The organism is Zoogloea sp. GW822-FHT05C07 (assembly GCF_058800215.1).
Genome location: NZ_CM179510.1, coordinates 4936182 through 5049113, shown reverse-complemented (window position 1 = coordinate 5049113; position 112932 = coordinate 4936182). Strand labels below are relative to the sequence as shown.

General features: G+C 65.1%; 100 protein-coding genes and 2 pseudogenes (2 of these 102 running past the window's edge). 49 read left to right on the top strand and 53 right to left on the bottom strand.

Translation table 11 applies throughout. From position 1 onward, the window contains the following. Positions 1–496 carry the 5' end (the start) of a tyrosine-type recombinase/integrase gene (locus tag AC3QL2_RS23220; RefSeq protein ID WP_493232691.1) on the bottom strand. Its footprint begins 713 nt before the window's first position, so 496 of the gene's 1209 nt are visible here — the first part of the coding sequence; the start codon lies at positions 494–496; its stop codon lies beyond the left edge, outside the window. A gap of 197 nt (positions 497–693) precedes the next feature. Between AC3QL2_RS23220 and AC3QL2_RS23215 the strand changes: the two genes are divergently transcribed. Continuing rightward, the gene (locus tag AC3QL2_RS23215) at positions 694–888 is read left to right on the top strand and encodes a hypothetical protein (protein ID WP_493232690.1); all 195 of its coding nucleotides are present in this window, start codon (positions 694–696) and stop codon (positions 886–888) included. On the opposite strand, the gene AC3QL2_RS23210 is transcribed toward AC3QL2_RS23215, so the two are convergent. From AC3QL2_RS23210 to mltG, 6 genes are read right to left on the bottom strand one after another with little or no spacing between them, the layout of a single operon-like run. After that, positions 881–1567 carry an ankyrin repeat domain-containing protein gene (locus AC3QL2_RS23210; protein ID WP_493232689.1) on the bottom strand — a complete coding sequence of 229 codons (687 nt, stop codon included), beginning with the start codon at positions 1565–1567 and terminating at the stop codon, positions 881–883. The genes AC3QL2_RS23215 and AC3QL2_RS23210 overlap by 8 nt on opposite strands. Then, positions 1564–2337, bottom strand: coding sequence for a TatD family hydrolase (locus AC3QL2_RS23205; RefSeq protein WP_493232688.1), 774 nt, complete (start codon positions 2335–2337; stop codon positions 1564–1566). The genes AC3QL2_RS23210 and AC3QL2_RS23205 overlap by 4 nt, the downstream gene beginning before the upstream one ends. A gap of 30 nt (positions 2338–2367) precedes the next feature. Next, entirely contained in the window at positions 2368–2736 is a 369-nt protein-coding gene (locus tag AC3QL2_RS23200) for a PilZ domain-containing protein (RefSeq protein ID WP_481122657.1), read from the bottom strand. Next, complete coding sequence (gene holB, locus AC3QL2_RS23195; protein ID WP_493232687.1) at positions 2733–3794, bottom strand: DNA polymerase III subunit delta'; 1062 nt, start codon at positions 3792–3794, stop codon at positions 2733–2735. The genes AC3QL2_RS23200 and holB overlap by 4 nt, the downstream gene beginning before the upstream one ends. Then, positions 3791–4408, bottom strand: a complete 618-nt coding sequence (gene tmk, locus AC3QL2_RS23190; protein WP_493232685.1) for a dTMP kinase — start codon at positions 4406–4408, stop codon at positions 3791–3793. The genes holB and tmk overlap by 4 nt, the downstream gene beginning before the upstream one ends. Then, entirely contained in the window at positions 4405–5406 is a 1002-nt protein-coding gene (gene mltG, locus AC3QL2_RS23185; protein ID WP_493232684.1) for an endolytic transglycosylase MltG, read from the bottom strand. The genes tmk and mltG overlap by 4 nt, the downstream gene beginning before the upstream one ends. A 170-nt stretch (positions 5407–5576) precedes the next feature. On the opposite strand from mltG, the gene ygfZ reads away from it, so the two are divergent. From ygfZ to mfd, 4 genes are read left to right on the top strand one after another with little or no spacing between them, the layout of a single operon-like run. Then, on the top strand, positions 5577–6608 hold the full coding sequence (gene ygfZ, locus AC3QL2_RS23180; protein WP_493232683.1) for a CAF17-like 4Fe-4S cluster assembly/insertion protein YgfZ: 1032 nt from the start codon (positions 5577–5579) through the stop codon (positions 6606–6608). Positions 6609–6617: 9 nt separating this feature from the next. Next, positions 6618–6908 (top strand): DUF4936 family protein, encoded by a 291-nt coding sequence (locus AC3QL2_RS23175; protein ID WP_493232682.1) that lies wholly within the window; start codon positions 6618–6620, stop codon positions 6906–6908. Further along, on the top strand, positions 6899–7666 hold the full coding sequence (locus tag AC3QL2_RS23170; RefSeq protein WP_493232681.1) for an NRDE family protein: 768 nt from the start codon (positions 6899–6901) through the stop codon (positions 7664–7666). The genes AC3QL2_RS23175 and AC3QL2_RS23170 overlap by 10 nt, the downstream gene beginning before the upstream one ends. 49 nt (positions 7667–7715) lie before the next feature. Then, positions 7716–11159 carry a transcription-repair coupling factor gene (gene mfd / locus AC3QL2_RS23165; protein WP_493232680.1) on the top strand — a complete coding sequence of 1148 codons (3444 nt, stop codon included), beginning with the start codon at positions 7716–7718 and terminating at the stop codon, positions 11157–11159. A gap of 18 nt (positions 11160–11177) precedes the next feature. On the opposite strand, the gene AC3QL2_RS23160 is transcribed toward mfd, so the two are convergent. The 6 genes from AC3QL2_RS23160 to AC3QL2_RS23135 form a co-directional block, all read right to left on the bottom strand. Further along, positions 11178–11984: a response regulator gene (locus AC3QL2_RS23160; protein ID WP_493232679.1), complete on the bottom strand. Its 807-nt coding sequence runs from the start codon at positions 11982–11984 to the stop codon at positions 11178–11180. Positions 11985–12291: 307 nt separating this feature from the next. After that, on the bottom strand, positions 12292–12864 hold the full coding sequence (locus AC3QL2_RS23155) for a hypothetical protein (RefSeq protein WP_493232678.1): 573 nt from the start codon (positions 12862–12864) through the stop codon (positions 12292–12294). Then, the gene (locus AC3QL2_RS23150; protein WP_493232677.1) at positions 12857–13648 is read right to left on the bottom strand and encodes a methyl-accepting chemotaxis protein; all 792 of its coding nucleotides are present in this window, start codon (positions 13646–13648) and stop codon (positions 12857–12859) included. Before AC3QL2_RS23150 ends, AC3QL2_RS23155 begins: the two co-directional genes overlap by 8 nt. A gap of 17 nt (positions 13649–13665) precedes the next feature. Continuing rightward, positions 13666–14031 (bottom strand): response regulator, encoded by a 366-nt coding sequence (locus tag AC3QL2_RS23145; protein WP_493232676.1) that lies wholly within the window; start codon positions 14029–14031, stop codon positions 13666–13668. A 33-nt stretch (positions 14032–14064) separates the two neighbouring features. Next, positions 14065–15042: a chemotaxis protein CheX gene (locus AC3QL2_RS23140; protein WP_493232675.1), complete on the bottom strand. Its 978-nt coding sequence runs from the start codon at positions 15040–15042 to the stop codon at positions 14065–14067. Positions 15043–15056: 14 nt separating this feature from the next. After that, complete coding sequence (locus AC3QL2_RS23135) at positions 15057–17447, bottom strand: HAMP domain-containing protein (protein WP_493232674.1); 2391 nt, start codon at positions 17445–17447, stop codon at positions 15057–15059. Positions 17448–17727: 280 nt separating this feature from the next. On the opposite strand from AC3QL2_RS23135, the gene AC3QL2_RS23130 reads away from it, so the two are divergent. Genes AC3QL2_RS23130 through fdhF form a run of 3 tightly spaced genes read left to right on the top strand, consistent with a single transcriptional unit; the run spans position 17728 to position 22641 of the window. Next, a complete protein-coding gene (locus AC3QL2_RS23130) occupies positions 17728–18231 on the top strand; it encodes a formate dehydrogenase subunit gamma (RefSeq protein WP_493232673.1) in 504 nt (167 codons plus the stop codon). Beyond that, a complete protein-coding gene (locus AC3QL2_RS23125; protein ID WP_493232672.1) occupies positions 18228–19778 on the top strand; it encodes a formate dehydrogenase beta subunit in 1551 nt (516 codons plus the stop codon). Before AC3QL2_RS23130 ends, AC3QL2_RS23125 begins: the two co-directional genes overlap by 4 nt. A 10-nt stretch (positions 19779–19788) precedes the next feature. After that, positions 19789–22641 (top strand): formate dehydrogenase subunit alpha, encoded by a 2853-nt coding sequence (gene fdhF / locus AC3QL2_RS23120; protein ID WP_493232671.1) that lies wholly within the window; start codon positions 19789–19791, stop codon positions 22639–22641. Positions 22642–22780: 139 nt separating this feature from the next. Here the strand turns inward: fdhF and pal are convergent, their stop codons facing one another. After that, positions 22781–23308: a peptidoglycan-associated lipoprotein Pal gene (gene pal, locus AC3QL2_RS23115; protein ID WP_493232670.1), complete on the bottom strand. Its 528-nt coding sequence runs from the start codon at positions 23306–23308 to the stop codon at positions 22781–22783. Between the two features lie 273 nt (positions 23309–23581). Further along, the gene (locus tag AC3QL2_RS23110; RefSeq protein ID WP_493232669.1) at positions 23582–24889 is read right to left on the bottom strand and encodes an NAD(P)/FAD-dependent oxidoreductase; all 1308 of its coding nucleotides are present in this window, start codon (positions 24887–24889) and stop codon (positions 23582–23584) included. 134 nt (positions 24890–25023) lie between these two features. Between AC3QL2_RS23110 and AC3QL2_RS23105 the strand changes: the two genes are divergently transcribed. Further along, positions 25024–25404, top strand: a complete 381-nt coding sequence (locus AC3QL2_RS23105) for a rhodanese-like domain-containing protein (protein WP_493232668.1) — start codon at positions 25024–25026, stop codon at positions 25402–25404. Between the two features lie 35 nt (positions 25405–25439). Here the strand turns inward: AC3QL2_RS23105 and AC3QL2_RS23100 are convergent, their stop codons facing one another. From AC3QL2_RS23100 to AC3QL2_RS23075, 6 genes are all read right to left on the bottom strand, one after another. Beyond that, on the bottom strand, positions 25440–26351 hold the full coding sequence (locus AC3QL2_RS23100) for a hydroxymethylglutaryl-CoA lyase (RefSeq protein ID WP_493232667.1): 912 nt from the start codon (positions 26349–26351) through the stop codon (positions 25440–25442). A gap of 16 nt (positions 26352–26367) precedes the next feature. Continuing rightward, positions 26368–28056, bottom strand: a complete 1689-nt coding sequence (locus AC3QL2_RS23095; protein WP_493232666.1) for an AMP-binding protein — start codon at positions 28054–28056, stop codon at positions 26368–26370. Between the two features lie 151 nt (positions 28057–28207). After that, entirely contained in the window at positions 28208–30211 is a 2004-nt protein-coding gene (locus AC3QL2_RS23090) for an acetyl/propionyl/methylcrotonyl-CoA carboxylase subunit alpha (protein WP_493232665.1), read from the bottom strand. A 13-nt stretch (positions 30212–30224) separates the two neighbouring features. Further along, complete coding sequence (locus tag AC3QL2_RS23085; RefSeq protein ID WP_493232663.1) at positions 30225–31016, bottom strand: enoyl-CoA hydratase/isomerase family protein; 792 nt, start codon at positions 31014–31016, stop codon at positions 30225–30227. 9 nt (positions 31017–31025) lie between these two features. Further along, positions 31026–32633 carry a carboxyl transferase domain-containing protein gene (locus tag AC3QL2_RS23080; RefSeq protein ID WP_493232662.1) on the bottom strand — a complete coding sequence of 536 codons (1608 nt, stop codon included), beginning with the start codon at positions 32631–32633 and terminating at the stop codon, positions 31026–31028. A 14-nt stretch (positions 32634–32647) separates the two neighbouring features. Next, entirely contained in the window at positions 32648–33820 is a 1173-nt protein-coding gene (locus tag AC3QL2_RS23075; RefSeq protein WP_493232661.1) for an isovaleryl-CoA dehydrogenase, read from the bottom strand. A gap of 148 nt (positions 33821–33968) precedes the next feature. On the opposite strand from AC3QL2_RS23075, the gene AC3QL2_RS23070 reads away from it, so the two are divergent. Continuing rightward, complete coding sequence (locus AC3QL2_RS23070; RefSeq protein ID WP_493232660.1) at positions 33969–35045, top strand: AraC family transcriptional regulator; 1077 nt, start codon at positions 33969–33971, stop codon at positions 35043–35045. Between the two features lie 389 nt (positions 35046–35434). Continuing rightward, positions 35435–35938: pseudogene (locus AC3QL2_RS23065) on the top strand (transposase); the annotation flags it as partial. An 85-nt stretch (positions 35939–36023) separates the two neighbouring features. On the opposite strand, the gene AC3QL2_RS23060 reads toward AC3QL2_RS23065, so the two are convergent. Continuing rightward, positions 36024–37568, bottom strand: coding sequence for a hypothetical protein (locus tag AC3QL2_RS23060; protein WP_493232658.1), 1545 nt, complete (start codon positions 37566–37568; stop codon positions 36024–36026). A gap of 128 nt (positions 37569–37696) precedes the next feature. Here AC3QL2_RS23060 and AC3QL2_RS23055 point away from each other — a divergent pair, with 128 nt between their 5' ends. After that, positions 37697–38680, top strand: coding sequence for an IS5 family transposase (locus AC3QL2_RS23055; protein WP_493232657.1), 984 nt, complete (start codon positions 37697–37699; stop codon positions 38678–38680). A 647-nt stretch (positions 38681–39327) separates the two neighbouring features. Continuing rightward, positions 39328–40125, top strand: a complete 798-nt coding sequence (locus AC3QL2_RS23050) for a hypothetical protein (protein ID WP_493232656.1) — start codon at positions 39328–39330, stop codon at positions 40123–40125. A gap of 167 nt (positions 40126–40292) precedes the next feature. Here the strand turns inward: AC3QL2_RS23050 and AC3QL2_RS23045 are convergent, their stop codons facing one another. Continuing rightward, on the bottom strand, positions 40293–41243 hold the full coding sequence (locus tag AC3QL2_RS23045; RefSeq protein ID WP_493232655.1) for a hypothetical protein: 951 nt from the start codon (positions 41241–41243) through the stop codon (positions 40293–40295). 238 nt (positions 41244–41481) lie between these two features. Further along, a pseudogene (locus AC3QL2_RS23040) lies at positions 41482–41745 on the bottom strand (transposase domain-containing protein); the annotation flags it as partial. 45 nt (positions 41746–41790) lie between these two features. On the opposite strand from AC3QL2_RS23040, the gene AC3QL2_RS23035 reads away from it, so the two are divergent. Next, a complete protein-coding gene (locus AC3QL2_RS23035; protein WP_493232652.1) occupies positions 41791–42156 on the top strand; it encodes a hypothetical protein in 366 nt (121 codons plus the stop codon). Positions 42157–42188: 32 nt separating this feature from the next. Here AC3QL2_RS23035 and AC3QL2_RS23030 read toward each other — a convergent pair whose 3' ends face one another. The 5 genes from AC3QL2_RS23030 to AC3QL2_RS23010 all read right to left on the bottom strand — a co-directional run bounded on the left by AC3QL2_RS23030 (position 42189) and on the right by AC3QL2_RS23010 (position 45413). Then, positions 42189–42407 (bottom strand): antitoxin Xre/MbcA/ParS toxin-binding domain-containing protein, encoded by a 219-nt coding sequence (locus AC3QL2_RS23030; RefSeq protein ID WP_493232651.1) that lies wholly within the window; start codon positions 42405–42407, stop codon positions 42189–42191. 182 nt (positions 42408–42589) lie between these two features. After that, positions 42590–43426, bottom strand: a complete 837-nt coding sequence (locus AC3QL2_RS23025) for a MetQ/NlpA family ABC transporter substrate-binding protein (RefSeq protein ID WP_493232650.1) — start codon at positions 43424–43426, stop codon at positions 42590–42592. Between the two features lie 41 nt (positions 43427–43467). Further along, the gene (locus tag AC3QL2_RS23020; RefSeq protein WP_481114217.1) at positions 43468–44133 is read right to left on the bottom strand and encodes a methionine ABC transporter permease; all 666 of its coding nucleotides are present in this window, start codon (positions 44131–44133) and stop codon (positions 43468–43470) included. Beyond that, complete coding sequence (locus AC3QL2_RS23015) at positions 44126–44971, bottom strand: methionine ABC transporter ATP-binding protein (RefSeq protein WP_493232649.1); 846 nt, start codon at positions 44969–44971, stop codon at positions 44126–44128. The genes AC3QL2_RS23020 and AC3QL2_RS23015 overlap by 8 nt, the downstream gene beginning before the upstream one ends. Before the next feature lie 124 nt (positions 44972–45095). Continuing rightward, the gene (locus AC3QL2_RS23010; protein WP_481114219.1) at positions 45096–45413 is read right to left on the bottom strand and encodes a DUF2325 domain-containing protein; all 318 of its coding nucleotides are present in this window, start codon (positions 45411–45413) and stop codon (positions 45096–45098) included. A 377-nt stretch (positions 45414–45790) separates the two neighbouring features. On the opposite strand from AC3QL2_RS23010, the gene AC3QL2_RS23005 reads away from it, so the two are divergent. Beyond that, positions 45791–46081, top strand: a complete 291-nt coding sequence (locus AC3QL2_RS23005) for a co-chaperone GroES (protein ID WP_493232648.1) — start codon at positions 45791–45793, stop codon at positions 46079–46081. A gap of 59 nt (positions 46082–46140) precedes the next feature. Next, positions 46141–47775 (top strand): chaperonin GroEL, encoded by a 1635-nt coding sequence (gene groL / locus AC3QL2_RS23000; protein ID WP_493232647.1) that lies wholly within the window; start codon positions 46141–46143, stop codon positions 47773–47775. Between the two features lie 87 nt (positions 47776–47862). On the opposite strand, the gene AC3QL2_RS22995 is transcribed toward groL, so the two are convergent. The 3 genes from AC3QL2_RS22995 to AC3QL2_RS22985 all read right to left on the bottom strand — a co-directional run bounded on the left by AC3QL2_RS22995 (position 47863) and on the right by AC3QL2_RS22985 (position 52404). Beyond that, positions 47863–49062: an MFS transporter gene (locus AC3QL2_RS22995; protein WP_493232646.1), complete on the bottom strand. Its 1200-nt coding sequence runs from the start codon at positions 49060–49062 to the stop codon at positions 47863–47865. Positions 49063–49076: 14 nt separating this feature from the next. Next, the gene (locus AC3QL2_RS22990; protein ID WP_493236663.1) at positions 49077–50345 is read right to left on the bottom strand and encodes a hypothetical protein; all 1269 of its coding nucleotides are present in this window, start codon (positions 50343–50345) and stop codon (positions 49077–49079) included. Positions 50346–50463: 118 nt separating this feature from the next. Then, complete coding sequence (locus AC3QL2_RS22985) at positions 50464–52404, bottom strand: glucokinase (RefSeq protein WP_493232644.1); 1941 nt, start codon at positions 52402–52404, stop codon at positions 50464–50466. Between the two features lie 136 nt (positions 52405–52540). Here AC3QL2_RS22985 and AC3QL2_RS22980 point away from each other — a divergent pair, with 136 nt between their 5' ends. The 3 genes from AC3QL2_RS22980 to AC3QL2_RS22970 are packed head-to-tail and all read left to right on the top strand — an operon-like array spanning position 52541 to position 54845. Further along, the gene (locus AC3QL2_RS22980) at positions 52541–53299 is read left to right on the top strand and encodes a DeoR/GlpR family DNA-binding transcription regulator (protein WP_493232643.1); all 759 of its coding nucleotides are present in this window, start codon (positions 52541–52543) and stop codon (positions 53297–53299) included. Continuing rightward, complete coding sequence (locus tag AC3QL2_RS22975) at positions 53296–54366, top strand: oxidoreductase (RefSeq protein ID WP_493232642.1); 1071 nt, start codon at positions 53296–53298, stop codon at positions 54364–54366. Before AC3QL2_RS22980 ends, AC3QL2_RS22975 begins: the two co-directional genes overlap by 4 nt. Then, positions 54357–54845: a heme-degrading domain-containing protein gene (locus tag AC3QL2_RS22970; RefSeq protein ID WP_493232641.1), complete on the top strand. Its 489-nt coding sequence runs from the start codon at positions 54357–54359 to the stop codon at positions 54843–54845. Before AC3QL2_RS22975 ends, AC3QL2_RS22970 begins: the two co-directional genes overlap by 10 nt. Positions 54846–54868: 23 nt before the next feature. On the opposite strand, the gene AC3QL2_RS22965 is transcribed toward AC3QL2_RS22970, so the two are convergent. The 5 genes from AC3QL2_RS22965 to AC3QL2_RS22945 form a co-directional block, all read right to left on the bottom strand. Continuing rightward, positions 54869–55981, bottom strand: coding sequence for an ABC transporter ATP-binding protein (locus AC3QL2_RS22965; protein ID WP_493232640.1), 1113 nt, complete (start codon positions 55979–55981; stop codon positions 54869–54871). 27 nt (positions 55982–56008) lie between these two features. After that, positions 56009–56890, bottom strand: coding sequence for a carbohydrate ABC transporter permease (locus AC3QL2_RS22960; RefSeq protein ID WP_481114228.1), 882 nt, complete (start codon positions 56888–56890; stop codon positions 56009–56011). Further along, a complete protein-coding gene (locus AC3QL2_RS22955; RefSeq protein ID WP_493232638.1) occupies positions 56883–57821 on the bottom strand; it encodes a carbohydrate ABC transporter permease in 939 nt (312 codons plus the stop codon). The genes AC3QL2_RS22960 and AC3QL2_RS22955 overlap by 8 nt, the downstream gene beginning before the upstream one ends. Positions 57822–57914: 93 nt before the next feature. Next, positions 57915–59171 (bottom strand): ABC transporter substrate-binding protein, encoded by a 1257-nt coding sequence (locus tag AC3QL2_RS22950; protein WP_493232637.1) that lies wholly within the window; start codon positions 59169–59171, stop codon positions 57915–57917. 195 nt (positions 59172–59366) lie between these two features. Next, on the bottom strand, positions 59367–60683 hold the full coding sequence (locus tag AC3QL2_RS22945; protein WP_493232636.1) for a maltoporin: 1317 nt from the start codon (positions 60681–60683) through the stop codon (positions 59367–59369). 407 nt (positions 60684–61090) lie between these two features. On the opposite strand from AC3QL2_RS22945, the gene zwf reads away from it, so the two are divergent. The 7 genes from zwf to AC3QL2_RS22910 all read left to right on the top strand — a co-directional run bounded on the left by zwf (position 61091) and on the right by AC3QL2_RS22910 (position 69546). Next, complete coding sequence (gene zwf / locus AC3QL2_RS22940) at positions 61091–62551, top strand: glucose-6-phosphate dehydrogenase (RefSeq protein ID WP_493232635.1); 1461 nt, start codon at positions 61091–61093, stop codon at positions 62549–62551. Positions 62552–62568: 17 nt separating this feature from the next. Continuing rightward, a complete protein-coding gene (locus AC3QL2_RS22935) occupies positions 62569–63555 on the top strand; it encodes a glucokinase (protein WP_493232634.1) in 987 nt (328 codons plus the stop codon). 120 nt (positions 63556–63675) lie between these two features. Next, positions 63676–64923: an ROK family transcriptional regulator gene (locus AC3QL2_RS22930; protein WP_493232633.1), complete on the top strand. Its 1248-nt coding sequence runs from the start codon at positions 63676–63678 to the stop codon at positions 64921–64923. Next, positions 64913–66451, top strand: coding sequence for a sugar ABC transporter ATP-binding protein (locus AC3QL2_RS22925; protein ID WP_493232632.1), 1539 nt, complete (start codon positions 64913–64915; stop codon positions 66449–66451). Before AC3QL2_RS22930 ends, AC3QL2_RS22925 begins: the two co-directional genes overlap by 11 nt. Before the next feature lie 54 nt (positions 66452–66505). Continuing rightward, positions 66506–67510, top strand: coding sequence for an ABC transporter permease subunit (locus AC3QL2_RS22920; RefSeq protein ID WP_493232631.1), 1005 nt, complete (start codon positions 66506–66508; stop codon positions 67508–67510). Positions 67511–67587: 77 nt separating this feature from the next. Beyond that, positions 67588–68520 carry an ABC transporter substrate-binding protein gene (locus AC3QL2_RS22915; protein ID WP_493232630.1) on the top strand — a complete coding sequence of 311 codons (933 nt, stop codon included), beginning with the start codon at positions 67588–67590 and terminating at the stop codon, positions 68518–68520. 72 nt (positions 68521–68592) lie between these two features. Further along, the gene (locus tag AC3QL2_RS22910; RefSeq protein WP_493232628.1) at positions 68593–69546 is read left to right on the top strand and encodes a carbohydrate kinase family protein; all 954 of its coding nucleotides are present in this window, start codon (positions 68593–68595) and stop codon (positions 69544–69546) included. A 59-nt stretch (positions 69547–69605) separates the two neighbouring features. Here the strand turns inward: AC3QL2_RS22910 and AC3QL2_RS22905 are convergent, their stop codons facing one another. The 3 genes from AC3QL2_RS22905 to AC3QL2_RS22895 are packed head-to-tail and all read right to left on the bottom strand — an operon-like array spanning position 69606 to position 72141. Further along, entirely contained in the window at positions 69606–70175 is a 570-nt protein-coding gene (locus tag AC3QL2_RS22905) for a c-type cytochrome (RefSeq protein ID WP_493232627.1), read from the bottom strand. Positions 70176–70206: 31 nt separating this feature from the next. Next, on the bottom strand, positions 70207–71175 hold the full coding sequence (locus AC3QL2_RS22900) for an alpha-ketoacid dehydrogenase subunit beta (RefSeq protein ID WP_493232625.1): 969 nt from the start codon (positions 71173–71175) through the stop codon (positions 70207–70209). A 9-nt stretch (positions 71176–71184) separates the two neighbouring features. Next, entirely contained in the window at positions 71185–72141 is a 957-nt protein-coding gene (locus tag AC3QL2_RS22895; RefSeq protein WP_493232623.1) for a thiamine pyrophosphate-dependent dehydrogenase E1 component subunit alpha, read from the bottom strand. A gap of 353 nt (positions 72142–72494) precedes the next feature. On the opposite strand from AC3QL2_RS22895, the gene AC3QL2_RS22890 reads away from it, so the two are divergent. Continuing rightward, positions 72495–74111: a methyl-accepting chemotaxis protein gene (locus tag AC3QL2_RS22890; protein WP_493232622.1), complete on the top strand. Its 1617-nt coding sequence runs from the start codon at positions 72495–72497 to the stop codon at positions 74109–74111. Between the two features lie 6 nt (positions 74112–74117). On the opposite strand, the gene AC3QL2_RS22885 is transcribed toward AC3QL2_RS22890, so the two are convergent. The 5 genes from AC3QL2_RS22885 to pgl all read right to left on the bottom strand — a co-directional run bounded on the left by AC3QL2_RS22885 (position 74118) and on the right by pgl (position 79481). After that, positions 74118–75455 (bottom strand): GAF domain-containing protein, encoded by a 1338-nt coding sequence (locus AC3QL2_RS22885; protein ID WP_493232621.1) that lies wholly within the window; start codon positions 75453–75455, stop codon positions 74118–74120. Positions 75456–75534: 79 nt separating this feature from the next. Then, the gene (locus tag AC3QL2_RS22880) at positions 75535–76011 is read right to left on the bottom strand and encodes a hypothetical protein (RefSeq protein ID WP_493232619.1); all 477 of its coding nucleotides are present in this window, start codon (positions 76009–76011) and stop codon (positions 75535–75537) included. A 157-nt stretch (positions 76012–76168) separates the two neighbouring features. Next, on the bottom strand, positions 76169–77812 hold the full coding sequence (gene pgi / locus AC3QL2_RS22875; RefSeq protein ID WP_493232618.1) for a glucose-6-phosphate isomerase: 1644 nt from the start codon (positions 77810–77812) through the stop codon (positions 76169–76171). A gap of 7 nt (positions 77813–77819) precedes the next feature. Next, complete coding sequence (gene hexR / locus AC3QL2_RS22870) at positions 77820–78719, bottom strand: transcriptional regulator HexR (RefSeq protein WP_493232617.1); 900 nt, start codon at positions 78717–78719, stop codon at positions 77820–77822. A gap of 30 nt (positions 78720–78749) precedes the next feature. After that, a complete protein-coding gene (gene pgl, locus AC3QL2_RS22865; protein WP_493232616.1) occupies positions 78750–79481 on the bottom strand; it encodes a 6-phosphogluconolactonase in 732 nt (243 codons plus the stop codon). Between the two features lie 284 nt (positions 79482–79765). On the opposite strand from pgl, the gene edd reads away from it, so the two are divergent. The 8 genes from edd to AC3QL2_RS22825 are packed head-to-tail and all read left to right on the top strand — an operon-like array spanning position 79766 to position 90816. Continuing rightward, positions 79766–81601 (top strand): phosphogluconate dehydratase, encoded by a 1836-nt coding sequence (gene edd / locus AC3QL2_RS22860; protein WP_493232615.1) that lies wholly within the window; start codon positions 79766–79768, stop codon positions 81599–81601. 24 nt (positions 81602–81625) lie between these two features. Continuing rightward, a complete protein-coding gene (gene eda, locus AC3QL2_RS22855; protein ID WP_493232614.1) occupies positions 81626–82264 on the top strand; it encodes a bifunctional 4-hydroxy-2-oxoglutarate aldolase/2-dehydro-3-deoxy-phosphogluconate aldolase in 639 nt (212 codons plus the stop codon). A 10-nt stretch (positions 82265–82274) separates the two neighbouring features. Beyond that, positions 82275–83279, top strand: a complete 1005-nt coding sequence (locus AC3QL2_RS22850) for an aldose 1-epimerase (RefSeq protein ID WP_493232613.1) — start codon at positions 82275–82277, stop codon at positions 83277–83279. Between the two features lie 36 nt (positions 83280–83315). Beyond that, entirely contained in the window at positions 83316–84767 is a 1452-nt protein-coding gene (gene pyk / locus AC3QL2_RS22845; RefSeq protein ID WP_493232612.1) for a pyruvate kinase, read from the top strand. 27 nt (positions 84768–84794) lie between these two features. Then, complete coding sequence (locus AC3QL2_RS22840) at positions 84795–86444, top strand: NADP-dependent glyceraldehyde-3-phosphate dehydrogenase (RefSeq protein WP_493232611.1); 1650 nt, start codon at positions 84795–84797, stop codon at positions 86442–86444. Positions 86445–86463: 19 nt separating this feature from the next. Beyond that, entirely contained in the window at positions 86464–87750 is a 1287-nt protein-coding gene (gene eno, locus AC3QL2_RS22835; RefSeq protein WP_493232610.1) for a phosphopyruvate hydratase, read from the top strand. 12 nt (positions 87751–87762) lie between these two features. After that, positions 87763–90528, top strand: a complete 2766-nt coding sequence (ppc, locus tag AC3QL2_RS22830; RefSeq protein ID WP_493232609.1) for a phosphoenolpyruvate carboxylase — start codon at positions 87763–87765, stop codon at positions 90526–90528. Between the two features lie 3 nt (positions 90529–90531). Next, positions 90532–90816 carry a SemiSWEET transporter gene (locus AC3QL2_RS22825; RefSeq protein WP_493232608.1) on the top strand — a complete coding sequence of 95 codons (285 nt, stop codon included), beginning with the start codon at positions 90532–90534 and terminating at the stop codon, positions 90814–90816. Between the two features lie 62 nt (positions 90817–90878). Here AC3QL2_RS22825 and AC3QL2_RS22820 read toward each other — a convergent pair whose 3' ends face one another. Then, a complete protein-coding gene (locus tag AC3QL2_RS22820) occupies positions 90879–92834 on the bottom strand; it encodes a response regulator (RefSeq protein WP_493232606.1) in 1956 nt (651 codons plus the stop codon). Positions 92835–92979: 145 nt separating this feature from the next. Here AC3QL2_RS22820 and sugE point away from each other — a divergent pair, with 145 nt between their 5' ends. The 9 genes from sugE (at position 92980) to AC3QL2_RS22775 (ending at position 98874) form a co-directional block, all read left to right on the top strand. Then, positions 92980–93300, top strand: coding sequence for a quaternary ammonium compound efflux SMR transporter SugE (sugE, locus tag AC3QL2_RS22815; RefSeq protein ID WP_493232605.1), 321 nt, complete (start codon positions 92980–92982; stop codon positions 93298–93300). Positions 93301–93461: 161 nt separating this feature from the next. After that, complete coding sequence (gene pedF / locus AC3QL2_RS22810; protein WP_493232604.1) at positions 93462–93944, top strand: cytochrome c-550 PedF; 483 nt, start codon at positions 93462–93464, stop codon at positions 93942–93944. Positions 93945–94573: 629 nt separating this feature from the next. Further along, entirely contained in the window at positions 94574–94837 is a 264-nt protein-coding gene (locus tag AC3QL2_RS22805; protein WP_493232603.1) for a hypothetical protein, read from the top strand. 46 nt (positions 94838–94883) lie between these two features. Further along, positions 94884–95618 carry an HNH endonuclease gene (locus AC3QL2_RS22800; RefSeq protein ID WP_493232602.1) on the top strand — a complete coding sequence of 245 codons (735 nt, stop codon included), beginning with the start codon at positions 94884–94886 and terminating at the stop codon, positions 95616–95618. A 306-nt stretch (positions 95619–95924) separates the two neighbouring features. Beyond that, a complete protein-coding gene (locus tag AC3QL2_RS22795) occupies positions 95925–96344 on the top strand; it encodes a hypothetical protein (RefSeq protein WP_493232601.1) in 420 nt (139 codons plus the stop codon). Positions 96345–96643: 299 nt separating this feature from the next. Then, positions 96644–96922, top strand: coding sequence for a DUF695 domain-containing protein (locus AC3QL2_RS22790; protein ID WP_493232600.1), 279 nt, complete (start codon positions 96644–96646; stop codon positions 96920–96922). Between the two features lie 562 nt (positions 96923–97484). Continuing rightward, positions 97485–97835 (top strand): low molecular weight protein tyrosine phosphatase family protein, encoded by a 351-nt coding sequence (locus AC3QL2_RS22785; RefSeq protein WP_493232599.1) that lies wholly within the window; start codon positions 97485–97487, stop codon positions 97833–97835. 15 nt (positions 97836–97850) lie between these two features. Continuing rightward, the gene (locus AC3QL2_RS22780) at positions 97851–98276 is read left to right on the top strand and encodes a hypothetical protein (RefSeq protein WP_493232598.1); all 426 of its coding nucleotides are present in this window, start codon (positions 97851–97853) and stop codon (positions 98274–98276) included. Positions 98277–98364: 88 nt separating this feature from the next. Beyond that, entirely contained in the window at positions 98365–98874 is a 510-nt protein-coding gene (locus tag AC3QL2_RS22775; protein WP_493232597.1) for a hypothetical protein, read from the top strand. 71 nt (positions 98875–98945) lie between these two features. On the opposite strand, the gene AC3QL2_RS22770 is transcribed toward AC3QL2_RS22775, so the two are convergent. The 4 genes from AC3QL2_RS22770 to AC3QL2_RS22755 are packed head-to-tail and all read right to left on the bottom strand — an operon-like array spanning position 98946 to position 103392. Further along, positions 98946–100535 (bottom strand): MFS transporter, encoded by a 1590-nt coding sequence (locus AC3QL2_RS22770; protein WP_493232596.1) that lies wholly within the window; start codon positions 100533–100535, stop codon positions 98946–98948. A 24-nt stretch (positions 100536–100559) separates the two neighbouring features. Continuing rightward, positions 100560–102449: an amidohydrolase gene (locus tag AC3QL2_RS22765; protein WP_493232595.1), complete on the bottom strand. Its 1890-nt coding sequence runs from the start codon at positions 102447–102449 to the stop codon at positions 100560–100562. Beyond that, positions 102446–102724 (bottom strand): XapX domain-containing protein, encoded by a 279-nt coding sequence (locus AC3QL2_RS22760; RefSeq protein WP_481114300.1) that lies wholly within the window; start codon positions 102722–102724, stop codon positions 102446–102448. Before AC3QL2_RS22760 ends, AC3QL2_RS22765 begins: the two co-directional genes overlap by 4 nt. 14 nt (positions 102725–102738) lie before the next feature. Further along, positions 102739–103392: a hydrolase gene (locus tag AC3QL2_RS22755; RefSeq protein WP_493232594.1), complete on the bottom strand. Its 654-nt coding sequence runs from the start codon at positions 103390–103392 to the stop codon at positions 102739–102741. A 186-nt stretch (positions 103393–103578) separates the two neighbouring features. Here AC3QL2_RS22755 and AC3QL2_RS22750 point away from each other — a divergent pair, with 186 nt between their 5' ends. Further along, positions 103579–104511: a LysR family transcriptional regulator gene (locus AC3QL2_RS22750; RefSeq protein WP_493232593.1), complete on the top strand. Its 933-nt coding sequence runs from the start codon at positions 103579–103581 to the stop codon at positions 104509–104511. A gap of 31 nt (positions 104512–104542) precedes the next feature. Continuing rightward, complete coding sequence (locus AC3QL2_RS22745; protein ID WP_493232592.1) at positions 104543–105091, top strand: hypothetical protein; 549 nt, start codon at positions 104543–104545, stop codon at positions 105089–105091. A gap of 115 nt (positions 105092–105206) precedes the next feature. Here the strand turns inward: AC3QL2_RS22745 and AC3QL2_RS22740 are convergent, their stop codons facing one another. Together AC3QL2_RS22740 and AC3QL2_RS22735 are read right to left on the bottom strand one after the other, a co-directional pair. Then, complete coding sequence (locus AC3QL2_RS22740; protein WP_493232591.1) at positions 105207–105554, bottom strand: FlxA-like family protein; 348 nt, start codon at positions 105552–105554, stop codon at positions 105207–105209. A 165-nt stretch (positions 105555–105719) separates the two neighbouring features. Next, a complete protein-coding gene (locus AC3QL2_RS22735) occupies positions 105720–106481 on the bottom strand; it encodes a slipin family protein (protein WP_493232590.1) in 762 nt (253 codons plus the stop codon). 401 nt (positions 106482–106882) lie between these two features. On the opposite strand from AC3QL2_RS22735, the gene AC3QL2_RS22730 reads away from it, so the two are divergent. Next, positions 106883–110227, top strand: coding sequence for an EAL domain-containing protein (locus AC3QL2_RS22730; protein ID WP_493232589.1), 3345 nt, complete (start codon positions 106883–106885; stop codon positions 110225–110227). 12 nt (positions 110228–110239) lie between these two features. Here the strand turns inward: AC3QL2_RS22730 and AC3QL2_RS22725 are convergent, their stop codons facing one another. Beyond that, positions 110240–111538 (bottom strand): helix-turn-helix domain-containing protein, encoded by a 1299-nt coding sequence (locus AC3QL2_RS22725; protein WP_493232588.1) that lies wholly within the window; start codon positions 111536–111538, stop codon positions 110240–110242. On the opposite strand from AC3QL2_RS22725, the gene AC3QL2_RS22720 reads away from it, so the two are divergent. Next, entirely contained in the window at positions 111531–112412 is an 882-nt protein-coding gene (locus AC3QL2_RS22720; protein ID WP_493232587.1) for a TorF family putative porin, read from the top strand. The genes AC3QL2_RS22725 and AC3QL2_RS22720 overlap by 8 nt on opposite strands. 20 nt (positions 112413–112432) lie before the next feature. After that, positions 112433–112932, top strand: the 5' portion of a protein-coding gene (gene eat / locus AC3QL2_RS22715; protein WP_493232586.1) for an ethanolamine permease. The gene runs 952 nt beyond the window's last position; only the first 500 of its 1452 coding nucleotides appear in the window; it begins with the start codon at positions 112433–112435; the stop codon falls past the right edge of the window.

The window sequence follows — 112932 nt, the reverse complement described above, 5'->3', positions numbered from 1 at the left end:
TGCGGCGGCGCTGGCGGATCAGTCCCAGAGGATTGCCCATCAGGTAGCCCGCATCCACCAGGTAGGTCATCAGCGAATTGATGGCCGCCATCGCGGTGAGCACGGCGCTCTCGCTGAGCGGGCCGACAAAGGGGCGCCATTTCTCCGACAGGCGATTGACCTTGGCGCCGCACCACAGCTCAGCCGGCTGCGGGTCGGCGAGGAAGTTCAGATAGCCCTCGAAATCCTGCCGGTTGAGGCTGGACAAAGGCCGCCCGCAATCCACCAGCGACCACAGCAGCAGCCGTTCGCACTCCCGCTGGTAGATCCGGTAGGTGCCCGGCGACCGATCGTACTCGGACAGGAAGCAGCGGATCGCGTCCGCGTCCGTGGTGGCCTGGATCTGCAGGCGTGCCGGGTCGGCGCGGTTGGCGCCGTCATGGCCATCGAGCCAGGCGGGAACGATGATCTCGTCCAGCGGACGCAGCGGCACCACGGTGGTGTAGGTGATGGACATGGACAGTGATGTATCCGGCTGGACGCGAGCCAGCTCGACAGGACGGACGAAATCAGACTACTGGACTTGCGTACAGCAGTTGACTGTATATAATCACAGTTATCGAGAACGCGGTGCCGGATCGAGCAGCTGATCAGCTTCATGTGCATCCGCTCATTCGCCCAGCCGGGCTTCAATATCGTGTTGAGGAGTCGATGATGGAAACCTTGATTTGCCGCATTCTGATGGTCACGGGTGTTCTGGTGGGTGTGCTGTTGGCCGGGGGCTACGGCATGCAGGCCGCCGTCCCTGCGCTGCTGGCGCTGGTTGGGGTCGGTGTGCTGCGCCAGGTCGCGCCTTCCCTCCCCTGGCGCCTGGGGCACAGCCGGCGCTACCGTTACCGCGTCAATTGATCTCGAGCTGCAGCTTGCCGGCCCGGGACTTCCGTTCGGCCTGAATCAACTCGACGATGTCCGTGTTGCGGTTCTTGCTGGCCCAGCTTTCGGCGTTTTCGTTCTGGTCGTTCTTCCAGTCGATGTTCGCGTCGGCCTTCAGCAGCGCGCGCACGACGTCCTCGTGTCCGTTGCGGGCGGCAAACATCAGCGGCGTCGACTGATTGGGCGCCAGCACATTGGGGTTGGCACCCTTTTCAAGCAGCAGGTTGACGATGGCCAAACGACCTTCGAAGGCCGCATACAGCAAGGGATTCCAGCCCGGATGGTCAAAGGTGGCGCCAGCGTCCAGCAGTTGCTGTGCAATTCCGGTGAAGCCGCGCAGGCTGGCCAGCATCAGTGCGCTGTCGCCGGCGCTGTTGCGCGCATCCAGCTTGACGCCGCGCTGCTTGAGCAGTACGGCGACGACCTTGGGCTGTTCTTCGCGGGCGGCGAGGATCAGCAAGGTGTTGCCGCTGGGATCGCTCGAATTCACGTCCATGCCCTGCCTTACCAGCTGCACCACTTCGGCAGCATCGCCGAGTTTGGCTGCGTTGAAGAGGTCGTCCAGGGAAGCCGCGGCGGCCGGGACGCACAGTTGAGCGCTGATCAGGCAGGCGCCCAGCAGGCGCAAGGCGCGAAGCTTGAAAACGGAGTTCATGACGGTTGTGCGTCCTTGAAAAGCCTGAAGAAATTCCGGGTCGTCAGCTCGGCGATCTGCTCCAGGCTTTCGCCGCGGGCCTTGGCAACAGCTTCAGCAACGTGCCGGACATAGGCCGGCTGGTTGGTCTTGCCGCGGTACGGCATCGGTGCCAGGTAGGGTGAGTCGGTTTCCACCAGCAGGCGGTCGGCCGGCACGTAACGGGCCACGTCCCGCAGGGCTTCGGCATTCTTGAAGCTGACAATGCCCGAGAAGGAAATATGGAAGCCCAGATCGAGAGCCTGCTCGGCGACCTCGCGGGTTTCCGTGAAGCAGTGCATCACGCCACCGGCAGCACCCGCATCCTCCTCGTGCATCAGGCGGATCGTGTCGGCCGCCGAATCGCGGGTATGGATGATCAGCGGCTTGGCGCTGCGGCGGGCGGCGCGGATGTGGGTACGGAAGCGCACCCGCTGCCATTCCGGCGCGTCCTTGTGCCAGTAGTAATCGAGCCCGGTCTCGCCGATCGCCACCACCTTCGGGTGGGCGGCCAGTGCCAGCAGGCGCTCTTCGTCCGGCTCCTCGCAGTCGGCGTTGTCCGGATGCACACCAACCGACGCGAACACGTTGGCGTGGCGTTCCGCCAGGGCCAGGATGCCCGGCAGGGTTTCCAGCTTCACGCTGACGCACAGGGCGTGGGTGACACCGTTGTCGGCCATGCGGGCCAGCACCCCGGCTTCGTCTTCGATCAGATCGGGGAAATCGATATGGCAGTGGGAATCAACAAGCATTGCAGCGCAATCGGAAATAAGACGGGCGGATCAGATCGTATGAGTGGGACGCGACGAACCCAGGTGCCCTGCCAGGATCTGCTCGATCCGGTTGCGCAGCACCTGTCCGGCCTCGTCCTCGCTGAACTTGACCCCGATGCCCTGGGTCTTGTTCCCCTGGGCGCCTGCCGGGGTCTGCCAGACCACCGTGCCGGCCACCGGATGCTTGGTGGGATCATCCATGATCTGCAGCAGCATGAAGATCTCGTCGCCGAGCTTGTATTCGCGGGCCGTGGGCACGAAGATCCCGCCGTTTTTGATGAACGGCATGTAGGCGGCGTAGAGCGCCGACTTGGAGCTGATGTTCAGGGACAGGACGCTGGGCCGGGCCTGGGCCGGCCGCCTAACGGGTTCATTCATCGGCGCACCGTCGTTGCGGTTGCCTGGATACTCCGGGCGTACCGCAGAAGCATGTCTTCGAGAAAGAGCCGCGCGTTGAGCGGATGCTGGGCCACGCGGCGCGACTGGGTGATGTCATTGTAACAGCCGAGGGCCGTATCCACGGACAGCCTGTCCGCAATGACCTGTAGCGCGCTCAGTCGGGTTGGAAAGAAACGTACCGGACCGCCGAGGCGGAGGCTGACCAGATCGGCGATCCAGCGCTGGAGCCAGCTCGTCAGGGTCGCCATGTCGAGCCCGCTGGACTGGGCATCCTTGCTCTTCAGCCAACTGTCCCACTCCCCGGCCAGACGCAGCGGGGCCTTGGCCGGCACCGCGCTCACGTCGGCGACGAAACGTCGCAAGGCCGCTGCGCCACCGCCTTCCGCCAGTTCCGACGCGGCCAGCGGCATGCCGCCGGCAAAGGCGAGCAAGGCTTCCGCGTCGGCAACCTGGCGCTCGGCCAGCCAGCGGGTGGCCGTATCGGCCGGCGGGCGCGAGAACGCCCAGGTCTGGCACCGACTGCGGATGGTCGGCAGCAGGCGTTTGGGCGACGACGAAATGAGCAGGAACTGCACGTTGGTGGTCGGCTCCTCCAGCAGCTTGAGCAGCGCGTTGGCGGTGAACACGTTCATCGCCTCGGCAGGATCGACGATGACGACCCGCTGGCTGCCCCGGTGCCCGCCGGTGGTCAGCGACTGCTGCAGATCGCGGATCTGCTCGATGACGATCTGACGGCTGGCCGCCTTGCCGCCCTCCGGCTTCTCGGCGGCGCCTTCGCCGCGCTCTTCCTGGTCGGCCTCCGGCACCACGCGCAACAGGTCCGGGTGATTGCCGGCCTGGCGCCACAGACAGTCCTCGCAAACGCCGCAGGCGTGGCCGTCGGGCCCGGGCCTGGCACACAGCACGCGGGCCGCCAGCGCTTCGGCAAAGACGCGTTTACCGCCGCCAGCCGGGCCGGCAAACAGTAGCGCATGGGGCATGCGTTCAGCCCGATCCACTGCCCGCTGCCACAGGGGCGCCTGCCATTCGAAGATCATTGGAAGCAGTTCCGCAGCAGGATGTCCGCCACCTCGGCCCGGATGGTTTCCGGATCGTTGCCTGCGTCCACCACCTTCACGCGCTGGGGGGCCGCTGCGGCGCGCTTGAGATAGGCGTCCCGCACGCGGGCAAAGAAGTCTGCCTGTTCCCGCTCGAAGCGATCGGGCGCATTGCCGGTGCCGGCGAGGCGCTGGGCGGCCACTTTCGGGTCGAGGTCGAAGATCAGCGTAAGGTCCGGTTGCAGGTGGGGATGCACCCACTGTTCAAGTGCCGCAAAACGGCCTTCATCCAGCCCGCGCCCGCCCACCTGGTAAGCGTAGGTCGCATCGGTGAAGCGGTCCGACACCACCCATTTGCCTTCCGCCAGGGCCGGCTCGATGCGCTGGGCCAGGTGCTCCCGGCGCGACGCAAACATCAGCAGGGCTTCCGTCTCCAGGTGCATCGGTTCGTGCAGCACGATCTCGCGCAGCTTCTCGCCGAGCGGCGTTCCGCCCGGCTCGCGGGTCTGCACGACCTCGATACCGCGGGATTCGATCAACGCGACAGCCGCCGCGATCTGGCTGCTCTTGCCGGCACCGTCGATGCCTTCGAAAGTGATGAAGCGGGATTTCACGGGTTGCGTTTCCGGATGTACTGGGCCACTGCCCGGTTGTGTTCGTCGAGAGTGCGCGAGAAGGCGCTCGATCCGTCGCCACGGGCGACAAAATACAGGTATTGGGTGCGCGGCGGGTGCAGCGCCGCCTGCAGCGCGGCCACGCCCGGCATGGCGATCGGCGTCGGCGGCAGGCCGGGCCGCGTGTAGGTGTTGTACGGTGTGTCGTTCTGCAAGTGTTGCTTGCGCAGGTTGCCGTCGAAGTCCGTGCCGAGACCGTAGATCACCGTCGGGTCGGTCTGCAGCAGCATGCCGGCCTGCAGGCGGTTGAGGAAGACCGAGGCCACCAGCGGCCGGTCCTTGGCCTGCCCGGTCTCCTTCTCGACCAGGGAAGCCATGATCAGTGCCTGGTAGGGATTCCTGTAAGGCAGCCCGCCATCCCGCTGCGCCCACTCCTTCAGCAAGACCTTTTGCTGATGCCGGTAGGCGCGGCGCAGGATGTCCAGGTCGCTGCTTCGCTTGGCGAACAGGTAGGTGTCAGGAAAGAACAGGCCTTCCGGATGGGTTGCGGCGGCGCCGATGCGGCGCAGGATCTCCGCGTCGTCCAGGCCCGCGCTGTCGTGGCGCAGGTCGGGGTGGCGATCCAGCGCGGCCCGGAACTGGCGGAAATTCCAGCCTTCGATCAGCGGTAGCTCGGCCTGTGTGACATCCCCGCGGGTCAGCTTGTCGAGCAGCCCCAGCGGCGTGACGCCCGTCTCGACCTCGTAGCTTCCGGCCTTGATCCCGTTGGCCTGCCGGGTCATTCTGGAAAGGAGGACAAGGGCGAAGGGCTCCACATCGATGCCCGCATCGACGACCTGGCGAGCCACCTGCTTCATCGGCGAGCCGGGTTCGATGGTTAAATCAAGGGGACTTTGGCGCAAATGCACCGGCGTGTGTGCGAACCATGCCAATAGTCCGATGGCGCCGACAGCGCACAGCAGGACCAGGGTCAGCAAGCGAAAAAACAGGCGCTTCATCAGGGAACTTGGCGCGTCGGGAACGAACGAATGCAGTGAAGAAAGGAGGATGTCCTGGCAGATTCACGAGGGCTTGATTATTGCTTCGAAAGCGCTGGCAACCCCCGTGCGGCAGCGCCCATAATAGCGCAAACCACTTTGAGACTCGTTTTTGCGACAGGACAAGACTGATGAACGCAACTTGGCAAAATTATCTGGGCGCGAAAGGCGCGAGTTTTTCCGACTTCTCCGTCAAGTTCCATGAAGACGAACGGCAGGATGTGATCCTCGCCGCCCAGGGTACCGTGGTGGTGCCGCTGCAGCACCTCGGCGCGATCCGCGCCAGTGGCGAAGACGCCAGCGTGCTGCTCCACAACCTCTTCTCCAACGACGTGAAGAAGCTCGGCCCCAACGAGGCCCAATTCACCAGCTTCAACAGCCCGAAGGGCCGCATGCTCGCCAACCTCCTGCTGTGGCGGGAAGGCAGCGACTACCTGCTGACCCTGTCGGCGGACATCCACGCCGCGATCCTGAAGAAGCTGTCCATGTACATCCTGCGTTCCAAGGTGCGCCTGATGGACGACAGTGGCGACAGCGTGCTGATCGGCCTGGCCGGCCCGCAGGCGGGTGCGGCGCTCGAAGCCGCCGGCCTGCACATTCCCGGCGCGCCGCGGGCCACCGCGTCCGGCATCGCGACCGTCGTGCGCCTCGATGGAGCACGCTTCATCGTTTCCGCACCGCTGTCCGAAGCCGCCGGGCTGTGGGAAAAGTTCGTCGCGTCCGGCGCCGTGCCGGCGGGTTCGGCGGCCTGGCAGTGGATCGACATCTCGGAAGGCCTCCCGGTCGTCACCCAGCCGATCCAGGAAGAGTTCGTCGCCCAGATGCTCAACTACGAGCTGATCGGTGGCGTGAGCTTCACCAAGGGCTGCTACCCGGGCCAGGAAATCGTCGCCCGCACCCATTACCTGGGCAAGCTCAAGAAGCGCATGTTCCGCGTGCATGCGGACATCGACTCGGCGCCGCTGGCCGGTACCGACGTGTATTCCCCCGAGTTCGGCGAGCAGTCCGCCGGCAAGGTGGTCAGCGCGGCCCCCGCCCCCGAGGGTGGTTTCGACGTGCTGGTGGTGCTGCAGACGTCCAGCGCCGAATCGACCGAGGTCCATCTGGGCACGCCGGCCGGCCCGACCGTTCAGTTCCTGCCCCTGCCCTACGCCCTGCCCTGAGTCTCTTCCTTGGCCCTGTCCCATTACTACATCTACTACCCGGTACGGATCGGCACTGAGGTCGACCTGGCCCGGGTGCTCCATCTGCTGCAGGCCGATATCCACCGGGAAACCGGTGTTGCCGGGCGCTTCCTGCGCAAGGCCGACGACCCGTGGACGTGGATGGAGATCTACGAGAACGTTGGCGCCCCTGCCGAGTTCGAGCGCAGCCTCGAGCAGGCAGTCGAGCGCCAGGGGCTGGCCCGCTTCATCGCCGATAACGGCCGCCGCCACGTCGAACGCTTCGTCCCATGTGCCTGATCCTGCTGGCCTGGCAAGCACATCCAGACTTTCCGCTGGTGGTGGCTGCCAATCGTGACGAATTCTTTGCCCGTCCGGCTGCTGCTGCCAACTGGTGGCCTGAGCACCCGTCGATCCTTGCCGGGCGCGATCTCGAAGCGGGCGGCACCTGGCTCGGTGTGACCCGTGGCGGACGTTTCGCCGGCCTGACCAACTTCCGCGATCCCCAGCTCCAGCGGGACGGGCGACCGTCCCGCGGCCAGCTGGTCACGGATTTTCTCGCCAGCGCTGAAAGCACCGTGTCCGCCCTCGAACGGCTGCGCCGGGAGGGCCCGCGCTACAACGCCTTCAACCTGCTGGTGTCCGACGGCGAGTCCCTCGGCATCTACGAGAGCGAAAGCGGCGCGGCGCACACCCTGCCGCCCGGTCTCTACGCGCTTTCCAACCATCTACTCGACACACCCTGGCCGAAGGCCGTGGCTGGCAAGTCCCGTCTCGGCAAGGCGCTGGGCGCGCTGCCGGACACGGTGCAACTGGAAGCCCTGCTGCGGGACGATCGCCCCGCCGCCGATGCCAGCCTGCCCCGTACCGGCGTGAGCCTGGCCTGGGAGCGCATGCTGTCGAGCGCCTTCATCCGCGCGCCGGGCTACGGCACCCGCTGCTCGACGCTGATCCGTCAGGATCGCCACGACGCCGTGCAGGTCGTCGAGATCACCTGGAACGAAGTGGGCATCGAGACCAGGCGGCTCGCCGAGACCTTCCGGATCGCACGGGTCTGAGCCCCACGCCTATAATTCGCCCCTTGTTTCCGCTGCAGCCCCATTCCGCATGACTGCCTCACCCTCCTTCCGCGACCTCCTGCCCGCTTTCGATGCTCACGCCAAGGCCAAGCCCGGCCAGCGTCTGGACCTGCCGGCCTGTACCGGCTCCTCCGACGCGCTGGCGATCGCCCGTCTGGCGGGCGGCGGGCGGATGCTGGTGGTGGTGACGGCCAATCCGCTGGATGCCCAGCGTCTGTCCGACGAGATCGCCTGGCTGGCGCCCGGCCTGCGCACCCACCTGCTGCCGGACTGGGAAACCTTGCCCTACGACAGCTTCTCGCCGCACCAGGACCTGATCTCCGAGCGCCTTTCCACGCTCTACGCAATCAGCCGCGGCGAGGCCGACATCGCGCTGGTGCCGGCGTCCACCGCGCTGTACCGGCTGGCACCGCCGGCCTTCCTGGCCGCCTACACCTTCTTCCTGAAGCAGGGCGAAAAGCTCGACGTCGAGCGCCTGCGCATGCAGATGACGGTGGCCGGCTACGCCCATGTCACCCAGGTCATGTCGCCGGGCGAATACAGCGTGCGCGGCGGCCTGGTGGATCTCTACCCGATGGGCGCCGCCCTGCCCTATCGCATCGACCTGTTCGACGAGGAAGTGGAGAGCATCAAGACCTTCGACCCGGATACCCAGCGCACGGTGTTCCCGGTGAAGGAAGTCCGCCTGCTGCCGGCCCGCGAGTTTCCGATGGACGAGACCGGCCGCACGCGCTTCCGCGGTCGCTTCCGCGAAGCCTTCGAAGGCGACCCGTCGCGCAGCCCGATCTACAAGGATGTCTCCCACGGCATCGCGCCGGCGGGTATCGAGTACTACCTGCCGCTGTTCTTCGACGAGACGGCGACCCTCTTCGACTACCTGCCCGACAACGCGCCGGTGCTGCTCCACCGCAACGTGCCGGGTGCCATCGAGGCCTTCTGGAAGGACGCCCGCAGCCGCCACCAGCTGCTCGGCGGCGACAAGACCCGGCCGATCCTGCCGCCGGACCAGCTGTTCCTGTCGGAAGAGGCCTTCTTCGTCGCGCTCAAGGAGCGCACCCGCCTCGCCCTGCCGGAATCGGGCGGCGACGGGCCGACCCAGGCGCTGCCGGACGTGTCCGTGGAGCGCAAGGCCACCGATCCACTGCATCGCCTGAAGACGTTCACCGACGGCTTCCCGGGCCGCGTACTGATCCTGGCCGAATCGGCCGGCCGCCAACAGACCATTGCTGAATTCTTCGCCGAGTACGGCTTGAAGCCGGCAGCGACGGCGGACTTCGACGCCTTCCTCGGCGGCGACGCCGGCCTTGCCCTCGGCACCGGGCCGCTGGCGGCCGGCTTCATCCTGCCGGAGGCGAAGCTGGCCGTCGTCACCGAGTCGGAGCTGTACGCCGCCACCGCCCGTACCCGGACCCGCCGCGACAGCCGCAAGGCGGCCACCGTCGAAGGCTGGCTGCGCGACCTGTCCGAACTGAAGGAAGGCGACCCGGTCGTTCACTCCAGCCATGGCATCGGCCGCTACATGGGCCTGGTGCACATGGATCTCGGCGAAGGCCAGACCGAGTTCCTGCACCTGGAGTACGCCAACGGCGACAAGCTCTACGTACCGGTGTCTCAGTTGCATGTGATCACCCGCTACGCCGGCGCCGACCCGGAAGCGGTCAGCCTGCACACCCTCGGCTCCGGCCAGTGGGAAAAGGCCAAGAAGAAGGCCGCCCAGCAGGTCCGCGACACGGCCGCCGAACTGCTCGCGCTGTACGCCCAGCGGGCAGCGCGCAAGGGCCACAAGTTCGACTTCAAGCAGCACGACCTGGAAGCCTTTTCCGAAGGCTTCGGCTTTGAGGAGACGCCGGACCAGCTGGCCGCCATCGAGGCCGTCATCGCCGACATGAAGTCCGGCAAGCCCATGGATCGCCTCGTGTGCGGCGACGTGGGCTTCGGCAAAACCGAAGTCGCGCTGCGCGCCGCCTTCATCGCGGTGGCCGATGGCAAGCAGGTGGTTGTGCTGTGCCCAACAACGCTGTTGGCCGAGCAACACTACCAGACCTTCGCCGACCGCTTCGCCGACTGGCCGATCCGGGTCGCCGAGCTCTCCCGCTTCAAGAGCGCCAAGGAGCAGGCCGAGGCCATCAAGCAGCTCGGCGAGGGCAAGGTGGACATCCTCATCGGCACCCACCGGCTGCTGCAGAAGGACGTCACCTTCAAGCGCCTGGGTCTCGTCATCATCGACGAGGAGCACCGGTTCGGCGTGCGCCAGAAGGAAGGCCTCAAGGCCCTGCGCAGCGAGGTGGACATCCTGACCCTCACCGCCACGCCGATCCCGCGTACGCTGGGGCTGGCCCTTGAGGGCCTGAGGGAGTTCTCGGTGATCGCCACCGCCCCGCAGAAACGCCTCGCCATCAAGACCTTCGTGCAGCGCCACAGCAAGGGCATCGTCCGCGAGGCGGTGATCCGCGAGTTCAAGCGCGGCGGGCAGGTGTACTTCCTGCACAACGAGGTCGAGACTATCGAGAACATGCGCGAATCCCTCGAGGAATTGCTGCCCGAGGCGCGCATCGTGATCGGCCACGGCCAGTTGCCGGAGCGCGAGCTGGAGCGTGTGATGCGCGACTTCACGACGCAGAAGGCCAACCTGCTGCTGTGTACGACGATCATCGAGACCGGCATCAACATCCCGACCGCCAACACCATCCTCATCAACCGGGCCGACCGCTTCGGCCTGGCCCAGCTGCACCAGCTGCGCGGCCGCGTCGGCCGTTCGCACCACCAGGCCTACGCCTACCTGCTCACCGACGCTCACGCCAAGCCGACCGCCCAGGCCCAGAAGCGCCTGGAGGCGATCACCATGATGGAAGAACTGGGTTCCGGCTTCTATCTGGCGATGCAGGATCTGGAGATCCGCGGTGCCGGCGAAGTGCTCGGCGAAAACCAGTCCGGCGAGATGCAGCAGGTTGGCGTCAGCCTGTACACCGAAATGCTCAAGCGCGCGGTGCGCGACCTGCAGCAAGGCAAGGAGCCGGACCTCAGCCAGCCGCTGGAAGTGGTGTCAGAGATCAACCTGCACGCCCCGGCCCTGCTGCCCAACGACTACTGCAGCGACGTGCAGGAGCGCCTGACCCTCTACAAGCGCTTTGCCAATTGCGAGACGGAAGACGATCTGCAGGCGCTGCAGGAAGAGCTCATCGACCGCTTTGGCGAAATGCCGCCGCAGGCCCGCGCGCTCCTCGAAACCCACCGCCTGCGCATGCTGGTCAAGCCCTTCGGCGTGGCCAAGCTCGACGCGTCCGAATCCCAGCTGTCGGTGCAGTTCGACGCCACCGCGCCGATTGACCCGACCAAGGTCATCCTGCTGATGCAGAAGGACCGCAGCGTCCGCATGTCCGGCCCAGACAAACTGTTACGCAAGCTGTCGATGCCGGACATCAAGGCCCGGGTCAAGGCCGCCCGCGACCTGCTTGAGGCCGTGAAGGCCTGATCCGTCTACCGGCCGGTCCTATTCCCGCTGGAGCATGGATGTAAGCAGATCAAGCAGCATCTCGGGCTCCAGCGGCTTGTCGCAGATGCCGGACACCCCGGCCTCTTCCACCGCGGCGAGGCGGCCGGCGTCCGATTCGCTGGTCACCATCAGGATCGGCACCGCCTGCTGCCAGCTGCGGGTCCGCACATACTCCACGAGCTCCTTCCCGTCCATTTCCGGCATGTTGTAGTCGGTAACGATCAGGTCAACCATCGTGTCGCCGAGCAGGCTGACGGCCTCGCGCCCGTTGCTTGCCTCGATGAAATGCTGCAGGCCGAGGTTGGACAGAATGCGCCGGATGAATTTGCGTGCATTGGGACTGTCGTCCACCAGCAGCACGCGCAGTTCCTCCAGGTCGATCTCATTCTCCAGATCACGACGGGTGCTGAGCAGGTCCATCGTGCGGCTGATCGCCTTGGCAAGCTGGGAGGCATCGAAGGGCTTGGGCAGGATGCCGCACAAGCCAGCCTGCCGCACTGGGTCCAGCGCCTGCGGGCGGGTTTCACTGGAAATCAGGATGAAGGCCACGTCTTCGAGACGCGGATCGGTGCGCATCGCCGCCACCAGCTCGGTTCCGGGCAGGTCCGGCAGATAAAGGGCGCTGAGCACCACGTCCGGCCGCTCCACACACATCGTCTCCAGTGCCTCCATGGCGCTGCCGACCGTGCGGACGTGAGTCAGCCCGATTTCCTCACATTCCCGCTGGATGATCTTGGCCTGCAGCGCCGACGGCTCTACGAGCAGGAGCCGAGTGTTCTCGAATCGCGAAGCGGTGTTCGTCATTGTTCTTGTGCCTAACCAGTTTGGACGGGACTGTTAGCGAACAAAAATGAAAAAAATTGAGGTCGATCCGCCAAAAATTGGCGAAAGCGGCCCTCCCGGATCGACTACCCCGGGATGCAGACAGCACCAGAGCAAAAGCAAGGGGCAAAAAAAAGCCGGCCAGGGGGTGGCCGGACAAAAGCTGGGAGTCATCTACAGAACGACATCCGGATGGAGATGACTCATCAAGATGTCGCGCTGTGGAGTTTAGCCAATTCGCATTTATATGCAAGTGAAATAAATCACTTTGAAATGCCTCCGCAAGCAGTTAGAAGAACTCCAGCTCGCCGCTCGATTCCACCTGCTGCTCTTCATGCCGGTCGAGGCGGAAGTCCAGCGTCTCGTTGCTCGCCACCTGTACGCACAGGGTCAGCCGGAAGCGGGCGGCATCGTTGATCGTGGCCGTCAGCACGATGATCTCGGTCGGCTGCAGGATCGCCACGTGATCCACACAGGCGCTCTCGAGGAAGAAGGGCGTCGACATGCCGGCATGAAAACGTGCCGACAGCCCGCGATTGACCGCGCCGCACACCATGTTCACGAATTCCGCGTAGGCATCGAACACCACGTGTTCGTCCAGCGTCCGCTCATCCAGTCCCAGCAGCCCGGCCAGATGGCCGCGCATCCCGCCGTCCCGCTCGAACTCGAACAGCGCGACGATCCTGAACAGGTAGGACGAAATGTTGAGCACCACCAGGTGGGCGTCGGTGGCGCTCCCCGCCGCATCCCGGCCCGCATGTGCGTGGATTTCGCAACTGTCCGATGCCACCTGCTTGCTGTGTTCGCGGATCGCCTTCTCAAACAGCCATTCGATGGATTCCCGCGCGTCCCGGCTAATCATGCGACCCGTCCTGCCCGGCGACGATCTGGGCAATGCGGTCCGTCGTCGCACCGAGCCCGAACAGCGCCGTGCGGATCATGTTGCCGCTGGCCTGCATGTCCTGGAAGGTGGTCGTGGTGATCAGGTCGTTCTTGTCCAGGTTGGTCTTGTAGTCCTGCGCCAGGCGCGTCGAGGTCAGCGCCAGGTCGCGCACGCCGTCGGCGACGACCGAGAAGCCGCGGCCGTGCTCGCCGGCGCGGGCCGCCTCGATGGACGCATTGAGGGCGAGCATCACCACGCTCTTGTTGATGTTCTGGAACTGCTCGTTCTGTTTCTTGAGCTCCTGGTTGTTGCGCAGGATGGCCTGCATCTCGCCATGCCAGCGCTCCAGGCTGCGGGTCATGCCCTGCAGGGACGCCACATTGCCCTGCCAGGCGCCCTGCTCCGCGGCCAGCGCGCTGCGCTGCTCGGCCAGTTTCTGCCGGTGCGCTGCTTCCAGCGCCGCGAGGGAGGCGGCACTCGCCGCCTCGGTCTCCTCACGACTACGGGCGAGCGCCGCCTGGTGGCTGTGCTGCTGGGCCGCCAGGCGCTGCTCCAGCGCGTCGATGCGCGCCTGCAGCGAGGCCCGCGCCGCCTCCGCCTCGGCCGGCGGGATGCGCGGCCCGAGCTCGTCGATGAGCCGGTCCCGCTCGGCCAGCGCCGAACGATGGCTCTTGCGGACCTGCGTCCATTTCGACCACCACACGGAGGTGGCAAGGCTGCCGCCAAGCAGCGCGACCAGGAAGGCGTTCAATCCCGTTTCCATCGATGTTTCCGCGCTCCTCAGCCGACCAGTTTCTTCAGCGAGCCGACCACCGCTGGGCCGTTGAAGGGCTTGACGATCCAGCCCTTCACGCCGGCCGCCTTGCCGCGCTCCTTCATCGACGGGCTGTTCTCGGTGGTCAGCATGATGATGTTGACGCTGGCGTTGCGCTGCTCGCCGCGGATCTTCTCGGCCATCGTCAGGCCGTCCATGTTGGGCATGTTCACGTCGCTGACGACCAGCTTGATGCCCGGGTCCGCCTTCAGCTTGTCCAGCCCGTCGCGGCCATCCACCGCCGCGCTGACCGTCAGACCGTTGGCCTTCAGGAAATCGCAGACTTCGTTGCGGACCGTGCTGGAATCATCGACGACCAAAACCTGTGCCATGGGAAATACTCCTCAAAATTGAAAAACGGATGTTCAGAACAGTTCGAGCTCGCCGGATTCGACCAGCGCCTCGACGGATGGATTTTCGTGAAAGGCTTCCGGCGACCAGCTCAGGTTGAACACGAAACGCTGGTACACCGGCACCGCCACGTCCCCACGACCCTGCGGACGCAGCGTGTACTTGAAGCACAGCTGCGGATCCTCCGAGCCGAAGGAAATGTAGTTGCGGTGATGATTGATGATGATCGGCACCTGGGTCTGGCCGTGGAACCCTTTGTCGGTCGTTCCGACATAGCGGTTCTTGAACGAACCCCAGACCAGGTTGGTGGCCTCGCCGAGCACGTTGTTGAGCTCGCGGAATCCCATCGGCTCCCGCTCTTCGCAGTCCTCGCCCAGCAGGTGGAGCAAGGCGCTCTCGGAGGCCTGCAGCATCATGTAGCCGCGGCACCAGTTGCTCTCGATGGCGATCATCGTGAACACCTCGCCGTGGATGATCCTGTCCTTCACCAGATAGGGCGTCTCCATGTCCACATCGCAGCCGCGGAACAGGCTTTCCAGCGAAGTGCGTGTCATCTCCGCAATGCCACGGACCAGCTCGTTGGGATAGACCCGGCTGAAGATCGACGCGTCGAGGGAGGCGCGCAGATGTTGCAGATCCTGCAGCGTGTAGGCGCAGCGGAACATCGCCGCGTCCCGCTCGGCCAGGCCGGCCACGCTGGCCATCGCGTCCCGGCGCAGGAAGATCGGCAGTTCGGGGCGCAGCGCGTGGATCTCCCGGGCGAGGGCCAGCCCTTCACCGGCAGGGCCGCCGTAGTTCTCGTAAAGCATGATGCCGCCCAGGTCCACGTTTGAACGCAGGATGCCCATCACGCTGCCGGCATCGCCCTGCTGAGGACGGATGCCGAGCAGGCTGGCATCGCTGCAGAAGGCCTTCAGACCGTCGAAATGCCCGATCGCATCGTCGAGGATCAGCACCTTGCTGACGACCAGTTTGTCGCTGTTCATGTTCATCGCCCTCTCCCTGTTCAACTTGCTATCTGCGCGGCCGTGGAGGCCTGGCGGGCGTAGGTGTCGTGGGTATCGGGCGTCATGTCGACGCGCACGGCGAAGCTGTCGGGCAGACAGACGACGATCTGGAACTGGCGGAAGTCAGCGCCTTCGGCATCGTCCAGGAACATGATCTCGATACGTCCATGCTCGCGCTTCACGAAGTCGAGCACCGCGTCCATACCGACACCGCGGCCGGACACCTCGGTCACGTGGCTGGCCGTCGAAAAGCCGGCCTGGAAGATCAGCCTGGCCGTCGTCACGTCGTCGAGCTGCGCATCCTCGCCGATCAGCCCCTTGTTGACCGCGATGCGGCGGATGCGCGCCAGTGCCAGGCCACGCCCGTCATCGCGCAGCGCTAGCTGGAGCTGACCGTCACGCACGTTCACATCGAGGGAGATCAAGCCGGCCAGCGGTTTGCCGGCGGCCATGCGCTCGTCCACGGTTTCCAGACCGTGGTCCACCGCGTTGCGGATCAGGTGCATGAAGACGTTCTTCAGCAGGCTGCCGGCCTGGCTGCGCACCACGTAGCCGTTGTCGTCGATGGAGACCATCGGCGCCACCTTGCCCAGCTCCCTGGCCAGCGACGGCAGGGAATCGAAAACACCGGACAACACCTGGCCGATCGCCTCGGTGCCCAGCAGGCGCAGCACGCGGTGCACTTCGTCGCGGGCGGCGACCAGTTCCCGCATGTTGCCGGTGTTCACCGTCTCCAGGCGCTGCAGGGTGTGCTGGATCTGCTCCCGGTCCACCATCAGGTAGCGCTCGACGCCACCGCGGCGGCCCGGCCCCTTGCGGCCCAGGCTGACCTCGTTGATGCGGGCGTAACGCTCCACCTCGGCGCGCACGCCGTTGAGTTCCTCGAGCAATTGCTCCTGATCCCAGGCGATGTCGGGGCGCGGGCGGCGCAGGGCCTCGTAGGTCTGCTCCGCCTCGTGCACCAGGTTGGTCAGGTGCAGCAGGCCATAGGTCCGGGCGTTGCCTTTGATGGTGTGCATGTTGCGGAACAGACGGGCAATGGTGTCGGTCTGCACTTCGTCGCTCTGGCGGATCAGCGCTTCGTTCTCGTCGACGAACTTGAGGGCGCCGGCGATAAACTCATGGAACTTCTCCTGGCTGACCGCCAGGATCTCGCCGATGATCTCCAGCTCGCGCTTCTGCTCGTTGGCTTCGGCGGCCAGCTTGCGCAGCTCGGTCACGTCCCGCACGCACAGCAGCAGGCGCACCGTGTTGCCGTCCGCATCGGTGATCGGCGACCAGTTGAGGTCGAGGGTCTTCACGCGGCCGTCGGCCAGCGTCTTCTCGATCTCGCCGGGCAGCAGGTGGGCGTTGAACTCGAAGTTCATCGCGTCCTCGCCGATGCAGGCACCGCCGACGGCTTCGATCTGCGACAGCAGGTCGGAACCCAGGTTGGTGCCGGAGAACACCAGTTCCATCATGTCGCGCCCGGCAATGTTCTGCGTCTCGAAGATGCTCTCGAGGTACACCGAATACTCCGGATGCACGCGGTTGCCTTCGGCAATGGTCAGGATGCCCTGGGGCATGTTCTGCAGCATGGTCTGGATGTCGGCGGTCTTCTGGCGCAGCTGGGCCGAGCTTTCCTCGATCTTGGCGAGCATCGTGTTGAAGGCGACGATGGAGCGGCCGATCTCGTCCTCCCGCTCGACCGGCAGGCGGCGGCTGAAGTCCTGGTTCGTCGCGATCTCGGTCATCATCGACTGCATGCGGCCGATCGGCCGCACCACCTGGCGGTACAGCATGCCGCCGACCGCGGCGAGGATCGCCAGCGCGGTCAGCGCCGCCGCCGAGATGCCGGTCACGGTCTGCGCCAGGCTGTCGTTGAGGGCGGTGATGGCGCCGTCCTTGCTGCGGTTCTTCTCGATGCGCAGGGTCTCGACGACGGACTGGATCTCGCGCTGGTACTCGCCCACCGCACCGAACAGCGCGGCCTCGGCCATCTCCTTCTGGTCGGCCAGCTTGAAGCGGGTCGCGTCGTCGATGGCCGCGAAGTAGTTGTCGAGGCTCTCCTTCGCCTGCACGACGAGGCCGCGCTGGGTGTCACTGGTGGCCTGCGTCGCCTGCTGTTCGATGGCCGCCTTGAGCGCCGCCTTGTCGGCCTTCAGCTTGTCCTCGGTCTGCAGCGCCAGCTTGGCGTCCGGTGCCGAAATCAGCTCCATCGTCGTCAGCTGGACGTCCTTCAGGTGGGCGACCAGGTCGGCCGATGCCAGCGCACTGGGCACGATGCCCTCGGTGACGATGCGCACTTCGGAAGCGTTCGAGCGGGACTGCAGGACGGCATAGCCGCCGATGGACAGCATCGCCGTCAGGCTCAGGACGACCAGCAGGATGATGCGATGTCGGATATTCATGCTTGGTATCGATAGGAATGGACAAAGCCGCGTCGCACCTTCGTTTCCAGCCGAAACCAGACCGCCGGCACAGCGAAACAGAAAGCAACAATCTGCGGGAGGCCGGAGTATGTATATCTTTAGTTATATTCTTGTGACGGTCGCGACTTTCCCTGCGCATTACCCTTCGGGGACACCGAACAGCCGTTCGACTTTTCTCGATGCCGAACCACGGCAAGCCCGGCTACCATTCCTCGCAAATCGAATACGGCGCCCGCCGTTTCGCACCTTGAGGAATGCCATGTCCGTGACACCCGCTACGGTCGCACCGCCCGAACACCGCCTCGCAGCGATCCATGCCGCGGTGGACACCCATCGCACCTGGCCCGGCGCCCTGCTGCCGATGCTGCACGCGATACAGGACGCCCTCGGCTGGGTTCCGCCCGAGGCCATTCCCGTCATCGCCGCCGCGCTGAACCAGAGCCGTGCCGAGATCCACGGGGTCGTCAGCTTCTATCACCACTTCCGGACCAGCCCGCCCGGACGCCACGTGGTTCAGGTATGCCGCGCCGAGTCCTGCCAGGCGAAGGGCGGGGTGGCGCTGGAAGAGCATGCGAAGCGCAGTCTCGGCATCGACTGGCACCAGACCACACCGGACGGCGCGGTCAGCCTCGAACCGGTCTATTGCCTCGGCAACTGCGCCTGCTCGCCGGCCATCCGCGTCGGCGACGAGATCCTCGGCCGGGTCAGCTGCGCGCGCTTCGACCGCGTCATCGAGGGGCTGCGCGAGGAGGTGCCGGCATGAGCATCCGCATCTTCGTTCCCATCGATTCCGGCGCGCTGTCGGTCGGCGCCGAGGACGTGGCCCAGGCCATCGTCGCCGAGGCTGCCGCCCGCGGCCTCGACATCGAAGTCGTCCGCAACGGCTCCCGCGGCATGTACTGGCTGGAGCCCCTCGTCGAGGTGGGCAGCCACGCCGGCCGGCTGGCCTTCGGCCCGGTGACGCCGGACGACGTGCCGGCCCTGTTCGACGCCGGCTTTCACGAAGGCGGCATGCACCGCCTGGGCCACGGGCTGACCGAGCACATTCCCTTCCTCGCCGGCCAGGAGCGTCTGACCTTCCGCCGCGTCGGCATTACCGATCCGCTGTCCCTTGCCGACTACGAAGCCCACGGCGGCTTCGAAGGCCTGCTGAAGGCGGTCGGCCTGGACGGCGCCGCCATCGTCAAGGAAGTCACCGACTCCGGCCTGCGCGGGCGCGGCGGCGCGGCTTTCCCGACCGGCATCAAGTGGAACACCGTGCTGCACGCCGCGGGGCCGGACAAATACGTGGTGTGCAACGCCGACGAAGGCGACTCCGGCACCTTCTCCGACCGCATGCTGATGGAAGGCGACCCTTACTGCCTGATCGAGGGCATGACCATCGCCGGCCTCGCTGTCGGTGCGCGGCACGGCTACATCTACCTGCGCTCCGAATACCCCCACGCCTTCCACACCTTGCAGCAGGCCATCGCCAAAGCCCGCGAAGCCGGCTGGCTGGGCGACGACGTGGCCGGCTCCGGCCGCAGCTTCGAGCTGGAAGTGCGCCTCGGCGCCGGCGCCTACGTGTGCGGCGAGGAAACCGCGATGCTCGAGAGCCTGGAGGGCAAGCGCGGCATCGTGCGCTTCAAGCCGCCGCTACCGGCCATCCAGGGCTTGTTCGGGAAGCCGACGGTGATCAACAACGTGATGAGCCTCGCCGCGGTGCCGCTGATCCTCGCCCGCGGCGCGGCCTTCTACCGGGATTACGGCATGGGCCGCTCCCACGGCACGCTGCCCTTCCAGCTGGCCGGCAACCTGCGCCACCCCGGCCTCGTCGAAAAGGCCTTCGGCATCACGCTGCGCGAGCTGCTGCTCGACTACGGCGGCGGCTCGGCCAGCGGCCGGCCGATCCGCGCCGTGCAGGTCGGCGGCCCGCTGGGCGCCTACGTGCCGGAATCCCGGTTCGACGTGCCCCTCGACTATGAAGCCTATGCCGCGATGGGCGCGATGATCGGCCACGGTGGGCTGGTCGCCTTCGACGATACGGCCGACATGGCAAAGCTGGCCCGCTACGCGATGGAATTCTGTGCGACCGAGTCCTGCGGCAAATGCACGCCGTGCCGCATCGGCTCGACGCGCGGCGTGGAGGTCATCGACCGCATCATCGCCGACGAGAACAGGGACGCCAACCTGGCCCTCCTCGACAGCCTGTGCGACACCATGCAGAGCGGCTCCCTGTGCGCGCTGGGCGGCATGGCCCCCTACCCCGTCAAATCCGCCCTCACCCATTTCCCGCAGGATTTCGGCATCGCGCCGGTCACTGCCGAGTAAGGAACACCCCATGTCCCTGCCCCGCGAAACCGACTTCGGCACCCCGGCCCGCGAATCCGATACCCCGGTCAGCCTGCTCATCGACGGCCAACCGGTCTGCGTGCCTGCCGGCACCAGCATCATGCGCGCCGCCGGCCAGTCCGGCTGCTCCATCCCCAAGCTGTGCGCCACCGACAGCCTGGAGCCCTTTGGCTCCTGCCGCCTGTGCCTGGTGGAGGTCGAGGGCCGCAAGGGCTTCCCGGCCTCGTGCACCACACCCGTGGAAGCCGGCATGGTCGTCCGCACCCAGACGCCCAAGCTGGCCGAGCTGCGCCGCAACGTGATGGAGCTCTACATCTCCGACCACCCGCTGGACTGCCTGACCTGCTCCGCCAACGGCAACTGCGAGCTGCAGGACATGGCCGGCGTCGTCGGCCTGCGCGAGGTGCGCTACGGCTTCAAGGGCGAGAACCACTTCAGCGAGCCCTGCAAGGACGAGTCCAACCCCTACTTCAGCTACGACCCGGCCAAGTGCATCGTCTGCAACCGCTGCGTGCGGGCCTGCGAGGAAACCCAGGGCACCTTCGCGCTGACCATCTCCGGCCGCGGCTTCGACTCCCGCGTGTCGCCGGGCCAGGACCAGGCCTTCATGGACTCCGAATGCGTGTCCTGCGGCGCCTGCGTAAATGCCTGCCCGACCGCCACGCTGATGGAGAAATCGGTGATCGAACTCGGCCAGGCCGAGCGCAGCGTCACCACCACCTGCGCCTATTGCGGCGTCGGCTGCTCCTTCAAGGCCGAGGTCAAGGGCAACCAGGTGGTGCGCATGGTGCCGGCCAAGGACGGCGGCGCCAACCAGGGCCACGCCTGCGTGAAGGGCCGCTTCGCCTGGGGCTACGCGACCCACGCCGATCGCATCACCACGCCGATGATCCGGCCCAGCATCGACGCGCCGTGGCAGAAGGTGAGCTGGGACGAAGCCCTGGCCTACGCCGCCGGCGAATTCAAGCGCATCCAGGCCAAATACGGCCGCGGCGCGGTGGGCGGCATCACGTCCAGCCGCTGCACCAACGAAGAGACCTACCTGGTCCAGAAGCTGGTCCGTACCGCTTTCGGCAACAACAACGTGGACACCTGCGCCCGCGTCTGCCATTCGCCGACCGGCTACGGCCTCAAGCAGACCTTGGGCGAATCCGCCGGCACCCAGGACTTCGCCTCGGTGCTGAAGGCCGACGTAGTGATGGTGATCGGCGCCAACCCCACCGACGGCCATCCGGTGTTCGGCTCGCTGCTCAAGAAGCGCATCCGCCAGGGCGCCCGCCTGATCGTCGTCGATCCGCGCGCCATCGATCTGGTGCGCACGCCCCACGTGGCCGCCGCCCATCACCTCAAGCTGCGCCCCGGCACCAACGTGGCGATGGTCAATGCGCTGGCCCACACCATCGTCACCGAAGGCCTGGTGGACGAAGCCTACGTGGCCGAGCGCTGCGAGCTGGAGGCCTTCGAGGCCTGGCGCGCGTTCGTGTCCCAACCCGAGAATTCCCCGGAAGCGGCCGAGCCCGTCACCGGCGTACCGGCAGCGGAGATCCGCGCCGCCGCCCGCCTGTACGCCCAGGCCGGCAACGGGGCGATCTACTACGGCCTCGGCGTCACCGAGCACAGCCAGGGCTCGACGACCGTGATGGGTATCGCCAACCTGGCGATGGCCACCGGCAACGTCGGCCGGCCCGGCGTCGGCGTCAATCCGTTGCGCGGCCAGAACAATGTGCAGGGCAGCTGCGACATGGGCTCCTTCCCGCACGAACTACCCGGCTACCGCCACGTGTCGGATGCCACCACCCGGGCCCTCTTCGAGGACGCCTGGCAGGTCAGCATCGATCCGGAGCCCGGCCTGCGCATCCCCAACATGTTCAACGCGGCGCTGGATGGCAGCTTCAAGGGTATGTACATCCAGGGCGAGGACATCGTGCAGTCCGACCCCAACACCCAGCACGTGGAAGCCGCCATGGCGCAGATGGAGTGCGTGGTGGTGCAGGACCTGTTCCTCAACGAAACCGCCAAGTGGGCCCACGTCTTCCTGCCCGGCTCCAGCTTTCTAGAAAAGGACGGCACCTTCACCAACGCCGAGCGGCGCATCTCCCGCGTGCGCAAGGTGATGCCGCCGCTGGCCGGCAAGGCGGACTGGGAAGCCACGCTGGCGCTGGCCGCGGCGCTGGGCTACTCGATGCACTACGCCCACCCGTCGGAGATCATGGACGAGATCGCCCGCCTGACGCCCAGCTTCCATGGGGTGAGCTACGACCTGCTGGAACGCAAGGGCAGCATCCAGTGGCCGTGCAACGAGGCCGCACCGGACGGCACGCCGACGATGCACGTGGGCGGCTTCGTCCGCGGCAAGGGGCGCTTCATGCTGACCGCCTTCGTGCCGACCACCGAGAAGGTCACCCGGCGCTTCCCGCTGATCCTCACCACCGGCCGCATCCTCAGCCAGTACAACGTCGGCGCCCAGACCCGCCGCACCGCCAACGTGGCCTGGCACGACGAGGACCGGCTGGAGATCCATCCGGTGGACGCGGAAGACCGGGGCATCCGGGACGGAGACTGGGTCGGCATCGCCAGCCGGGCCGGCGAGACGGTGTTGCGCGCCACCATCACCGAGCGCATGCAGCCGGGCGTGGTCTACACCACTTTCCACTTCCCGGAATCCGGCGCCAACGTGATCACCACTGACAACTCGGACTGGGCCACCAACTGCCCGGAATACAAGGTCACCGCGGTGCAGGTCAGCCTGTGCACGCAGCCTTCCGACTGGCAGCAACGCTTCGCCCGCCGCCGCGACGAGCAGCTCGAACTGCTGAAGAGCGCCACCTCCACCACCGGCTGACGCACGCAAGCCCGGCCGTAAAAACCACGAGGCCCGCAGATCCCCTCCTTTCGGAAGGGGGCTGCGGGCCTCGCCACGCCACCGGCCGGAACGCGAGGTCCGGCCGGTTCAGTTCAGGACTGAAGCGGCAGGACGCGGATTACTTGTCCTTGTGGTTGAAGTCCACGCGACGGTTCTCGGCGTAGCACTTCTCTTCGTGACAGTCGGCGCGGGGCTTCTCGGAACCGAAGCTGACGGCTTCCAGGCGGGCGTCGGACAGGCCCATCGTGACCAGCGCCTTGCGCACGGCTTCGGCACGCTTCTGGCCGAGGGCCAGGTTGTACTCGCGGCTGCCGCGTTCGTCGGCGTTGCCTTCGATGCTGATCACGTCGCTGGCGTGGGCGTTGGTGAAGGCAGCCTGGTTCTTGAGCACGTCGGCGTACTTGGCTTCAACGTTGAACTTGTCGAAGGCGAAGTAAACGCTCTGCTTGCCCAGCGCGGCGCGCTCTTCAGCAATCTTGCGGGCTTCGAGTTCAGCAGCGGACATGCCGGCGGCGGGAACCGGAGCAACAGCAGCCTTGGGCGCCTCAACCGGTTGCTCGGTGGTGGCGGCGGTCTTCGGCGCGTTCGACGAGCAGGCGGCCAGCACGGCGGCGGCCAGTACGGTCAACAGGGCGGACTTTTTCATGAACTACAGGCTCCTCTGGGATTGGGGTGGGCTACAAGGTCGCTGAATATAGTGACGCAACGGTGCTTGCGCAAGTTGGGGCGCCCACTTATCCAGGCAGATCACCGAAAAATGCTGCATTTCTGCACGAAATGGGCCGCATGGCCTGGATGCGTCAACAGTTCTCCCTCACATTGTGGCCCAAGCAAGCCTTCACTCACCTGACAACGCGCCAGGCTCCAGCCAGACTTTTGCGGCAGCAGCTGCCGATTGACCACCTGCAGCGCGAGTTCCTTAGCGAACTGCGGACTTTTCCCCGCCGAGTTGCTTGTCTTCCAGCCGCAGGATGCCCAGCGCCTTGAGGATGTATTTCTCGTAGATCGGCTCGGACGTACCCGCCCTCACCTTGTGCAGGAAGTACTTCTCGAAGGCCACCTTGGCCAGATGCACCCACTTGCCCTTGCGGAACCAGTTGACGTTGCGCGGCGGCAATTGCGGCAAGGCGACGAAGGCCGCACCGCTGTCGCCCATGTCCGCAAGGCAGATCGCGTTCCACGTGCCCTTGGCCTTCGCCTCCTTCCCTTCCAGGTCGGCGGCGATGTTGTCGACAATGGCGGTGACCATCGTCTCGATCATGTAGCCGGTTTTCGGCGCACCGGTCGCCACTGGCGTCACCTCCACTGGCGGAATGGCCACGCACACGCCCGCTGCGAAGATGTTGCGGTACGCGCGGCTGCGCTGATGCTCGTCGATCAACACGAAGCCGCGCGGATTGCACAGCCCGTCCACGCCGGCGACTGCGTCCACGCCCTTGAAGGCCGGCAGCATCATCGCGTAGCGGAACGGCAGCTCATGGTCCCGTAGCGGATTGCCCAGACCGTCGAGCTCCGTCGTGTGCAACAGGCCCGGCTCCACGCGGCTCGTCTTCGCATTCGTCACCCACTTGATGTCGTGGTTGCGGAATTCGCTTTCCAGCATGGATTTGGAATCACCCACGCCGCCCAGGCCCAGGTGACCGATGTAAGGCTCGCTGGTCACGAAGGTGATCGGCACCTTGTGGCGCAGCTTGCGGCGGCGCAGGTCGGCATCGAGGATGAAGGCGAACTCATAGGCCGGCCCGAAGCAGCTGGCGCCAGGCATCGCGCCGACGATCACCGGGCCGGGGTCGTGCAGGAAGTCCTGGTAAGCCGCGTGGGCCCGCTCGGCGTGGTCGGTCGTACAGATCGAATGGGTGTGTCCGTCCACTGGCCCGGCGCCCGGAACCTCTTCAAAGGCCAGCCGGGGGCCGGTCGTCAGAACCAGATAGTCGTATTCAAGCGTGCTGCCATCGACCAGTTGCAGCGTGTTTTGCGCCGGCTGCACCGCGGCGACAGCCTGCGCCACGAAGGCGATGCCTTTCTTCTCCAGATGCGGACGCAGCGGCACGGTGATCGCGTCCCGCGTGCGTGTGCCCACCGCGACCCACGGGTTGGAAGGAACGAACTGGAAGTAATCGCTCGCATTGACGAGCGTGATTTCATGTCCCTTGCCCAGCCGGGCTTTCAGCTCATAAGCCGCAGGCACACCACCGATGCCCGCACCGACGACAACGATCCTGGCCATGTGTCTCCTCCTTTGTGGATGGGTTATAATTTTCATATTAGTATTTTCTAATATTAAACCCAAACCAAAAGCAAAAACTACGTTCACGCACTTCAGGCGCGAACGCCAGTCACACAAGCCCTTGCGAGGAAACCATGAAATCAGCCCACGACCTGGTCGCTGCCGCCAAGCAGCGGATCACGGAAATCGAGATGAGCAAGGCCGACGCGGCCATCCGCGACGCCAACATCCTGCTGGATGTGCGCGAGCCCGACGAATACGTCGCCGGCCACATCCCCGGCGCCATCAACATCCCGCGCGGCATGCTGGAATTCCGCATGAGCTCAGCACCGGAGCTCACCGCCCGCGACCTGCAGATCATGCTGTATTGCAAGAGCGGCGGACGTGCTGCGCTGGCCGCCGCCACACTGCTCGACATGGGCTACCTGAAGGTCGAATCGCTCGCAGGGGGCTTCGATTCCTGGGTCGCCGCCGGCCACCCGGTGGCGCGGCCCCAATTGCCGGATTTCGAATAGGCAATGCAGTGGCCTGGCTGTCCGGGCCACTTCCATCAGGCCGCCGCCGCACACCCCCGCCGGGCCAGCGAGACCTTCGAGCCGCAGGTCCGGCCGATCTCGCCGCAGATCCACCAGGCGGTATCCACCAGCGCATCGAGCTGGATGCCGGTCTCGATGCCCAGGCCGTCGAGCATGTACACCACGTCTTCTGTCGCCACGTTGCCGGATGCGCCCACTGCGTACGGACAGCCGCCGAGGCCGGCGATCGAAGTGTCGAAGGTCGCCACGCCCGCCTCCAGCGACGCATAGATGTTGGCCAGCGCCTGCCCGTAGGTGTCGTGGTAATGGCCGGCCAGCTTGTCCATCGGCACCCGCCGGGCCACCGCATCCAGCATGCGGCGCGTCTTGCCCGGCGTGCCGGTGCCGATGGTGTCGCCGAGGCTGACCTCGTAGCAGCCCATCTCATAGAGCCGCGCCGCCACGTCGGCGACCGCCTCCGGCACCACCTCACCCTCGTAGGGGCAGCCCAGCACGCAGGACACGTAGCCGCGCACCCGCACTTCAGCAGCGCGGGCCTCTTCCAGCACCGGCACGAAGCGCGCCAGCGATTCCGCGACCGAGCAGTTGATATTCTTGCGGCTGAAGGACTCGGACGCCGCGGCGAATACCGCCACCTCCTTCACCCCCGCCGCCAGCGCCGCCTCGAAGCCCTTCAGGTTGGGCGTCAGCACCGGATAGTCGACGCCGGGCAGGCGCACGATGCGCGCCATCACCTCGGCGTTGTCGCCCATCTGCGGCACCCACTTGGGCGACACGAAGGCCGTCGCCTCAATGGCCTTCAGGCCGGCGGCGCCAAGGCGGGCGATCAGCTCGACCTTGGTGTCGGTACCGACAAGCTTCTTCTCGTTCTGCAGGCCGTCGCGGGGGCCGACTTCGACGATGCGTACGCGCTGGGGCAGGTTCATGGCTTCCTTTCTTCTATCAGGCTGTCGCGGCCTCATCGAGGCCGAGGGTCTGCTTCATTTTCTCGCGGATCTGGAATTTCTGGATCTTTCCGGTCACCGTCATCGGAAAACTGTCCACGAAGCAGATGTAGCGCGGGATCTTGTAATGGGCGATCTGCCCCTGGCAGAAGGCGCGCACGTCCTCTTCCGTCAGGCGTTCCCCTTCGCGCACGATGATCCACGCGCACAGCTCTTCGCCGTACTTCTTGTCCGGCACGCCGACCACCTGCACGTCCAGCACCTTCGGGTGGCGGTACAGGAATTCCTCGATCTCCCGCGGGTAGATGTTCTCGCCGCCGCGGATCACCATGTCCTTGCTGCGCCCGACGATGTTGCAGAAGCCTTCCTCGTCCAGCGTCGCGATGTCGCCGGTGTGCATCCAGCCGGCCTTGTCGATGGCCTCGGCGGTCTTCGCCTCGTCACCCCAGTAACCCAGCATCACCGAGTAGCCGCGGGTGCACAGCTCGCCCGGCGTGCCACGGGGCACGATGCGGCCGTCGCTATCGACGATCTTCACCTCGCAATGGGGCTGCACGCGGCCGACGGTGGACACCCGCCGCTCGATGCTGTCGTCGGTGGCGCTCTGGAAGCTGACCGGCGAGGTCTCGGTCATGCCGTAGGCGATGGTCACCTGGCTCATGTGCATCCGCTCGATGACCCGCTTCATCACCTCGATCGGGCACGGGCTGCCGGCCATGATGCCGGTGCGCAGGCTGGACAGGTCGAAGCGCGCGAACTCCGGGTGGTCGAGCTGGGCGATGAACATTGTCGGCACGCCGTAGCTGGCGGTGCATTTCTCTTCCGCCACCGCCTGCAATACCGCCAGCGGCTCGAAGGCCTCGGCCGGATAGACCATCGTCGCGCCGTGGGTCAGGCAGCCCAGGTTGCCCATCACCATGCCGAAGCAGTGGTACAGCGGCACCGGAATGCACACCCGGTCGCCCGGCACCAGGCGGATCGCCTCGCCAACGAAATAGCCGTTGTTGAGGATGTTGTGATGGGACAGCGTGGCGCCTTTGGGATTGCCGGTCGTTCCCGACGTGAACTGGATGTTGATCGGATCGTCGAACTGCAGGCGCTCGCCCAGTTCTTCCAGCTCCGCCAGCTCGTCGCGGCTCGGCGCCCTGCACAGGCTGTCGAAGTTGAGCATGCCCGGCGTGTGCTCGGCGCCCAGGCGGACGACGATCTCCAGGCTCGGCAGCTTGTGGGCGCGCAGCAGGCCCGGCTCGCAATGGCCCAGCTCCGGCGCCAGATCGGCCAGCATCTCCAGGTAGTCACTGCTCTTGAAGGACGGCGACAGGATCAGCGCCCGGCAGCCGACCTTGTTCAGTGCGTACTCCAGCTCGCTGCGCCGGTAGGCCGGGTTGATGTTCACCAGCACCAGGCCAGCCTTGGCGGTGGCGAACTGGGTCAGCGTCCATTCCAGCCGGTTCTGGGACCAGATGCCGATCCGCTCTCCCGGCTGCAGGCCCAGGCGACGCAGGCCGCAGGCCAGCGCATCGACTTTGAGGCGCAGCTCCGCATAACTGAAGCGCACGTTCTGGTGGCGCGCCACCAGTGCCTCCCGCTCCGCGTGCAGGGCGCAGGCCAGGTCGAAATGGCGGCCTATCGTCTGGCCGATCAGGGCTTTGTTCGATGCTCCGTGGACGTAGCTCAGCGCGTTCATGGGTCTCCTCACATCTTGGTTGTGGATTGCAGCGGTCCGCTCCCGTCTGCGCGGGCTGGCGGATTGGATCTGTCGGGGGCGCGGGAACGCGCCCCGGGGGAATGACGCCCAGCAGGCGGGGGCGATCGACATCGCCCCTCGCCGTGTTGCCTTACTCCGCAGCCGCCTCGAACTCCACAAGCTCGGCGCCGTCGCCCACCTGGTCGCCGACGGCGAAGCGGAAGGCCTTGACGAGGCCCGCGGAGGGCGCGGTGATGGTGTGCTCCATCTTCATCGCCTCGAGGATCAGCAGCGGCGCGCCCTTGGCCACCGTGGCGCCGGCCTCGGCCAGCAGCGCGATCACCTTGCCAGGCATCGGCGCCAGCAGGCCGCCTTCGGCACCGCCGCCTTCGCCGCTGTGGTGCAGCGGGTCCACCGCGGCGAACTGCCAGGTGTGGCCGTGCCCGAAAACGTGGCGCCGCTCGCCGGCCACCACCACCGTCGCGGTGGTGCGCAGGCCGTCGAACTCGGCCCGCAACAGGCCGCGCGGGTTGAGGCTGCCGCTTACCGCGCTCGTCACGTCGTCCAGCGTGATGTCGAAGCGCTCGCCATGGGCCGCCACGCACAGGGTCTTCTGCGCGTCGCCGAAGCGGAACATCAGGTTGCGGGCCGCCGGCGCGTTCATGCGCCAGCCGTCGCGCCGGTGCCACGGCGAAGCCGGCTCCGGATGCCGTGCGGCGATGGCCGCGGCGCGCTGGCGTTCGCGCAGCAGCTCGGCCAGCGCCACGGCCAGCCAGGCTTCGCGGGTCGGCTGTTGCTGGGCCGGGAAGAGATAGTCCTTCTCGCGCTCGATCAGGCCGGTGTCCAGGTCCGCGTTGGCGAAGGCCGGGCAGGCCGTCAGGCGGGACAGGAACTCGATGTTGTTGGCGACGCCGACCACGCGGTATTCGGCCAGCGCCTGCAGCATGCGCGCCAGCGCCCGGTCGCGGTTCACGTCCCAGACGATCAGCTTGGCGATCATCGGATCGTAGAAGGGCGAGATCTCGTCGCCCTCCTCCACGCCGGTATCCACGCGCACGTGCATGCCCTCTTCCGGCGGTGCCAGATGCAGCAGCTTGCCGGTGGAAGGCAGGAAGCCCTTGGACGGATCTTCCGCGTAGATGCGCGCCTCCAGCGCGTGGCCGTTGATCGCCAGCTGTTCCTGGGCCAGCGGCAAGGGCTCGCCAGACGCCACGCGGAGCTGCCATTCGACCAGATCGAGGCCGGTGATCATCTCGGTCACCGGATGCTCCACCTGCAGGCGGGTGTTCATCTCCATGAAGTAGAAGGTGCCGTCCTGATTGGCGATGAACTCGACGGTCCCCGCGCCCACGTAGCCGACCGCTCGCGCCGCATCGACAGCAGCCTTGCCCATCGCGGCGCGGCGCTCCGGCGGCATGCCCGGCGCCGGCGCTTCTTCGAGCACCTTCTGGTGGCGGCGCTGCACGGAGCAATCCCGTTCGAACAGGTAGACGTAGTTGCCCAGCGTGTCGCCGAAGACCTGGATCTCGATGTGGCGCGGCCGGGTCAGGTATTTCTCGACCAGCACATGGTCGCTGCCGAAACTGGAGGCGGCCTCACGCTTGCAGGACGCCAGCGCATCGAGAAAGTCCTCGCTGCGCTCGACCAGCCGCATGCCCTTGCCGCCGCCGCCGGCCGCCGCCTTGATAAGCACCGGGTAGCCGATGGCGTCCGCCTGCACGTTGAGAAAACCCGGTTCCTGGTGGTCGCCGTGGTAGCCGGGGGTCAGCGGCACATGGGCCTTTTCCATCAGCTTCTTGGCTTCCGACTTGGAACCCATCGCGCGGATCGCCGACACGGGCGGCCCGATGAAGACGATGCCGGCCTGCTCGCAGGCATGGCAGAAGTCTTCGTTCTCCGACAGGAAACCGTAGCCCGGATGGATCGCCTGGGCGCCAGTCTGTCTGGCGGCGTCGATGATCCGCTCGATTACCAGATAGCTCTCCCGCGCCGCCGCCGGCCCGATCAGCACTGCCTCGTCGGCCAGACGCACGTGGCGCGCGCCCGCATCCGCCTCGGAATACACCGCCACTGTCTTGATGCCGAGCCGCCGCGCCGTCTTGATGACGCGGCAGGCGATCTCCCCGCGATTGGCGATCAGGATCTTGTTGAACATGCTGTCTCCCTTCTTATTGTTTATCCGCGATCCATGCCGCCGGCCGCTTGTCGAGGAAGGCGGCGAGGCCTTCGCGGGCTTCCGGCGTGGCGCGCAGGCTGGCGATGCGGCGGGCGGTGTCTTCGACCAGCGCGTCATCGACGGGCTGGTCGGCCACCGCGCGGATCAGGTCCTTGGCGGCGCCCTGGGACAGCGGCCCGCCCTGCAGCAGCGCGGTGACGATCTCGCCCACCTTGGCATCCAGCCCATCGGCCGGCACCGCCTCGTGGGCGAGGCCCAGTTCATAAGCCCGTGTTGCAGAGATGCGCTCGGCGCTCTGGAAATAGCGGTAAGCCTGGCGCGCACCGATGGCGCGCAGCACGTAGGGGCTGATGGCCGACGGGATGATTCCGAACTTCACTTCGGACGTGGCGAACACCGCGCCCTCGCCAGCCACGCAGATGTCGCAGGCAGCAGCCAGCCCCATGCCGCCGCCGAGAGCCGCGCCATGCACGCGGGCCAGCGTGGGTTTGCGCAGCTCTGCAAGCACCCGCAGCATGCCGGCCAGGCGCCGCGCGTCGGCGAGGTTCTCGTCCACCGTGGCCGATCCGGCGCGCTTCATCCAGTTGAGGTCGGCGCCCGCCGAGAAGCTCTTGCCACGCCCAGCGAGCACCACCACGCGCACGCTGGCGTCCGCGTCGAGAGCCTGGCAGGCGGCGGTGAGCTCAAAGATGAGTTGCTCGTTGAAGGCGTTATGCACCTCTGGGCGGTTCATCCAGATCGTCGCGACGGCACCGTCGCGGAGGATTTCCAGCGTCTCGTACATGGCGGCCCCTTACATCCGGAACACGCCGAAGCGGGTCGGCTGGATCGGCGCGTTGAGGCTGGCCGACAGGGACAGGCCGAGCACGCGGCGGGTCTGGGCCGGATCGACGACGCCGTCGTCCCACAGGCGGGCGGTGGCGTAGTACGGATGGCCCTGGTCCTCGTACTGCTGGCGGATCGGAGACTTGAAAGCTTCCTCCTCGTCGCGGCTCCAGCTGCCGCCCTTGGCCTCGATGCCCTCGCGGCGCACGGTGGACAGCACACTGGCGGCCTGTTCGCCGCCCATCACCGAGATGCGGCTGTTCGGCCACATCCACAGGAAGCGCGGGCTGTAGGCGCGGCCGCACATGCCGTAATTGCCGGCGCCGAAGCTGCCGCCGATCAGCACCGTCAGCTTGGGCACCTGCGCCGTGGCGACGGCGGTGACCATCTTGGCGCCGTCCTTGGCAATGCCGCCGTTTTCGTACTTGCGGCCGACCATGAAGCCGGTGATGTTCTGCAGGAAGACCAGCGGCACGCCGCGCTGGGCGCACAGTTCGATGAAGTGGGCGCCCTTCTGGGCCGATTCGCCGAACAGGATGCCGTTGTTGGCGACGATCCCCACCGGAATGCCATAGAGGTGCGCGAAGCCGGTGACCAGCGTGGTGCCGTAGCGGGCCTTGAACTCGTCGAAGCGCGAGCCATCGACGATGCGGGCGATCACCTCGCGCACGTCGTAGGGCTTGCGGGTGTCGGTGGGGATGATTCCGTAGATCTCGGCCGGGTCGTACAGCGGCTCTTCCGCGTCGGCGAGCTTGAGGTCCGTCGGTTTGGTGCGGTTGAGGGTGCCAACGATGCGCCGCGCGATGTGCAGCGCGTGGGTGTCGTTCTCGGCCAGGTGGTCGGCCACACCGGAGATGCGCGTATGCACGTCGCCGCCGCCCAGGTCTTCCGCCGTCACCACCTCGCCGGTGGCCGCCTTCACCAGCGGCGGGCCGCCGAGGAAGATGGTGCCCTGGTTCTTGACGATGATGGTCTCGTCGCTCATCGCCGGCACATAGGCGCCACCGGCGGTGCATGAGCCCATCACCACGGCGATCTGCGGAATACCCTCGGCGGACATGTTGGCCTGGTTGAAGAAGATCCGCCCGAAGTGGTCCCGATCCGGAAACACCTCGTCCTGCTTGGGCAGGAAGGCGCCGCCGGAATCGACGAGGTAGAGGCACGGCAGCTTGTTCTGCTGAGCGATCTCCTGGGCGCGCAGGTGCTTCTTGACCGTCATCGGGTAGTAGGTGCCGCCCTTCACGGTGGCGTCGTTGGCGACGATCATGCACTCCACGCCACTGACCCGGCCGATGCCGGCAATCACCCCGGCCGACGGCGCATCGCCGCCATACATGTCGTAGGCGGCCAGCTGGCCGATCTCGAGGAAGGCCGTGCCCGGATCGAGGAGGTGATCCACCCGGTCGCGGGGCAGCAGCTTGCCACGGGCCACGTGCTTGGCGCGGGCCGCTTCGCCGCCGCCGAGGGACACCTGGGCGGCCTTTTCGCGCAGGTCGGCGACGATGCGCCCCATGGCTTCCGCGTTGGCCTGGAATTCCGGCGAGCGGGGATTGATGCTGGATTTGATGATGGTCATCGCTGCAGCTCCGCTCAGGCCGTTTCGGAGAAGAGTTCGCGGCCGATCAGCATGCGGCGGATCTCGCTGGTGCCGGCGCCGATCTCGTACAGCTTGGCGTCGCGCCACAGGCGGCCGGTGGCGTAGTCGTTGGTGTAGCCGACGCCGCCGAGGGTCTGGATCGCCTCACCGGCCATCCAGGTGGCTTTCTCGGCGGAATACAGGATGGCGCCTGCCGCGTCCTTGCGCAGCGTGCGTGCGTGGTCGGCCTTGTCACAGGCCTGGCCCACCGCATATACGTAGGCGCGGGTGGCCATCCAAGTGGAGTACATGTCGGCCAGCTTGCCCTGCATCAGCTGGAACTCGCCGATGCTCTGGCCGAACTGCTTGCGCTCGTGCAGGTAGGGCACCACTTCGTCCATACAGGCCGCCATGATCCCCAGCGGGCCGCCGCACAGCACCGCGCGCTCGTAGTCGAGGCCGCTCATCAGCACCTTGGTGCCGTTGCCGACGCCGCCGAGCACGTTTTCTTCCGGCACTTCCACGTCGTCGAAGAACAGCGGGAAGGTGTTGGAGCCGCGCATGCCCAGCTTGTCCAGGTGGGTGCCGTGGCTGAAGCCCTTCATGCCCTTCTCGATGATGAAGGCGGTCATGCCCCTGGCGCCGGCCTCGATGTCGGTCTTGGCGTACACCACCAGGGTGTCGGCGTCGCCGCCGTTGGTGATCCACATCTTGGAGCCGTTGAGAACGTAGCGGTCGCCCTTCTTGTCGGCGCGCAGCTTCATGCTCACCACGTCGGAGCCGGCGTTCGGCTCGCTCATCGCCAGCGCGCCCACGTGGTCGCCGGAGATCAGCTTGGGCAGGTATTTCTGCTTCTGCGCCTCGCTGCCGTTGCGGCGGATCTGGTTGATGCACAGGTTGGAATGCGCGCCATAGGACAGGCCCACCGAGGCCGACGCGCGGGACACCTCTTCCAGCGCGATGATGTGGGCCAGGTAGCCCATGTTGGTGCCACCGTATTCCTCCGGCGCCGTCATGCCGTGCAGGCCCAGGTCGCCGAGCTTCTTCCACAGGTCGGCCGGAAAGAGGTTGTCCCGGTCCACGTCCGCGGCGCGCGGGGCGATCTCCTTGGCCGCAAAGGCCTGCACGGTGTCGCGCAGGGCCTCGATGGTTTCGCCGAGATGGAAGTTGAGGCTGGGGATGTTCATGGGCGGGTCTCCTCCACTGATCGTTGTCTGGCAGCACGGCGCGCGCTTGCCGCGCCCATGCCGAATGCTCGCCAGCGTACGCCGGAACGCGGTGCCGCAGGCGCCATCGAGGTTGCAAATCGTGCCACCGGCGTCGAGAATCCGCGCCATGTCCGCCAAGATCGTCCTGCCCGCCTCCTTAAACGGTGGCCGCGCCGCCACGCCGATTGCCTTCATCCGCGCCATCGTGCTCGCCTACCACCGTTATGGCCGCGATCCGGCCAATGCGCTGGCCCGCGCCGAGATCGACCCGCGCCTTCTCGATGACCCAACGGCACGCGTCACCGCCGCCCAGATGGAGGTCATTTCCGGCCACGCCATGCAGGAACTCGACGATGAAGCCCTGGGCTGGTTTTCGCGCCGCCTGCCGTGGGGCAGCTACGGCATGCTGTGCCGCGCGTCGATCACCTCACCGGACCTGGGCGTCGCCCTCAAGCGCTGGTGCCGCCACCACCGCCTGCTCACCGACGACATCACGCTGGAACTGGAAATAACACCCACCTCGGCCCGCCTGAGCATCACCCCCCAGCGCGACCTCGGCCCCATGCACGAGTTCTGCCTCGTCACCCTGCTGCGCTACGTGCTCGGCTACGCCTGCTGGGCCATCGACTCGCGCATCCCGCTGCAGGAAAGCACTTTCCCCTTCCCCGCCCCGCCCCACGCCGACGCCTACGCGCTGCTCTTCCCCGGCCCGGTGCGCTTCGACGCCCCGCAAGCCGCCATCCGCTTCGAACCCCGCTACCTGGACCTGCCGATCCGCCGCGACGAACACGCCCTGCGCGCCATGCTCCACCGCGCCCTGCCGCTGACCGTGCTGCAATACCGCCGCGACCGCCTCCTCGTCCAGGGCGTCCGCCAGTTCCTGCAAAGCGCCGGCAACCGCAGCGCCACCGCCGAACAAGTCGCCGGCCACCTGCACATCTCCGTGCGCACCCTGCACCGCCAACTCCAGGACGAAGGCGCCTCCCTGCAACAACTCAAAGACGAAACCCGCCGCGACCAAGCCATCGAGCTCCTAGACCGCAGCTCCCGCTCGATCAAGCAGATCTCGGCATTGGTGGGGTTCAGCAATGAGAAGAGCTTTTCCCGCGCTTTCAAGGGGTGGACCGGGCTTTCACCGCAGGCGTTTCGCGGGCGGGGGAAGCGAGGCCAGAGTTTTGTTGAGCCGGCTGGGCTTTTGGCTTAAAGAGCTTCCCTTCGAGGGAAGCTGGCTTAACTCGGAGGGGAACTTTCGATGCTCGGAGGGAAGTGAGTTCAAGTTTTAGTTGAACTTGTTCAGCTCGGACTTGAACTGGCTTCGCTCCGGAGGGAGCTGGCTTAAGTCGCGGCTTCGATGGTTCAAGTCTGAGCGAAGTGAGTTCAAGTCGGCGGAGAAAAAGTTCAGGTCCGAGGGGCGAGCGGTTAAGTCGGAGCTGAACGAGTTCAAATCGGAGGGGCATGTGGCTCGGACTCGGGCCCGGCGAGAGCGGTAATCACCGCAACGGTGCCGCCGGCAAGACCGTGCTGACCGAAGACGGGCCTTTGCGGATCGAGGTGCCGCGCGACCGCGGCTGGCAGTTTCGAGCCGCTGCTCATCCCGAAGCTCTGGAGGCGGTGTTTCCGGCCACCACGCTGCAGACCTGCATCGTGCATCTGATCCGCAACAGCCTCGACTACGCGAGCTGGAAAGAGCGCAAGGCGTTGGCCGCCGCGATCCGGCCGATCTACACCGCGCCCAGCGCCGAAGCCGCGCAGGCCGAACTCGACGCCTTCGCCCAAGGCCCCTGGGGCGAGAAGTTTCCACCCGTGGTCGCCGCCTGGCGTCGGGCATGGGATCGTGTGATTCCCCTCTTTGCTTTTCCACCCCCGATCCGCCGGGTGATTTACACCACCAATGCCATCGAGAGCTTCAACGCCCGGTTGCGCAAGATCATCAAGACGCGGGGGCATTTCCCAAGCGACGAGGCCGCGACCAAACTGATCTGGCTGGCCCTGCGCAACATCACCGCGGACTGGGGACGGGCAGCCAGGGACTGGAAAGAGGCAATGAACCAATTTGCCATCCTTTACACCGAACGCTTTGAAGCGGTACGCGAATAGAATCACTACCGACTTCTCCACCGAGCCGCCTGCCACGGTTGGCAGAGACGGCTATGAAAGGCAGCCTTTAGCCTTAAGAACGGAGTCAACTTGAGGAGGATGCAATAGATGCATCATCTCGAAGGTTCTGGCTGTTGGCCCTTTCTGCCTGCCATTCATTAATTAACTCATGAACAACCTCAATATCCTTTGGCGACAAAAGAACAACTTCAGAGTATCCATCTAGCGCATCACTTGTTAGAGATTGATCACGCTTTTCTGCCAGTAGTTCTAGGAGCTCCTGCTCCAGATTAAAGCACTCAACGAGCATTCCTTTTGCGCTATTAATAATGGAATATTCATATCCTTCCGCAGAAAGTCGATCTTCAATTTTCTTCGTCGTTATTCCAATTTTATGTTTTCGATTTCCATCTATATCAATTTCAACAAAATAAAGCCAAGCTGGCTTTGACGCCAACTCTGGGTCCCTAGATAAAATAGTTGCGTTATATCGACCTGAATTCATAACCCTTTCACCAAGAGCAACAGCATCAGCAAGCAACATCCCCTTTCTTATTCTGGCACGCAAGGCGCCTGCTGATATCCCGACATCTTGCGCAACGTCAACTAGACTCTTGTAAAGCTTGCCGTTGTACTCAACCGAAATAGAGGTCTTATAAGAAACCAATCCAAGCGCTTCTTCCATGGTTCTACCTAGGGAAAGACGGCCCAAAAGAACCTCTGGCGTTATTCCATGAGAGTTTGCGGCCTCAGTCAGACTCTTGTATGTTTTTCCGCCGACTGAAACAGATCTTTCTTTTCCATCCATAGCAACTGCTTCTTGTGCTGTGTATCCGTATACAACAATGCGCTGTCTTACAACGTAAGCTTGAAGCCCGTACTCATCAGCCAGTGCCTTATATGATTTATAGGTCTTGCCATTGACCAAAAGATTGATTGGCTTTCTTTTATTGTTCGGGGGTTCTTTACGCAAAAGAAGATCCCCTTTTTTTATTGGATCTAGGCCTATGGCCTGCCTTGTTGTTGCGCCTCGTTTGAGCCTATATCTAATAGTGCCTCGGGAAACTTTGTATAACTCTGATAACTCCTCGATGCTGTAATTTTTGTCAAGAAGTTCGTATCTCACACCCCTTTCGGAGCGTCCATCCTGCACAACCGAAATTCCAAGCGCCTCTTCGTTTGAGAAGCCCTTTATCAATCTTTTTCTATATGTAACAAACTTGACCCCTAGCTTTCTGCACGCATCCGCAGCGCTCTTATATCCAACCCCGCCAGCAAAAAACTTAAAAACCTCCTTCTCGATTGGCGCCAAATAGCCAAATCTCTTTTTTTCCGGAACAAGATCGTCATTCCTGCAGCCTCTTGAGTATCTCTTGTATATCGTATTTTCAGATATTCCATACTTTTGAGCAACAGACGGAAGATTAGGATATTCAACACCCTCAACAATATGAGATCCCAGCTTTGTCTCTATCGTTTTTTGTTTTGGGGTTAGCAAGGCATCATTAAGACTCCAGCCTTGCTGCAGGCGTTTCCTTACGGTGGCTATTCCGACGGAAATCAACCCTTTATTGCTTTCGTAACAGGAGACTAGAGTTTTGTATGACTTTCCGTTGAATGAGTATTTCATTTTAATCGCAATTTTTAATAAAAACAGAATAACGCTTTAAGGAAGCACTGATTTATTCCCCATCCACCTCGGCGCCCAGGCCGATGCGAGATAATTCTGTCTCTGCCCCTCCCACGAGACCCTGATCGATGCAGTCGAGTTTTTCCGAACTGGAGTACGCCGGCAAGAAGAAGCTGACGCGGCGTGACCGTTTTCTTGCCAGGATTCACGCGGCCACGCCGTGGGCGGCGTTGGAGGCGGAGATCGAGCCGTTCTACCCCAAGGGCGAAGGCCGGGGGCGTCCGCCGATCGGCCTGTCGCGGATGCTGCGCATGTACGTGGCCCAGCAGTGCTTCGGGCTGTCCGACGAGGGGATGGAGGACACGCTGTACGACAGTCAGGCGATCCGCGGCTTCGTGGGGATTGATCTGTCGCGGGAATCGGCACCGGATGCGACCACCCTGCTGAAGTTCAGACGGCTGCTTGAAACGCACGGGCTTACGCGCAAGATCTTCGAGGTAATCAACGCCCATCTGGCCGAACAAGGCCTGATCCTGCGCGAAGGGACCATCGTCGATGCCACGTTGATCGCGGCCCCGCCCTCGACGAAGAACGAGGCCAAGGCGCGCGACCCGGAGATGCACCAGACGAAGAAGGGCAACAACTGGCACTTCGGCATGAAGGCTCACATCGGCGTCGATGCCAAGTCGGGGCTGGTGCATACGCTGGTTGCGACGGCCGCCAACACCAGCGACATCAGCCAGGCCCATGCCCTGTTGCACGGCCAGGAGCGCACCGTGTTTGGTGATGCGGGCTACCAAGGCGTCGAGAAACGTCCCGAGAACCAGGGCAAGACCGTTGAATGGCTGGTGGCGATGAAGCGCAGCGTGCGCAAAGCCCTGCCGGCGGATGAACTGGGTGGGCTGCAGGATCGGTTCGAGAAGCTCAAGGCGAGCATCCGGGCGAAGGTCGAGCATCCCTTTCATGTGATCAAGAACCTGTTCCGGCACCGCAAGACCCGCTACCGCGGGCTGGCGAAGAACGAGGCGCAACTGTTCTCGCTGTTTGGCTTGGGCAATCTGGTACTTGCTCAGAGGCGTATGCGGGCGATTCACGGCCAAGGTGCGTCATGAGGGGGGAAACCGGATGAATACCCCTCGAAAATCGGCCTTCTGATACCTGACACGCCCCATTTTATGAATGCACTTGGGCAAAGAGTTGCGTTGGGAGGAAACGGGGATTTGTTCAGTGTTTCCTTAAGTCAAAGATCTTAATCTTAACCTAAAATACATATTAGAAAAGTCAACCGAGCACAATGGCTTGTGGGGATGCAAGGTCTCTCGCCCAAGTCCTATCCACGGACAACATTGAGATGGTGGTCCGGTGCTTTCCAGCAGGGCCTTTCTTGGTGAGCTTGAGGCTGGAGAAGATTGCGAAGTTGCCATTAGTCACCACGAAGTCAGTGTCGTTTAGTAGGGTCTCTGTGTCATGTCCTTCTCGGTGACGTTCAGCGGATTGATGCCCTGCCCTACCTTGATGAGCTTGTTCTGATCAAGGAAGACCAACAGGCGGGTCAGCTGGCCGGCGCATTTAACTCGTCGTCGAGTAAGATTGACCGCTCCCCCCAGCAAAGGGGCAAGCCAAGTGTTGGCGGCCGGCCGAAAAAAAGGACGTGCCCAGGTACGCTTCCTGCCTGAATGCCGGTGTACTCCTCCTGCACCCCAGGACGCCGGCAAGCGATTCCGCCAACCGGCAACTCTTACCGACACGGAGGCAGAAAATGGACATTCGGGCCGTAGGTCAGCCGATCACCGCGTCTCAGCGCCACAGCTACGCCGAGACGCCCGACAGCAGTTTCTACCAGACCTTCCAGTCGGCCTTTGCTGCGGCCAAGGTCGTTGCCGACGGGGGCACGACCGGGCCGCAGGCGGCGGCTGGCCAGGCGGGCCCCACGTCGTCCGAGGCCCTGGAGGCCATTCTCGGGCGGACCCACGCGGAGCTGTCCGCGCTGCGGGGTGTGGGCGCCGACAGTCAGGCCGTGTATGCGGGGGTGTTGAACAAGGCTTACGGCAGCGGCGCGATGGGCAACGCCCGCCAGTTCCTGGGCAGCCTGTCAGCCGAGGAGCTGGAGGCCGTCCGCAAGAACCACTGCCTGGCCGAGCCGATCAACGTGGCGGCGATCAGCGAGGAAGGCGCCCGCAACCTGCTGTTGCCGGAGGGCTTCAGCGTGGATCTCAATGGCGATGGCTTCGAGGAAGTCGGGGCGGCCCTCACCGCCCACTTCCCGCCCGACGACGCCCCCGCGGCGGTTCGGGAGGCGTGGTTCCAAGCCACCGCAGCGATGCCCGATGGCGATGTGATGACCTACAGCCTGGTGATGCACGGCGCCGTGTATGGCCTGCGCATCGACGGCCACAACACGCCCTCCCCCTACAAGGCCGACGACATGGACAGCTACCGCCAGATCGTCGGCAACTTCCTGGCTGCGCTGGAGGACCAGCGGGGGCTGATCTCCAGCGAGCAGTACGCGCGGGACAAGGATTTCTTCACTCGGCTGGGGGCGCTCCTCCTGAATTGAGCAGTGAATTCGGCCCACGGGTACGCTTGCCCAGCGGTGGGACAGTAATTCCGAGATCCAGCTAGCCCTATGTGTGGGCACAGTCGCATGAGCACATAGCGCAGATACGCGTAAGCCGGTTGTGAGAATCTCATTGTCCACAATCACACTATATAAGATGTAGTTTTTTATTCCGCACTTTCAATCTTCTCTTTTTTATTGTCAATTTGAGTTACATCCAGATCAACAAGAATTTCTCCACTTTTGCTTGAGTAAAAAACAAGCCTTGTTGGCTCAAAAAGAATTCCATAACGCCTTATCTGGGTGGCGTAGGGAGTGTCTATTGTCGGCCTGTGAATCTCAGGCTTTAGCTCCTTAAATCCATGCTCAATTATTCTTCCAGCAATTGCTATGCGTATGTTGTTGCGACCTATTTTTTTTGCACGATCAGGCGGAACAATAAGAGCGTGCCCGGCATAAACCCAAAAACCTCGGCACTGGAAACAGTTATTTGACTTAAGAATTGACCAAAGAATAGCATTACTACTTCGAACAAGAAGCACCAAATCAGAACCCGTCGTATCGTGAATCTCTTTTTTTACTCCAAATATATTCTGTCCTACTTTTTCTTGCGTAGTCCTGCCAATTTTTCCAATTTCGCAACTGTGCCAACCATCAAAATCGATTGATGCGCCACAACCAGCTACTTCAGGTCTTGATGGCAAAAAAGCTTGCTTATCTGGATCGTATGAATAAGATGTATTTTCGAACGTAAATACATATTCAGCCTTTGAGCTAAAAGGAGCTACTATAGGGTCTGAGTTCTTCAGTCGAGCCAGGAAATCGTCGGTTGTTTCATATTCTCCTTTTACTAACCGGGCAGTGGAAGATTTATATTTTGAATAAAATATCTTAAAGTCGAATCCCCAAACACCTTTACCACCCTTTACACTTTCATAAGTAAATTTGTCAGGACTCCAGCCTTTTGTTAAGAGTCGACCATTCTGCTCTTCAGCATAAACACACGGGAATATCAGAGCATTGACAATAACGGCAATAATAAATTTATAAATCACAATATCCTTCCGGATGGTAGATTTTGTTAGCGCTGACCTTATTTCTTTGAGCGGAGGATGCAACCAAACAATCTGGCTTCATATCACATCGTTTTCAAAATTTATTGTTGCTCATAAGAACCGACAACAATCTAAAAGCCAATGCTATCGAAGCTCGGCCTCACAGAATGCGAAATATTACCAATGTTATTCGTTTTGGGCGTATCGGTTAGGGCGTAAGCGCTCAGCCATTCCGTCTCCCCAAAAGCAGCCGAAATAGCGTATCCGTGTCCACGCCAACCGGCGTAAGTGTCTAGTGAATTCAGCCCGCGGGTACACTTGCCGAGCAGTGGGGCAGTAATTCCGAGATCTGGCTAACCTTGTGTGTGGGCAGTCGCGTGAACGCATCGCGCAAGTACACGTAAGGGTAAAGCCCGTTGAGCTTGGCGCTTTGGATCAGGCTCATCACTGCGGCCGCGCGCTGACCCGCCGGCGCTGTTCCGGCAACCCCCCCGTTCTTTCGGCCCCTCGCCCGAGGTCTGATCTGCTGTTCATCGTGGTTGTTATCAATGGGCAAGCCTGAATCAGCGAGGAAGGCGCCCGCAACCTGCTGTTGCCGGAGGGCTTCAGCGTGGATCTCAATGGCGATGGCTTCGACGAGGTCGGGGCGGCCCTCACCGCCCACTTCCCGCCCGACGACGCCCCCGCTGCGGTTCGGGAGGCGTGGTTCCAGGCCACCGCAGCCATGCCCGATGGCGATGCGATGACCTATGGCCTGATGATGCACGACGCCGTATATGGCCTGCGCATCGACGGCCAGAACACGCCCTCCCCCTACAAGGCCGACGACATCGACAGCTACCGCCAGATCGTCAGCAACTTCCTGGCCGCGCTGGAGGACCAGCGGGGGCTGATCTCCAGCGAGCAGTACGCGCGGGACAAGGATTTCTTCACGCGGCTGGGGGCGCTGCTGGCGCAGGGTTCGTCAGGCGCCTGAGAGGTCGGCGTAATTGCTGATCGGCCACAGGATCAAGCGAAATGCCCTTGGTCGATCTCGTGAAGCCAGTTCTCGACGGCTTCGAAACCCAGTGCATCACTTGCAAAGTCCATCGGCGCCGTGCCGTCGAGGCGTTTTTTGGGGGTATGAAGCCAGTCTTGGGCCCGTTGGGCATCCCCAAAAACCAGCTCCGCCAACAACTGCAGGCGGAGCATTCGGGCGAGACTCATCTCATCGATGGCCGTGGGCATGCCGAGGGCGCCTCCCAAGCGGCTCGCCAGACGGTCCTGCAAGGATGAACTCATGTCGCCACAATGAAAGTGATGGTGCGCCAAGTGGCGCAAAGATTCAACGATTGCGGCCGAGGGCGGTGCTGGAGGGGCCGGACATTGCACCCGGCGCCCTCAGCGCCCTGCTTCTGTGTGCCCTCGCCTTACTGCAGGAATGCCGGCCGCGCATACCCCTGGAAGTGCTTGTCCAGCGCCGCCCGGTATTCCGGCGTGCGGAAGGCTGCGGCCAGATCCTTGGCCCACGGCTTGTCCTTGTCTTCGGTCTTCACCGCGACGACGTTGAGGTAGTGGTCCGGGGTCTTTTCCAGCACGACCGCTTCGGTGAGCTTGAGGCCGGAGGAGATGGCGAAGTTGCCGTTGATCACCACGAAGTCGGCGTCGTCCAGCGTGCGCGGCAGCTGGGCGGCTTCGATGGGGGTCAGCACGAGTTTGTGGGGGTTCTCGGCGACGTCCTTCTCGGTGGCCTTGAGCGGATCGACGCCCTGCTTCACCTTGATCAGCTTGTTCTGTTCCAGGAAGACCAGCGCGCGGGCCAGGTTGCTGGGGTCGTTGGGCAGCGTGATGCGGTCGCCGCTCTTCAGCTCAGCGAGGCTCTTGCGCTTCTTGGAGTACAGCCCGAGGGGCGCGATGGGGGCCTTGGTGATGTCCGTCAGGTTGAGGCCTTTGTCCGCCGAGAATTTCTTGAGGTAGATGATGTGCTGGAACAGGTTGGCATCCAGCGAGCCCTGGGCCAGTGCGAGGTTGGGCTGCACGTAGTCGTTGAATTCGACGAGCTTGACGGTGTAGCCCTTTTTTTCGAGCACGGGCTTGATGCCGAGCTTGAGCTGGTCGAAGTTGGAGCCGGCGGTGGCGCCGAGGGTCAGGGTCTTCTTTTCCTGCGCGTGGGCGTTGCCGTGGCCGAGGCCCAGGCTGGCGGCCACGCCGAGGACGGCGGCAATGTGCAGTGCCCGCAGGCCGAACTGACGTCGAGAGGCATTCATGCTGTGTTCTCCTGTTTTGTCTGGATCGAATTCTTGAGGGGTCAGCGCTTGTCCACGCGCCGGGCCAGCCACTGGCCGAGAAACTGGATGCTCTGCACGAGGGCCACGAGCAGGACGATGGTGATCAGCATCACATCGGTCTGGAAGCGGTAGTAGCCGTAGCGGATGGCCAGGTCGCCGATGCCGCCGCCGCCCACCACGCCGGCCACCGCCGAGTAGGACAGGAAGCTCACCGCCAGCACGGTGACTGCCAGCACCAGGCCGGAACGGGCCTCGACGAGCAGCACGTGGCGCACGATCTGCAGCGGCGAGGCGCCCATCGCTTCGGCCGCTTCGATGACGCCTCGCGGCACGTCGCGCAGGGTCTGCTCGATGAGGCGCGCGAAATAGAAGATGGCGGCGATGGACAGCGGCACGCTGGCCGCCAGCGGCCCGATGGACGTGCCGGCCACGACCCGCGTGAAGGGCGAGATCGCCACCAGCAGGATGATGAAGGGGAAGGAGCGCACGACGTTGATGACGCCGTTGGCCAGCAGGTTGAAGGCCCGGTAGCGCTCCAGCGCCTGGCCCCGGCTGGTGAGGAAGACCAGCAGCCCGAGGGCGCCGCCCAGCACGAGGGCCGCCGACAGGCAGATGCCCATCATCAGCAGGGTTTCGCCGGTGGCCTTGAGGATCTCCGGCAGCAGTTCTTCGAGGGTCTCAAGCATGGGCGCTCTCCTGGGCGAGGTGATGGGGCGCGGGCTCAATCGGCGCGGACGAAGCACCGCCCGCCGCCCCGCCGAACTCCGCCAGCCAGCCGCCCAGGAGCGAGCCTTCCGGGATACGGCCATCGGCGATGTCGAGCTGTTCGACGATCTGCCCCGCCTCCATCACTGACACGCGATGGCACAGGCGGCGGATGACTTCCATCTCGTGGCTGACCAGCAGGATCGTCACACCGAAGCGCCGGTTGGCGTCGGCCAGCACGCCGAGCAGGTCCAGCGTGGTCCGTGGGTCCAGCGCGGAAGTCGGTTCGTCGGCGAGCAGCACATGGGGCTCGGGCGCCAGCGCGCGGGCGATTGCGACGCGCTGCTTCTGTCCGCCGGACAGGCGGCCGGGATGTACGTCGGCCTTGGCGGCAAGGCCGACGAAGTCGAGGCAGGCCGCCACGCGTTCGCGGATTCGCGCCGCCGGCTCGCCGGACAGGCGCATCGGCAGCGCGACGTTCTCGGCCACCGTGAGGTTATGCAGCAGGTTGAAGTGCTGGAAGATCATGCCGATGCGGTGGCGCGCCTGGCGCAGCGCCGGCGCGGACAGGCGGGTCAGGTCCTGGCCGTGCACGATCACCTCGCCCGCATCAGGGCGTTCGAGCAGATTGACCAGGCGCAGCAGCGTGGATTTGCCGGCGCCCGAGAAGCCGATGATGCCGTGGATCTCGCCGGCGGGTACCGCCAAGCTGGTCGGCTGGACGCCGACGCTCTGCCCACCCGGATCGGTGAAACGGCGGGAGACGCCGCGCAATTCAATGGCCGGTGAGGCTGGCAAAGGCTCGCTGGTTCGGGACATGGCTGTATGCAAAATGAAGCGATGGGGCGACTCTAGCGCCGCCCTGCCCGCTCCCGAACCAAGTAATCCTGCTGAGCTTTACAGCGCCGCGGTGGATAGCTTTCCACCCTCGGCGGGCTTTTTCTTACTGCTTGCGATGCGCGCAACGGGCGCAGCTCAGGTCGTCGAGCCGTTCGCGCACTTCGGTGGCGGAATGCCGGCAGAACACCATGGGAATGCCCAGGTCTTCGGCCTGCTTGCGCACATTGCGCATCAGCATGTGATTGGCGCGGTCGCACATGAAGACCACCAGGCCGGTACGGCGCGACAGCTGGCGCCGGTTCTCGGAAGCCTTGCGGCCTGTCCAATGGTCGATCTGCTTGATGCCGAACTGGTCGGCCACCCGCAGGATTTCACTGCGGATACCTTCGATGCGGTCCGCTCCCACGATCACTGCCTGCATATCGGCGACTCCTTCAAAGCGTGCCGCAGCACGAATGACGTGAGTGTGTCGCGGCCCCGCAGCGCACCAAACCAAATTCTTTCGATATGCATTGCAGCCGGACGGGGCATAGGCGCTATTCCAGCAGCGCAGCTAAGCTATTGAATATTTTGAATTCACGCTTATTCATGAAGGCCAAGAAGTGCTGCCATAAGGGCAGCTGGAGAGCATTGCTGCTGAAATTTCAACAGCACCTGCGCTGCGGCCGAGAGGATTTCTGTTAGCAATCAAAGGCGTCGAGTGCTGGCATTGCCCTTGCGATAGGCAGTCCAAGGCCGCAGCCCTGCCATCGCAGGCCGGCCGGATTGTTCAAATCACGCAACGGAGAACTCAGAAAAATGGCCATTCGTCCGCTCTACGACCGCGTCATCGTCAAGCGCCTCGATCCGGAGCGCACCACCGCCAGCGGCATCGTCATCCCCGACAGCGCCGGTGAAAAGCCCGATCAGGGTGAAGTGCTGGCTGTCGGCAACGGCAAGCTGCTTAACAGCGGCGAGCTGCGTCCGCTGGCCGTCAAGGTCGGCGACCGCGTGCTGTTCGGCAAATACGCCGGCCAGGCCGTCAAGATCAACGGCAGCGACGCCCTCGTGCTGCGCGAGGAAGACGTCATCGCGATCATCGAAGGCTGATTCTTCAGCCTCGCACCCGACAACACCACAAGACATCAAGAATCAGGAGCTCTCCACTCATGGCATCCAAGAAAGTCCTCTTCGGCGACGACGCCCGTGCCCGCATCGTCGTCGGCGTCAACATCCTGGCCGACGCGGTCAAGGTCACCCTCGGCCCCAAGGGCCGCAACGTGGTCCTGGAGCGTGCCTTCGGCGCCCCGACGGTGACCAAGGACGGTGTGTCCGTCGCCAAGGAAATCGAACTGAAGGACAAGTACGAGAACATCGGCGCGCAACTGGTGAAGGAAGTCGCGTCCAAGACCTCCGACAACGCCGGCGACGGCACCACCACCGCCACCGTGCTGGCCCAGGCCATCGTGCGTGAAGGCTTCAAGTACGTGGCCGCCGGCTACAACCCCACCGATCTCAAGCGCGGCATCGACAAGGCTGTCGTCGCCATCGTCGCAGAGATCAAGAACATCGCCCGCCCGACCACCACCAGCAAGGAAATCGCCCAGGTCGGCGCCATCTCCGCCAACTCCGACGCCGACATCGGCCAGATCATCGCCGACGCCATCGACCGCGTCGGCAAGTCCGGCGTGATCACCGTGGAAGACGGCAAGTCCCTGGCCAACGAACTGGACGTGGTGGAAGGCCTGCAGTTCGACCGCGGCTACCTGTCGCCCTACTTCATCAACAACCCGGACAAGCAGATCGCCGCGCTGGACGATCCGTTCATCCTGCTGTTCGACAAGAAGATCTCCAACATCCGCGACCTGCTGCCGGTGCTGGAACAAGTGGCCAAGGCCGGCCGGCCGCTGTTGATCATCGCCGAGGACGTGGAAGGCGAAGCCCTGGCGACGCTGGTGGTCAACACCATCCGCGGCATCCTGAAGGTTGTCGCCGTCAAGGCGCCGGGCTTCGGCGACCGCCGCAAGGCTATCCTGGAAGACATCGCCATCCTGACCGGTGGCCGCGTGATCGCCGAGGAAGTCGGCCTGACGCTGGACAAGGCCACGTTGGACGACCTCGGCCAGGCCAAGCGCATCGAAGTCGGCAAGGAAAACACCACCGTGGTGGACGGCCTCGGCAGCGCCGACGCCATCAAGGCCCGCGTGGGCATCATCGATGCGCAGATCGCCGAAGCCACCTCCGACTACGACAAGGAGAAGCTGCAGGAGCGCAAGGCCAAGCTGGCCGGCGGCGTGGCGGTGATCAAGGTCGGCGCGGCCACTGAAGTCGAGCTGAAGGAGAAGAAGGCCCGCGTGGAAGACGCGCTGCACGCCACCCGTGCGGCGGTAGAAGAAGGCGTGGTGCCCGGCGGCGGCGTGGCGCTTCTGCGCGCCCGCAAGGCCATCTCCGAGCTCAAGGGCGACAACCACGACCAGGATGCAGGCATCAAGATCGTGCTGCGCGCCGTCGAGGAGCCCCTGCGCCAGATCGTCGCCAATGCCGGCGACGAAGCCTCGGTGGTGGTCAACAAGGTCATCGAGGGCGACGGCAACTTCGGCTACAACGCCGGCAACGGCACCTACGGCGACCTGGTCGAGCAAGGCGTGCTCGATCCGGCCAAGGTCACCCGCTCCGCGCTGCAGAACGCCGCGTCTGTGGCGGCGCTGATCCTCACCACCGACGCCATCGTCGCCGAACTGCCGGACGACAAGGCGGCCGTGCCTCCCGGCCACCATCCGGAAGGCTTCGGCGGCGGCTTCTGATCCGCTGATCACCTCACGGCAGCCCCCCTGCTCGTGACGGCCGGCCCTTCGGGGCCGGCTTTTTTGTGTCCATCAGCCGCTGGGCAATCAAGCCGTGCGCCGGTGGTGCCGCCGGAGCAGCACGGCGAAGACGGCCCCCAGCGGCACCATCACGCTGGCCGCCAGGCCAAAGACCATCAGCGCACCGCGGGTTTCGTAGAGCAGCCCGCCTGCTGAGACGCCGAGCGCCTGGCCGAGGAAGAAGCAGGATGCGAACAGGGACACCGCGGTGCCCCGCACCTGCGGCGCCATCTGGGTTGCGTGGGTCTGCAGGGTGTTGTGGAACATGTAGTAACCCAACCCCAGCAGCGCGCAGGCCGGCACGGCCCAGCCCCACGCCGGGCCGCTGGCGATCAGCAGCCAGGCCAGCGCGATCAGGGCCGCACCGCCAATGGCCAGGCCCAATTCCCCCAGCCACTTCACCAGGCGCCGGGCAAACAGGATGTAGGACAGCCCGCCCAACCCGAACATGCCCATAAGCAAGCCCGCCTGCGACATGCTCAGCGCAAAGCGGTCATGCAGGTAGAGCGGCACGAAGGCCAGGCCGCCGAACACGAGCATGCCCTCAACGAAGACCACCGCCAGAATCACCCGTGCCCACGGCACGCCGAACAAGCTCCCAATCTGGGCCACCAACCCGCCCTGCCCGCCCGTGGCGCCAGGCTGCGGGTAGGTCAGCGGATTGCGCCGCGACTCCGTCAGGACGCGCAGGCCAATCACCAGATAGAGCAGACAGACGAAGCCGAAGGCCCAGCGCCAGCCCACCGTATCGGTGAGCACCCCGCCGATCAGCTGGCCGGCAATCACTCCGGCGATCTGTCCGCCGATGAAGCGGGCCAGGGTGTGCTGGCGCTCTGCATAGGAGACCTTGTCGCCAATCCAGGCCATCGAGAGCGGAATGATGCCCGCCGCAGCCACCCCGGTGAATACGCGCGCCAGGATCAGCAGGTCGAGGGACGCGGCCAGCGCGGCGCCGAGGGTACCGAGGGTGCACAGCAGGGTGGTCAGCGCGATCAAACGGTACTTGCCGAGGCGGTCGCCCAGGGGCCCGAAGAAAGCCTGCACCAGCCCGTAGGCCACCGCGAAGCCCGACACCACGTGGGCCACCTCGGCCGGCGAGGCGGCAAACTGCCGCGCCAGATCGGGCAACATCGGGTCGCACAGGCGCGCGGAAACAGCACTGGCGAAAGCCGCCGCAGAGAGCAGCAAGATGGGCCGGCGAAGCTCACGGTCGGGGGGAGCGGTCATGATGGGAGTTTTTCTTATCTGGAAGCGAGCGCCAGCCACACGACGGCGAGACAGTAGGCTTGCAGGCAATAGCGCATGTTGCCGCGCGCCAAGGTGCCGGCCGGGACGCCGAAGCGCCCCTGGATGGCGATGTGGATGCCGGACATCGACCCTGCGGCAAGTCCAATGGCCCACGACTCGACGAAGACCAGGGCAAGCAGGTCGGGTTCCGGGTGAAGCGGCGCCAGCCAGGACGCCATGATGGTGATCGAGATCACCACGTGGATACCGAGAATGGACAGCAGGATCATCAGGGCGAGGATGATCGCCGCCTCGAAGGTGCCGAATGCACTGAAAGGCATCCACACGCCGCCGAGGCTGATCAGCGACTGCAAGCCGCTGGCAAAGACCCCGGCCGCCAGAAACAGGATGAGCTCGCCGGACATGCCGGGCAGGCGATCCCTGGCATGGCGGTAGATCGACCGTGCAGCGGCCCTGGGGCCCCGCTCAACGGAGGTCACCGCGCAGACGATCGCCAGCGCAGACAGGCTGACGATGGACAGCGCCGCCCACTGCGGAAGCAGCCAATGCCCGGCCGCAACCAGCACGGAGAGCAAGGCCGGCACACGCAGCGCCCGCAGATGCATGGGGTAGCCGACAAAGGTCGCGCTGCTGTTGCCCAGCGCTCTTTCGATATCGCGCACTGCCAGCACCAGCAGCACGGCAGCGAGCGCCGCGCCGATGCCGGCCAGCCGCATTGGATTGGCGCCCGGCGCATTGGTCAGCGCAACCGCGGTGGCCGCAAAGAAGGGCGACCACAGGGCCGCCGCCAAAAAGGCCCGCCCGAGAATCATTGCCTGCTCGGGACGGAGCTTGCCCGTCGCCCTGATCCGCTCGGCCATGATGAAGACCGCGGACAGGTTGATGACCGCCCCCAGCAGATGCACGCCAAGGGCCGTGCGCCACAAGGCCTTTCGCCCCTGCGGCAGCGTCTCGCGGGCGTCTTCCGCCGTGTTGAGCAACTGCAGGAAGCTCACCGCCCCGAGCATGCCCAGCAGCGCCGTATTCTGCGTCAGCACACTGAGCCACGCCGGACGCTGGCCATTGAACAGACTCACCCCGAAGGCCAGCAGCCCGCAACCCGCCAGCAACACGGCCTGGCGTTTCTGCGCAGCCGGCAGGCGCGGCCACAGGAGCGCTGCGGCCAGCCAGGCGCTGGCGCCGGCCCACCCGCTTGGCGGCCCGTGGCCAGTCCCTGTCAATGCAGCCAGCACGATCATCGCGGCCAGCAAGGCCGAGGCCAAGGGCTGGCGCCTGAGCAACGTGTGCCGTGTATCCGATTCACGCATCGTCTTGAATTAATACCGGCAAGCCTTCCACCCGCGGGAGCCAGGCTGCCGCGGGTGGACCACTCTGCATGCCTTAACTGGCGTGGGAGATCAAATTGCCGAGTCCGCCCGGAGCGGGTGTGCCGACCGCGCCGGTCAGACCCTTGCCCAGCTCCCGGTCGGCGGCGGCCGGGTCGAGCAGGCGCACGGCCACGCCGACGGCCAGGATGTCGATCATCAGCAGGTGCAGGATGCGCGACACCATCGAGATGTAGCTGGTGCCGTCCTCCGCGTGGTCCACCGCCAGCGCCACGGTGGCCTTGGCGGCCAGCGGCGAATTGCTGGTGGTGATGGCGATGACGCTCGCGCCGGCGGCCAGTGCCAGGTCCACCGCCTGCAGGATGTCGGCCATCGCGCCGGAGCGGGACACCGCCACCACCACGTCGTCCTTGCCAAGCAGCTCCGCCGCCATCATCTGCAGGCGCGAGTCGGAGTAAGCCACCGTCGGGATGCGGAAGCGGAAGAACTTGTGCTGGCCGTCGATGGCCACCACCGCCGAGTTGCCCATGCCGTAGAACTCGATGCGCCGCGCCTTCTGCAGCAGCGCGATGGCCTTCTCGACGGCTTCCGGGTCAAGGCTGTCGCGGAAGCGCAGGATCGCAGAAACCGTGTTGTCGAGCACCTTCACCGACAGGTCCGGCGCCGAATCGCCAAGTCGCACCTGGCTGTGGCGCACCGGCACCGTGCCGCTGATCCCCGACGCGAGCTTGCGCTTGAACTCGGCCAGGCCCTGGAAACCCAGCGAGCGGCAGAAGCGGATCACCGTCGGCTGGCTGACTTCCGAATGGCGGGCGATCTCGACGATCGGCTCGTTGAGGAACATGCGCGGCTGGCTTAGCAGGAACTGGGCGACGCGCTGCTCCGCCGGGCTCAGGCTGGCCTTGGCGCGGCGGATGTTGCCGAGCATCGGGCTCTCCGACTCGCCGCGCTGCAGGTGGGCGCCCAGGATTGCCGCCACCCCGAGGAAGGCCGGGTTGGCGGCAGTGATCACATAGGTCGGGATCTGCGCCAGGTAGTCGGCAAAACGGCCCTTGCTCTCGAAACGCTGGCGGAAGGCCGAACGGTCGAACACCTCGCCGAGGCGCGGCACGATGCCCGCGCCGATGTAGATGCCGCCCACCGCGCCGAGCGTTACCGCCACGTCGGCGGCCACCGTGCCGAGCATCGCGCAGAAGCACTCCACCGCCTCGGCGCACAGGCCGGTATCGCCGGACAGCACCGCCTGCACGATGTCCGGCGCGCTGCGGCTGGGCGCCTCGACGCCATTGCGTGCGGCCAGTGCCCGGTAGATCAGCTCCAGGCCGGGGCCGGACACCAGGCGCTCGGCGGACACGTGGGGCAGCTCCTTCCACGCGTACTGCAGGATGAACACCTCACGCTCATCGGCCGGCGCAAAGCTGACGTGGCCACCTTCCGAACCCAGCGTGATCCAGCGGTCCTCGGCAGGAATCAGGCCGGAGACGCCCAGGCCGGTGCCGGGGCCGATCAGGCCGATCACCGCATTCTGGCGCGCCTCGCCACCGCCGACCTGGCGCCGCTGCGGGTTGCCGAGATACGGCAGGGACATGGCCAGCGCGGTGAAGTCGTTGACGACCAGCAAGGTGTCCAGGTCCAGGCCGCGGCGCGCCTCCTCGATGGAGAACTGCCAGTCCCGGTTGGTCATCTTCACGAAGTCGCCGTCGATGGGGTTGGCGATGGCTACCGCCGCATGGCGCGGCCGCGGCCCGCGCAGGCCGGCAAAGTAGGCCTGCACCACCGCCACGAAGCCCGGATAGTCCGCACAGGTCAGCACCGCCAGCTGCTCCAGCCGGCCCGGCGCGGTCTCCAGCGCGAAACGCGCATTGGTCGCCCCCACGTCGGCCAGCAGGCGCGGGCCGCTGTCGTACAGCGCCCCGCCCGCTTCGTTGCCCTGCATGTCCCAGCCGGCGGCCATTGCTCCTCCCACGTGCTTCTCCTGTTCGCTGATGCTTTTCAAATCTGGCCCCAAGCATAACGCAAGCGGGCGCCAATACCGTCCGGGCGGGCCATCGCGATGAGTTTTTCACAAAACCGTATACTTCCGCACATTTCCGCAAATAAAATTGCGTGCATTCCATCCCCCTGCGGACTCCATGCTGCCTGCCACCCGTCACCGCGCCCTCCTCCAGCACCTGGCCAACAGCGGCCAGGCCGGCATCCTCGAACTCGCCGCCGCGCTCCGTGTATCCGACGACACCATCCGCCGCGATCTGAAACACCTGGAAGCCCAGGGCCTGCTGATCCGTAGCCACGGCGGCGCGGTGCTGGCCGACATGCACGCGCTGCCCCGTACGGCCCGCGATGCGGTGCTGCCGGAAGTGAAGGACACCCTCGGCCGCGCCGTCGCCGAGGCGATTCCGCCGGGCGCATCCCTGATGCTCGACGCCGGCTCAACGCTGCTGGCCGTCGCGCGGGCGCTGCGCGGGCCGCACCGGGTCGTCACCCACTCGCTGGATGTCGCACAGGCGCTGAGCGCCCGGCCGGAGATCACGCTGGTGCTGGCCGGCGGCGAGTGGGACGCGCGCCAGCGTCTGTTCCGCGGCCCCTCCACGGTGGATACCGTACGGCGCTACCGCGTTGACCTGGCCATCCTCGGCGCCTGCGCGCTGCACCCGCGCCACGGGCTGACCGCCACCGAAGCCGGCGACGCCGAGGTCAAGCGCGCGATGCTGGCCTGCAGCGAAACCCACTGGCTGGCCACCGACCATCTCAAGTTCGACACCCTCGCCCCACATGCGGTCGCCCCGCTGGACGATTTCACGCGGCTGTTCTGCGACCAGCCCTTCAAAACCGAGCTGCCTACCGGCCTCGCGCAAACCGCCCTCGACACCACCGGAGAGCAAAGCCAATGACGACAACCGCCCAATCCATCCCGGTCGCACTGATCGGCTACGGCAATGCCGGCAAGACCTTCCACGCTCCGCTGATCGCCAGCACGCCCGGCCTGCGCCTCGCCTGCATCGCCTCCAGCCAGGGCCAGGCCGTTGCTGCCGACCGGCCAGAGGCCCGCGTCGTGGCCGATCCTCTGGCCGCCATCCACGCCCCGGACATCGAGCTGGTGGTCATCGCCAGCCCCAACGACACCCACGCACCGCTCGCTGCCGCGGCGCTCACCGCCGGCAAGCACGTGGTCGTGGACAAGCCCTTCACCGTCGAATTGGCCGAAGCCCGCGAGTTGATCCGCCTCGCCGAACAGCATGGCCGCCTGCTGTCGGTCTTCCATAACCGCCGCTGGGACGCGGACTTCCTGGCCCTGCGCGCGCTGCTCACCGACGGTCTTCTCGGCCGTCCGACACAGCTCGAATCCCGCTTCGAGCGCTTCCGCCCGGAAGTGCGCGCCCGCTGGCGCGAGCAGGCGGTGGCCGGCGGCGGCGTGTGGTATGACCTGGGTCCGCACCTCGTCGATCAGGCCCTGCAACTCTTCGGTCTGCCGGACAGCGTATCGGCACGCTTCGCCATCCAGCGGGACGGTGCCGAGACGGATGACTGGGCGCAGGTGGACCTGGACTATGGCCAACTGCAGGTCACGCTGCGCGCCTCGATGCTGGTGGCCGGCGGCATGCCGCGCTTCGCCGCCCACGGCACGGCGGGGAGTTGGATCAAATACGGGCTGGACGGCCAGGAAGACCAGCTCAAGGCCGGCCTGCGCCCGGGCACGCCCGACTGGGGGCTTGATTCGCAGGCTCCCACGCTGTATGCCGCCGCCGGTTCGACCACCACATCGCCGTTGCCGCGCGGCGATTACCCGGCCTACTACGCGGGCATCCATGCGGCATTGCGGGAAGGTGCGCCCAACCCGGTACCGGCCCACCAAGCACTGGCGGTGATGGCCGTCATCGATGCCGCCCGACGCAGCGCCTCCAGCGGCCAGCGCACCGGCCTGGAACTGACTGAGCAGGAGCGTGCCGCATGGAACTGAACGAAGAGATTGCCCGCGTCGCCGCCCACGAAGCCACCCTGCACCTGCCCCGCTTCGACGAGGACGTTGCGTGGCGCCTCGGCACCCGCCTGCGCAGCATGGCCGTGGAGCGCGGGCTGGCCATCGCCATCGAGGTCCGCCGTTGCGGCCAGCTGCTGTTTTACGCTGCTCTGCCCGGCACGACGCCGGACAACGGCGACTGGATCCGCCGCAAGGGCAACGTGGTGACGCGCTTCCTGCGCAGCTCCTACGCCATCGGCCTGAGCCTGCAGCAGAAAGGCGGCGACCTGACGAGCCGCTACGGCCTGCCGGCCGCCGACTATGCAAGCCACGGCGGCGCCTTTCCACTCTACGTGGAAGGCGCCGCCGTCATTGGTTACGTGGCAGTCTCCGGCCTGCCCCAGCGCGACGACCATGAGCTGGTGGTCGAGGCGCTGAGTGCCGAACTGGGCTTGAGTTATTCACCGCCGCCTGCCTGAGTCCAAGCAAGGCCGGCGGGGGCTCAGGCGATGCGCTGCTCGCTGGCCGGGTCGAAGAACACCGACTTGGACAGGTCGAACATCAGCTCCATCGACTCGCCCGGCTGGCCGGCGTGGGCCGGATGGACGCGGCACACCACATCCTTGCCGTTGATCGGCACCAGCACCATGGTGTCCGGCCCGGTCGGCTCGGTCAGGCGGATCGGCATCTCGGCGGTCTGGAACTGGGGCAGGCCGACGCGGGATTCGCTCTTGTGGGTGATCTGCTCCGGGCGGATGCCGAACAGCACTTCCCTGCCCTCCCAGGCCTTCAGCTTGCCGTCGCCACCCGGCACCGGGAAGACGTGGGTGCGCTGGCCGCTCTCCAGCTTCACGCCGTAGCCGCCGCCAACAGCCTCCACCTTGGCGGGAATGAAGTTCATCGACGGCGAGCCCATGAAGCCGGCCACGAAGAGGTTCGCCGGGTTGTCGTAGATCTCCTGCGGGGTGCCGAACTGCTGCACCTCGCCGGCCTTCATCACGGCGATCTTGTCGCCGAGGGTCATCGCCTCGATCTGGTCGTGGGTCACATAGACGATGCTGGTGCCCATGCGCTGGTGCAGCAGCTTGATCTCGGTACGCATCTCGACGCGCAGCTTGGCGTCCAGGTTCGACAGCGGCTCGTCGAACAGGAACAGCGACGGCTCGCGGGAGATCGCCCGGCCCATCGCCACCCGCTGGCGCTGGCCGCCGGACAGCTGGGACGGCTTGCGATCGAGCAGATGGCCGATCTGCAGCGTGTTGGCGACGCGCTCGACGATGCGCGCCTGTTCGGCGGCCGGCACCTTGCGGATCTGCAGGCCGAAGGAGATGTTCTCGCGCACCGTCATGTTGGGATACAGCGCGTAGGACTGGAAGACCATCGCGATGTCCCGATCCTTCGGGCTGAGGTCGTTGACGACCCGGTCGCCGATGCGGATCTCGCCGGAGGTCACGCTGTCCAGGCCGGCGATCATCGACAGCAGCGTCGACTTGCCGCAGCCGGACGGGCCAACCAGGATCAGGAACTCGCCCTTGTCGATCTCGAGGTCGATGCCCTTCAGGATCTCGTTGCCGTGATAGGACTTGCGCACGTTGCGGATGGATAAAGCGCCCATTTTCGTCTCACTCCTGTATTTGTCTTGTCAGCCTTTGACCGCACCGGCGGTCAGGCCACGCACGAAGTACTTGCCGGCAACGATGTACACCAGCAGGGTCGGCAGCGCCGCGATGATGGCGGCGGCCATGTCCACGTTGTATTCCTTGACCCCGGTGGAGGTATTCACGAGGTTGTTCAGCGCCACGGTGATCGGCTGGCGGTCGCCGGACGAGAACACCACGCCGAACAGGAAGTCGTTCCACACCTGGGTGAATTGCCAGATCACGCTGACCACGATGATCGGCACCGACAGCGGCAGGATGATGCTGAAGAAGATGCGCAGGAAGCCGGCGCCGTCGATCTTGGCCGCCTTCACCAGCTCGTCCGGGATCGTCACGTAGTAGTTGCGGAAGAACAGCGTCGTGAAGGCCGCGCCATACACCACATGCACGAAGACCAGGCCGACCGTCGAGTTGGCGATGCCCAGCGCACCGAGGGTCTGGGCCATCGGTAGCAGCACCACCTGGAAGGGGATGAAGCAGCCGATCATCAGCATGCCGAACACCAGGTCGCTGCCGCGGAAGCGGTACATGGTCAGCGCGTAGCCGTTGAAGGCGCCGATCATCGTCGAGATAACCACCGCCGGCACCACGAAGGACACCGAGTTCCAGAAGAAGCCCTTGAGGCCCTCGCACTGCACGCCGGTGCAAGCCGAATCCCAGGCCTTCACCCAGGCGTCGGTGCGAAACTCGCCGGGCAGCGACAGCAGGTTGCCGGCGCGGATCTCGTCGAGGCTCTTCAGCGAGGTGGACAACATCACGAACAGCGGCATCAGGTAGTACAGGCATACCAGCGCCAGCAGCCCGTAGATGATGAAGCGGCCAAGCTTCGAGGCGCCCGCGGTGTGAGCAACAGACATGTCAGCCATGGCGGGACCTCCGCATTTCCGAATACATGAAGGGAACGATGACAGCCACCACGATCATCAGCATCATCATCGCGCTGGCGGCGCCGAGGCCGATCTGGTTGCGCGTGAAGGCGAAGGAGTACATGAAGGTCGCCGGCAGGTCGCTGGAGAAGCCCGGCCCGCCGTTGGTCAGGGCCATCACCAGGTCGAAGCTCTTGACCGCGATGTGGGCCAGGATCATGAAGCTGGAGAAGAACACCGGGCGCAGGCTCGGGATGATGATGCGGCGGTAGATCGTCGGCATCGAGGCGCCGTCCACCTGGGCCGCCTTGATGATCGAGTCGTCGATGCCACGCAGGCCGGCCAGGAACAACGCCATCACGAAGCCCGACGACTGCCACACGGCGGCGACGATCACGGTGTAGATGGACCACTCCGGATCGATCAGCCAATCGAAGGTGAAGCTGGTGAAGCCCCAGTCGTGCACCAGCTTCTCGATGCCGAACTCCGGATTGAGTATCCACTTCCAGGCCGTGCCGGTGACGATGAAGGACAGCGCCATCGGGTACAGGTAAATCGAGCGGATGAAGCCCTCGGCGCGGATCTTCTGGTCCAGCAGCACCGCCAGCAGCAGGCCGACGGCCAGGCAGATGACGATGAAGCCGCCGCCGAACACGGCCAGGTTGGACAGGGCCTGCCACCAGCGCTCGTTGTCGAACAGGGCCTCGTACTGGGCCAGGCCGGCGAACTCGTAGTTCGGCAGCAGGCGCGAGGGGGTCAGGGAGAGCACCGCGGTCCACAGGATGTAGCCATACACGAAGACCAGGGAGCACACGAAGGTAGGCGCCACCACCAGCTTCGGCAGCCACGCATCCAGGGTGTCGCACCATCGGCAGCGCCGTGCAGGCCGGGCCGCCGGAGCGGTGGTTGAAGAAAGCACCGTCGCGTTCATTTGTCGTCCTCCACCCCGTCCGCGGCGCTGCCGCGGCGGGATCTGTTATCACGGGCCCGGCTCATTGGTGGCCGGGCCGTTCTTGCTGCGCTGTTACCGGACCTTCGCGGCCAGGGCCAGCTTGTCGGCGGCGGCCTTGGGCGTCATCGTGTGGCTGTTGAAGAACTGGGTCACCACGTCCTGGATCGCCCCGGCGGTTGCTGCCGGCACCGCCATCTGGTGGGCGATGCTCGGCACCAGCCCGCCGCTCTTGGCACTGGCGGTGAAGTCGGCGGCGGACTGCTTGGCGCAGTCGTCGAACTTGGCGAGGTCCATGCCCTGGCGGGCCGGGATCGAGCCCTTGTTGAGGTTGAAGACTTCCTGGAACTCGGGGCTCATCACCGCGGTGGCGAGGTCCTGCTGGCCCTTCTTCGCGTCGGCCGACTTCTGCGTGAACATCACCAGGCTGTCGATGTTGAAGGTGAAGGCGTTGGCGGTGCCCGGCGCGGGCAGGCACACGTAGTCCTTGCCAGGCTTCTTGCCGGCAGCACTGAACTCGCCCTTGGCCCAGTCGCCCATGAACTGCATGGCCGCCTTGCCGTTGATGACCATCGCGGTGGCCAGGTTCCAGTCCCGGTTGGCGGCGTCCTTGTCGATGTACTTGCGCACCATCTGCAGGGTTTCCAGCGCCTTGATCATCGTCGGGCCCTTCAGCGAGGCCTGGTCCAGGTCTACCAGCGCCTTCTTGTAGAAAGCCGGGCCGCCGACGCCCATCACCACCGATTCGAACACCGTGAAGTCCTGCCAGGGCTGGCCGCCGTGGGCCACCGGGATGAAGCCGGCCTTCTGCAGCTTCTCGGCAGCAGCGGGGAATTCGTCCCAGGTCTTGGGAATCGCCACCCCGGCCTTCTTGAAGACTTCCGGGTTGGCCCACATCCAGTTCACCCGGTGCACATTCACCGGCACCGCCACGTAGTTGCCCTTGTACTTCATCACGTTGGCCACGACGGGCGGCAGCAGGCCGTCCCAGTTACCGACCTTGGCCACGTCGTTCATGTTGGCCAGCACGCCTTCGGCGCCCCACTCCTGGATGCTCGGCCCCTTGATCTGTGCGGCGGTCGGCGGATTGCCGGACACCACGCGGGACTTCAGCACAGTCATGGCGTTCTCGCCGCCGCCGCCGGCCACCGCGAAGTCCTTCCACTTGTGGCCCTTGGCCTCGAGCATCTTCTTCAACTCGGCCACCGAGCGGGCCTCGCCGCCGGCGGTCCACCAGTGCAGCACTTCCACGTCGGCGGCCTGGGCGCCGGCCGCGGCCAGCAGGGAGGTGGTCATCAGCGCGGCGTGCAGGGTCTTGATCAGGGTCTTCATCGCTCTTCCTCCTGGGGAAGCAGATTCATTCTTGAGTATGGCCCGGCGGGCCGTGGCGACAAGCTGCGCCACACCGGCCGGGATTTTCGCGATCACATCACAAAACGGTGTCCGGATCTGCCGGGGATAACACGGAGGGCGCACTAGGGAGAGGGGAAGACACCCTCCGCGCCATCCCCGGCGAACCGGACCCGATCACCACCAGGCTTCGGCCTGGATGCCGAAGGTGCTGCCGTTGGTGGAAGAACCGAACACACCCGTCGCCGACAGCGTATCCCCGGCCGGCGCAGCGGCCTGGGCGGCGTCGTTCCACTTGGCGTAGGTGTAAAAAGCCCGCAACGCAGGGCGGGAGAAAAACTGGCGCCCCGCCGAGATCTGCGGTGCGATGGTGATCTTGTTCAGCGTGCGGCGGTCGCCGCCGTCCGGCTTGACTTCGTCGTGGCCGAAATCCACCGCCAGGCTCCACTTGTCGTTGAAGTGGTACTGGGGACGGGCGCCGTAGGAAATCCACTTCTGCTTGCCGATCTGGTCTTCGTAGACAAAGGTGCCCATGCCGGTCCAGTTGGTGCCTTCCGGCTGCACCATCAGCTGCTCGACGACACGCCAGGCCTTGTCGCTGCTGCTCGCACCGAAGGCCGGCGCGCCCGGCGACAGGTTGGCCACCACGCCGCGGCCGTACTGCAGCGCGATCCGGTTGAAGCCGCCGAGCACGTTGTTCTGGGTGTGCATCAGGTTGTACATCTGGCCGTTGCTGTTGCTGATACCGGCGGCCTTGGCGGCGTCGGAGTTGTCGGCGAAACGGAAGTCGATACCGATGGTCAGTTCGCCGCCCGGATTGACCGGGATGCCGCCGAGGCGGAAGTCGTGGCCGCTGATCGCCGAGGTGCTGTTCACGTCCACCAGGCGGGTCTTGGTGAGGCCGTCGTTCGGGTCCAGGTAGAACTCGGTCTTCGAGCCGGTCTTCACCGCGCCACTGTTGCGGCGGTAGGCGTAGCTCAGCTTGCCGACGCCCACATCGACGTTCTCGATGCCGCCGCCGTTGCCGCTGTTGTTCCAGAAATAGAAGTCGGTGATGTGTACATCGTTACGCTGGTAGAAGCGCTTGCCAGCCCACAGGCGGGCATTGGCGAAGGCGCCACTGCCGATCTTGTCGGCCTCGGCCCAGGCTTCCGCCCAACTGGTGGTCGTGCTGCCCGAGTCCAGGTCCTGCGGCGCATTGATCGCCAGGCGGGTATGAACGCGGAAGGTCGTGTCGCTGTCCGGCATCTTGTAGAGCTGAGCACCCAGCGCCAGCTCGCCGTAGGTCTCGCATTCGTTGCCGAGACGGTACTTGGATGCAGCGCCGGCCAGCTTGAAGCAGGTCTGCTGCCCGCCCTTCGACGTTCCACCCGTGCCGGCGCGGAAGTAGCCGTTGAAATCGATCGGCACCGAACCGTCCGCCATCGCGCTGGCGCTGAGGGCCGCCAGCACGCTGGCTGCCAGCAGGGACGGGTTGATCATTTTCTGCTTCATGTCTCCTCCAGTTTTCTCACTTGGTTTTCAAAGCCATCAATTACATCCACCGCGGGCCGCCCCGACTTCAGGCCACCGGCCGGAACCCCTCTTTTCCGACCACCCACGAAGTAAATGTAGTTTTGTTTAACTGGATTCGAGTGTAGTTAAGCTACAAATAAAACACAAGCGAGATAGAACAAAATCTTTGTTCAGCCCCGTCGCTACGTGTCGAAACCCCAGTATCAAAGCACTCTTTCGCTGGCAGATGACAGGAATGGCCTCATTACAAAGACTGTGCGCAACTACAAAAATGCACTAACAAATTTATCTTAAAATAAAATCCCCTTGCTTTTCCGTACTTTTACTACATACTAGATAAAACAACGCGACGCTCTCATGCATCGCACGCACATGAAGGAACGGAGATGCGGGATATCAAGGAACTCGACCTGGTGCTGTTTGGCGGCACCGGCGACCTGGTGATGCGCAAGCTGCTGCCGGCGCTCTATCACCTGCAGAAGGACGGCCTGCTGCCCGCCGGCGCACGGCTCATCGCGGTGGCGCGGGAAACGCTCGACACGCAGGCCTACCTGGAGATCGCCACGCGCAACTGCGAGCAGTATCTAGGCGCAGATTTCGACACGACGGAATGGGCCCGCTTCTGCGAGCGGATCGACTACCTGGCTATCGACGCCCTCGAGCCGGCCAGCTACGCCGCCCTTGCCGAGCGCCTCGGCGAAGCGGCATCCCGCGAGCGGGTGTACTACCTGTCCACCTCACCGAGCCTGTTCTCCGCCACCTGCCGCAACCTGGCCGGCGCCGGGCTGATCCACGGCCGCAGCCGGGTGGTGCTGGAGAAGCCCCTCGGCCACGACCTCGCCTCGTCCCGCCAGATCAACGACGAGGTGGGCCGCTATTTCGGCGAAGACCAGATCTACCGCATCGACCACTACCTGGGTAAGGAGCCGGTGCAGAACCTGCTGGCCCTGCGCTTCGGCAACGCGCTGTTCGAACCCCTGTGGCGGCGCGAGTGGGTGCGCGACGTGCAGATCACCGTCGCCGAGCAGCTTGGCGTGGAATCCCGCGGCGACTTCTACGACAAGGCTGGCGCGATGCGCGACATGGTGCAGAACCACCTGCTGCAGCTCTTGTGCATCGTCGCCATGGAACCGCCCGCCTCCATCGCCGCCGATGCGGTGCGCGACGAAAAGCTGAAGATCCTGCGCGCACTGCGTCCGATCACCGGCCCGGCCGTGTCCACCCGCACCGTGCGCGGCCAGTACCGCGCCGGCGCCAGCGGCGGCCAGCCGGTGCCCGGCTATCTGCAGGAAGCTGGCATTCCATCCGACAGCCGCACCGAGACCTTCGTCGCCATCAAGGCCGAACTGGACACCTGGCGCTGGGCCGGCGTGCCCTTCTACCTGCGCACCGGCAAGCGCATGCAGGAGAAGGTCGCCGAGATCGTCATCAACTTCCGCGCGGTGCCCCACTCCATCTTCGGCGCGCCGGCCGACACCACCCACACCAACCGGATGGTGATCCAGATGCAGCCGGACGAGACCGTGCAGCTCCACCTGTTCGCCAAGCAGCCCGGCGACGTGATCCAGCTGCGTCCGGTGCACCTCAACCTGGACTTCGCCGAAACCTTCCGCACGCGCCGGCTGGAGGCCTACGAGCGCCTGCTGATGGACGTGATGCGCGGCAACCTGACCCTGTTCGTGCGCCGCGACGAGCAGGAAGCCGCCTGGTCGTGGGTCGAACCGATCATGGATGCGTGGCGCGACGGCGGCGAGGCACCGAAGCCCTACACCGCCGGCACCTGGGGCCCCGCCGCGGCGAGCGCCCTGCTCGGCCGCGACGGCTTCAACTGGCACGAAGAACTGTAAGCCCTGAGCCCGACATCATGACGACTCCCGCTCCCGACCTGATCGGCGACATCGGCGGCACCAACGCCCGCTTCGCGCTGGTACGTGCGCCCGGCGCCCCGTTCAGCGACGTGCTGACCCTGCCCTGCGCGGATCACGACACACCCGCCGCGGCAATCCGCCACTACATGGCGCAGGTCGGCGTAGCCCGCCTGCAGCGCGCCGCCATCGGCATCGCCAACCCGGTGACCGGTGACGAGGTGAGCATGACCAACCACCACTGGTCCTTCTCCATCGAAGGCCTGCGCGCCGCCCTCGACCTGCAGCAGCTGCGCGTCCTCAACGACTTCACGGTACTGGCCCTGGCCCTGCCGACGCTGGCGGCGGACGAGCTGGAGCAGATCGGCGACGGCACACCGGACCTCCACGCCCCGCGCGCCTTGATCGGTGCCGGCACCGGCCTGGGCATCTCCGGCCTGGTGCCCTGCGGCGACGACTTCATCCCCCTCAACGGCGAGGGCGGCCACGTCACGCTGGCCGCCAGCGACAGCCGCGAGGCCGAGATCGTGGCCCTGCTCGGGCAGCGCTTCCCGCATGTATCGGCCGAGCGCGTGCTGTCCGGCCCCGGCCTCGAAGCGCTGTACGAGGCGGTGACGCGCCGCCACGGTGTGGCAACCGAGGCGCTCACGGCAGCAGAGATCAGCACCCGCGGCCTCGACGGCAGCTGCGCCTACTGCGCCGAGAGCCTGGAGATCTTCTGCGCGATGCTCGGCACCGTCGCCGCCAACCTGGCCCTGGTGCTCGGCGCCCGCGGCGGGGTGTACATCGGCGGCGGCATCGTGCCCAAGCTCGGCAGCTACTTCGCCCATTCGCCCTTCCGCGCCCGCTTCGAGCAGAAGGGACGCTTCAGCGACTACCTGGCGCGCATCCCCACCTACGTGATCCGCGCGCCCTACCCCGGCCTCGCCGGCGCCGCTCGCGCGCTGGAGCGCGACGCACCGGGCTTCGTCGCCACGGTGCCCTGAGCACAGGCCGCGCAGCCCGATAGGTGCTGCGCGGCACTGAAGCCGACAAAGCCCTAAACCAGTTCCGGCCGATTAATTAAACCAGCCTGATTTAACAAACAGCGGGACGAGGAGACCACCATGAACTATCCCCGCGCCGGCCGTGGCCGCAACTCGATCCGCCTGCGGCGCTATAACGAACGCCTGCTGCTGCAGGCCCTGCGCCGCGGCGGCCAGGCCTCCAAGGCCGACCTGGCGCGGGCCACCGGCCTCACCAGCACAGCCGTCGGCACCATCATCCAGGCCCTCGAGGAAGCCGGCCTGATCGAATTTACCGGCCGCCGGGCGGAAGGCCAGCGCGGCCAGCCGGCGTCGCTGATCCGCCTCAACCCGAAGGGCGCCTTCGCCATCGGCGTGCGCCTCGACCGGGACAGCATCGAGACCGCCCTGCTCGACTTCGGCGGCCACATCCTGGCGCGCCGCGTCCATCACCGGGTGCTGCCGCCGCCACAGGAGGCGCTGGCCATCGTCGCCGCCGACGTGGACGCCGTGCTCGCCACCCTCGGCGACAGCGAACGGCGCCGCCTCACCGGCATCGGCGTCGCCCAGCCCTACAACCTGGGCGCCTGGTTGCGTGAGCTGGACATGGCCGAAGCGCACTTTCACGACTGGGACGACTACGACTTCGCCTACGAACTCGGCGAAACCAGCGGCCTGCCGGTCTTCAGCGAGAACGACGGCAACGCCGCCGCCATCGCCGAGCTGTTCCACGGCTGCGGCCAGGAGCACGACGACTTCCTGTACGTCTTCCTCGGCCCGGTCATCGGCTGCGGCATCGCGCTGGACGGCGACTGCCTGCGCGGCACCCAGGGCAACGCCGGCGATATCGCGGTGATGCCCGTGCCGCCTGGCCGCCTGGCCTCCAGCCCGCGCCCGGCCGGTGCCTGGGACCTGCTGCTGTCCCGCGCCTCGCTGCATGCGCTGGCCCGCCACCTGCGCCACTGGGGCGCCGCCGCCGAATCCCTCGACGACCTGGCCGAATGTGTGCGCCAGCGCCACCCAGCCGTCGAGGAATGGCTGGACGACTGCGTCGATGCGCTGGCGCCGGTGCTGCGCGCCAGCCTGTGCCTGCTCGACCTGCCCGCCGTGGTGGTGGATGCCGACATCGACGCCGGCCTGGTGGACGCGCTGATCCAGCGCCTTCATCGCGCCCTCGCCAACAACGCGCCGGAAGCCCGCGGCGTACCCGAGCTGGTGCGCGGTAGCTTCGGCTCCGACGCTGGCGCCATTGGCGCCGCCAGCCTGCCCCTGTTCTTCAACTTCTCCCCGCGCACCGAAATCCTGCGCCGGGACGCCCACCGTTCGGAGGAGATGCACCATGAGCAATGACGCCTGCCCCATCCTCGAGATGCGGCATATCTCGAAGACCTTTCCCGGGGTCAAGGCCCTCAAGGACGTGCAGTTGTCGATTCGTGCCGGCGAAATCCACTCGCTGATGGGCGAGAACGGCGCCGGCAAGTCCACGCTGATGAAAATCCTGTCCGGCGCCTACGTGCCCGACGCAGGTGCCGAGATCCGGGTCGACGGCAAGGCCGTGACCATCGAAGGCCCGCTCTCCGCCAAGGCCCTCGGCATCGCGGTGATCTACCAGGAGCTGAGCCTGTGCCCCAACCTCAGCGTTGCCGAGAACATCTACCTGGGCCGCGAGCTGCGCCGCCACGGGCTGGTGGACCGCAAGGCGATGCAAGCCGCCTGCGCCGGCATTCTGCGTCGCCTCGGGGCGAGCTTCGGGCCCACCACCGAAGTGGCCAGCCTGTCCATCGCCGAACGCCAGCTGGTTGAGATCGCCCGCGCCCTGCACGCCGAGGCACGCATCCTGGTCATGGACGAGCCGACCACGCCGCTGTCCTCGCGGGAGACCGACCGCCTGTTCGCGCTGATCCGCCAGCTGCGCGCCGACGGCCTGGCGATCATCTACATCAGCCACCGCATGTCGGAGATCTACGACCTGTCCGACCGGGTCTCGGTGCTGCGCGACGGCACCTACGTCGGCACGCTGGAACGCGCGGCCCTCTCCGCCGAGAGCCTGGTGCAGATGATGGTCGGCCGCGACCTGTCCGGCTTCTACACCAAGGAGCACGCCGCCTACGACCCCGGCCGCGTGGTGCTGGCGACCCGCCACATCGGTGACGGCAAGCGCGTGCGCGACTGCAGCTTCGACGTGCACGCCGGCGAAGTCCTCGGCATCGCCGGGCTGGTGGGCGCCGGCCGCACCGAGCTGGCCCGCATGGTGTTCGGCGCCGACCCGCGCAGCAGCGGCGAAATCCACATCGACGGCCTGCCGGTGGACGTCCGCACACCCCTCGACGCAATCCGCGCCGGTCTTGTGTACCTCACCGAGGACCGCAAGGCCCAGGGCCTGTTCCTCGACATGAGCGTGCGCGACAACATCAACGTGTGCGCCTGCAGCCTCGACGCTCACCCCGGCGGTCTGATCGACCGTGCTCGCGGCAAGGCCCGCGCCGCAGCGGCCATCGCCTCGCTGGGTATCCGCGTCGGCGACGCACGGCGCAACGTCGGCGCCCTGTCCGGCGGCAACCAGCAGAAGGTACTGCTGTCGCGTCTGCTGGAGATCAAGCCTCGCGTGCTGATCCTCGACGAGCCGACCCGCGGCGTGGACATCGGCGCCAAGTCGGAGATCTACCGGATCATCAACGAGCTCGCCCAGAGCGGCGTGGCCATCGTCGTCATCTCCAGCGAGCTGCCCGAGATCGTCGGCACCGCCGACCGGGTGCTGGTAATGCGCGAAGGCGAGCTGGTCGCCGAACTGGGTGGCCATTCCGGCGAGCCCATCGAGCAGACCACCATCATCGAATACGCCACCGGCGCCCGCCAGACCCTTCTGGCCGCCGCCTGAGCCCCAAAAGCACCGCAACACCACAACAAATCCACCTCGACCGAGGAGACATCCATGAGCACCCAAGTCAGCGGCGTCGTCGCCAACCTCCCGCAAACCCCGGCCCCGTCCACCACGGAACGCCTGCGCCAGCTGATGCGCAGCGTCGGCATGCTGCCCGTGCTGATCCTGCTGTGCATCGGCTTCGGCACCCTGGCCGACGGCTTTTTCAGCCTGCAGAACGCCTCCATCGTGGCCCAGCAGGCGTCCATCAACGTGGTCCTCGCCGCCGGCATGACCTTCGTGATCCTCACCGGCGGCATCGACCTGTCGGTCGGCTCCATCCTCGCCGCTGCCGCGGTGGTCACCATGCTGGCCTCCAACATCCCCGGCGCCGGCATGCTCGGCGTGGCGGCGGGCCTGCTGGCCGGCCTCGCCTGCGGGCTGGTGAACGGCAGCCTGATCGCCTTCGTGCGGCTGCCGCCCTTCATCGTCACCCTCGGCGCGCTGACCGCCATGCGCGGCGTGGCCCGTCTGCTCGGCGACGACAAGACCATCTTCAACCCCGACCTGCCCTTCGCCTTCATCGGCAACGGCGCGGTGCTCGGTGTGCCCTGGCTGGTCATCATCGCCGCCGCGGTGGTGGTGCTGTCCTGGTTCATCCTGCGCCGCACCGTGCTGGGCGTGCAGATCTACTCGGTCGGCGGCAATCCGGAAGCGGCGCGCCTGTCCGGCATCAAGGTGTGGAAGGTGCTGCTCTTCGTGTATGCCATGTCCGGCCTGCTGTCCGGCCTCGGCGCGGTGATGACCTCGGCCCGCCTGTTCGCCGCCAACGGCCTGCAGCTCGGCCAGTCCTATGAACTCGACGCCATCGCCGCAGTGATCCTCGGCGGCACCAGCTTCGTCGGCGGCGTCGGCTCCATCGTCGGCACGCTGATCGGCGCACTGATCATCGCGGTCCTCTCCAACGGCCTGGTGCTGCTCGGCGTGTCCGACATCTGGCAGTACATCGTGAAGGGCCTGGTGATCATCGGTGCCGTCGCGCTGGATCGCTATCGCCAGTCCGGCGCCCGCACGTAATCAAACCCCACTACGCCCCGCCGGGATGCCGGCACCGCGCGGGGATTTTCGACAAAGCCGGCACGGAGACACGCATCATGTTCAAGTCCAAGACCCTCGCCACCGCGCTGATCCTCGCCCTCGCCGCCGGCAGCGCCGCCGCCAAGGAGATCAAGTCGGTGGGGATCACCCTCGGCTCCCTCGGCAATCCCTTCTTCGTGACCATCGCGAAGGGCGCCGAAGCCCGCGCCAAGCAGCTCAACCCCAATGCCAAGGTCACCACCCTGTCGGCCGACTACGACCTCAACAAGCAATTCACGCAGATCGACAACTTCATCGCCGCCAGCGTGGACATGATCCTGCTCAACGCCGCCGATCCGAAGGCCATCGAGCCGGCGGTGAAGAAGGCCCAGAAGGCCGGCATCGTAGTGGTGGCGGTGGATGTGGCCGCCGTCGGCGCCGACGCGACAGTACAGACCGACAACGTGCAGGCCGGCCGCATCGCCTGCGAGTACATCGTCCAGAAACTCGGCGGCAAGGGCAACGTGATCATCCAGAACGGCCCGCAGGTATCCGCCGTGGTGGACCGGGTGAACGGCTGCAAGGGCGTGCTGACCAAGACGGCCGGCATCAAGGTCTTGTCGGACGACCAGGACGGCAAGGGCTCCCGCGAAGGCGGCATGAACGTGATGCAGGGCCACCTGACCCGCTTCCCGAAGATCGACGCGGTGTTCACCATCAACGACCCTCAGGCCATCGGCACCGATCTGGCGGCCCGCCAGTTCAAGCGCAACAACCTGGTGATCACTTCGGTGGACGGCGCGCCCGACATCGAAGGCGCCCTCAAGGGCAACACCCAGGTGGAAGCCTCCGCCAGCCAGGACCCGTGGGCCATGGCCCAGAAGGCGGTGGACATTGCCCAGGACATCGTCAACGGCAAGCGCCCGGCCAGCCCGATGGTGCTGATGCCATCCACGCTGGTGACCCGCGCCAACATCGCCGCCTACAAGGGCTGGTCGTCCCCGCGCTGAGCCCCGTCCGTCCCGTCCAATGCCGGCGCGGTGCCCTTTCCGGGGCCGCGCCGCCCAGTCCGGAGTGCCACCATGTTCCTCGTCTGCGGCGAAGCCCTCTTCGACGTCTTCATCAACGGCAATGCTGCTGCCGGCTCCGATGTCCTCAAGCTGGAAGCCCACCCCGGCGGCTCGCCCTTCAACGTGGCCATCGGCCTGGCCCGCCTCGGCCAGCCGGTGTCCTTCCTGGCCGGCATCTCCCGCGACATGCTCGGCGAACGCCTCGTCGCCAAGCTGCGTTCGGAAGGTGTTGAAACAGCCACCGTGCAGCGCCTGGCGGCGCCCACCACCCTCGGCCTGGTCGGCCTCGACGACCAGGGCGTGCCTGCCTACGCCTTCTACGGCGACGGCGCGGCCGACCGGCGCCTCGACATCGCCGCGCTGCCGACCCTCGACCCGGCGATCCGCGCGATCCACCTGGGCTCCTATGCGACGGTCGTCGAGCCCACCGCCGGTGCGCTGGAAACCCTGGTCCGGCGCGAATGCGGCCAGCGTCTGATCGCCTACGACCCCAACGTGCGCCTCAACGTGGAGCCGTCCCTGGCCCGCTGGCACGCCCGTGTGGACACCCTGTCCACCCTCGCCCACCTGATCAAGATCAGCGACGAGGACGTGCGCCTGCTCTACGACGACCTGTCGCCCGAGGATTTCGCCCGCCGCATGCTGGCCCGCGGTGCCCGGCTGGTGGTGGTGACCCGCGGTGCCGACGGCGCCGTGGCGTGGTCAGCCCGCACCAGCGCCCAGGTGCCCGGCGTGCCGGTGGACCTGCAGGACACCGTCGGCGCCGGCGACACCTTCCAGGCCGCGATGCTGACCTGGCTGGCCGACGGCGGACGCCTGTCGCCGGATGCGCTGGAAACGCTCCGCAGCGACGAGCTCGCGGCGATGCTCGGCTACGCGGCGCGGGCCGCCGCGCTGACCTGCTCGCGCCGCGGGGCCGACCTGCCCCGCAAAGCGGAAGTCGGCCCGGCCTGCGTCGCCGCCTGAAAGCGTGAAAGGCCGCCCGGATCGGGGCGGCCTTTCACGTCGAAGCGAGACTGTACGGCTCAGTCGGCCTTGGTCAGCGTCCCCGTCGGCGGCTGGTAGTCAGGCACCTTGTTGCGGATGGCGGGCTGGGCCTTGAGATACGCGAACACTGCGCGCAGGTCCTGGTCGGAAAGCTTTGCCAGCGCCGGCCACGGCATCGGCGGCATGATCGGCCGCGCCCCGCTCACGTGCTTGCCGGTGCGCAGGTTGTGGATGAATTGCTTCTCGGTCCAGGCACCGATGCCGGTCTCCTTGTCCGGCGTCAGGTTGGCCGAATAGCTCGTGCCCCACGGCCCCACGAAGGCCGTCATGGTCGCCGCGCCGGCCCAGTTCCAGGCGGCGGCCAGTTGCGGCGGCGGCGGCAGGAGCAGCTCCTCAGGATGGCCCGACAGGCCGCGGGAGACATCCTTCTCGGGGCCGTTGGGGCCCATCTTGAACGGCGTGTGGCAGTCCATGCAGCCGCCAATGCTAACGAGGGCTGCACCGCGTTTGACCTGACCGCTGTCTCCCGCAAAACTCGGGGAGGCCAGCATGCCGCAGGCAATGGCGAAAATGGCAAAGGTGACCTTGTTCTTGGTATCGGGGCACATGATGGAAACTCCTGTCCTGGGTTGAAAGTGATCAGACGCGCTGTCGGCCACACAGGCGGACAGCAGTCGCGGCAATGGCATCCGCCTGGGGCACAAAGGCCTGTTCGAGCGGATAGCTGGACGCCACCGGGGCGTCGGGGCCGCCGAGGCGCACGATGGGCGCCTTCAACGCGGCAAAGGCCTGCTCGGCAACCAGCGCGGCAATCTCCGCACCGACGCCGCACAGCTTGTTGGCTTCATGCACGACGACCAGCCGGCCGGTTTTGCTGACCGAGGCCAGGATCGCGTCCTCATCCAGCGGCTTGAGGCTACGCAGGTCGAGGACTTCCGCCGAGATGCCCTGCCCCGCCAGCGCCTCGGCGGCCTGCAGGCAGTGATGCACCGTCTTGCCATAGGACACCAGGCTCACGTCCGTGCCCTCACGGGCCACGGCGGCCTTGCCGAGCGGGATGACCACCTCACCCGCCGGCACCTCGCCAGGTACGTAGAGCAGGCCGATATCCATGAAGAACATCACCGGGTTGTCATCGCGGATGGCCGCCTTCAAGAGGCCTTTGGCGTCGGCCGGGTTGCTCGGCATCACCACCTTGAGGCCGGGGCTGTGCACGAACCACGCCTCCACGTTGTGGTTGTGCTGGGCGCCCACGCCCCAGCCGGCGCCGGTCTGCGCCAAGGCGACGAGGGGGAAGGAGAATTGCCCGCCGGACATGAAGCGCAGCTTGCCGGCGCTGTTCACGATCTCGTCCATCGCGTAGCACATGAAAGGCGCGAACAGCAGGTCGATGACCGGGCGCAGGCCGGTGCCGGCGGCGCCCACCGCCGTGCCGGCGATGATGCCCTCGGCCAGCGGCGTGTTGCGCACCCGCAGGGCGCCGAATTCCTGCACCAGATCGTGGCGCTTGGTGGCGATGCCTTCGCCGAAGGCGATGACGGTCTGGTCGCGGCGCATTTCCTCGGTGAGCGCGGCGCCGACGGCGTCAAGCAAAGTCAGGGTGGTCATGGAAATTCCTCAGGCGTAGACGAAGCGGGTCAGCGCGTCGGTGGAAGGGAAAGGCGACGCATCGGCGAAAGCCTGGGCGGCGGCGATGCGGGTCGACACCTTGTCGGCCAGCCCGTCGGCCTGGGCGGCGCTGAGCTGGCCGTCGGCGATCAACCGTTCGCGGCTCAGCTTGATCGGGTCGCGGGCCACCCACGCTTCCCGCTCGGCCGGGTCCACATAGGCCTGGTCGTCCGGCTCGAAGTGGCCGCGGGTGCGGTAGGTATAGGTTTCCAGCAGGTAGGGCCGGCCGCTCTCGCGCACCTGGGCCGCCGCCTCCTGGGCCGCCGCCAGCACCGCCGCCACATCGTTGCCGTCTACGGTGCGGGACGGAATGCCGTAGGACGCGCCCCACTCCGACACGTGGTCCTTGCACATCGCCTCGCGGCGATGCACGAAGGCCTGCCAGTGGTTGTTCTCACAGATGTAGAGCACCGGCAGGTTCCACAGGGCCGCCAGGTTGATGGACTCGTGGAAGCTGCCCTCGCAGGCGGCGCCATCGCCGAAGAAGCAGGCCACGATGCCGGGCCGGCCGAGCATCTTCTGGGACAGGGCCACGCCCGGCGCCAGGGACAATTCCGCACCGACGATGGTGGAGGTGAGCACCACACCCAGTTCCTTCACCGAGATGTGCAGCGAGCCGCTGTGGCCGCCGCAATAGCCGCCGCTGCGCCCCATCACCTCGGCCAGCATGCGGCCAGGGTCGGCGCCACGGGCCAGCAGGTGGCCCGAGCTGCGGTGGTTGGTGAGGATCAGGTCTTCCGCCACCAGCGCATTGACGACACCCACTGCGGCGGCCTCCTGTCCGACCGAGGTGCAGGTGCCCGGCACCTTGCCGGCCTGACTGCCGGCGATGATCGCTTCTTCGTAGGCGCGCACCAGCATCATCTGCTCGAGAAGCTGGCGCGCATCGGGGGTTTGGGTTGCCATGACGTCTCCCGTCGTTGATCGATGGAGTCAGTCTAGGTCGCTAGGAATCCCTTGCAAATCGGGTAAATGGTGCTTATGAATCTTTTAAGAAACGCTGAATGAATATTTAAGAAAGTCGGCGTCGGGCGAGTCTGGGCTTAGTTCCAGACGCTGCGGGAGGGCCGGGTCAGCCGTAGCAACAAGACGCTCATATCCGAGAATTCAATCTCTTGGCGCAGCCCCACTGCCACCAGCCAGACGAATTTATTTTTTGCCAAATTCAACAAACACAACAAAATTAACATTAGTATTTTTTCTGAAACCATAAAATCAAAAAGCAACATCTTCAAATCTCTCCCCCTTCAGGAGCCAACATGAAACTGACGCAACGCCTCATCATCACCCTGGGCACCGCCCTGTTCGCGCTGATTCTCGTTGGCAGCCTGGGGATCTGGCAGCTCCGCCAAGCCAAGGAGCGCTTCGACTACGTACAGATCAACACTTTCCCGAGCCTGCAGGTCCTGTTCGAAGCCCGCAGCCGGCTTACCGCCAGCCGCCTCGGCACCTACCAGATGGCGCTGGCGGTCGACGCAGCCCACCGGGAGGAAATCGCCCGGGAAGTGCAGCTTGCCGATCAGAAGCTCGATGCCGCGCTCGATAAATACGAGCACGAACTGATCTCCGACGACACCGACCGGCAATTACTGGGCAAGGTCAGGCAGGCCATCACCGAATACAGGAAGACCCGCGAGGACTACTACGGCAAGCTCGACGCCCATGACATGGAGACCTTGCGCACCTTCCTGCGCGTGACCATGCGCGAGAAAGCCGGCGCCGCGGGCGACGCCATCGCCAGGCATGTGGAATACAACTACGAGCTGGCCAACAAGCTGAATCAAACCAACACCGCCGAAGCAAGCACCGCTCTGTGGACCACCACCGGGACCCTGGTCGCCGCCTTCCTGCTGGTCTGTCTCCTGGCCTACCTGCTGATCAACTCATTGCGTACCAGCCTTGCCGGCATCCGCAACACACTCACCCACGTCAATGACAGCCAGGACTTCACGGTCCGCGCGCCGGTCCTCCGCATGGACGAGATCGGCGAAACCGCGACGGCCTTCAATCAGCTGCTGTCCAAGCTGCAGGACAACTTCCGCAGCCTCACCGAAGGCGCGCGCGCGGTGGCCGAGGCCAGCCGCGAGATGAGCCATGCATCAGGCCAGGTCTCGAATGCCGCGGGGGCACAGAGCGAGGCCTCCTCGGCCATCGCCGCGACCGTCGAGCAAATGACGGTCAGCGTCAATCATGTGAGCGACCGTGCCACCGAAGCCCATTCCCTGGCCGCCCACTCCGGGGGCATGGCGCGCAGTGGTTCGACGACCGTCGATCGGACGATCACCGACATCCGCAGCATTTCGTCCTCCGTCAGTGCCGCCGCAGAATCGTTGCGAGCGCTGGGTGCCCAGGGCGAACGCGTCGGCTCGGTAGTCCAAGTAATCAAGGAGGTCGCCGACCAGACCAACCTGCTGGCCCTCAATGCCGCCATCGAGGCCGCCCGCGCTGGCGAGCAGGGGCGTGGCTTCGCCGTGGTGGCCGATGAAGTGCGCAAGCTGGCCGAGCGTACATCCAGCTCGACTCAGGAGATCGCCTCCACCATCGAGGCCATGCGTCGTTACTCCGAGCAGGCGGCCCGCGAGATGGCGTCGGCGGAAAGCCTTGTTGTCCTGAGCGTCGACCGCGCCGACGACACGGACAAGGCCATCAAGGACATTGGCGTGACGGCCGGCAATACCGCCCAGATGGTGTCGGAAATCTCCGATGCGATCCGCGAACAAGGTGCCGCCAGCAACAATATCGCGGTGCAGATCGAGCGCATCGCGCAGATGGCCGAAGAGGCCGCTGCCGCAGCTGAACAGTCGTCCACCACCGCCCGCCGCCTCGACGAGCAGGCCCAACGTCAGATCACCACGCTGCAGTTGTACAGGGTGTGACGCGTCTCAGTCCGCGACAAGCTCCAGCGGCCGGTCCACGGTCAGCGCATAGCGCCCGCGCCCGCTCTTGGCCAGGTGGATGCCGGCGCTCCGCTCGTCCAGGCGACGCTGCAGCAGCACCAGGCGCGCCTCGAGGTTGTCGCTTACACCAGGCAGACGGATGCGCGGGTCCACCCGCAGCCCCTTGTTGGTGAACTCGGTGCGGCCGCGCTCGGCGAAATCCTGCAGCAAGGCCCACAGGATGGCCCCCGCCACGCCCTTGATGAGGTAGTCGTCGCCCAGGAACACGCTGTCGTTGGCCGCGTAGTGGCGGACCCGCAGCGGCGGGCCGGCCGGGACCGGCGGCGCGGCATTGGACGCCTGCACCTCCTCCTCCGCCTCGTCCGCCTGCTGGTGATGCAGGATCGCCTGCCCCAGCTGAGCGGCGAAGGCCACCAGCGCGTCCTCGTCGTCGTAGCCGAAATGCAGGTCGGCCACGCTCTCCACGTACAGCACGCCCAGCACCCGGTCGCAGGCCAGGATCGGCACCGCCATCTGGCTGCGCGCCTCCGGCAGTCCCGGCAGCGGGATCGCCGTCTCCAGCGTGTCCGCGTGGCCTTCCGCGGCGATGCTGTCGCGCACCGTGCGCCCATAGGTGTACTCGCTGGTCATGAAGCCGATGCGGATCGGCGAGCGCTCCCGCGCGCTGATGCCGATCAGCCCGACGCCCATCGGAATCTCCGAACCCACGCCGGACTCCGGGTAGCCGCGGCTGGCCAGGGTGTACAGGCGCCCGCGCCCTTCGTCATGCATCAGCAACATCACATGGCCGATGCCAAACTCCGACTGCAGGCTGTCGAGGGCGGTCTCCAGCAGGCATTGCAGGTTGGCGCAGCCGGCCAGCTTCTGGGCGGCCCGGCGCAGCGCTGTGAGGTAATTGACCGGCGGCGGCGGTGGCGCCACCGTCGGGCCGACGACCTGATCAATGGACAGCACCCGGTAGATGTCCGAACCGAGCAGCTTGAACACCCCACTCATGCCCGTGTGGGCAGCGATGCCGGCCAGCTTGGCCTTCATCTGCTCGAACAGCGGCCCGGCGGTTTCGGTACGCAGGAACTGCAGCTCGGCCCGGTACTGGGCGCCGGTGAGATGGCTGGTCAGCAGCAGGCGCACCGGCGAGCCGGCCAGCACGTTCTGCCGCGTGCGGTTGAAGAACTGGTAGGACAGCGCGACATGCTCGTTGTCGATGAACTCCACCTGGGACAGGTAGGCCAGGTTCGGCATGCCCTCCGCGTCGCAGGTGCCGATGTGGCCGGGGATGATGCCCTCCAGACACTCGCGGATGGTTTCCAGGCGCACGTTCATAGGACCACCCACCGGTCACTGCATGACCGCCTCCCCGCGGGAGGGTGAGCGCCCCCTTCGGGCGGCCGGGCGTCGGCGCTCATGACGCCCTCCCTACCGGCTCGCCGGCCTTCGGGCCGGGCGTCTGGGAGAACACCGCGGACGGCGAATAGACCACCGTCACCAGGTCGTCCGCCGCGCAGGAAAACACCGTGCGCACCACCTGCTCGGCCATGCCGAGGGGAACGACCTCCAGCACGAACTCATCGATGTGGCGATTCACGACCGCCATGTCGGCCGGGTCGAAAGGCAGCGCGACAGCGTCGTCGCCCTTCAGCTGGAAAGTACGGTTGCTGCTCGGCAGGCTGAACACGCAGGCCACCTTGCCGGTGGCGGCAACGTTGTCGAGCAGCTCCAGGGACTGGGAGCGTTTGACGAAGACCGCCATCCTGCGCCCCCCATCGAGTACCTTGCAGCCCATGCCGCGACTCATGCAGGCCAGCCTGGCCACATTGCATGCGGCCAGGCTGATGCTGACGCCGGTCTGCAGGAAAGCCTGGGTATCACTGTCGAGCATCGGTCATCGTGGAGGAATAAATGTCACCGCCACTATAGGCAGGCATTACCCAAAATGACATGAAGGAATACCAGCACGGGTGAGGAGCGTGTCGCAGAGCGATCCGCCGCAAGCATGCGGCGCGCGAACGTCATGCGCGCCGCCGCAGGCCCGGCCCTCACGCCTTCAGCGACGCCCTCACCCGCCCGATCAGCTCCCGCGTGGATGCATCATGGGTGCCGATGCCATCACCGCGCAGCTCGGCGACGATGTCCACCGCCAGCCGCTTGCCCAGCTCCACGCCCCACTGGTCGAAGGAGTTGATGTTCCAGATGATGCCCTGCACGAAAACCTTGTGCTCATAGAGGGCGATCAACGCACCGAGGGAGTGCGGCGACAGGTCGGGCAGCAGCAGCGTGTTGCTCGGCCGGTTGCCCGGGAAGACCTTGTGGGGCACCAGTTCCTCCAGCTCGTCGCCGGCCATGCCGGCCGCGGTGAGTTCGGCGCGCACCTCGTCGGCGGTCTTGCCGCGCATCAGCGCCTCGCTTTGGGCCAGGCAGTTGGCGAGCAGCAGCAGCTGGTGATCGTCGAGGGCGTGGTCGGCCTTCAATGGTGCGATGAAATCCACCGGCACCACGTCCGTTCCCTGGTGCAGCAGCTGGAAGAAGGCGTGCTGGCCGTTGGTGCCCACCTCACCCCAGATCACCGGGCCGGTGGCGCCGGACACTGGCCGGCCGTCGCGGGTTACCGACTTGCCGTTGCTCTCCATATCCAGCTGCTGCAGGTAGGCCGGAAAACGGTTGAGCCGGTGCGCATACGGCGCGATACAGTGGCTGCCGGCGTTGAAGAACTGCCGGTACCACACCCCCAGCATGCCGAGGATCACCGGCATGCTGCGCTCCAGCGGAGCAGACGCGAAGTGCTCGTCCATCTCCCGCGCGCCGTCCAGCAGCGCGGCGAAGGCCGGCATGCCGATGTACAGCGCGATGGACAGGCCCACCGCCGACCACAGGGAATAGCGCCCGCCGACCCAGTCCCAGAAGCCGAACATGTGCTCGGGGTCGATGCCGAACTCGGCGACCCGGCGGGCGTCGGTGGACACCGCCACGAAGTGCCGCGCGATGTCCTCCTGCTCCCCGCCGTTCTCCAGGAACCAGCTCCGCGCGCTGGTCGCGTTGCGCAGGGTCTCCTGGGTCGTGAAGGTCTTGGACACCACGACGAACAGCGTCGTCTCCGGATTGACGCGGTTCAGCACGTCGGCCAGCGGCGCACCATCCACGTTCGAGACGAAATGCATCGACAGGCGCTGGTGGCCGATCGGCCGCAGGGCCTCGCAGACCATCTGCGGACCGAGGTCGGAGCCGCCGATGCCGATGTTCACGATGTCGGTGATCGGCTGGCCGCGGTAGCCCTTCCAGCTGCCGCCGCGCACCCGGTCGGTGAAGCGGCGCATCTGGTCGAGCACGTTGCGCACCCCCGGCACCACGTTCTCGCCGCCGACCAGGATGGTCTCGTCGCTGCGCGCGCGCAGCGCCCGGTGCAGCACCGCGCGATGCTCGGTGATGTTCACCGGCGCGCCGGAGAACATCTCGTCGCGCGCCTCCTCCAGCCCCCGCGTGCGGGCCAGGGCCATCAGCGCGTCCATCGTGGCGGTGGTGATGCGGTTCTTCGAATAGTCGAGGAACACCCCGGCGGCCTCGATGGAGAAGCGCGCGGCCCGCGCCGGATCGTCGGCGAACAGGCGGCGCAGGTGGGCGGTCTGGAGTTCTTCCCGGTGGGCCTGCAAGGCAAGCCATTCCTGACTGGTGGTCAGCGTGTTCATGTCGGCCTCAATATCCTCGGATGCGTTTGTCGCGAAGGGTCTGCTTGGTTCTTTCCAGGCGCTTCACCAGTTCCGGCCCGGCCACCAGGGCCACGCCGACGGCGAGCACGTCGATGATCGCCAGGTGGGCGATGCGCGAAGTCATCGGCGAATAGACGTCCGGGTCTTCCGGCACGTCGGCCGCCAGCGTCACACTGGCGGCGCGGGCCAGCGGCGACCCGCTGGCGGTGATCGCCACCACCTCGGCGCCGGCATCGCGGGCCAGCTCCACGCTGCGGACCAGATCCGTCGTGCGCCCGCTGGCGGAGATCGCCACCACCGCGTCGCCGGCCCGCAGCAACGTGGCTGCCATGCCCTGGATGTGCGGGTCGCCATAGGCCACGCTGGGCGTGCCGTAGCGGAAGAACTTGTGCTGCGCGTCCTGGGCCACGATGCCCGAGTTGCCGATGCCGTAGAACTCGATGCGCCGCGCCTCGGCGAGGATGTCCACGGCTCGCGCCACGCGCGCCGGGTCCAGGTGGTTACGCACGTTGAGCAAAGCGCCGATGCTGCGGTCGAAGACCTTGAGCACCGCCTGGTTGAGGCTGTCCTCCGGCCCCACGTCGCGGTGCACGAAGGGCGTGCCGCTGGCCATGCTCTGGGCCAGGCGCAGCTTGAACTCCTTGAAGCCGGAGAAGCCCAGCGCATTGGCGAAGCGCGCCACCGTCGGCTGGCTGACGCCGACCCGGTAGGCCAGCTCGGCAATGGAGATGTTGAGCACCTCGCTGGGCTGCTCCAGCACGAAGTCGGCCACCGCGCTCTCGGACTTGCGCAGCTCGCCCTTCATGGTGCCGATGCGCGTCAGCAGCGAGGCGCCGCCGGCCGGCTCGGCAGCGGGTTCGCTGCGGTCGTTTTCGGGGGAGTCCATGATTGGTTTCACCGTGTCGTCACTTTCGGTTCAGGCGCAGAAGAACAGCTCCGGCACCACCTTGCGCTGCTGCAGCACCGCGGCGATAGGAAGCAGCAGCGGATCGCCCTGTATCGCCGCGCGCTCCAGCACTTCACGCTTCTTCGCACCGCCAGCCTGCACGAACAGGCGCTGCGTCGCCAGCAGCCCGGCCAGCGTCAGCGTGATGCGCGCGTGGGGCGCCAGCGGCGGATGGATGCAGGCCAGCTCGGCCTCGCCCGCCATATCGAGCGCGGCGGCCAGGCCGGCCGCGTCCGGGAACAGGCTGGCGGTGTGGCCGTCCTCGCCCATCCCCAGCACCACCGCATCGAAGGGCTGCGGCAATTCCGCACGCAGGGCCAGCGCTGCGGCGACACCCACTTCCGGCGATCCGGCCGGCGTTTTCAGCGGTACGAAGCGCGCCGCCGCCGCGTGGCCCTGCAACAGATGGCGGCGCACCAGCGCCTCGTTGCTGTCCGCGCTGTCCGGCGCCACCCAGCGCTCGTCCACCAGCGTTACCGTCACTCGCGACCAGTCCAGCGTCTCCGCCGACAGGGCTTCGAGAAAAGGGATGGGGCTGCGCCCGCCGGACACCGCCAGCGACGCGCATCCGCGCCCGGCCAGCCCGCTGCGCAGCGCATCGGCCACGGCTGCGGCCAGCGCGTGGGCCATCGCCGCGTCGGCATCGAACAGGCGCTGGCGGACAAAGCCTGGCAGCGCCAGCGGTGAAATCGTCTCGTTCATTGCATGCGTACCCCGGAGGAAGCGAATTACGTCTATAAATGTACTTTTGTTACATACATTAAAACGGTAGCTTTGTAGAAAGTCAACATGAAAAACTACACACCAGAAAATCACCACCTCTTTAAATATCGCTGTTTTTATTGTGTTTTATAGATATCAGCAGCGACACATCCGATGTAGACAAACAAAAATTTCAAAACCTTTCTTGTATTTCTTTTTGGAGTAATGCTACATTTATTTCAACAAACTACACAGAACAGGCCCCAACAGGCCAAGGAGACATGATGAACATCCATCCCGTCCTCGCCCGCGTCACCGAGCGCATCCGCCAGCGCAGCGCCACCACCCGCCAGGCCTACCTGGAACGCACCCGCAATGCCCGCCAGTCCGGCACCGTGCGCGGCCACGCCTCATGTACCAACCTCGCCCACGCTTTTGCCGCCGCGCCCGGCAACGACAAGCTGGCGCTGCGCGAGATCCGCCAGCCCAACCTGGCAATCGTCTCCGCCTATAACGACATGCTGTCCGCCCACCAGCCGCTGGAGCGCTTTCCGGCGCTGATCAAGGAAGCGGCCCGTGCCGCTGGCGCGGTGGCCCAGTTCGCCGGCGGTGTGCCGGCCATGTGCGACGGCGTCACCCAGGGCCAGCCGGGCATGGAGCTGTCCCTGTTCTCCCGTGACGTGATCGCCATGGCCACGGCCGTGGCCTTGTCCCACAACGTCTTCGACGGCGGCCTGTACCTGGGCGTGTGCGACAAGATCGTGCCGGGCCTGGTCATCGGCGCGCTGCAGTTCGGCCACCTGCCGGCCGTCTTCGTGCCCGCCGGGCCGATGACCAGCGGCCTGTCCAACGACGAGAAGGCCAAGATCCGCCAGCTCCACGCCCAGGGCAAACTCGACCGCGAAGCGCTGCTGGAAGCCGAGATGAAGGCCTATCACGGCCCCGGCACCTGCACCTTCTACGGCACCGCCAACAGCAACCAGATGCTGATGGAGGTGCTCGGCCTGCACCTGCCCGGCGCCGCCTTCGTCACCCCCAACACGCCGCTGCGCGACGCACTGACCCGCGCCGCCGCCGAGCGCACCGCCCGCATCACCGCCGCCGGCCCCGAGTACACGCCGATGGCCGAGGTCGTCGACGAAAAGGCCATCGCCAACGCCATCGTCGGCCTGCTCGCCACCGGCGGCTCCACCAACCACACCATCCACCTGGTGGCCATGGCCTGGGCGGCCGGCATCCTCATCGACTGGGACGACTTCAACGCCCTGTCCGACGTGGTGCCGCTGCTGGCGCGCATCTACCCCAACGGCAGCGCCGACGTGAACCACTTCCACGCCGCCGGCGGCATGGGTTTCCTGATCCGCGAGCTGCTCGGCCTCGGCCTGCTCCATGAAGACGTAAAGACCGTCGCCGGCCAGGGCCTGAGCCACTACACCCGCGAGCCCTTCCTCGACGGCGACACGCTGGTATGGCGCGACGCCCCGGCGCACAGCCTCGACACCGACGTGCTGCGCAGCGGGAGCGAGCCCTTCAGCGCCGACGGCGGCCTCAAGCTCCTCACCGGCAACCTGGGCCGTGCGGTCATCAAGGTGTCGGCCGTCAAGTCCGCCAACCGCATCGTCGAGGCCCCGGCCATCATCTTCGACAGCCAGGACGACATGCTCGCCGCCTTCTCGCGCGGCGAACTGCACCGGGACTTCGTCGCCGTGGTGCGCTTCCAGGGACCCCAGGCCAACGGCATGCCCGAGCTGCACAAGCTCACGCCGGCCCTCGGCGTGCTGCAGGACGAAGGCTTCAAGGTGGCGTTGGTCACCGACGGCCGCATGTCCGGCGCGTCCGGCAAGGTGCCGGCGGCCATCCACGTCACGCCGGAATGCGTGGCCGGCGGCCCCCTGGCCCACGTGCGTGACGGCGACCTGATCCGCCTCGACGCCGAAACCGGCGTGCTGGAAGCCCTCGTCAGCCCCGTCGAATGGGATGCCCGCCACGCGGCTATCGCCGACCTGTCTGCCCATCAGCACGGCATCGGCCGTGACCTGTTCGCGAATGCCCGGGCCCATGCCGCCGGCGCCGAACAGGGCGGCATCACCTTCGCCCCCTACCCCACCCCCGCCGCCTGAGCCGGCACCGCAGAGAGAGCCACCATGCAGACCCGAGAAATCCTCGCCGCCAGCCCCGTCATGCCGGTCATCGTCATCGACGAACTGGCCTCCGCCGTGCCCCTCGCCCGCGCCCTCGTCGCCGGCGGCATCCGGGTGCTGGAAGTCACGCTGCGCACCGCCGCCGCGCTGGACAGCATCCGCGCCATCGTCGCCGAGGTGCCGGAAGCCCTGGTCGGCGTCGGCACCATCGTCAGCCCCGCCGATCTCGAAGCCGCCCGCGCCGCCGGTGCCCGCTTCGGCGTCAGCCCCGGCGCCAATGCCGAGCTGCTGGCCGCCGCGCGGGACAGCGGCCTGCCCTTCCTGCCCGGCGTGATGACGCCCTCCGACGTCATCAACGCGCTCGCCGCCGGCTTCGACACCCTCAAGCTGTTCCCGGCCAAGCAAGCGGGCAGCGTCGGCATGCTCAAGGCCCTCGGCGGCCCCTTCCCGCAGCTGCGCTTCTGCCCCACCGGCGGCATCGACCTGGCCAGCGCGCCGGAATTCCTGGCCCTGCCCAACGTGGCCTGCGTCGGCGGCTCCTGGCTGACGCCCGCCGACAAGGTCAAGGCCGGCGACTGGGCCGCCATCACCCGCCTCGCCGCCGACGCCGCCGCGCTGCGCCGTCCGGCCCACGCCGCCTGAGCCCACGCCCATGCCGCGCTACCGCATCGTCCACGATCACTTCGACGGCCTGCCCACGGTGGCGCTGGAGGACAGCCACAGCGGCGCCCGCGCCGTGCTGTGCACCACCGGCGCTACGCTGCTGAGCTGGCAGCAGGCCACCGCGGACGGCACGCTCGAACTGATCGACGGCTACGCCAGCGCCGCCGAGCTGCACAGCCAGGCCGGCGTACGCAGCGGCATCATGGCCCCCTTCAGCAACCGCGTGGCGGATGCCCGCTACCGCTTCGACGGCGCCCTCCACGACCTGCAACCGGGCGTGCCGGACGCCGAACGGCTGATCTACCACGGCTTCCTGCGCAGCCTCGAGCTGCCCATCGCCGAGGCCTGGGCCGACGACGAAGCGGCCAGCGTGGAGTTCGCCTGCACCGCCATCCGGCCCGGCGCGTTTGCCGGCTACCCCTTCGCCCTCGACCTGCGCATCCTGTTCTCCCTGTCGGATCAGGGCATCGCGCTGGAGCTGGAAGCCCACAACGTCGGCGACGTGGCAGCCCCCTACAGCTGCGGCTGGCATCCCTACTTCCGCCTCGGCGACGAGGGCATCGAGCACCTCAAGCTGCACCTGCCGGCCCGCCACGGCATCGCCACCGACGCCGAACTGATCCCGCTCGTCGACGGCGCCGCCTACCAGCCCTTGCACGCGCTGCCGGCCCTCGACTTCCGCCTGCCGTGGGCCATCGGCCACACGGTCATCGACGGCTGCGTCGCCGATCCCATCGCCGACGTCCACGGCATCGTGCTGACGCGCCTGCGCGACCCGCTCAACCGGCGCGCGCTGGAAGTCTGGCAGCACGGCGGGCTGGTGCACCTGTTCACCGGCGACACGCTGGCCCGTGACGGCCGCCGTGCGGTGGCCATCGAGCCGGTCTCGGCGATGACCGACGCCTTCAACCGCCCCGACTGCGCCGCCGCGATCCGCCTGCCGCCCGGCGGCAGCCACCGCTTCCGCTGCGGCGCCCGCTTCGCGCAGGGCTGAGACGCAACCCACACCTATAAATACCAGGAGACAAGCGTGCCCCACCGCAACACCAAGATCATCGCCACCCTCGGTCCGGCCAGCGCCGACGAGGCGAGCATCCGCGCCCTCGCCGAAGCCGGCACCGACGTGTTCCGCCTCAACTTCAGCCACGGCAGCCACGACAACCACCGCGCCGTGCACGCCGCCATCCGCCGCGTCGAGGCCACCCTCGGCCGCCCGCTCGGCATCCTGATGGATCTGCAGGGGCCCAAGCTGCGCCTCGGCACCTTCGCCAGCGGCAAGCCGCGCCTGGCCCGTGGCGACCTCATCCGCTTCGACCTGGACATCACGCCGGGCGACGCCCACCGCGTGTGCATCCCCCACCCGGAGATCATCGCCGCCGTGCGCCCCGGCGACACCCTGCTGATCGACGACGGCAAGATGCGCTTCCGCGTCGTCGACAAAACCGGCGACGTGGTCACCGCCGAAGCCCTCACCGACGGCCTGCTGTCCGACCGCAAGGGCGTCAACGTGCCGTCCGTGGCGCTGCCCCTGTCCGCGATGACCGCCAAGGACCAGACCGACCTGGCCTTCGGCCTCGAACTGGGCGTCGATTGGGTGGCGCTGTCCTTCGTGCAGCGCCCCGAAGATCTCTTCGAAGCCCGCGCCATCATCGGCAAGCGCGCCTGGCTGATGGCCAAGATCGAGAAGCCCGCCGCGCTGGCCCATCTCGACGCCATCATCGCCGCCGCCGACGGCGTGATGGTGGCCCGCGGCGACCTGGGCGTCGAACTGCCGCCCGAAGAAGTGCCGGGCCTGCAGAAGCGCATCGTGCGGTGCTGCCGGGAAGCCGGCAAACCGGTGGTGGTCGCCACGCAGATGCTCGAATCGATGATCGAGGCCCCCGCGCCGACCCGCGCCGAAGCCTCTGACGTGGCCACCGCCGTGTATGACGGGGTGGACTGCGTGATGCTGTCCGCCGAGTCCGCCTCCGGCAAATACCCGCGGGAAGCCGTCGAGATGATGACCCGCATCATCGCCTGCACCGAGTCCGACCCGCTGCAGCGCCAGCTGATGGACGCCGTGCATGGCCGCCTGGAGCACAGCAGCACCGACGCCATCGGCGCCGCGATGCGCACCGTGGCCGGCGTGCTGCCGCTGGGCGCGACGGTGGCTTACACCTCCTCCGGCGCCACCACCCTGCGCCTCGCCAACCAGCGCCCGCGTGCGCCGATCCTCTCGCTGACGCCCGACGAGCGCGTCGCGCGCCGCCTGGCCCTGGTGTGGGGCGTGCGCTCGCGCCTGTCGCGCCGTGTCGCGCCGACCACCACCGACCACGACGCCGCCATGCTTGCCGAGGCAGCCGAAGCCTGCCGCGACGAAGGCCTCACCCAGCCCAGCGACGCCTTTGTGCTGGCCGCCGGCGTGCCCTTCGGCACCCCCGGCAGCACCAACCTGCTGCGCGTGGTGCTGCCCGGCAGCGCCCCGCAAACCCAATCCCTATAAGACGACAGCCCACCAAAGGACACGACCATGACCCACACCGACGCCCGCGGCAATCTCAAGGAAAGCCTGCTCGCCCTCTTCCCCGAGGAACACCAGATCGCCGAGGACTGCCGCATCCTCTCCCCGCTGCACCAGCGCAGCATCCTGCTCGACGGCGAAATGCACGTGTGGAAGGGCGAAACCCGCCCGGTGCATTCCCCCATGTGCGTGCGCGGCGCCGACGGCAGCCTGACCCACGTGGAGCTGGGCAGCTACCCGATGACCGGCACCGCCGAGGCCGATGCCGCGCTGGCCGCCGCCGAGCGCGCCTATGACCACGGCCGCGGCCAGTGGCCGACCATGTCGGTGGCCGAGCGCATCGCCTGCGTGCAGAACTTCACCAACCAGATCATCGCCCGCCGCCGCGAGATCGTTAACCTGATCATGTGGGAGATCGGCAAGAGCCTGGCCGATTCCGAGAAGGAGTTCGACCGCACCATCGACTACATCAAGGCCACCATTGCCGAGCTCAAGCAGCTAGACAACGGCAACTCACGCTTCCAGATCGTGGACGGCACCATCGCCCAGATCCGCCGCTCGCCGCTGGGCATCGTGCTGTGCATGGGCCCCTACAACTACCCGATGAACGAGACCTTCACCACCCTGATCCCGGCGCTGATCATGGGTAATGTGGTGGTCTTCAAGCCGCCGCGTTTCGGCGTGCTGCTCTACTACCCGATGCTGGAGGCCTTCCGCAGCGCCTTCCCGCGCGGCGTCATCAACATCGTGTACGGCCAGGGCAACGTGGTCGTGCCGCACGTGATGGCCTCCGGCAAGGTCAACGTGCTGGCCCTCATCGGCACCAGCAAGGTCGCCGACCAGCTCAAGAAAGCCCACCCGAAGTCCAACCGCCTGCGCGCCGTGCTGGGCCTGGAGGCCAAGAACGCGGCCATCATCCTGCCCGACGCCGACGTGGAGCTGACCGTCAAGGAATGCATCGCCGGCACCCTGTCCTTCAACGGCCAGCGCTGCACCGCGATCAAGATGATCCTGGTGCACCAGGCCATCGCCGAGCGCTTCCTGCGCCGCTTCTGCGAGGAGATCGGCAAGCTCAAGATCGGCATGCCGTGGGAAAAGGGCGTCACCCTCACCCCGCTGCCCGAGATGAACAAGGTCGCCTACATGAACGACTGCATCGCCGACGCCGTCGGCCAGGGCGCCCGCGTGCTCAATGAAGGCGGCGGCACCTCGGTGGAGACCCTGTTCTACCCGGCCGTGGTGTACCCGGTGAAGGAAGGCATGAAGCTCTACCGCGAGGAGCAGTTCGGCCCGCTGATCCCGGTGGCCCCCTTCGAGGACATCGAGACTGCCCTGGAATACGTGATCAGCTCCGACCACGGCCAGCAGGTGTCCATCTTCGGCACCGACCCGGACCAGATCGCCAGCCTCGTCGACCCCCTGGTGAACCAGGTGTGCCGCGTCAACATCAACTGCCAGTGCCAGCGCAGCCCGGACATCTTCCCCTTCACCGGCCGCAAGGACTCCGCCGAGGGCACCCTGTCGGTGCACGACGCGCTGCGCGCCTTCTCCATCCGCACCATGGTCGCCGCCAAGCAGACCGAGGCCACCAAGACGCTGCTGGACGCCATCGTGCTCGGCCACAAGTCCAATTTCCTCAACACCCACTTCATCCTCTGAGCCGCAGGAGCCCATCACCGTGAGCAAGATCATCGACCTCATCGGCCGCGAAATCATCGACTCCCGCGGCAACCCCACCGTCGAATGCGACGTGATCCTCGACTGCGGCGCGGTCGGCCGCGCGGCGGTGCCCTCCGGCGCCTCCACCGGCAGCCGCGAGGCCATCGAACTGCGCGACAAGGACCCGGCCCGCTACGGCGGCAAGGGCACCCGCCAGGCCGTCGCTCACCTGGACGGCGAGATCCGCCGCGCGCTGGTGGGCCTGCCGGCCAGCGAACAGGTACGCATCGACCAGACCCTGATCGCCCTCGACGGCACTGACAACAAGTCGCGCCTGGGCGCCAACGCCCTGCTCGCCGCGTCGATGGCCACCGCCCACGCGGCGGCGGCCGCCACCGGCCTGCCCCTCTACCGCTACCTGGGCGGGGCCGGCCCCATGCTGCTGCCGGTGCCGATGATCAACGTCATCAACGGCGGCGCCCACGCCAACAACAGCCTGGACCTGCAGGAGTTCATGATCGTCCCCACCGGCGCGCCGACGTTCTCGGAAGCGGTGCGCTACGGCGCCGAGGTCTTCCACAGCCTCAAGCGGGTGATCGGCGAGCGCGGCATGAGCACCGCCGTCGGCGACGAAGGGGGGTTCGCCCCGTCTGTGGCCAGCAACGAGGCCGCGCTGGAGCTGATCCTCGAAGCCATCGACAAGGCCGGCTTCGTCGCCGGCAAGGACATCCACCTCGGCCTCGACTGCGCCGCCTCCGAGTTCTACCGGGACGGCCGCTACCAGCTGGCCGGCGAAGGCCGCAGCCTGAGCTCGGACGAGCTGGTGGACATGCTCGCCGGCTGGTGCGCCAAGTACCCGATCATCACCATCGAGGACGGCATGGCCGAGAACGACTGGGACGGCTGGGCCAGCCTCACCCGCGCCCTTGGCGACAAGGTGCAGCTGGTGGGCGACGACCTTTTCGTCACCAACACCAACATCCTGCGCGAAGGCATCCGCAAGGGCATCGCCAACTCCATCCTGATCAAGGTGAACCAGATCGGCACTCTCACCGAGACCATCGCCGCCATCGACCTCGCCCGCCGCCACGGCTACACCTCCATCGCCTCCCACCGCTCCGGCGAGACCGGCGACACCACCATCGCCGACCTGGCGGTGGGCCTGTCCACCGGGCAGATCAAGACCGGCTCCATGAGCCGCTCCGACCGCGTGGAGAAGTACAACCAGCTGCTGCGCATTGAACAGCAACTCGGCGCCGCCGCCCGCTACCCCGGCCGCGACGCCTTTCCCCTCGCCGACCACTGAGACGGGCCCGCCATGAACGCCATCGATCCCCTCAAGGCGACGGAGGGTCGCCTGCGCCGCGACATCCGCCAGCTCGGCCAGCTGCTCGGCGACACCGTGCGCGCCCAGCACGGCGAGGCCGCCTTCGAACTCATCGAACGCATCCGCCGCCTGTCCACGGGTTTTCACCGGCTGGACGACGAGGCCCTGCGCCAGGAGCTGGCGGCCACGCTGGACGGCCTCAGCCCCGAGCAGACCACCCAGGTGGTGCGCGCCTTCAGCTACTTCTCGCAACTGGTGAACATCGCCGAGGACCAGGACCAGCTGCGCCGCCGCCGGGCCGCCCAGCTGGCCGGCGAGGCGCCCGCGCCGGCCAGCCTGGACATCGCGCTGCAGCGCGCCTTCGCCGCGGGCCTCGACACCGAGGCGCTGCGCGAGGTGTTCCAGACCGCGGAGATCTCGCCGGTACTCACCGCCCACCCGACCGAAGTGCAGCGCAAGAGCATCCTCAACTGCCAGCAGGCCATCGCCCGCCTGCTCGACGAGCGGGACCGCATGCAGCTCACGCCGGACGAGCAGGAAGCCAACGCAGACGCCCTGCGCCGCGCCGTGCTGACCCTGTGGCAGACGCGCATGCTGCGCTTCAGCAAGCTGTCGGTGATGGACGAGGTCAGCAACGGCCTGTCCTACTTCGACGCCACCTTCCTGACGGAACTGCCGCGCGTCTACGCCCGCCTGGAAGACCGCCTGGCCCGTGCGGAAGGCAAGGACGATGACGCGGACACGCCCGAGCTGCCCAGCTTCCTGAAAGTCGGCAGCTGGATCGGCGGCGACCGGGACGGCAACCCCTTCGTCACCGCCGAGGTGCTCGAAGAAGCGCTTACCACCCAGGCCCACCGTCTGTTCGCCTGGTATCGGGAGGAAGTCTCCACCCTCGCCTCGCAACTGTCCGTCGCCGAGCTGCTGGCCGGTGCATCCGACGCGCTGCTGGCCCTCGCCGCCGCATCGCCGGACCGCTCGCCCCACCGCATGGACGAGCCCTACCGGCGCGCGCTGTCCGGCATCCTGGCGCGTCTCGCCGCCACCGAAGCGCATCTGCTCGGCCAAACAGCCAAAGACAACGCCGCGCCCTACGCCAGCCCCGCCGCGCTGGCCGACGACCTGCGTACCGTCCGCGATTCCCTGTGCGCCCACGGCTGCGCGCCGCTGGCCCGCGGTCGCCTGCGGCGCCTGCGCCGGGCGGTGGACGTGTTCGGCTTCCACCTCGCGCCCATCGACCTGCGCCAGAACTCGGACGTGCACGAGCGCGTCGTCGCCGAGCTGCTGGAGGCCGCCCATCCGGGCACCGGCTACCTGCGCCTGCGCGAAGGCGCCCGCATCGAGCTGCTGCTGGCGGAGATCGCCTCCCCACGCCCGCTGGCCTCGCCTTACCGGACTTACTCCGCCGAAACCGAAGGCGAGCTGGCGATCTTCCGCGCCGCCCGCCACGCCCACCTGCGCTACGGCCCGGCGGCGGTGCCCAACTGCATCATCTCCAAGACCGACGGCGTGTCGGACATGCTGGAGGTGGCCCTGCTGCTGAAGGAGTGCGGCCTGCTGCACCCCGAGGACGAGCGGCTGGACGTGAACATCATCCCGCTGTTCGAGACCATCGCCGACCTGCAGCACAGCGGCCCGGTGATGGACCGCCTGCTGTCCCTGCATCCCTACCGTCGCCTGCTGGCATCGCGCAACGACACCCAGGAGGTGATGCTCGGCTACTCCGACAGCAACAAGGACGGCGGCTTCCTCACCTCCGGCTGGGAGCTCTTCAAGGCCGAGACCGAGCTGGTGTCCGTGTTCGCCCGCCGCAACGTGCGCCTGCGCCTGTTTCACGGCCGCGGCGGCTCCGTCGGGCGTGGCGGCGGCCCCAGCTACCAGGCCATCCTGGCGCAACCGAAGGGCGCCGTGCAGGGGCAGATCCGCCTCACCGAACAGGGCGAGGTGATCGCCGCCAAGTACGGCCGCCCGGAAGCCGGCCTCGCCAACCTGGAGGTGCTGGTCGCCGCCACGCTGGAAGCGAGCCTGCCCGGCAGTGGCGGCGACGCCCCGCGCGCCGACTTCATCGAAGCGATGGACGAACTCTCCGCCGCCGCCTTCGCCGCCTACCGGGCGCTGGTGTACGAGACCGACGGCTTCGAGCGCTACTTCCGCGAATCCACCGTGCTGGCCGAGATCGCCGACCTCAACATCGGCAGCCGCCCGGCGTCGCGCAAGCCCTCCACCGCCATCGAAGACCTGCGCGCCATCCCGTGGGTGTTCAGCTGGGCCCAGTGCCGCCTGATGCTGCCCGGCTGGTTCGGCTTCGGCAGCGCGGTAAGCGCTTACCTGGCCGCCCACGGCGACGCCGGCCTCACGCGCCTGCAAGCGATGCAGCGGGACTGGCCCTTCTTCGCCAGCCTGCTCGGCAACATGGAGATGGTCCTCGCCAAGAGCGACATCGCCATCGCCGGCCGCTACGCCGGGCTGGTGGAAGATCCGGCCCTCGCCGCCGCGATCTTCCCGCGCATCCAGGCCGAACACGCGGCCACCGTGGACGCCGTGCTGCGCATCACCGGGCAGGCCGAGCTTCTCGATGCCAGCCCGCAGCTCAAGGACGCACTGCGCAACCGCTTCCCCTACCTGGACCCGCTCAACCACGTGCAGGTGGAACTCTTGCGGCGCTACCGCCAGGGCGAGGGAAATGACGACGAGCGCATCCGCCGCGCCATCCGGCTGTCCATCAACGGCATCGCCGCCGGCCTGCGCAATTCGGGGTGAGTCATGAACTTATATGACTACAAGGATTTCATCGGCTACATCGCCGCCGTCCTCACCACCGTCGCCTTCGTGCCCCAGGTGCTGCACACCTGGCGCACCCGCTCGGTGGATGACGTCTCCTTCGGCATGTACCTCGCCTTCACCACCGGCATCGGCCTGTGGCTGATCTACGGCATCCTCGAGAACTCCTGGCCGCTGATCCTCGCCAACACGCCGACCTTCGCGCTGGCGCTGAGCATCCTGGCGATGAAGGTCCGCTACGGCAGCCAGCGCACGGACCCGAACTGACGCCGTAGTCCCTTTTTCCCTCCCTCGTTACCCTGATCGGTGAAAACCGATCAGGGATTTTTTTATGTGCAGGCGCTGACCTGCGGACGGGACAGCCAGCGCAGGAGCGTCTCGTACAGGGCTTCCGGTACAACGGGCTTGGCGACGAAATCGTTCATGCCCGCATCGAAGCAGTTCTGCCGGTCCTCTTCGAAGGCATTGGCCGTCATGGCCAGGATCGGCGTATCGGCGTTGAGCGAGTCGGCGCGAATTTCCCGAGTGGCGTCGAGCCCGTTGAGATTGGGCATCTGCATGTCCATCATGATCAGCGCGTAGCGCTGCTGCCTGGCCATGGCGACCGCCACGCGGCCATCCTCCGCCAGATCGACGTCCAGTCCGGCATCTTCGAGGAGGCTCCGCGACACCTCCTGATTGACTGGCTCGTCTTCCACCACCAACACCTTCGCGCCGCCATGCACATCGAGCACGCGTTGTTCGGCAGGTGGCAGCGCCGCAAGGGACGGCGCACCGAGTGCGTCAGCGCAGCCCTTCTTCAGGCTCACCGTAAACCAGAAGTCGCAGCCCTTGCCCACCTCGCTCTCGACACCGATCTCCCCGCCCATCATGTGCACGAGCCGTTTGCTGATCGCCAGGCCAAGGCCCGTCCCCCCGTACCGGCGGGTGATCGACGTGTCCGCCTGCTCGAAAGCGGTGAACAGCCTCTCCTGGTTCTCCGCCGCAATACCGATGCCGGTGTCGACGACATCCCAGCGCAGGAGGAGGCTTTCGGAATCGTCGGCGACAACCCTGCAACACAAGGTGATAGCCCCCTCCGCCGTGAACTTGACCGCATTGCCGGCCAGGTTGAGGAGGATCTGCTCCAGGCGCATCGGGTCGCCGATCACGCCGAGATTCGGCAGGCCGGCAGCAAAGTCGATGTGGAGCTGGAGCCCCTTCTCCGCCGCCTTGTGGCTGATCAGGCTCGCCACGTTCTCGATGGCTTCGCCGAGGCGGAAGCGGGCGTTTTCGAGCGTCAGGCAGCCGGCCTCGATCTTGGAGATGTCCAGGATGTCGTTGATGACGCTCAACAGGTGGCGGGAGGCCACATCCACCTTCCCGAGCTGGTCCTTCAAGACAGGATCGGCGGTAGCGCGCATGGCCAGCCGGGTCATCCCCATGATGGCGCTCATCGGCGTGCGCAGCTCGTGGGACATGTTCGCCAGAAAACTGCTCTTCGCACGGCTGGCCTCCTCCGCCTGCAGCTTGGCCAGCTGCAAGGTCTCCTCGGAGCGCTTGCGCACAAGCAGGTTTTGAATCCGTGCCTTCAGCTCCAGCGGAAGGATGGGCTTGGCCACATAATCATCGATGCCGAGGTGGAACAATTCGATTCGCCGGGCCGCATTGTCGAATGCCGTGGTGGCCAGGATCAGGATGTTCCCCAGCGGCGCTGGTTGCCGCCTGATCCGGTTGATGAAGCGCGATCCCGTCATGTGCCCGCCAAGCACGATGTCGCAGATGAGTATGTCGTAATGCTGCGCGCGGATGGCCGTCCAGGCTTCGTCGGCGGAATCGAAGGCGTCGACCTCCATGCCCCATTCCCGCATCTGGGCACACAGATGCAGTTGCTGGTCGTGCGCATCCTCGACGTAAAGCGCACGACACGGCATCTGCTCATGCACCTTCAGAAAACGTTGCAGGAAGGTAACCAACTCCTCCACGTCCTGCTTTCTGAACAGCTCCGTAGCGCCGGCGTGGCTCGCCGCCTCGGCCAGCGCGGATGAGGGGCTAGCCGTGAGGATCACAATGGGTTCGAAGGGCGCAATACTCGAATCACGCAGTTTTCGGGAAAGCACGGTGCCTTCCCCGTCGGCCAGCTGCCACGCCACCACAAAGCAATGGAAATACTCGTTCGCTACGGCATCCATGGCCTCGGCAATGCTCCTGACCAGCACGATCCGGACACTCTCGTCGGCCAAGGCGTTTTCGAGGATATCCCGGTACAAATGTCCACTGTCGGCCAACAGGATGTTGATAGCCATATATGCCGTGCGTAAGCGCAGTGCCCTAAATGGGTATCAAGGATATACTCTATTCCCCATCGTCGTGCAGGCGGTGGGCGGAAGCAGGGACGACCCTGCCTCCCGCACTTCATCGGGGACGGCCCCATTCCCTGGGGAAATACTGATGAACTGGATCGCACTCTTCGTCGCCGGCCTGCTTGAAGTGATATGGGCCGTCGGCCTCAAATACACCGAAGGCTTCACCCGCCTGTGGCCCTCCGTCGGCACCGCGCTGGCCTTTCTCATGAGCCTCGGCCTGCTCGGCTGGGCGATGCGGGATCTTCCCGTCGGCACCGCCTACGCGGTATGGGTCGGCATCGGCGCCGTCGGCACCGCCATTGTCGGCATGGCTTTGCTGGGCGAACCGGCTTCCCTCCCGCGCATCCTGAGCCTCGGCCTCGTCGTTGCCGGCATCGTCGGCCTCAAGCTGTCGTCCCCGGCCTGACATCGAGCGCCGCCACGGAGCACAAAGCCACCACTGAACTCTCTGGCAAAATAGCGATCAGTGTCCCGCAGGAAACACGTGGATTGAGACCTCCCCTCAAGCCGACAGCTGTTTCCGCACGCTGCAGCTTGAAAACTGATCATAAATAGAGGAGTCCCTGCATGTTGAAGTTGAAAGGCGCGTTCGGCCTGCTGGCCGCGAGCGTTCTCGTCTCGATGAGCCCGCTCGCCATGGCCCACGGCGATGTCACGCCCCACCCCATCGATACCTCGGCGCTCAAGCAACTCGGCACCACCTGGGCCGACGCCAATCCCTACCGGGGTGACAAGCAGGCGGTGGCCGTTGGCGCCGAAGGCTATATGCACAACTGCGCCGGCTGCCACGGCCTCAATGTCATCACCGGCGGCGTCGCCCCCGATCTGCTCAAGCTCGACGCGGACTGCCTGGACATGGATTCCAAGGAACAACAGGAAGCCTGCCTGAAGGACACCGACGCCTACTTCAAGGAAGTCACCCTGTCCGGCAAGAAGAACGGCGAAGGCCGCTACACCATGCCCGGCTACAGCGCCGTCTTCACCCAGGAAGCCGTCTGGGCCCTCAAGGCCTACGTGGACGCCCGCACCCACGAGGAACTGCACAAGTAAGCCGACAGCAACACCGTTCGCCCCGGCACGGACACCCCGGCCGCGGCGAACCCTTGCGACGGACGGTGCCCCAAGCCCTCCCCACCCCGCAAGTGCTTCATCCCAACCCCAAGGCCTTGATCAGCCCAGCCTGATCAAGGCCTTTTCACATCCGTAGAAGACCTTCAGCGCGTGTGAGATCAATGTGCACGCGTGCACGTTGAGCGTGCACGGCTGTGAGGTCTTCGTGCACGGGGTGAAGTTGATGTATCGGCCGCTGAAGTTCTTCGTGCACGCGCCGAAGCTCTTCGTGCACCGGTGTGAGAAGAACTTTGGGGCGGTGAAGTTGAATGTTGGGCGGTGTGAGGTGAAGTTTCGGGGGCGGAGGTCTTCGTTGCGAGACTACGTTTGTAGCGGTCCAGCCAGACGCCGTGTGACAAGCAAGCGTGCGATGACATCTACCTCACAGATCGAACTGAGCGCAAGTGACGAAATTCATAGCGCCTACCTATATTGGGTGAAATCCTTCCGAAAAACAACTATTCGAATTCAAATGGCAGACTAATTAATCCGACTCACTGCTTTCGGCGAGTTACAGCTCTACAAGTCAGCCTTCGGTCCCGCATTAGCCATGCTCATGAGGAATAGTCATGGAAGTCTACAAAGTGTACGTCCACACCAAGGACGACCCGCATGTATCTGAAATGGTTGTAGCTGCCTCGTCAAAGAAGGAGGCTGAAGAGCGTGCCCTTGCACACGTGAAGAAGAGCAACCCATATAAGGGCTATCGAGCCCCCGAGGAATCAAAAGATCTTTCCAAGGTGCTTTACGTCAAGAAGGCTGGAACCAATGGATGCCTCGTTATTCACCGGGTTCCGCTTGAAGTATTCAAGCGTGTGAAAGGAGTTGCTTAATACTGATATGAATTTTTATCCATCCAAACGTTAGACATCGCAAGTCATGTCCTCAATCATTGAGCGTGTGCACGAACTACTTATTGCAGAACCAGACCCTACGCGAGACTACTACGCAGTCACGCTTCTTTCTCTGCCAGAGGGAGGATGCGGATATTCATGCTACTCCGGCTGGGTCGGCTTTACTGAGGACAGGCCTCAACGAGAAATTCGCAAGGCTTCGCTCGTACATGCCGACCGAGTTGTTGGACCTTGGCGAAAGAGCGGGAAAACCGCGCTTGTCGTTAACTCAATATCTGACTTCTGCATCTTCTTCGGTTTTGGCGGAAATGCCGTAATTGAGAAGGGAGTTGCTAATGAGATCATTCCTGAATGGCTTTCTCCTCACCCCGTCGCATGCGAAGGTGAGTTCGGTTTTGTTTGCCTAGAATCGCTGCCGTCATTCGCTCTTCAGCGGGCGCCAACACCAAAGCATCGGATGCGTATTCTTCAGCGGGACAACTATCGCTGTAGAGTTTGCGGGCGAAGTCCTAACGACCATGTTGATCTCGAACTTCACGTTCATCATATCCGGCCGTGGGCCGTCGGTGGTTTAACACAAGATTCGAACCTCATCACGCTTTGCCATACCTGCCACAACGGGCTTGACCCTCACTTTGAATTTTCGCTCTTTAGACTCCTTCCGCGGAAGAAGTCATCGGAAGGTACTGCTGAATATTTGCAGCAATTGCAAAGGTATCAGGCTGAGGCTGTTCAACGCTGGCAAGAGAGTGATGTCTAAAAACAGCGGGCAATAAGTCAATCATCCCAATATGCGTCCTATACACACTATGTCCTCCCCCTTGACCCCACCAACCTCCCCCGCCCATACTCCTGCCGTCGCCTAAACAGTGGCGACCGGGTTTAGCAGCCCGACGAATCCAGGCGGATACTCGGCCGCATTGCGGCCGTTTTTGTTCGTCACGCCCTTGGTGCGCCCTGATTTCATGATCAATGGCGGGCCGGGTGGGGAGGCTTCGGCCTGCCGGTTCCCTGGATTCCGGTCTGCTAACCCTGCTTTGGCCCGCCCCCCGTTTAGCAGCGGCGGGTGGAACAGTCCATCCAATCCAGGAGCATCCATCATGGCCGTTCAAGCCTTGGCGTGCGCGTTTCCGCGCGCGTCTGCTTCACTCCCCTGCCCTTCACCCGCGTCGCACTGCGCTTGCCACTCTGCATGGAGGGCTGCCCGATGAATACGCCGATGCAGTTTCCTTCGCCGTCCGACACGCTTTACGAGTTGACCGACAGCGCGAGCGCGATGGCCCTTACCGATCAGCTAACGGCGCGCCTTGCGCAGTTGCATGCGATGTTGTCGGCCACCCACGGCAACGCCGGCGACACGTTCCGCCACCTCTGCCATGAGCATCAGGAGCACTACATGTGGGCCTGCTACATGCTGGCCGGCGAGACGCGAGAGTTGATGACGGCGCTGGCGGAGAGGCAGCGGGTTGCGGCACTTCCGTCTTGATTGGACGGATGGAGTCCTGGGCCAGGCTGGATCGCGCTCAGGACACATCGCATGCGATGACGTGAAGCCCATCATCAAGCCGGCAACGTACGAGTGACCTAATTCATAGCATTTACCCATGTTGGGTGGGATTCTTCAGGAAACGTCTGGAGGGCAATGCGAGGCGGATTAATCACTCCTCGTCCGTCTCGTTTTCTCATTAACAGTCAGGCCATCGGGAGAGCCTATGTTTTCATTGTTCCGCAAGAAAAAGACTTTTCCAACCGAGTCCGCGTGGACAGTGTCAACGGGCCAACACAATGGCAATCCACTATTATGAGGGCCTTCCTTCAAATGAAGAAATGGATACCCTCAATGAAATTGAGGACGCTTTGTCAGCCGCCCTTGAAGATCAGCAGGCTTCTCTCCAGGTGCTCACAATCACCACAAATGGAATGCGTGAATTCATCTTCTTTACACGAGCTCCGGCTGGCATCGAAGCCAAAATAATGGCGGTTCGCTCGCAGTTTCCTAGCCGTGCGTTGCAGTTTTACGTTACGGCCGACCCCCAGTGGGATGGCTACGCAGCGTTTTCCTAACCTGGAGCGCCAGAGGAAGGTTGCGGACAAGCTAATTAGGTTCATATGCCAATTTGCATGCTTCGAGTCGCAGGCTCTACTACCAAGGTAAAGAAGTTTCTTCGCAACAGCACCCTTCAACCATCAAAGGTCTATTGGCGTGGCGACCCCGGCTTTCCCGCGAGCCGTGGTCCTATAACTGTGTCGGGGTTCAACATTCCACTGTCCGGGTCGCACGGCGAATCCATTGCCAAACAAGCCCAACAAGCTTTGGCTTTTCTTCGACAGAATCGCTGCGACATGCTTCTCATACGGGAACTGCACTTCAAATACGCCACAGTAGACTTTGGTCTACACGATCTTGCCACTGAAGATCGTCCTTGGCCGGCCTACCGACTTCCCGCAACGCTTATTCAACTGCTCGGAGAGTTCCGGTTTCAACTGGAGTTGTCTTTCTATGGCCCCCCCGTAGCGTGCTTCCAAACGCCCCGGCTCCGCGGATCTGCCGAAAACTCACCTTGGTTTCCTCTGTCGCACCAGCACGACAGTCCCCTCACCTAGTTCGTTGCTCCTCGTCAAAGCCATGAAGCACATACTGTTCGTCTGCAGTCAGAACCGACTGCGAAGCCCCACTGCCGAGCAGATCTTCTCGGACCATCCAGGCATTGAATGCACGTCCGCCGGCTTGAATCACGATGCAGACAATCCTGTCACACCCGAACTGGTTGAATGGGCCGACTCAATCTTCGTCATGGAGAAGGTGCATAAAAGCAAACTCTCATCGCGGTTCAAACGCAATCTCGCAAACAAGCGAATTGTCTGCCTCGACATACCGGATGAATACGGATTCATGGATCCAGTGCTTATTCAGCTGCTCCGATCAAAAGTACTGCGTTTCTTGCCCACAACAATCCAGTCAACTGGACCGCTTTAGGTAGTTCAACCCCTCATGACCGATGAAGAACTCAATGTGTTGCCTGCCCTGGCCTGGATGCCAAGTCGCATCCCGATTCAGGACGCGCTCGTGGCCATCGTACCTAAAGGTGTCGAATTTCCAAGAGAGCGCATTCCTTCAAGTCCAGAACAGCGGTGGTATCCGCAACAGGATGGCAGTATTCGAGTGTTGGTGCTGCATGACGGAGGGGCCTTTGACACGTCTCTATTTCACATTGCGCCGCGCGCCTGGGACCACACCACGTGTGACGTATGCAATACCCGCATACCTGCAATGACGGTCTGCTTCGTCACCAGGTACGATCCATATATTGCTCTTTGCGCAACTTGCTTTGAAAACCATGTCGTGGCCCATCTCGGCACCCTTCGCATCATGTTGTGGCGTGTCAAACGCATGATTGGTATTCATGCCGCGGCGTGACCTCGCGCGCTTCGGTCGCCGGACGCTGCGCGACGTGGCCATTCAGTGCAGCTTAGCTCCGTGCTGAGCGTCTTAAAGGGGGCGTGCTTTGCTTAAGCTTGATGATCCACGTTGGTCTGAACTACAGCATGCCTACGGCGTCGCCACGGACGTCCCGGCTTTGTTGAAACAACTCACTGACATCCCCACGTCTGAGGATGACAAAGAGCCATGGTTTTCCATCTGGAGTGCCCTGGCACACCAAGGCAATGTGTACTCTGCTTCGTTCGCAGCGGTGCCACACGTCATTGAGGCACTCGCGTCTGCGCCATTGAGTGCCGATTTTTCTTATTTTCAATTTCCGGCCTGGGTTGAGATTTGCCGCGCAAAGAACAACGTTCCGGTTCCCGAAGATATTGCTGCCGCCTATTTCGACGCTTTGTCTCGCTTGCCCGTGCTAATGGCGGCAGCTTCCTCGCGCAAGTGGGATGAGGGTTTCCTCCGTTGCGCTCTTTCGGCGGTTGCAGCAGCGAAAGGGCAACCACTGATCGCCGAGGCTGTCTTGGAGCTTTCACCCGACGTGGCGGCGGAGTTCATGGAGTGGTTTTCTGAACGCTAAGACGCCCGATCTCCTCCATCGAGAGGAACCACCTGTCAGCAGCTCCTCATGTCAAATGCTGAACGACAGGCTCAGCTGACCGACAGAAAATGCCGCACCACCGGCGCCTGCTCTCCCCGATGGAAGCGCAGCACTTCTTCCTGCAGGTCTGCCGCGGCCTTGGATACGCGGCGGTGTTGCCGCAGGTGTTCCGCCCAGGATTCGACCATGAACCATTCGAGGATCAGGCTGGGGTCGGCGGCGTCTTCGGTGACACCCCAGTCGTAGGCGCCGTCGCGGCGGCGGTCGGCGGACAGGCCGGTGAGCGCATCCAGGAAGGCCTGACGGTCGGTTGCGTCGATCCTGTATTCGATGAGGATCAGCACGGGGCCACGGTCGTATTCCACGGGAGCGGCGGTGAGCGGTTCGGGCCAATGGTTTGACGGCACCAGGTCCGCTTCGCCTTTGGGGAGTTTGAGTCGGTGGAACGCGAGGCCGACAATCGCCAGGCCGCCTGCGCCGGCGATCAGGGTCATGGGTACGCCGATCAGCGTGGCGATGCCGCCCCACGCGAGGCTGCCAGCGGTCATCGCGCCGTTGAAGACGGTGAGGTAGACGGCCAGGGAGCGGCCCCGCACCCAGTTGGGCAGGATGGCCTGGGCGATGCTGCTGAGGGTGGTGAGCGCGGCGATCCACGCGGCGCCGAGGGCGAGCAGTGCCATCAGGGCTGCCCACTGCGCTGGCGCGAACGACAGGAAGACCATCACTGCGGCGGTGACGATGGCTGACATCAGCACGATGCCGTCCGTGCTGAGGCGTGCGCGCAGTTTCGGCATGAGCATGGCGCCGCCGATGGCCCCGAGGCCGACGGCGCCGAGCAGCACACCGTAGAAGCCGGCGCCACCGCCGAGCAGCTTCTTCGCCACCAGCGGCAGGAGCGCCCACACTGAACTCGCGAGCAGGAAGAAGACGAAGGCGCGGATCAGCACCACGTGCAGTTCCCGATGGGCGCGGGCGTAGCGCAGGCCGGCGCGAAACGCCCCCGGGAAGCGCTCGGACAGGACATCGTCGGCTTTCTCCGGGCGCCGCCACCACAGCAGCGCGGCAATCACGAACACGTAGCTGATGACATCGGCCCCGTAGGTAACCGCGGCGCCCAGCTTGGCGAGGATCAGGCCGCCCAGCGCAGGGCCGACGGCCCGCGCGATGTTGATGCCGAGGGAGTTGAGGGCGACGGCGCTCTTGAGGTCTTTCTTGTCGACCAGCTCTGGGACGATGGCTTGCCAGGTGGGGCCCATCAACGCTGCGCCAATGCCGCCCAGAAAGGTGAGTCCGATCAGCGAAGCCACGGTTTGCTGGCCGAAGGCGGACAGCAGCATCAGGCAGATGCTGACCGTAGCGAGCAGCCCCTGGATGCCGATGAGGAATTTGCGCCGGTCGAGGATGTCCGACAGCACGCCGGCGGGGATGGCGAGCAGGAAGACGGGCAAGGTTGCCGCGGCCTGCACCATGGCCACGGCGGCCGGCGACACCGACAGGTCGGTCATCAGCCAGGCGCTGGCCACATCGCGGATGAAGCTGCCGGTGTTGCCGATCACCGTTGCCACCCACAGCACGGCGAAGAGTTGTTGCCGGAGGGGCGCGAAGCTGCCGGCCGCGGCCGTGGTGGTCTGTGCTGTCATGGAGCCCGTCTTTCCTTCATAGGTTTACACCGCCCAGCAGGAACAGCCCAGGGCGCCGAAGAAGCCTTTCAGATCGGCCACTGGCACCTTCGATCCCCAGGCTCTGGCGTGCGCGTGGCCGTGCAGGCCGCAGGCGCTGTTGCATCCGCAGGCGGCGATGGCCTGGCGATGTAGCGAATGCCGCCCTGCCCCATCCGGCTCGCCCCAGGCTGCATAGCCCTTGAAGGTTCGCACCGGCGACCACTCGGGCATGGCCGGAGGCACGGGGTTGTCGTCCTCCGGGGCAAAGTCGCCCGCGCCATAGACGACGCGGCCGCCCACCATGGTGAGTTCGGAGGTGAGGAAGGAGATTTCATCCTCGGCGCAGCTGAAGAAATCCTTGTCCGGCACGATCAGGTCGGCAAACTGGCCCGTCGCGATGCGGCCGCGCCGGCCTTCCTCGTTGGAGAACCAGGCCACCTTCTCGGTCCACATGCGCAGCGCGGTCTCCCGGTCCAGGCAGTTGCGGCGCGGGTAGATCTGCAGGCCGCCGACGGTCTTGCCGGTGATCATCCAGGCCAGGGACACCCACGGGTTGTAGGAGGCGACACGGGTGGCGTCGGTGCCGGCCGAGACGTTCACGCCCTTGGCCAGCATGCGGGCGATGGGGGGCGTCGCTTCGGCCGCGGCGGGGCCGTAGCGTTCGACGAAATACTCGCCCTGGTAGGCCATGCGGTGCTGCACGGCGATGCCTCCGCCCAGCGCGGTGATACGGTCGATGGATTCGTCCGAGATGGTTTCGGCGTGGTCGAAGAACCAGTTCAGGCCTTTGAGGGGAATGTCCCGATCCACTTTCTCGAACACGTCGAGGGCGCGGGAGATGGTTTCGTCGTAGGTGGCGTGCAAGCGCCAGGGCCAGCGGTTGTGGGCGAGGATGCGCACCACCTCCTCCAGCTCCCCTTCCATTTCCTGCGGCATGTCCGGGCGGGGCTGGCGGAAGTCCTCGAAGTCCGCCGCCGAAAACACCAGCATTTCGCCGGCACCGTTATGGCGGAAGTAGTCGTTGCCCTGCTTGTATTTGACGCTGGCCGTCCAGTTGAGGAAGTCCTCCTTCTCCTGCTTGGGCTTCTGGGTGAACAGGTTGTAGGCCAGCCGAACCGTCATCTGGCCTTCGTCGGCCAGCTTCTGGATCACCGCATAGTCGTCCGGGTAGTTCTGGAAGCCGCCGCCGGCATCGATGACTCCGGTAACGCCCAGGCGGTTGAGCTCGCGCATGAAATGCCGCGTCGAGTTGAGCTGGTAGTCGAAGGGGAGCTTGGGGCCCTTCGCCAGGGTGGCGTAGAGGATGGCGGCGTTGGGTTTGGCCAGCAGCAGGCCCGTCGGGTTGCCGCTGGCATCGCGGGTGATCTCGCCGCCGGGGGGCTCCGGCGTGTCCCTGGTGTAGCCGACGGCACGCAGCGCCGCCCCGTTGAGGAGCGCGCGGTCGTAGAGATGCAACAGGAAGACCGGCGTATCGGGCGCGATGGCGTTGATCTCGTCGATGGTCGGCAGCCGTTTCTCGATGAACTGATGCTCGGTGAAGCCGCCCACCACGCGCACCCACTGCGGCGCGGGCGTGATCGCCACCTGCCGCCGCAGCATGTCCATGGCGTCGGCCAGCGAGCGCACGCCATCCCAGCGCAGCTCCATGTTGTAGTTGAGGCCACCGCGGACGACGTGGGTATGGTTGTCGACCAAGCCGGGCAACACGCTGCGCCCCTTGAGGTCGATGACGCGCGTGCCCGAATCCGCGAAAAGCTGGATGTCCGCATCGTCGCCCACCGCCAGGAACTTGCCGTCCTTGATGGCTACGGCACTGGCGGTGGGCTTGCTGGTGTCCAGCGTGGTGAATCGACCGTTGCGCAGGATGACGTCGGCCGTCGTGGGTGCTGTCATGATCGCTTCTCCTCGGGCGCCTTGGTCTGCTGCATGGCCTGGCGGCCTGGTAACTGGCCGAACACATGGTCCGTGGCTTGCGATCGGTCGCAAGCGGCCGTGAAGGCCGAACCGCTCAACAACTGTTTGCCGACCGGCACGAGCTGCTCGCCGATGAGCATCCCGAGCAGCCCGACGATGGCGACGACCGGCGGCGCTGGTGAGCGCACGTTCAACAGGCTGTAGATCACGCCCACCAGCACACCGACCGCCAATGAAATCAGATAGGGTTTCATTGGCCTTGCCTCTTTCAGCCCTCGTGGGCACCGAACATCGTCTTGGCGTAGGTGATCCCGAGGCCATAGCCGCCCCCGAGCTTCTTGGCGATGCCGGTGGTCAGCTCGTAGGTGTCGGTACGGGCCCAGTCGCGCTGGAGTTCGAGCAGGTACTGCAGCGCCGTCATCGGGCGGGCACCGGCTTGCACCATGCGTTGCACCGCACGTTCGTGCGCTTCGGTGGAGACGTCTCCGCAGGCGTCGGTGATCACATAGACCTCGAAGCCCTGCGAGAGTGCCGACAAGGTCGGGCCGACGATACAGACGCTGGTCCACAAGCCGCCGAAGACGATGCGCCCCTTGCCGATCTTGTTGACCTGGGCGATCACGGCGGCGTCTTCCCAGGTGTTCATCGAGGTGCGATCCAGCAGGGCCTGGCCCGGGAAAGGCGAGGTCACCTCCTCGAACATCGGCCCGGAAAAGCTCTTTTCGGCGACGGTCGTCAGGATGGTCGATACGCCAAAGCCGGCCGCCGCGCTGGCTACCAGGCCGGCGTTGTTGCGCAGCGAGGGGATGTCGATGGAGTGCGTGGCGAAGGCCATCTGCGACTGGTAGTCGATGAGGATCAGCGTATGGTCGGTCGGGGTGAGCAGCAGCGGGCTGGGCGTGGGGGTGGCGGCGACGGTCATGGCGGCGGGCTCCTCTGATTTCGTACAACGAACGGGGTTGGGAAACTGGGGCAGACGAAGCGCTGCCTTGATGCAGGCACTATAGACAAGGCCTAACCCATTTAGAATGAGACGAACGGCATGGCATCCTTTCCATTCTTGATGTCATGGATGGCCTCGCACGCCCAGACAGAGGAGTAAGGTCGCATGAAAAAATTACCGGATCTCGAGGCCTGGGCCCTCTTCGCCAAAGTTGCGGAAACCGGGTCCTTCGCCCGCACCGCCGCCGAGTTCGATCTCTCCCAGGCCACGGTATCCAAAGCGGTACTCCGCCTGGAAAAGCGCATGGGAACGGTGCTCTTCCATCGCAACTCCCGGCGCCTGTCGCTGACGGAAAGCGGCTATGCCGCGCTGGAACGGGCGACGCGCATCCTGTCCGAGGGGCAAGCGATCGAGGCCGAAGTCACGGAACAGTCAGTCAGTCTGCGCGGGCCGATCCGGATCACGGTGCCGATGTCCTTCGGAATCTCGTACCTGGCGCCCCTCCTGCCGGACTTCATGGCGCGGCTGCCCGACGTCAGCCTGGATTTCCATTTCACCGACGAGATTGTCGACTTGGTCGCCAACCGCTTCGACCTCGGGCTGCGCATCTCCACGATGGCGGATTCAAGCCTGCTGGCCCGCCGCCTTTATGCGGTAAAGATCCTGCTGGTCGGCGCGCCGGCCTATTTCGAGCGCTACGGCAAACCGGATCACCCGCGCGAGCTCGCGCAGCACCGGGGGCTGATGTACTCGAACTCACGCACTGGCGGATGCTGGCGGTTTCGGCATGATCAACAAGGCGAATTCACCCAGGCCATGCAGGCCCCCCTATGCGCCAACAACGCGGAAGCCATGATGCCCGCCCTCAAGGCGGGCCTCGGGCTGGCACTTCAGCCGGAGTTCCTGGTGTGGGATGAACTGCAGTCGGGGCAACTGGAAACGGTCATGTGCGACTGGAAAGTCGATTCGATCGCGCTGCACATCGTCACCCCACCGGGCCGCAGCCGCCCTGCCCGGGTTCAGGCCTTCATCGATTTCCTGTCGGAGCGGCTGGCGGAGGCGCCCTGGTTGCAGGAGATTGCGTGTAATGACGACTAGAAAGCCATGAGTACGAGGCAATAAGCACCAGATGACATCCAGAGCCCTCTCTCTTCTTACACTACTCCCTATTGCAGCCTATGCCGGAGTAGCGGTCGAATTTGGGACGGAGTACCCCACAACCGGATGGGGCACGATCCCCCAGAAGACCGCGGAGAGAATAATCTGGGAATTCGATGAAAAGGAGTTGCTGGACGAAGAGCTTGAAGAGAAAGGTCTGAACAAGAACTATCGAAAATACCTTGTCGGAAAACGGATACGCCTGAGCGGCAAGGGAGACAAGCATCTATTCGTCCGCCCCGCTTTTCAGCCTTACCTTAGTGCGTTCTACGGTGCGCACACATACTGCTACTGGGTCGTAGACAGCAAGAATCGCGTCATTTTCCAGAGCCGCTCGGACAAGTTCGCCGTTTTGACGCAGGCACACCATTCCATGCATGACATTCTGGTCTCCCAATGTTTCGGCGGATGGTGCTACGAGACGCCTTTCCGCTTTGATGGCAAAGAGTACGTTGAGGGAAAATGCAGAGCATCGCAGATCGTCAATCGGAGAATCACCAAGGCGTGCAGGATTGATTGATCAATTTGCAAGCTCAAGGCCGCTGATTTTTCAGGAACTCTGACGTGCCTCAAGTGTAGTGCCACCGCGCACCATGGTCGCCCACATGCACGGTGGCGCCTTGAACCATACCCCCTTACGCAAACTCATCCACCTTGGTTCCCAGCGTACCGTCCGTCGCCTTGGCGGAGGGCTGCGTTGCAGTTGCAGCCGCCGTCGTCTTTCTGCCCTGCTCGGACTCCTGCTTCTTCTGGGCCTTGAGCTGCTCGATACGCGCCTGGAGCTGGGTGACTTGCTGTTGCAGTAGCTTGATCTTCTCCGCGCTTTTGCCGGAGGTGTCCTTCTGAGCGTTCTCCAGCTGCTTCTTCACGGTCTGAAGCTGTTTTTGCAGTGCCGCAACCTGTGCGTCACTGCTCCCACTCGTGGAGGTGGAGCTGGATGCGGTCGATGTGCTGGGGATGGAGACGTTCGTTACGGATGCCATTTCAGGGGCTCATTTCATTTGGTTTTCCCGTTTTTGCTATCGGCATCAAGCTGAGTAAGTTTTAGAGCAGCCACAGGTAAAAGGATGTAAAGACCGCGTCCGCGCGAGCGGCCGAAGGACTGCCGGCTGCGCGGACGCATTGGGTTCAATGATCCCGTTCGTAGCTCACTTCTTGATGAACGGGGCGATGACATCCATCGGGAGCGGGAAAACGATGGTGGTGTTCTTGTCGGCACCGATCACGGTGAGCGTTTCGAGGTAGCGCAGCTGGATGGCCTGAGGTTCCTGGGCCAGGATCTTGGCGGCCTGGAAGAGCTTTTCGGAGGCCTGCAGTTCGCCTTCGGCGTGGATCACCTTGGCGCGCCGCTCGCGTTCCGCCTCGGCCTGCCGGGCGATGGCGCGGACCATCGATTCGGTGAGGTCCACCTGCTTGATCTCGACGTTGGAGACCTTGATGCCCCATGTATCGGTCTGCGCGTCGAGCGCCTGCTGGATATCCAGGTTCAGCCTCTCGCGCTCGGACAGCATGTCGTCGAGCAGATGTTTGCCCAGCACGGAGCGCAGCATGGTCTGCGCCAGCTGGCTGGTGGCGTTCATGAAATCGACGACCTGGATGATGGCCTTCTGCGGGTCCACCACGCGGAAATAGACAACCGCGCTGACCTTGACCGATACGTTGTCCTTGGAGATCACATCCTGCGTGGGCACCTCCAGTACGACAGTGCGCAGATCGACCCGCACGACCTGCTGAATGCCCGGAATGATGATCACCAGCCCCGGCCCTTTCACCTGCTGGAAGCGACCCAGCGTGAAGACAACGCCGCGCTCGTACTCACGAAAGATGCGGATGGCCGAGCCAAGGAAGAGAACTGCGGCCAGTATAAGAAGCGGCGTGAAAAGTCCGACGCCGATTGCATCCCAGAACATTTGATGCCTCCTGTTGTTGACGACGGTGAACGTCGGACGCAGCTGCTTCGAATGCCGCTACGTCAATTAACCTGACACTGATAAAAATGAAAAGCCTTGTACTCATCAAGACTAGGCCAGTCTGTACTTGAGCGATATGATCGTGAGTAAGATCACGAGTGCTCCATCCACGAACATGCCAAACATTCAACGTTTCCTATAGCTTGGATCAATGTACGGGCATTTGGTGCGTTATATTTTTTTGGATGGCAGACGTCCAAATGGAAAAAAGCGAAACGCTTGAGTTCCATTTTTGGCCCGGAATGGCGGGCCCTGCAGAAGTCGATGGACTTCAGTCATGAAGTGGCCACGTATTGAAAGCAAAGGGGGCCAAAACGTTTCGATCTAGTTTCGAGTCCAAAGTGGCACTCGCATTTGCTGCGGCAATGCTGGTCGTGATCGCGTTGGCTACCGCTACCTGGAAAATCGCCGACGATGCCGCCAAGGCGGCGGGGATGGTGGCACGCAGCCAGGAGGTCCTTCACGACCTGGCCCGCGTCAGAGGCTATTCGCTACAGATCGAGTTGACGACACAGGGCTTCCGCTTGAGCGGGGACCCGGCCCTGCTCGCCGAACGGGACGACGCCATAGCCGCGCGGGAGGCGAGCCTCGCAAGCATCCGGCAACTGACGGTCGAGAGCGTGGCGCAGCAGCAGCGCTGGATGGAATTGCGCAAGGTGCTCGATCAGCGGATGGCCATCGCACGGCAAGTAGAGTTGCTGCGCAAGACGCAAGGGCCGGACGCGGCCAACGTCTTTGTGGCCAACGCACCACTTCGCACGACGCGAGCCCTCACCTATCAGTTGTTGTCCGAAATGGATGCGAATGCGCGCCATCATCTGGCGCAGCGCGAAACCACCCACGCCGAGGCACGCCAGACCCTGGTGGCTGCAGGAACCCTGGCTTCGACGATGCTGGCGGGCCTCCTGACCGGGACTTACCTGTTGATCCGCCGCCAGTTGCGAGCCACGGAGGCCGGCCAGCAGGCACTGGCCGATAGCGAGGAGAGCCTTCGCACGACGCTGCATTCGATTGGCGACGCCGTGCTGGCAACCGATACCGATGGACGGATCACGCGCATGAATCCGGTGGCCGAAAGGCTAACCGGCTGGTCGCTGGAGGACGCCAAAGGGCGAGTGGTGGATACGGTCTTCCGCATCATCAACGAGGAAACCCGCGAACCTGCGCCAATCCCCGTGGCAACGGTGCTCGCCACGGGCGAGATCCAGGGGTTGGCCAACTACACTGCGCTGATCGCCCTCGACGGCACCGAGTGCCCTATTGCCGACAGCGCCGCCCCGATTCGCGACACCCACGGACAGCTTTGCGGGGTCGTGCTGGTGTTTCGGGATGTCAGCGCGGAGCGCGAGGCGGAGCGGATCATTCGCGAGCAGAATGCCCTGCTGGCCGCCGATGTGCGCCAGCGTACCGAGCAATGGCGCGAGAGCGAGAGCCATCTGCGCAGCGTAATCAGTGCTGTGCCCGCCCTCATCGCCTATGTGAATGCCGAACGGCGGTATGTCTATGTCAACGACCAGTACCGCCAGCGCTTCGCGCCGGATCGCGAGGACATCACGGATTGCACGGTGCGGGAGATTCTCGGCGAAGAGCGCTACGCCGTCGCCTGCCCCTTGATCGACAAGGTCCTGGCCGGGGAAGCCCAATCCTACGACTGGCAACCTTTTGCAGGCATCTGGCAGACCATCCAGTATGTCCCGCGATTTCAGGCCGCCGGCGGCATCGCCGGCTACTATGTGCTCGGCACGGACATCACCGAGCGCAAACGCTTTGAAGAGCGGATCCAGTCCCTCAACATCGAGCTCGAACTGCGCGTACGGGAACTGGAGCACGTCAGCCGCGCCCTGCGCACCTTGAGCGCGGGCAACCGCGCGATGCTGCGGGCTTCCGAAGAACAAGGGCTGCTCGACAGCATGTGCCGGGCCATCGTCACCGAGGGCGGCTACGGAATCGCCGTGGTGTGGTTCAAGGGCGAAGGCCCCGACCAGGCACTACGCCCCATGGCGGAGTGCGGCTATCCGGGCGGGATGGCGGCACTCAATGCGCTCGGCCTCAACCTCTCGGATACGGCGCAAGGACAGGGTGTGACGTCAACGGCCATCCGTAGTGGCACGGTGCGGCTCGTCCGCAACATGCAGACCGATCCGAAGCATGCCGTCTGGCGGGACCGGCTCTTCGGCGCGACATCCGGGCTGTCCTGCCCCCTGCGTGTGGACGGCGAGATCATCGGAGCCCTCTCCATCTACGATCCGGAACCCGATACCTTTGGCGAGGACGAGATCAAGCTGATCGCCGAGTCTGCCGACGACCTGGCCTTTGGTATTTCCACGCTGCGCGTACGGACAGAACAGGAGCGCGTGCGGGCGGCGATGCATCACCTGATGCGCCACGACGCGCTCACGGGCCTCCCCAATGCCATCGAATTCACGGAGGCCCTCGCGGCGTCGATAGACCGCCCGACTTCGGCTGAGCCCTTTGCCGTCCTGCAGCTCAATGTCGAGCGGCTCGGGGAAATCAACGATGTACTCGGCTCCAGTCGCGGGGATGAGATCCTGCAGGCCTTCGGGCAGAGACTGCGCGAGAGCATACCGCCCACGGCGCTGGTTGCACGCCTGCGTGGCGACGAGTTCGCCATTCTGACGCCCGCCAGAGACGGCATGGCCGCAATGGCCCTGGCCGACACCCTGGAAGCGAGCCTGTCCAGGCCCTTTCCAATCGCCGATATCGAGCTGGATGTCTCGGCCAAGATCGGCATCGCCCTTTACCCTGAGCACGGTACGACGGCCCAGGAGTTGTTGCGCCGAATGGGCAAGGCGCTTTATCAGGCGAAGGTTCGTGGGCTGGATCGGTGTGTGTTCGAGGCAACTCAGCAGCAGGATCAGACCGGGCGGCTGCACATGGCCGGCGAACTTCGTCGGGCCATCGGAGGCGGGCAGTTACGGCTGTTCCTGCAGCCCAAGGTGGTCTTCTCTTCGGGACGTGTTTGCGGTGCAGAAGCGCTGGTACGCTGGCAACATCCCCAGCGCGGCTTGATTCCGCCAGGTGTGTTCATCGGCCTGGCCGAACAAACAGGACTGATCAAGCCCCTGACGGAATGGGTGATCCTTGCGGCCCTCGACTTGCTGCGCGAATGGCAGGCGCAGGGATGTGCATTGCCGATCGCCATTAATCTTTCTGCACGAAACTTCCGCGACGATCAGCTGTTCAGCAAATGCCGACGCTGGCTGGCGGAACGTGGCGTAGCGCGCGGCCTGCTCGAGGCGGAGATCACCGAAAGCACCGTCATGGAAGATGCCGAGTATGCATTGCGCATCTTGCACAACCTGCGTAACGAGGGCATTCCGCTTTACGTGGATGACTTCGGCACAGGGTACTCGTCGCTGAGCTACATGCAGAAGCTCCCGGTCGACTTCATCAAGATCGACCAGTCCTTCGTGGCAAGCATGCCGGGCAGCCGGGATTCCGCGGCGATCGTGCGCTCCACCATCGATCTGGTCCATGACCTCGGCTGCGAGACGGTTGCCGAGGGCGTGGAAACCCGGGAGCACTGGGACATGCTGGCAGCACTCGGCTGCGATATCGCCCAAGGCTATTTCATCGCCAGGCCCATGCCGGCGGAAGAGTTTCCGAAGTGGGTTACGGAGTACCGGGCACCGCCTCCCGTTGTTCCGGATCGATCTGCCGGGTGAGCGGAAGCAGGGTCAGCGCTGTTTCTGCAGCTGGCCATGCTCAACTGAAGGCAGCTTGCCGAACAGGGCGCGGTAGTCCCGTGCGAAATTGCCAAAGTGCCAGAAGCCCCAGTGGGACGCGGCTTCGGAGACGGTGGCGCAGTGGCGGAGCATGGCGCGGACGCCGTTGAGGCGGACGATCTTGATGAAATCCAGCGGCGTGCAGTTCAGGCCGACCTGGAAGCAGTTCTGCAATGTACGGCGGCTCACGTTGAGGGTGTCGCAGAGTTCCTGGATGCTCGGCGGGGTATCGGGCGTGCCGACGACGATGTCGCGCACGCTCTTGATGAGCTTGAGGCGCTGGGCGTTGCTCATGCGCACCGTCTCGGTGTCGATGCGCGTCAGCATGGTGTCGATGAAGGCGTTGGCGACGGACTGCCCGAGGGAGTGCAGCAGATATTCGCTCTCCAGCGTCTGCGGGGCACGCTCGGCCATCAGCGAAATGCCGGTGATGAAGCTGCGCAGGGAGGCGATGCTCTTTTCGTCCACCTTGAGCAGTTGGGGTCTTTCGAGCACCTGGGCAATCTTCTCCGCTTCGGAGCGGCTGAGTTGCCCCAGCAGGTCCGAAGCGCGAATGACGATGCCCGACATGACCAGGCCTTCCGGCGACAAATATTCAAATCCGCCCTGCCCCGCAAAACAATGCAATGCCGCGGTGGACATGGCTTCACCACAGAAATGCCCGTTGCCGTCATAAGCCAATGGCAAACCGATAGCGACGATATCCGGCGGCATTGCGCCGGTCTGGAAAAGCGTGCTGCTGGTGGTCTCGAAAAACAATTGGAGACCGGGAAACTCGAGCTCCTTGAATTCCCCTTTGAAGGCCCCTGCGGAAAGCTGCGAGTAATGCTGCTGCCAGCCCTTCAACTGGGCGGCCTGCTCTTCCAGATCCGACGTGCGGACGGAGCGGATGTGGTTCTCACTTTCCGCCGTTGTCTCTGAAAGGGGTAGCCGCGTAAGGGACGAATCGTTCATCTCGAATTCCTGGAAGCGGGAATACAGTATCACGATAAATAGCGGCTGCAAGAGGTGTCGCCGTCGATCGCGCACTTGCCGATTTTGGACAGCACGCGCGCCCTTGCGCTTGGCGACGAACCGGAAGATGTACGCCCAACAGCGAAGATTCCCATTTAAATCAGCATCTTGAATCTCTACTTCAGGTCTGCCGATTTGCGATAGCGGCGCTTTGGGCGCTGACTTAACGTTACGGAAGGGACGCAGGAAGCGGTACGCAGTCCCCAATATCCATAACGAGGAGACAATGGTGATCAAGTTTCAAGGCTGCGGCCTGCGCGTTGCGCGCTTTGCCGCATTGGGGGTGGCGTCAGGCTTCCTTCTGAGTGCTCCGTGTCAGGCTGCCGAGCAATCCGTCAGTGCATCGGAAGCGCCGCCCTATTCGATGACGGGCAACGTTTCCTTCAGCAACGATTACGTCTGGCGTGGCCTGAGCCAGACCTTCGGCGGGCCGGCACTGCAATTCGGCGTCGACCTCAAGCATGCCTCGGGTATCTATGCCGGCTTCTGGGCTTCCAATGTTTCGGAGAAATGGGTGCCGGGGGCCAATCTCGAAACGGACTATTACGTCGGCTACAAGACCGGGCTGGCTTCGCTGTTTACCCTCGATCTCAATATGCTCTACGTCTATTACCCGGGCGGCGATTACCGCAAGGCGCTGGACGGGAAGACCTTCACGTCTTCGAAACCGAATACGCTGGAGCCATCGATTGGAATCAGCTACGACTGGTTGTCGGTGAAATACGGCCGCACGCTGACGCGCTTCTACGGCTGGAACGTCAACAATTCGGCGCCGGGCGTATTCTCGGCGGAAGACCCGCACGCTGGCGTCACCGGATCAACCCGCGGCTCCCAGTACGCCGAACTGGGCGCATCCTACGATGTGATGGAGTCGGTCAATGTGTCGCTGCAGCTCGGGCGGGAATGGATCGCCCACAGCACCGGCCTCAACTGGTCCTACGCGCGGGTCGGCGTGAACAAGACCCTGGCCGACAACTGGAGCCTGGGGCTGTCCGTCTGGGCGACGACCCGGCCGGATGCGTTCAAGAACTACGCAGCGCTGACCGGCAGCGGTGACACCGACAGCGTCGCCCGGACCCGCGCGGTCGTCTCGATCGCCCGTGCGTTCTGACCCGAGGAGGAATGGCATCCATGGAACTTGAAAAGCACGGCAAGCACGTCGGCAGCGTGACGCACCACGAGCTCAGCAAAACCCTCGGCACCTGGCAGTTGTGGGGCATCGCGGTCGGGCTGGTGATCTCCGGCGAGTATTTCGGGTGGAGCTACGGCTGGGCCGCGGCCGGCACGCTGGGCTTCTTCGTGACGGCGATCTTCATCGCCGCCATGTACACGACCTTCATCTTCAGCTTTACGGAACTGACCACCTCCATCCCCCACGCGGGCGGGCCCTTTGCGTACGCACGCCATGCCTTCGGGCCCTTCGGCGGCTATCTGGCCGGGACGGCGACGCTGGTCGAGTTCCTGTTTGCCCCGCCGGCCATCGCACTCGCAATCGGTGCCTACATGAACGTGCAGTTTCCGGGGCTCGACCCCAAGCACGTGGCGCTCGGTGCCTATCTGGTCTTCATGGGGCTCAACATCGTCGGCGTGCAGATCGCAGCCACCTTCGAGCTGGTCGTGACCCTGATGGC

What these genes read in the sequence shown, in the direction of transcription:
- AC3QL2_RS23030 (WP_493232651.1), bottom strand. Translation starts at nt 42,407, where the DNA reads ATGCCCACGGCCATCGATGAGATGAGTCTCGCCCGAATGCTCCGCCTG.
- AC3QL2_RS23005 (WP_493232648.1), top strand. Translation starts at nt 45,791, where the DNA reads ATGGCCATTCGTCCGCTCTACGACCGCGTCATCGTCAAGCGCCTCGAT.
- AC3QL2_RS22910 (WP_493232628.1), top strand. Translation starts at nt 68,593, where the DNA reads ATGTTCCTCGTCTGCGGCGAAGCCCTCTTCGACGTCTTCATCAACGGC.
- AC3QL2_RS22900 (WP_493232625.1), bottom strand. Translation starts at nt 71,175, where the DNA reads ATGACCACCCTGACTTTGCTTGACGCCGTCGGCGCCGCGCTCACCGAG.
- AC3QL2_RS22955 (WP_493232638.1), bottom strand. Translation starts at nt 57,821, where the DNA reads ATGAACGCGACGGTGCTTTCTTCAACCACCGCTCCGGCGGCCCGGCCT.
- AC3QL2_RS22945 (WP_493232636.1), bottom strand. Translation starts at nt 60,683, where the DNA reads ATGAAGCAGAAAATGATCAACCCGTCCCTGCTGGCAGCCAGCGTGCTG.
- AC3QL2_RS22805 (WP_493232603.1), top strand. Translation starts at nt 94,574, where the DNA reads ATGGAAGTCTACAAAGTGTACGTCCACACCAAGGACGACCCGCATGTA.
- AC3QL2_RS23100 (WP_493232667.1), bottom strand. Translation starts at nt 26,351, where the DNA reads ATGAACCTGCCCCAGCGCGTACGCATCGTCGAAGTCGGCCCCCGCGAC.
- AC3QL2_RS23085 (WP_493232663.1), bottom strand. Translation starts at nt 31,016, where the DNA reads ATGTACGAGACGCTGGAAATCCTCCGCGACGGTGCCGTCGCGACGATC.
- AC3QL2_RS23155 (WP_493232678.1), bottom strand. Translation starts at nt 12,864, where the DNA reads ATGATTAGCCGGGACGCGCGGGAATCCATCGAATGGCTGTTTGAGAAG.
- AC3QL2_RS23150 (WP_493232677.1), bottom strand. Translation starts at nt 13,648, where the DNA reads ATGGAAACGGGATTGAACGCCTTCCTGGTCGCGCTGCTTGGCGGCAGC.
- zwf (WP_493232635.1), top strand. Translation starts at nt 61,091, where the DNA reads ATGCGGGATATCAAGGAACTCGACCTGGTGCTGTTTGGCGGCACCGGC.
- AC3QL2_RS23130 (WP_493232673.1), top strand. Translation starts at nt 17,728, where the DNA reads ATGTCCGTGACACCCGCTACGGTCGCACCGCCCGAACACCGCCTCGCA.
- AC3QL2_RS23060 (WP_493232658.1), bottom strand. Translation starts at nt 37,568, where the DNA reads ATGAAATACTCATTCAACGGAAAGTCATACAAAACTCTAGTCTCCTGT.
- ygfZ (WP_493232683.1), top strand. Translation starts at nt 5,577, where the DNA reads ATGAACGCAACTTGGCAAAATTATCTGGGCGCGAAAGGCGCGAGTTTT.
- mltG (WP_493232684.1), bottom strand. Translation starts at nt 5,406, where the DNA reads ATGAAGCGCCTGTTTTTTCGCTTGCTGACCCTGGTCCTGCTGTGCGCT.
- AC3QL2_RS22995 (WP_493232646.1), bottom strand. Translation starts at nt 49,062, where the DNA reads ATGACCGCTCCCCCCGACCGTGAGCTTCGCCGGCCCATCTTGCTGCTC.
- AC3QL2_RS22895 (WP_493232623.1), bottom strand. Translation starts at nt 72,141, where the DNA reads ATGGCAACCCAAACCCCCGATGCGCGCCAGCTTCTCGAGCAGATGATG.
- groL (WP_493232647.1), top strand. Translation starts at nt 46,141, where the DNA reads ATGGCATCCAAGAAAGTCCTCTTCGGCGACGACGCCCGTGCCCGCATC.
- AC3QL2_RS22740 (WP_493232591.1), bottom strand. Translation starts at nt 105,554, where the DNA reads ATGGCATCCGTAACGAACGTCTCCATCCCCAGCACATCGACCGCATCC.
- AC3QL2_RS22975 (WP_493232642.1), top strand. Translation starts at nt 53,296, where the DNA reads ATGACGACAACCGCCCAATCCATCCCGGTCGCACTGATCGGCTACGGC.
- AC3QL2_RS23055 (WP_493232657.1), top strand. Translation starts at nt 37,697, where the DNA reads ATGCAGTCGAGTTTTTCCGAACTGGAGTACGCCGGCAAGAAGAAGCTG.
- AC3QL2_RS22750 (WP_493232593.1), top strand. Translation starts at nt 103,579, where the DNA reads ATGAAAAAATTACCGGATCTCGAGGCCTGGGCCCTCTTCGCCAAAGTT.
- AC3QL2_RS22920 (WP_493232631.1), top strand. Translation starts at nt 66,506, where the DNA reads ATGAGCACCCAAGTCAGCGGCGTCGTCGCCAACCTCCCGCAAACCCCG.
- AC3QL2_RS22800 (WP_493232602.1), top strand. Translation starts at nt 94,884, where the DNA reads ATGTCCTCAATCATTGAGCGTGTGCACGAACTACTTATTGCAGAACCA.
- AC3QL2_RS23080 (WP_493232662.1), bottom strand. Translation starts at nt 32,633, where the DNA reads ATGACCATCATCAAATCCAGCATCAATCCCCGCTCGCCGGAATTCCAG.
- AC3QL2_RS22820 (WP_493232606.1), bottom strand. Translation starts at nt 92,834, where the DNA reads ATGGCTATCAACATCCTGTTGGCCGACAGTGGACATTTGTACCGGGAT.
- AC3QL2_RS23070 (WP_493232660.1), top strand. Translation starts at nt 33,969, where the DNA reads ATGTCCGCCAAGATCGTCCTGCCCGCCTCCTTAAACGGTGGCCGCGCC.
- mfd (WP_493232680.1), top strand. Translation starts at nt 7,716, where the DNA reads ATGACTGCCTCACCCTCCTTCCGCGACCTCCTGCCCGCTTTCGATGCT.
- AC3QL2_RS23025 (WP_493232650.1), bottom strand. Translation starts at nt 43,426, where the DNA reads ATGAATGCCTCTCGACGTCAGTTCGGCCTGCGGGCACTGCACATTGCC.
- pgl (WP_493232616.1), bottom strand. Translation starts at nt 79,481, where the DNA reads ATGAACGAGACGATTTCACCGCTGGCGCTGCCAGGCTTTGTCCGCCAG.
- AC3QL2_RS22785 (WP_493232599.1), top strand. Translation starts at nt 97,485, where the DNA reads ATGAAGCACATACTGTTCGTCTGCAGTCAGAACCGACTGCGAAGCCCC.
- eda (WP_493232614.1), top strand. Translation starts at nt 81,626, where the DNA reads ATGCAGACCCGAGAAATCCTCGCCGCCAGCCCCGTCATGCCGGTCATC.
- AC3QL2_RS22905 (WP_493232627.1), bottom strand. Translation starts at nt 70,175, where the DNA reads ATGTGCCCCGATACCAAGAACAAGGTCACCTTTGCCATTTTCGCCATT.
- AC3QL2_RS22760 (WP_481114300.1), bottom strand. Translation starts at nt 102,724, where the DNA reads ATGAAACCCTATCTGATTTCATTGGCGGTCGGTGTGCTGGTGGGCGTG.
- AC3QL2_RS22925 (WP_493232632.1), top strand. Translation starts at nt 64,913, where the DNA reads ATGAGCAATGACGCCTGCCCCATCCTCGAGATGCGGCATATCTCGAAG.
- holB (WP_493232687.1), bottom strand. Translation starts at nt 3,794, where the DNA reads ATGATCTTCGAATGGCAGGCGCCCCTGTGGCAGCGGGCAGTGGATCGG.
- AC3QL2_RS22825 (WP_493232608.1), top strand. Translation starts at nt 90,532, where the DNA reads ATGAACTTATATGACTACAAGGATTTCATCGGCTACATCGCCGCCGTC.
- AC3QL2_RS23020 (WP_481114217.1), bottom strand. Translation starts at nt 44,133, where the DNA reads ATGCTTGAGACCCTCGAAGAACTGCTGCCGGAGATCCTCAAGGCCACC.
- AC3QL2_RS23205 (WP_493232688.1), bottom strand. Translation starts at nt 2,337, where the DNA reads ATGCTTGTTGATTCCCACTGCCATATCGATTTCCCCGATCTGATCGAA.
- AC3QL2_RS22780 (WP_493232598.1), top strand. Translation starts at nt 97,851, where the DNA reads ATGACCGATGAAGAACTCAATGTGTTGCCTGCCCTGGCCTGGATGCCA.
- AC3QL2_RS23105 (WP_493232668.1), top strand. Translation starts at nt 25,024, where the DNA reads ATGAAATCAGCCCACGACCTGGTCGCTGCCGCCAAGCAGCGGATCACG.
- AC3QL2_RS23145 (WP_493232676.1), bottom strand. Translation starts at nt 14,031, where the DNA reads ATGGCACAGGTTTTGGTCGTCGATGATTCCAGCACGGTCCGCAACGAA.
- AC3QL2_RS22980 (WP_493232643.1), top strand. Translation starts at nt 52,541, where the DNA reads ATGCTGCCTGCCACCCGTCACCGCGCCCTCCTCCAGCACCTGGCCAAC.
- AC3QL2_RS22840 (WP_493232611.1), top strand. Translation starts at nt 84,795, where the DNA reads ATGACCCACACCGACGCCCGCGGCAATCTCAAGGAAAGCCTGCTCGCC.
- AC3QL2_RS22930 (WP_493232633.1), top strand. Translation starts at nt 63,676, where the DNA reads ATGAACTATCCCCGCGCCGGCCGTGGCCGCAACTCGATCCGCCTGCGG.
- AC3QL2_RS23140 (WP_493232675.1), bottom strand. Translation starts at nt 15,042, where the DNA reads ATGAACATGAACAGCGACAAACTGGTCGTCAGCAAGGTGCTGATCCTC.
- AC3QL2_RS23135 (WP_493232674.1), bottom strand. Translation starts at nt 17,447, where the DNA reads ATGAATATCCGACATCGCATCATCCTGCTGGTCGTCCTGAGCCTGACG.
- AC3QL2_RS23075 (WP_493232661.1), bottom strand. Translation starts at nt 33,820, where the DNA reads ATGAACATCCCCAGCCTCAACTTCCATCTCGGCGAAACCATCGAGGCC.
- AC3QL2_RS23110 (WP_493232669.1), bottom strand. Translation starts at nt 24,889, where the DNA reads ATGGCCAGGATCGTTGTCGTCGGTGCGGGCATCGGTGGTGTGCCTGCG.
- AC3QL2_RS22960 (WP_481114228.1), bottom strand. Translation starts at nt 56,890, where the DNA reads ATGGCTGACATGTCTGTTGCTCACACCGCGGGCGCCTCGAAGCTTGGC.
- AC3QL2_RS22790 (WP_493232600.1), top strand. Translation starts at nt 96,644, where the DNA reads ATGGCAATCCACTATTATGAGGGCCTTCCTTCAAATGAAGAAATGGAT.
- AC3QL2_RS22755 (WP_493232594.1), bottom strand. Translation starts at nt 103,392, where the DNA reads ATGACCGTCGCCGCCACCCCCACGCCCAGCCCGCTGCTGCTCACCCCG.
- AC3QL2_RS22935 (WP_493232634.1), top strand. Translation starts at nt 62,569, where the DNA reads ATGACGACTCCCGCTCCCGACCTGATCGGCGACATCGGCGGCACCAAC.
- pgi (WP_493232618.1), bottom strand. Translation starts at nt 77,812, where the DNA reads ATGAACACGCTGACCACCAGTCAGGAATGGCTTGCCTTGCAGGCCCAC.
- AC3QL2_RS22885 (WP_493232621.1), bottom strand. Translation starts at nt 75,455, where the DNA reads ATGAACGTGCGCCTGGAAACCATCCGCGAGTGTCTGGAGGGCATCATC.
- hexR (WP_493232617.1), bottom strand. Translation starts at nt 78,719, where the DNA reads ATGGACTCCCCCGAAAACGACCGCAGCGAACCCGCTGCCGAGCCGGCC.
- AC3QL2_RS22880 (WP_493232619.1), bottom strand. Translation starts at nt 76,011, where the DNA reads ATGCTCGACAGTGATACCCAGGCTTTCCTGCAGACCGGCGTCAGCATC.
- ppc (WP_493232609.1), top strand. Translation starts at nt 87,763, where the DNA reads ATGAACGCCATCGATCCCCTCAAGGCGACGGAGGGTCGCCTGCGCCGC.
- AC3QL2_RS23200 (WP_481122657.1), bottom strand. Translation starts at nt 2,736, where the DNA reads ATGAATGAACCCGTTAGGCGGCCGGCCCAGGCCCGGCCCAGCGTCCTG.
- AC3QL2_RS23170 (WP_493232681.1), top strand. Translation starts at nt 6,899, where the DNA reads ATGTGCCTGATCCTGCTGGCCTGGCAAGCACATCCAGACTTTCCGCTG.
- AC3QL2_RS22915 (WP_493232630.1), top strand. Translation starts at nt 67,588, where the DNA reads ATGTTCAAGTCCAAGACCCTCGCCACCGCGCTGATCCTCGCCCTCGCC.
- AC3QL2_RS23210 (WP_493232689.1), bottom strand. Translation starts at nt 1,567, where the DNA reads ATGAACTCCGTTTTCAAGCTTCGCGCCTTGCGCCTGCTGGGCGCCTGC.
- AC3QL2_RS22850 (WP_493232613.1), top strand. Translation starts at nt 82,275, where the DNA reads ATGCCGCGCTACCGCATCGTCCACGATCACTTCGACGGCCTGCCCACG.
- AC3QL2_RS23050 (WP_493232656.1), top strand. Translation starts at nt 39,328, where the DNA reads ATGGACATTCGGGCCGTAGGTCAGCCGATCACCGCGTCTCAGCGCCAC.
- AC3QL2_RS22970 (WP_493232641.1), top strand. Translation starts at nt 54,357, where the DNA reads ATGGAACTGAACGAAGAGATTGCCCGCGTCGCCGCCCACGAAGCCACC.
- AC3QL2_RS22745 (WP_493232592.1), top strand. Translation starts at nt 104,543, where the DNA reads ATGACATCCAGAGCCCTCTCTCTTCTTACACTACTCCCTATTGCAGCC.
- pedF (WP_493232604.1), top strand. Translation starts at nt 93,462, where the DNA reads ATGTTGAAGTTGAAAGGCGCGTTCGGCCTGCTGGCCGCGAGCGTTCTC.
- edd (WP_493232615.1), top strand. Translation starts at nt 79,766, where the DNA reads ATGAACATCCATCCCGTCCTCGCCCGCGTCACCGAGCGCATCCGCCAG.
- AC3QL2_RS23160 (WP_493232679.1), bottom strand. Translation starts at nt 11,984, where the DNA reads ATGACGAACACCGCTTCGCGATTCGAGAACACTCGGCTCCTGCTCGTA.
- AC3QL2_RS22890 (WP_493232622.1), top strand. Translation starts at nt 72,495, where the DNA reads ATGAAACTGACGCAACGCCTCATCATCACCCTGGGCACCGCCCTGTTC.
- AC3QL2_RS22950 (WP_493232637.1), bottom strand. Translation starts at nt 59,171, where the DNA reads ATGAAGACCCTGATCAAGACCCTGCACGCCGCGCTGATGACCACCTCC.
- fdhF (WP_493232671.1), top strand. Translation starts at nt 19,789, where the DNA reads ATGTCCCTGCCCCGCGAAACCGACTTCGGCACCCCGGCCCGCGAATCC.
- AC3QL2_RS23015 (WP_493232649.1), bottom strand. Translation starts at nt 44,971, where the DNA reads ATGTCCCGAACCAGCGAGCCTTTGCCAGCCTCACCGGCCATTGAATTG.
- AC3QL2_RS22965 (WP_493232640.1), bottom strand. Translation starts at nt 55,981, where the DNA reads ATGGGCGCTTTATCCATCCGCAACGTGCGCAAGTCCTATCACGGCAAC.
- AC3QL2_RS23095 (WP_493232666.1), bottom strand. Translation starts at nt 28,056, where the DNA reads ATGAACGCGCTGAGCTACGTCCACGGAGCATCGAACAAAGCCCTGATC.
- AC3QL2_RS22735 (WP_493232590.1), bottom strand. Translation starts at nt 106,481, where the DNA reads ATGTTCTGGGATGCAATCGGCGTCGGACTTTTCACGCCGCTTCTTATA.
- AC3QL2_RS23090 (WP_493232665.1), bottom strand. Translation starts at nt 30,211, where the DNA reads ATGTTCAACAAGATCCTGATCGCCAATCGCGGGGAGATCGCCTGCCGC.
- AC3QL2_RS23010 (WP_481114219.1), bottom strand. Translation starts at nt 45,413, where the DNA reads ATGCAGGCAGTGATCGTGGGAGCGGACCGCATCGAAGGTATCCGCAGT.
- pal (WP_493232670.1), bottom strand. Translation starts at nt 23,308, where the DNA reads ATGAAAAAGTCCGCCCTGTTGACCGTACTGGCCGCCGCCGTGCTGGCC.
- AC3QL2_RS23125 (WP_493232672.1), top strand. Translation starts at nt 18,228, where the DNA reads ATGAGCATCCGCATCTTCGTTCCCATCGATTCCGGCGCGCTGTCGGTC.
- sugE (WP_493232605.1), top strand. Translation starts at nt 92,980, where the DNA reads ATGAACTGGATCGCACTCTTCGTCGCCGGCCTGCTTGAAGTGATATGG.
- AC3QL2_RS22770 (WP_493232596.1), bottom strand. Translation starts at nt 100,535, where the DNA reads ATGACAGCACAGACCACCACGGCCGCGGCCGGCAGCTTCGCGCCCCTC.
- AC3QL2_RS23215 (WP_493232690.1), top strand. Translation starts at nt 694, where the DNA reads ATGGAAACCTTGATTTGCCGCATTCTGATGGTCACGGGTGTTCTGGTG.
- AC3QL2_RS22765 (WP_493232595.1), bottom strand. Translation starts at nt 102,449, where the DNA reads ATGACAGCACCCACGACGGCCGACGTCATCCTGCGCAACGGTCGATTC.